This is a genomic window from Ornithinimicrobium sp. F0845, assembly GCF_023015765.1.
In the GTDB taxonomy this organism is placed as follows: Bacteria; Actinomycetota; Actinomycetes; order Actinomycetales; family Dermatophilaceae; genus Ornithinicoccus.
On sequence record NZ_JALKAL010000013.1, the window covers coordinates 1 to 113,845 of the forward strand.

Consider the following 113,845-nt stretch of genomic DNA (forward strand, 5'->3'; position numbering starts at 1 on the left):
CGGCTCGAGCACCTCCGCGGCTCCGCCCTCGGCTTCCGCAACCTCACCAACTACATCGCCAGAGCACTCCTGGAGACCGGCGGATTCAGACCCCAACTACACCCTGGATTGGGATGAGCCGCTTAAGTCGCACCTGGATACCTGCTTCAAATGACAAACCGTCCCTCACCCTGGCTAGAACTGAGGTGCGGCACTGCGATCGCGGACCTTTGGGGTCAGTTGAGTCGGGGCGCGATGCCTGTCCTGATGCGATCAGCGATATCCGCGACATCATCGAGCGATCCTGAAGCGACCTCGATGATGGACGTGTACGCCTCATCGTTGGTGAGAGTGAGCCGGTAACCGTTGAGTCCCAGGAACGCAATTGTGGCCGCGAGGGCAAGTCGCTTGTTGCCGTCGACCAGCGCATGGTTGCGCGCCAACGAGTGCAGCAGCGCCCCGGCCTTCTCCTCGAGATTCTCGTAGGCGTCCACCCCGAAGACGGTTGCCTGTGGTCGCGCCAGGGCCGACTCCAGCAATCCGTGGTCGCGCACGGGTGCCTCGTGGCCAAGCGTTCGCTCGGCGACATGTAGCAGTTCGGACAGGGTCAGGTAGATCACTGACCGAGCCGCTCCAAGGCCTCCGCGTAGCGAGGCAGCTCCTCGTCGAGGACCTGATCGAGCAGCTCGGCTCGACTGTGGTTCTCCACGTACTCGCGCACGGCTTGCCGGGCCACGTCCTGCATCGAACGAGACTCCAGCTGAGCCCGGCGACGTAACGACTCGGTCTCCTCATCCGTCAGTCTCAGGGTCATCGCCATGATCGAATGGTATCAGCCATGACACCACAACGGGCGCTGTGCACAGTGGACGGTAGGCGGCGGAATGACGCAGAAGCCCGGCCGACTTGCCGTTGGTCCGGCCAGGAGACTGCCGCGCGAGCGCCTTGTGTCACCGACGACGGCCAAAAGCAATTGGGACGTGCCCGGACAAGCGAGGAGGCTAAGGCGGTGACCGCACGCGCTCCGGTACCGGTGTTGACGGCCCCTCAACCCGTGTCCGTGCGCGCGACTGGATTGTGCGCAACCATGTTGCCATGAATGGTGCTGAAGCCGATGACGATGAGTCCTGCAACTGGCGCGAGCTACTCGCGCAAGCACAGGACCTCCCAGACGATGCCCCGCCAGCGGATAAGCGTGCACGCGGATTTCGCCTTGAGAAGGTTCTGCTCGGCATGCTGAATGAAGCGGACCTACAGGCTCGAGCGCGTTTTCGGCCCAAGGGAGAGGAACTGGATGGCTCATTTGTACATCACGGTCACACGCTGTTGCTCGAGGCGAAGTGGACCGCAGGCCCGCAACCCGCCTCCGCTCTCTACGCATTCAAAGGCAAGGTCGACGGCAAGTTAGTTGGCACGGTCGGGCTCTTCGTCAGCATGGGCGGCTTCTCAGATGACGCGGTCGACGCCCTGATGGCCGGCAAGGAGGTGAATCTCGTCCTTGCCGATGCGGATGACATCGGTGCTGTGGCAAGCGGCGATGTCAGCATCACCGAGCTGTTGGACCAGAAGCTGCGCCACGCAGCCGAGGTGGGCAACCCGTACCTCACCCGGGATGCCATCGGCCTGACGGGTCAGGCGCCCCCAACGAAGGCAGCTGACCGTAATCGGCGAACGGTGGTGGTAGAAGGCCAGTTCGACGTAAGGCTCCTTCAGGCCGTAGTTGAAGAACTCGGCCCCCCAAGAGTGGATCTGCGGTTTGTTCCCTCTGGGGGTTCGCGCAACCTGTTCACCGTCGCGGACGCGGTTGCGGCTACCCCGAGCGAACCCATCATCATCGTCGCGGATCACGACGTGGAGAGTGGGGCTCCAATTCCTGAATGGGCGCTTGATCGGGAGTCAGACGCGATCCGCCTCCACTTGATGACACCCACTTTGGAGCAAGCCTTGGGGATCCTCCCGGACGGATATGTAGCTGGCAGGCGGCGGGTGCTGGACGTCAGCCAACGGATGTTGGAGCAGCAGGTCGTCCGGGCACGGTTGAAGGAGAGGCGCCTCGAGAACCCTCAAGTCGAGGATCTCCTAAAGGACTTGGGCCTCTGAAGCCCGAATGGAGCTCCGCCTTCGGAGCGGCAGGCAGAGTCAGGGATTTCCTCACCCCGCCGGTTCGGTAGGTCTATAGGCGGCGGTATGACGTAGGCTGCGCGACTCCCGGCCATGGGTAAAGCTCCCTAGCCAGTGATCTCGTTGAGCGCCTTGGCAATGTTCTCGATGGAATCCAGTGTTTCGGTTGGCACGTTCACCGGGTCGGCCATGATGGTGTCGGCGAGGATGCGTGCGACCTTCCACTTCTCGAAGTCCCCGAGATTCTTGCGTTCGAAGAGGGCCTCGAACCGGTCGACAATGTTAGAGATGGCCTTCTCGTCGGCGTTGAAGCGCAAGTCCTTGCTGCCGTACGCGATCTTGACTGCCGCCGCGTAGTAGTCGTCGGGGAACAGGTCTTCAATCTCCCCGGTTGTGTTGCCGTCGTGCGTGTGGTCGCCGACGAAGAGCACCCGGTTGTCGAACCCGAGGACGCGCTCCAACTTCTTGCCCTCTTTGCGGCCGGGCTCGTCGCCGTCCAGCAGGGCAGCGACTTCGACCTCGTGCCCGACCAGCATGCTGGCGAGTGGCACGACCCTGCCTGCGCCGCCTCCGGGGGCCAGGATCACCCTAGGGTCGAGCGCCGTCCGTCCGTTCGCGATGAGCGCGGCGTCGAGGGCTTTGATGATCCAGAAGTCGGTGATGCCCTCCACGAGGACCTGATGCCGGGAGATGAAGAGCGACTGGGCGAGCTGGTAACCGAGCGCGGCCTGAAGCGGGAAGAGCGCGTCCTTATCCTTGGGCCAGACATCATCAGAGACCTTCGTGGAGCCGGTGATCTTGTCCTCGTAGACGGGACGGATTTCTTCGAGGTGCTCGCCGTCGACCATGAAGGGTGAGTGGGTCGAGTAGATGACCTGGTTCTCGTCGGTGATCTTACGCAGGAACTCGATGATCTTCGCCTGCGCGGTGCCGTGTAGCGAGTTCCCAGGCTCATCGAGCAGGAGGACGCTGTTCTTGTGGTTGTCCGCAGCCTCAACGAGGAAAATCAGGAAGAACGAGAAAAAGTACTGCATGCCCTGGCTTCGCTGATCGAGTTCGATCTCGCTCGGGTCGAGGTCGTCTGAGACCCACACACGGAAGTAGTCGCCGTCGAGGTCGTAGCGGAACTTGTGGCGGCGCTGGAGCCACCACGCGCCGAACTTCTCGGTCATGGCCTGTCCGGCGGAAGAAGCGCGGATGGCGCGCTCGTCGACGCGCCGGCGTGCTTCCTCCTGGTCGGTGATCTGCCTGGTGTTCAGTTCGTGGAGTTTTCGGGGGTCGAGGTCGACGTGGCGGAAGAGGGCACGGGTGGTGCGGACGCGCGGCGCGTGCGGGGTCTGCTGCATCTGGGTGATGAAGGTGGGGATGTGGATAGCGCTGTCGAGCACGTCGTAGCGGTCGAAGTAGATGAACTGCGGCATGTGGTCAACCACCCAGTCCCGAGCGGCACTCAGCTTCTTGCGCTGTTGGGCCTCCTCATGAAGGGGCCGCAGCACGCCGAGAAGCCCGCTGAGTGCGTCCCGGTGCCACTGCTCAGTCACTTGGGCGGTGACAGCCTTGTACATCTCTGCGAGGGCGTCGGCGGGAACGACGCCCGATGCCGGAATCTTTTCACCGAGGGTGGCGAGGGTCTGAGACAGGCTGGCCTTGATCGGTGCGAAGTCCTCGCCGTGCCCGTCGGGGGCAAAGGTCTCCGCGAAGTCACTGAGTGCCTTCTCGATCTTCGGCTTCGTCTCCGACCCTGGCAGGTAGTCGTTTCCGATGGCGGGTGAGAAGGCGACCCACCACTTGTTGTTGTAGCTGCGACCGACCACGGCCGACTTCACGTCCGCGAGGAGCGGAGAGATGGCAGTCAAGCCGGCGATGTCGTCCTTGTCGAACTCGAAGCGCGCGCTCGCTACGTTTTCGGTGTCCTTGTAGTCGTTCGAGAAGCGACGACGGGGGTACTCCCGAAGGCCGTCGTAGTCCTCCTCATCGGAGGGGTTCAGCTTCGACAGTCCACGCAGGATGGCGGACTTCCCGGCCTCGTTCTTGCCGACCAGGACGGTGAGGTCCCTGCAGTCGATCCACCCGGTGTCTTCAATACGCTTGTAGTTCTGGACACGGAATGCGGTCAACCGCATGGCTTACCCCTGACGACGTGATTGCTGGCTGCGCGACAGCCTATCGGGCAGGACCGACACCTGCGGTTTACTCTGCTCGGTCTCAACTACGGCGGTCATCGGGTCCCCCTCGCGCCCTACGGGTCCGTCAGTTACTGTGCGTCAGGTCGGCGGGCGCGCAGCGCGCCGTACCGCTGTCTGTCGAACCAGCGACAGCACCTTGTGTCTGGCCCGATGAGCCGGTGGGCGGCACAAGCTGACCGTCATTCTGGGCGGAATGCAGTGCTGGGTCGCACGGGACGCGACATGCCGAATACCGGCGCTCTTGTCAGGCTGGACCGGCCATGGAACAGCCTCGATGGCTGCCAACTGTGCGCTGCAGCATCGCAGCACGGAAACCAGCCTGGAAACGTGTGCGGGTGTCGAGTTGGCCGAACAGGGTCTGCATTCTGCGCTGGAAGGTGCGGACGCTGACCCCGAGACGGCCCTTGCGAAGTCGCCGTCAAGCCTGAGCTGCCAATCGGACGCTGGCGGGAGTCGCAAATTGATATCGCCCATGGCATCGGGGACAGTCGAGAGCCTGCAGCACCTCGGCGTCTGCGCTGACCGGCACTGGCGACACCGTGGACTCGCGGCTGTGACTTCAACCGGGGTGATGTCCTTCGAGTCCGCCCTGACCTGCCCAACGGCCGGCGTGCTGAGCTCGCCCACCGCTTCATCGCCAGCCTGGACGAGCTTGCAGACGACCCCACCGTCGTCGCCGGGCAGTGGAGCACCGAGCTCCGCCGTCGGCTCACGTGTATCGAGGCAGGGTCGACATCCGGCATCCCCAGGACGAACGCGAGAAGCGCAAGACTCTTCCATAAGGCGCACCGGCACCTACGCCACCCCCGTAGTGGGAAGACCCGCGCCGGGCAGAGGTGTCCGCGCCGGCGCACGGACACTCACACTTGGTACGTAGATGGTCCGTGACCGACTGCGGACCGCCACAACCACCCATCACGAACCGCGCCGCCCAACATCGTGACCTGCGGATTCACCACGAGCTCACCCCGGAGTCCCGCCAGGCGGCGCACTCCTAAAGCTGGTGTCGCAGGTTCGAATCCTGCCGGGGGCACTCGTCATCCTCGTGCGACCTCCCGCCCGAGGCGGGCTCTCTAGAGGGGCGCAGGTGAACCCGTGGGACTGCTCGATCCGTGTATGTCCCGAGCACGATCGTGCTGATCTGTCGCGCAGTGCCCATGGGGGTCATCGTCTTGATGGCAGCTGACTTCGCAGCGCGATGCGATCGGTGAGTCACACCGTGTCTCTCCCACCGCGGTTGCTGGGTCAGGGTGCCGCTCGACGCGTTCGGTCGGACTATGCGCCCGGTCGCAGGAGGCCGGTCTCGTAGGCCAGGATGATCGCCTGGCTGCGGCTGCGCAGCCCCAGCTTGAGCAGGATGCTCGCGACGTGTGACTTCACGGTCGCGGGGCTGATGAAGAGCCGCTGCGCGATCTCCAGGTTCGTGAACCCTCGGGCCACCTCGAGCATGACGTCGCGCTCGCGGTCAGACAGGGGATCAAGCGCTGCCGGGTCGACCTCCCCGGATCGTCGCTGCAGGAATTCATCGGCCATCCGGCGCACGACCGGGCCAGCCATCGGCATCTCACCACGGACGGCATTGTGCACGGCTGCGACCAGCGACTGGGGATCGTCGTCCTTGAGCAGGAAGCCCGTGGCCCCGGCCCGCAGGGCTCGCACGACGTTGTCGTCCATGTCGTACGTCGTGAGCACGACGACCGGCGGCGGCTCCTCGGCCGCGGTGATCCGCCGCGTCGCCTCGATGCCGTCCATCCCTGGCATGCGGATGTCCATCAGCACGATGTCGGGCCGCTCGCGCTTGACGACGTGCACGGCCTCGGCACCGTCCGACGCCTCGCCGCAGACCTCCAGCCCCGGGTCCTGGTTGAGGATGAGGACGAGTCCGCTCCGCACGAGTGCCTGGTCGTCGACGACGACGATCCGGATCACACTCCCACCCCTACGAGCGGCAGCTCGGCCCGGACCCGCCAGCCGGGGCGGTCCGGCCGCGGTCCGGCGGTGAACGTGCCGCCATACATCGAGACGCGCTCGCGCATCCCTACCAGGCCCTGGCCGGGTATCGCTGGCCCCGCGCCACCCCGCTCGACCGCGCCGCAGTCCTCTACCTCGATCGCCAGTGCGGTGGGTGACCAGTCGAGGGTGACCGCGGCGGCCGCCCGTGGGCCTGCGTGACGCCGGGCGTTGGTCAGTGCCTCCTGGACGATCCGGTATGCCGCCAACCCCAGTCCCGGTGAGGAGCTCCCCGGAGTGCCCCGCACGAGAAGCATCGCCGCCGCCTGATCGACGAGAGTCGGTATGTCGGCGAAGCCCGGCTGCGGGTGCGCCCCGCCGACGTCGCGGGTGGCGGTGTTGTCGTCGGTGTCGGTGATCGTGTCCGTATTGGTGGCGCTGTCGTCGGCGGTCGTGCTGTTGCCGGGTGCACGGACGGTCGTCAGAAGCCGCCGGGACTCCCCGAGCGCGCTGCGACCCACCTGCCGGATCGCGGCGACCCGCGCCCGTTGGTCGCTGCCCGGAGGGAGCGTTCCCTCCACCGCCCCGGCCTGGACCACGATGATGGACAGGGAGTGCGCGATGACGTCGTGGAGCTCGCGAGCGATGCGGTGCCGCTCCGCGGTGATCATCGCCTCCGCGTGGTGGTCCCGCTCACGCTCCAGCGCCTCGGTGAGTTGTTGGAGACGTGTCGCCTGGTCTCGGCTCCGACCCGTGATGATCCCGATGAGGAGCGCCGGGCCGATGATGATGACGGGCACCACGAGGACCTCACCGAGGCTTTCCGCGACCTGCGACTGCAGGATCCACGTGCTGGCGAGCAAGAGCGTCGCCGCGCCTGCGCGGCGCTCCCCGCGCAGGCCAAAACCCACCGAGAAGGTCACGACGAGTGCAGCGGGCAGCAGCCACAGCGAGTCGAGAGAGTCGGTGGCGACCGAGGCGACGGCGAGACCGACACTGGCTGTGACGGCCATCGCCATCGGCGCCACCGTCCGCAGGGCAACCGATCCGAGCATCAGGAGGGACCCGGCGAGGCCGAGCACCTCCCGCGGCCCATCCACCCCGGGGAGCGCGGAGACCAGCGCGGCCGTGACCAGCGCCGCGGCGAGCAACACGTCCACGACCTCGACCGGGATGCGGCTGACCTTCACGAGCCTCAACCTATCCGTCACGCGGCGCGGACGGCATCGGCCGTTCGGGTGATAGCTGGCGCCCACGCGGCGGGGTGAGAGATGGCCCAGAAACGGCCGCATGGCTGTTGGGGCGACAGCGCAGCGCGAGGACCGTCGGTCGTGTCGCTTTCCGGCCACACCATCGGAGGTCATCCGTGCAACCCAACCCAGCACTCCCCAGCTCATCCACGCCCGCCGCGACACCCACGCACACCGGCACCTTCCCACCCACCGGGGCGGCCACGACCCCCACCTCACCACTGGTGTGGGTGCGGGCCACAGCCCTGTGCCTCGTCCTGGCCCCGCTCCTGCAGGTCGCCGAGGTCGCCATCTCTCCCCTCGGCGGCGACACCTTCGGCCAGTTCGAGGCCATCGCGGCCCACGAGTCCGCTTTCGTGATCAGCGTGCTGCTGGGACTCGCAGCCACGGTTCTCTACGTCCCGGCCTTCGTCGGTCTGGCCCACGCCGTCGCGCAGCGGTCACCCGTCCTGGCTCTGGTCGCCGCGCTCCTGTCCATCTGTTCCATGGTGGGGTTCGGCGGCGTTCGGGCGGTGCAGGGGGTGCAGCTCGAGCTCACCCAGGGCGCCATCGATCGCGACGACGCGGTGGCCCTGCTCGACGGTGCGAACCCGATCATGGCGGCCGTCCTCGTACTCTTCATGGCCGGCACCCTGGTGGGTCTGATCACGCTGGTGATCGCGGTGTGGCGCTCCGGGCGGTTCCCCAAGGCACCCCTCGTCATGGTCCTCGCCTTCGTGCTGTTCGACATGGTCGGCGGACCACTGTCCGGCGGGGCGGGGTCCACCCTCGTCCCCGTCACCTCACACCTGTTCTTCCTCGCCGGTCTCGGGTGGCTCGGTCTCGTGCTGTGGCAGCAGACAAGGCTCGGTGATGAGACGGTCGAGAGGTCAGGATCGGCGAACCCGCCACAGGAGGGACTGGTCCCTGGGTCGCGTGCCTGAACGCGGGTGCGTGGCGACGTTGCCACGCACCCGCGTTGCGAGGTGCGATGCAGTCAGGCGAACTGAGGTGGCGCAGCTGTAGCAGCGCCGCCAGCACGAGTGCCGGCACCGGTCGCGACTGCTCCGCCCCCTGGTCGTCCACGAAAGTAATCACGCCCCCGGCGTAGGTGCCGGCCTGATCCGGCAAACGTTGGGACGGGACGGACGCCTACCTCGCCTCCGTGCAGGCCGGCAGACGACGGCAGCCGCTCAACTTTCAGGCGAGCAGCAGCGAAGACACCAAGTGGTCAACCGCTCAGGCGGTCAACCGGATGGTCGTCGTGCCCTCGATCGCCCCGTAGCGCTCCGGCGTGCAGGTCAGCAGAATGACCTGGGTGCCGTCACCGGGGGCACCCAGCACCGCGCCCACACGTTCGAGCCGCTCGGGGTCGGTGTAGCCCAGGGCGTCGTCGATGATCACCGGCACCCCGTCCCCCGCCTCCACGAGGCTGGCCACGGCGAGGCGGGACAGGATGCCGAGCTGCTCCTTGGCACCCCCGGAGAGCTGGTCGAACGGGACCCTGGTGCCCTCCAGCGAGCGCGCGGCGATGGTGAGGTCCTCGGCGACCTCGACGTCGAAGGTCTGTCCGTAGACGCCGCGTCCCAGCCGCTGGAGCGCCTCGCGGTAAGGACGCACGTAGGCCTGGTGAGCGGTCTCACGGTGCCTGGTCAACGTCTCGCGCAGGTGCCGGGCCGCCCGCGCCCGCCGGTGCACCCGGTCGAGCTCGCGCCGCAGTCGCTGGAACTCGGCGACCGCTAGGTCGTAGGCCTCCTGCCGGCCCTCGCCGCTGACGAGCTCGACCTGTCCCTGGACCTGCGCCTGCTCCTCGTGCACGCGGGCGACCTCGGCGACGTGCTCGCTGAGTGCACGCTCGGCCGCCTCGAACCGGGCTCGCACGCCCTCGACGTCCGCCTCCTCCAGCTCACGTCCGGTCACCGCGGCCCGCGCCTCCACCTTGGCGTAGGCCGCCCCGGCCTCGGTGACCGCAACCTGCAACGCCTCGTCCGACCGGCGCTCCCGGCTCTCGGCGAGCCGCTGCCGGTCCCGGGTCAGGCGCTCGGCCAGCGTCTCGTTGATCCCCTCGGACTTCTCGACCCGCAGTCTCAGCTGGGCGCAGTGCCGCTCGTGGTCGGCCAGCGCCACCTCCGCCGCCTCGAGGTCGTGCTCGCTCTCGCGCGCCGCGGCTGCTGCTGCGCGCGCCACCGCCCGCGCCGTGGCCTCGTCGACGGGCAGCGCGTAGTCCGCGGGACGGGAGCTCCCGCGGGAGTCCACGACCTCGCGCAGCCGAGCCACCTCGGCCACCAGGTCGGGCTCCGACCGACCGCCCAGCACGTCCGAGAGACGCTCCCGCACGTGTCGGAGCTGCTCAGCGGCGGCGGACCGCTCCCCGGCCGCTGCCCGCGCGGCCTCCACGTCCGGGACGCCGGATGCCTCGAGGAGCTGGGCCAGCCGGGTCTGCGCTGCCCCGAGGTCACTGGCGAGTTGTGCGGCGCTCTCCTCCGGTTGGACGCTCACACGCAGCTCACCCGGGAGCTCGAGCCGCAGGCCGCCCCTGACCGGGACCTCGTGGGCCGCCTCACCTGCCCCGGCGACCAGCACCGACTCGCCGTTGAGGACGACACTCTGCTGCGCCCCCAGCGCCTCGAGCGTCACCCGTGCACCCGTGGCCTCCTGCAAGGTCCGCAGACGGAGCACGTCGCGCTCGGCGATCTCGATGCCACGGACAGTGCTCTCATCCAGATCAGGAGCGGCCTGGAGGCGGGCGCGTGCGGTCTCCTCGTCCGCACGGAGCTCCTCACAGCGAACCTGCAGCCGGGTCAGGTCCGTGATGCGAGCAGCAGCAGCGAGGTGCTCGACGTCGGCGGCCGCGAGGTCGGCAACCTCACGGGCGCGATCGCGGTCGGCACGCGCACCGTCCCGGGAGGCGACCAGGCCAGGGGTGGCAGCCGTCGCCGTCTCCACCTCCGTGCGCACGTGCTGCACCGCGTCCTCGGCAGCACGGATGCGACCCGCGACCTCCTCTAGGTCCAGCACCGAGCGCTCACGGCGAGTCAGGTCGTCCCGAGCCTGCACAGAGTCCTTGCGCGCGCGGGCCAGCGCCGCGGTCGACTCCTCGTGCGCGCGGACGATCTGCGCGACCTCGGTGTCCTGGTCCCGCGTTCGGTCACGCTGGGCCACCAGGCTCGACTGCTGCTGGGTCAGCGAGGCCGCCCGCTCGCGGAGCTGCTCGTGCCGCGCGACGAGGCCCTCGGTCTCGACCAGTTGTCCGTGCGCGTGCACCGCGGCGTCGCGGGCGGTGGTCGCGGCAGTCACCGCCGCCCTCAGCTCGCCCCCGACCCGGCCCGTGGGCGTGTAGTAGCGCAGGAACTCCTTCTCCACCAGCTCGAGCAACGGTGCGCCCTCGGAGGCGTGCAGGTGCGCACCGCTGGCCCCGTCCAGGGCCTCGGTGAGCACTGCGCTGCCGGTGAGCGCCACCTGACCCAACTCGCCGGCCTGGGTGAAGCGCAAGGCCTCCCACAACGGGCGGTCCAGGCTCTCGGCGAGGATCGCATCGAGCCGTTGCTGCGCCGCATCACCGCTGAGCTGCTCGCGTCCCGGCGCCAGGATCTCCAGCTCGGTCGCCACGCCGCGCAACCACTGGGTCATGAATCGCAGGCGGTAGCGGCCCACCGAGAACTCAGCCTCGACCCGCGGCCCTACGTCCCGACCGACCGGCTGCAGGGACTTGACCGCCTTGGCCTGCGAGGACGCCTTGGCCCGCGGGTCGAGGAGCAGGTCGAACGCCTCGAGCAGCGTGGTCTTGCCGATCTCGTTGGGTCCCTCGATGATCACGACGCCGGAGTCGGGGAACTCGATGGTCCGGTCCGTCACGCCCTTGACATCGCGCAGGTGCAGTCGGTGCAGCCTCACCGCGCCACCTCCCGGGAGAAACGGTGAAGCAGTGCGAGCGCGTCGGTGGCGCTCTGGCCGTCCGGCTCGGCGTCACCGGTGAATGCCCAGCCCAAGGGGTCCTCATCGGCGAGATCGGCGTCCGCGCCACCGTCGATCAGCTCGGACCCGGACTCGTCGACGTCATCACGCGCGTGGACCGAGCCACCCGCGTCGTCGGACCCGGCGAGCGCCAGCTGCCGCATCTCGTCCGCCGCAGCGCTCAGGAAGCCTCCGAGTGCCAGTTGCTCCAGGTCGGCGTCGTCCGCGCTGACCCGGAGAGCGGTGTGCCGATCCCACGTCGACAGCGCGGCAAAGACGTCACCCTGAGCCTCCAGCAGGTCGGCGAGGTCGGCGTGGGCGGCGACGCCCAGGGCACCGTGCAACGCCAGCCGCACGACGGTCCGGTCCTTGTCGGGGATCGCCGCCAGCTCCCGCGCCAGGGCGCTCACGTCCGCCGCGCCCCCGAGCTCGCGGCGCAGCGTGCGGAACGCCCACGTGCCCACGTGGTGCGGCGTGACCACAGGCGGGGTGCCGGCCTCGACCTCGACGACCAGGACGTCGCCGGGCAGGTCCTCGCGGTGACTGGTGACCTCGGGTGCCCCGGAATACCACACGGCCCCGGACTCCCCCACGCTCGTGCGGGAGTGCCGGTCGCCGAGCGCGACGTAGTGGATCCGCCCGGCGGCGATCTCCTGCTCGAGCGGCGCCAGGGCGATCGCACCGGCGTTGGCCCGGTCGGGGTCCAGCACGTCGACCGCCCCGTGACCCACCACGATCCGGACCGGGTCGTCGGAGCCGGCTGACGGCATACTCCCTCCCGCGAGTGCGGCGGCGACCGCCGCGCCGACGAGGTCCCGCCCGGGGCGCTTGCCCGACCAGGGCGCCGGGATCAGCTCGACGCCCGCGCGCACCAGCACCGGCTCGGCGTCGGTCAGGACGTGCACGTGGTCGGGGCAGTCGCGGACGAACTGGGGGCTGCGATAGATCGTCACCGGGTCCAGCGGGTCGTGGTTGCCGGGCAGCAGATAGACGGGCACCGGCACGGTGGCCAGCGCCTCGAGCGCCCGCCCGACGGTCTGCCTGGACAGCTGGTTGGTCTCGAAAACGTCCCCGCACACCACGACGAACTCGCACTCCTGCTCGCCCGCCACGGCACCGATGCGCCGGATGGCGTCGATGCGGGCGGCGGTGAAGCGCGCTTGGGCCTCGCCGTCCAGGTAGTGCCGCGTCATGCCGATCTGCCAGTCGGCGGTGTGCAGGAACCTCACTCGTCCTCCTCCCGAGGTGATGTCCTCACCGTAGGAGAGAGCACCGACAGACCCCGGCTGGCACACCGGGGAGGGACGGATCCGGGCAGTATGACGAGCGCTGGAGCCTGTGGAAATTGCTGCGGCGAGTGCTGTGTCCAGTACGCTGGGCGGATGCATAAACAGGCAGACCCGGTGGAAGAACCCGCGGAGCCCAGTAGTACCGGGCCGGGCCAGGCCCGGCGCTCCACCCACACTGCCCGGCAGGTGACCGCCCAGTGCTGATCGCCAGCGGCCTGTTCGTCATCTTCGCCCTGACCGTCCTGACCGGCTACTTCGTGGCCCAGGAATTCGCCTACGTCGCTGTCGACCGCGGCCAGCTGCAGAAGCTCGCCGACGAGGGCGACGCCGCGGCGCAACGTGCGCTCAAGGTCACCTCGCGGCTGTCCTTCACCCTGTCCGGCGCCCAGTTCGGCATCACGCTGACCGCCCTGCTCGTGGGCTTCGCCGGTGAGCCGTTACTCGGCCGGGGGCTGGCCGGGCTGATGGGCTTTACCGACCTGTCCCCCGCGGCCACGACCTCGCTGTCCGTCGCGATCACGCTGGTGTTCGCCACCGCGGTGCAGATGGTGCTCGGCGAGCTCGGCCCCAAGAACCTGGCCATCGCGCGCCCGGTGCCCCTGGCCCGGGCGCTGTCCCGCTCCACCCTCGTCTATCTCGCCGTCGCCGGCCCGGTCATCGGGCTGTTCGACAAGGCCTCCAACCGACTGCTGCGCGCGGTCGGCATCGAGCCGGTCGAGGAGCTCCCGCAGGGCGCGACCCCCGAGGAGCTGCACCGGATCATCGACGAGGCGCACACCGGCGGCCTGCTCGACGAGGACCTGTCCCGGCTGCTGGGTCGCGGTCTCGCCTTCCGCAAGCACGTCGCCGAAGAGGTCATGACCCCCCGCATCGACGTGGAGACCGTGCAGGCCGACGAGCCGGCCGCCCGGGTCCTGGAGCTCCTGGAGACCGGGCACTCCCGCTTCCCGGTTATCGGCCGGGACATCGACGACATCGTGGGGGTGATCGGTCTGCACGAGCTGCTGGCCGTCCCGGCGCCGGACCGGCCCACCGCCACGGTGCGTGACCTGGCCAGCGAGGCGCTGATCATCCCCGAGAGCCTGCCCCTGCCGCGGGTGCTGGAGCAGATGCGTCAGGCCCACCGCCAGATCGCGGTCGTCGTCGACGAGTACGGCGGTTTCGCCGGTGTCATCACCTTCGAGGACGTCGCCGAGGAGGTCGTCGGCGAGATCTGGGACGAGGGCGACATCGAGGAGGAGCCGGTCGAGGAGCAGCCCGACGGCACCTGGGAGATCCCGGCCCGGCTCCGGCTCGACGAGGTGTGGCAGACCACGGGCGTCATGCTGCCCGAGCACGAGGACTACGACACCGTCTCCGGCCTGATCATGGACCGCCTGGGCCGCGTGGCCGAGGAGGGCGACACCCTGGAGGTGGCCTGGGACGGTAGGGACGAGCACGGCGCGCCAGAGGTCCGACGGGTGCGGCTCGATGTCCTCTCGGTCCAGCGCTATGTGCCGGACACGGTGCGTCTGCACGCACCCGTCACCACGCCTGGCTCCCTGGCCGACGACGAGGCCACGTCCGAGGAGGTGAGTGCGTGACCACCACGGCCGCACTCCTGCTCAGCGTGCTGCTGCTGGTGCTCAACGCCTTCTTCGTGGCCGCCGAGTTCGCCGTCGTCGCCGCCAAGCGGCACCGGCTCGAGGAGCACGCCGCACGGGGCAGTCGAGCAGCGAAGTCGGCCGTGGCGGCCAACAAGGAGCTCTCGCTCATGCTCGCGGGCGCCCAGCTCGGCATCACGCTGTGCACCCTGGGCCTCGGCGCCCTGGCCGAGCCTGCCGTCGCCACGCTGCTCGAGCCCGCGATCCACTGGGCCGGGCTGCCCGATGCCCTGACCCACGTGGTGGCCGTGATCATCGCGATGTCACTGGTCGTCTTCCTGCACATGGTGGTCGGCGAGATGGCCCCGAAGTCGTGGGCGATCTCCCACCCGGAGACGTCGGCGATGCTCCTGGCCCTCCCGTTCCGCGCCTTCACCTGGGCGAGCCGCCCGCTCATCTGGGTGCTCAACGCTCTGGCGAACCAGGGCCTGCGAGTCTTCGGGGTCCAGCCGGTCGACACGGTCAGTGCCTCGCACGGGCCGGCCGAGCTCCAGCTCCTGCTCGCCCAGTCCCACCAGCACGGCGTGCTGCCCGACGAGGACCACGCGATGCTCACGGGGGCGCTGAAGCTCGAGGAGGAGACGATCTCCCAGGTCATGTTCCCCGTCGCTGACGCGGTCTGCGTGCCCGACACGGGCACGGCCGCGGACGTGGAGGCGATCTGCCACGAGAGCGGCCGGTCGCGGCTGTTCGTGACCCGGGACGGGCAGATCATCGGCCTGGTCCACGTCCGGGACGCCGTCCGCGCGACCGCCGCGGGCGACGAGCGGCTCTCCGTGACCCACCTCCTCCAGGAGGCCATCACCCTGCCCAACTCCCAGCAGCTGATCGACGCGGTGCAGCGCATGCGGGCCGACCGCGCCCAGCTCGCGCTGGTGACCGACGCCAGCGGAGAGGTCGTCGGTCTGATCTCGCTGGAGGACCTGCTCGAGCAGATCCTGGGCGAGTTCGACGACGAGACGGACGAGCCGGATGAGCCGGAGCAGGAGCCGACGTCGGAACCGCAGCCGACGTCGGAGCCGCAGATGACGGTCGCGACGACCTCGCTGTCCTCCTGAAGGGCGGTCGGGACCCAGAGGTACAGCGCCCAGCGCTCCCCTCCTGCAGGCAGCACCCTCCCCTCCCGCAGGGCAGCAGCAGCCTCCCCTCCCGCAGCCCGTCCGCAGTGCAACTTCGAGCCCCTCGGTGATCTGAGAGCCGACTGCAGTCGGCCCGAGGAACACGAAGGCGCTCGAAGACGTGGGTGGGGGCCGTGAACTCGGTGGCCAGCAATCTTCGCCACGCCAGGTCAGGCCGCGCGCTTGGTGGCCGATATATTCGCCACCCCACGTGCCCGGTCGCACTGAGCACTGAGGACATGTCCCTGGTCCGCTCGTCCGGGCGTTACGCAGTTGTTCGGGCGGCTGGGCGTCCGGGGACAGCAGAAGGGCCCCGCCGGGTGGCGGGGCCCTTCTGGTGGTGTGAAGTGCTGCTGGTGCGGCCGTGGCCGCTGTCGCAGTTGAGGGTCAGAGGCGGCCGTGGCCGCTGACGCCGCTGAGGGTCAGATGCGACCGTAGCCGCTGACGCCGCTGAAGACGGGGCGCAGCTGCGTCGGGAGTCCCGGGCGGCCGGAGTCGTACATCATGCCGTTGCCGGCGTAGATGCCCACGTGGTAGGCCGGGTAGCCGAAGAACACCAGGTCGCCGGGCTGCGGGTTACTCACCGGGGTGGCCACGGACTGCTGGCCCGACGCGGTGCGGGGCAGGCTGATCCCGACCTGGGCAAACACGAACTGGGTGTAGCCGGAGCAGTCAAAGCCGGCCGGGGTGCTGCCGCCGTGGACGTACATGATGCCGGTGTAGGCGGCCGCGACGCCCAGGACGCCGCCGCTGTTCGACGGCGGGGCCGGCTCGGGCTCCGGCGCCGGGGCGGGCTCGGGCTCCGGCGCCGGGGCGGGAGCCGCCTCGCGCTCGTTGGAGCGGCTCGCGGAGCTCTCGGTGCGCTCGGCGGTGGCCTCCTGCGCAGGGGCGGCGGACGCAGTCTCCTCGACGACGGGCTCGGGCTCCTCGACGACCGGGGTCACACCGGTGAAGCCGAGGGCGCCGAAGTCGGTGTCGACCTCCTGGGGCGCGGCGACGGCCACGGCCGGCAGGTCCGTGGGCTCGGCCATGATCGGCATGTTCTGCGCGAGGAGGTCGACGGCGCTGAGCGCGGTGGCGTCGGTGACGACCGACGCGACCTCATCGACGACACCCTGGGGGTTGGCGCTGGCCGGCGACACTGCCGCGGCCAGGAGGCCACCGGAGGTCGCGACAACTGCGGTCGTCTTGGCTGAGCGGGTGATGGTGGTGCCGGCCTCGGAGAGGCGGCTGGGCGCACGGTGGCGCCCGGTGGGGCGGTTGGTCACGATGTACCTCTCCAAATGCCTGCGGGGTGAGCTGTCGGGCTCGGGCTGGAGTGCGCCCGGAGTGTCCGGCGAACCGGCCACTCTTAGCCCCTAGGGGCGTCAGCCCCGGGAGTGGGTCCCCCGCTCCTGCCAGCGGTGTCTTCAAGAGATCCGGCCGCAGTGACAGGACTCAGCGCCTGCGGTCGGAGCGCCGTCGGGGGAAGGCGCGATGAAAACCATACACACCGGATCTGACGAATGTCACGTTTTGGTAAAGGACTTGTGGACAACGCGCATCGTCTGCTCACGGGGCAGGTCGACCTACCTGCACAAACGCCGGAGGCGCTAAGGGGACTCCCAGGTTGCGTGTGAGTGACTTCACATCACGACGGCGCAACCTCGACGTGTCGCGACACGTCGCCGGGTTGATGATGCCCCGGTCGCTAGTCGAGCTGGACGAAGATGTGCGAGGCCACGTCCCGCGGCAGCGAGACGGCGGTGTCGCCCTCGCGGGTGCCGGTGACCACGATCCGGTCTCCCTGCAGCTGTGCGCGCACCGTCGATCCCGGGGCCACACCGGCCTCGCCCAGCAGCCCCAGCACGTCCGGCTCCACCTGCGCGGGCTCCCCGATGCGCACCACGACAACCTCGCGCTCTGGCCCCTCCCGCAAGGCGTCCACCAGATGCCGCCCGCCGGCGGGCGCCGTCGTCCCGTAGTCAGCGTCCAGCTCGGACAGTCCCGGGATGGGGTTGCCGTACGGCGACACCAGCGGCTCCTCGATGATCTTCAGGATCCGCTGCTCGACCTCATCGCTCATGACGTGCTCCCACCGGCACGCTTCCTCGTGGACGTGCGGGAGATCCAGTCCGATGACGTCCACGAGCAGCCGCTCCGCGAGACGGTGCTTACGCATCACCCGGATTGCGGTCCGGCGACCGTGCTCGGTGAACTCCAGCTGCCTGTCGTCCTGCAGGGTGACCAACCCGTCACGCTCCATCCGGGCCACCGTCTGGGAGACCGTGGGGCCCGAGTGGCCGAGACGCTCGGCGATCCGGGCCCGCAGTGCCACGACGCCGTCCTCCTCCAGTTCGAGGATGGACTTCAGATACATCTCGGTCGTGTCGATCAGGTCAGTCATTGCGGCCTCCGTCGCCAGCTCAAGGTCTGCCTCGATCCTACTGAGGCTCCATCCGATCCAACGTCTCGCTGCGCCGAGACCATTCCTTGAGGCGTCAACGGATAGCATGGCGACGAATCCCACGACCGCAGGAGAACCATGTCCAGGCCGGACCGATCCACCAACAACGCCACCAAGGGCGGCAAGACGAAGAAGGGCAAGGCCCAGCAGGGCGCCGCGTCCGACCGCCAGGCGCGCGTGGCTCAGATCCAGAAGCAGGCCAAGTCCGCAAGCCGCAAGAGCGCCTCGGGCATCTGGATCGGCCTCGGCCTGGTCCTGGTGCTGATCGGTGGGCTGGTGGGCTGGGCGGTCTATGACCAGGCGACCAACCGGCCCGGCATGGGCGCCGTCGTGACCTATGACGAGCTCGACGACCCGTCGGACGACTTGGGGCGCAATCACGTCCAGACCGCCGTCCAGTACCAGCAGAGCCCGCCGGTCGGCGGCGACCACAACTCGACGTGGCTCAACTGCGGCATCTACGAGGAGCCGGTGCCCAACCACCACGCGGTCCACTCCCTGGAGCACGGGGCCGTCTGGCTGTCCTACCAGCCCGGCATCGCCGAGGACGACCTGAACCAGCTGCGCGACCTGGCCTCCCAGGAGTTCATGATCCTCTCGCCCAACGAGGGCCAGGAGCACCCGATCATGGCCACGGCCTGGGGCCGCCAGCTCGGGGTGGAGAACGCGGACGACACCCGCATCGAGCAGTTCATCCGTGACTGGCGCCAGGGCCCGCAGACCCCCGAGCCCGGGGCGGCCTGCACCGGCGGGACCTCGGTCGACCTCGTCGGAGGCTGACGTGGGGACCGGCACTGACCACGAGTCCGTGCCCGCTGCACGGGCCGACGAAGGAGTGACCGACATCGGCAGTATGCCGGCGGCCGGGACTGCAGGCGGGGCCCGCTGGGGCGGGGTCGGCGTCGGTCTGGTCGCCGGGATCGCGGTCCTCGGGCTGGTCCTCGGTGCACTCCTGGGCTGGATCGCCTTCGGTGGCGGCTCCTCGCCCGGTGACGACAGCGTCGAGGCGGGCTTCGCCCGCGACATGGTCGAGCACCACGCGCAGGCGGTCGAGATGTCGCTGGAGGTGCTGCAGACCACGGATGACCCGGGCGTGCGCACCCTGGCCACCGACATCGCCTCCACCCAGGGCAACCAGCTTGGGCAGATGGAGGGCTGGATCCGTCAGTGGGGTCTGCCGATGGCTCGCCCCGGCGACCGGATGGACTGGATGGGCGAGGTCCACTCCCACCACGACATGCACATGGTCGAGGGGGCGCCGATGGCCGGCATGGCCAACCCCGAGCAGATGGAGTCCTTGCGCAACGCCGAGGGCGAGGAGGCCGACGTCCTCTACCTCCAGCTGATGACCACCCACCACATCGCGGGCGTCGACATGGCCCAGGCCGCGCTCGACGCCGGGGTCGACGGTGAGGTGCGCCGCCTGGCTGCGGCGATGGTCAACGGCCAGGAGGCCGAGATCGCGTTGATGAAGGACCTGCTGGCCGACGTCGGGGCCCAGACCCAGGAAGAGCTCGGCACGACCGTCGGGGGTGCCGACGCCGGTGCGACCGGTGACGAGGGCGGCCACGAGGGTCACGCGGACGACTCTGCAGAGACCGACGAGCACAACCACTGATCCGGAGAAGGCCCCCGGTCGGCCAGGTCAGGGCTGCAGCCGGGTCAGCTCCCAGGACGCGGCGTCCGCCAGGTCACCGGGGCCGACCCGGGTGAGTGCCAACCGGTCGTGCAGCCGGTTGACCCTCCCCGCCCAGAACTCCACCCGGTCGGGCCTGACCCGGAAGGCGCCCCAGTCTTCCGGCACCGGGACGTCGTCGGGACGGCCGTGGTCAGGGAAGCGCTCGGCATACTGCTCATAGGCAGCCTCCAGCGGCGCACGGCCGGCGACGGGGCGGGACTGCTCGGAGGCCCAGGCGCTGATCCGGGCACCCCACGGGCGCTGCCGGAAGTAAACCTCCACCTCCGCCCGGTCGACCAGCTCGGCCACCCCGCGGAACCGGATGGCGCGGAACATGCTGGGCCAGGTGAGGCTCGCGGCCACTCGCGGGTCGTCCCGCAGCTGCAGCCCCTTGGTCGAGCGCAGGTTGGTGACGAAGCCGGGCCCGCGCGGGTCCAGGAAGCGCATCAGGACGGTCCGCACGTCCGGCCCGGCGTCGTCGACCGTGGCGACCGACAGCGCGTCCGGCTCGGGCACGTCCCCCTGCTCCTCCTGACGCGCGTGGGCCTCCCCCACCCACCGGCTGATCTGCTCGAACGGGGTGGCGGCGAACTGCTCCTCGCCCAGCCCCACCCCGGCATACTCCACGCGTGCGGTCCACCGTCCGTCCCTGCTCGTCACCCCTCGAGTATGCCGCGCGCTTAGGGTGGGAGGGCAAGGACCAGTCGCAGGAGGTGCACGATGGCGGGTAGTGGTAAGGCGGCGGCCCGGCTGATCAAGTACGGTCCGCTCGCGGCGGCCGCGGCCCAGAAGTGGGGTCCGGTCCTCTGGGAGCAGATGAAGAACCAGCGGGAGCCGGCCGAGAAGTTCGTGCAGGCCAAGGTCGCCAAGGGCAACCAGCGCAAGAAGGCGATGGCGCACGCCGCCACCGTCATCGACGGCTCCGTCCTGCAGGTGTTCCACCAGAACACGGCGCACTGGGTGGTGTTCTCCGGCGACGACCCCATCGCGGTCCACCCACCGACGGGCGCCTCCTTCGACGAGCTCCTGGACCGCGCCGACCTCAGCAAGCGGACGGCCCCGCGGGAGACCGCGACCCTCAAGGTGCCCAAGCCGCGGCGCCGCCCGTCCTCCAGCAGCGCTGGTGGCACGAGCTCGACACCCCGGGAGCAGCCGGCACCTGGCCCGCACACCGCCGACTCCCCGGTCGCGCCCGCCAGAGGCCGCATCGTCAGCGGTGACACGGGTGAGACCGGTGAGCCGCCGGTTGACGGCTCGAATGCACACCAGGCCTGACTCCTCGCGAAGGACCACCCTGGGCGTCGCAGGGCGCTGGCTCAGGGCGTCGTCGCGGCCTCGCCCTCAGGGCGTCGTCGCGGCCTCGCCCTCAACGACCTGCCGTCGGTTATCAGGCACGTCGATCAGGGACGCGATGACGGCCCCGAGCGCCGCCAGCCCCAGCGGGTAGACGCAGACGTAGACCCGCCAGGCCAGGTCCGCCTGGGTGCCGGGGTCGTCGCCGGAGTGGTAGCCGAAGAGGTAGCCCAGCGACGACAGGGCGATCCCGACCACGGCGCCGCCCAGCCGCCCGAAGAAGCCGAAGGCCGCCAGGAAGATGCCCTCGCGGTGGGCCCCGTGGACCGCGGCGTCCTCGTCGAGCACCCGGGCGACGATCAGGTCGTTGCTCGCCAGCAGCCCGCCGTAGCCCACGCCGAGGAAGAGCCCCGCGAGCACCGCGGTCAGGAGGCTGTCCGCCAGGAACAGCGGCACAAAGGAGAGGGCCAGCACGACGAAGGCCAGCCGCCAGGTGAAGGGCGCGCCCTTGGCGCGGACGACCCGCGTCCAGACCGCCAGGAACCCGACCGTCGCGAGGATGACGACGCCCTGGAGATACGTGGCGTAGGCGACCGGCAGACCGAGGGAGTAGCGGACGTAGAGCTGCACCCCGGTCAGCACCAGCCCCATCGCGCTGAGGTAGCAGGCACTGGCCGCGCCGATCTGCCAGAAGCGCCTGTTGGTGAGGATGTCGCGGACGGTCCGCAGAAACCGTGGGTTGCGCGCCTGCGCGGCGCGCGGGTCCTCGTGCACCCCGAGGGCCATGTAGACGATGACCACGCACGCGAGGACGGCGTAGATCACGGCGGTGATCGTGAACCCACGCGTCGTCTCCTCGGTCCCGAAGAGCGAGGTGGTCAGCCACGGCGTCAGGGCCAGCGACACGACCAGGGCCAGCAGCTGGAAGCCCTGGCGCAGGGCGTTGGCCACAGCCCGCTCCCGCTCGCGCGGGAACAGCTCGGGCAGCAGCGCCCCGTAGTTGGCGTTGATCATCGAGTCGGTCGCCTCGCAGAGGATGGCGAAGGTGACGAACCACAGCACCAGCCCCGCGCCGTCCAGCGACTCGGGGACGGCGAACATCGCGATGGTGCCGACCGCCAGCACCGGAGCCCCGACGAGCAGCCACGGGCGCCGCCGGCCCCAGCGCGTGCGGGTCCGGTCCGACAGGTAGCCCAGGACCGGGTTGTCCACGGCGTCGATGACGGCGTAGGCGATCATCACCACGCCGTAGAGGCGCACGTCCAGCCCGAGCAGGTCGACGTAGAACAGCACCATCGAGCCCTTGATCAGGTTGATCGGGATGGAGGTGCCGAACATGCCGACGGCGTAGCGCGCGGGACGCGTCACCGGCTGACCGCCCGCCCGGGTGGCCGCCGGGGGCGGGGCGCTGTCCGGTCGGTTCACGGGGGTCAGCCTGCCAGAGTATGTCGTCGGGCCGGGTCAGCGGCGGTGCGCCAGGTGCTCAGCGGCCCCGGTGGAGGGTCAGCGGCGCCGCCGGGGGTCAGCGCCCGACGGCGTAGCCCTGCATGCCGCGCGGGTTGGCGCCGGCGCTGAGCAGCCCGGTCTCCGGGTCCCGTCCCACCGCGCACATCCGCCCCAGCGTCCACGGCCCCTGTTCGAGGACCTCGTGGCCGCGGGAGGCCAGCTCGGAGCGCACCGCCTGGGGATACCGGTCCTCGATGACGAGGACGCCCGGCTCGGTGATCCTGGGCTCGAACGACCCGGGGAAGCTGGTGGTGTGGAAGGCGGGTGCGTCGATGGCCTCCTGCAGGGTGGCGCCGCCCGCCAGGTGCCGGATGAGGAAGAGCGACTGCCACTGGTCCTGCTGGTCGCCGCCGGGCGAGCCGCAGGCCAGCACCGGCACACCGTCGCGCAGCACCAGCGTGGGCGTCAGCGTGGTGCGCGGCCGGCGACCCGGGCGCAGCGAGGACGGCAGGCCCTGCTCCAGCCACATCATCTGCAACCGGCTGCCCAGCGGGAAGCCGAGCTCGGGGATGACCGGCGAGCTCTGCAGCCAGCCGCCGCTGGGTGTGGCCGAGACCAGGTTGCCCCAGCGGTCGACGACGTCCAGGTGGCAGGTGTCGCCACGGGTCACGCCGTCGGAGCCCACCTCCGGCTCCCCCGCGGGTGCCTCGCGGACCACCGTCGGCTCGCCGACACCGGGCGCGGCGCCGGCGACCTCGGTCAGCCCGGCGAGCGCGGCCACCCGTGGTGTTCGGCCACCCGGTGAGCCGGGGCGGACCGTCCGGTCGGCGGAGGCACCGATGAGCCCGGCACGAGCGGCCAGGTAGGCAGGGTCGAGCAGATCGTCGAGCGGGACAGGCTCGTCGCCGGAGTCGCCGAGCCAGGCCTCGCGGTCGGCCATCGCCAGCTTCCAGGCCTCGGCGACCGCGTGGACGGCCTCGGCCGAGGCGAGGTCGGGTGCGTCGCCGAGCGTGTCCAGCATGCCGAGCACCTGGAGCAGGGCGGGCCCCTGGCCCCACGGGCCGGTCTTGGCGATCGTGTGGCCCTGCCAGTCCCGCAGCACCGCGGGCTCCCAGGACGCGGAGAAGTCGGCGAGGTCCTGGCCGGTCATCACGCCCGGCGCCACCGTGCCGTCGGAGTGCCGGGACGGGCGGGCCACGAAGCGGTCCACGGCCTCGGCGACGAAACCCTGCGACCACGCGGCGCGGACCGCGTCGACCTGGGCCTCCCGACCCCGCGCCCCCTCGCTCGCGGCGACCAGCCGGTCGAGGGTGTCGGCCCACGCCGGGTTGGTGAACAGCTCCCCCGGCCCGGGCGGTCGGCCGCCGCGCAGCCAGAGGTCGGCCGAGGTGGTCCAGTCGGACTCGAACCGGCCCCGCACCGCCTCGACCGTGGCACCCACCCGGGGGACCAGCGGGTGACCGTGCCGGGCGTAGTGCTGAGCGGGCGCGAGGACCTGGGCGGGCGACATACTGCCGTGGTCGCGCAGCAGCAGGAGCCATGCGTCGACGGCTCCGGGCACGGCCGCGGCCAGCAGACCGGCGCCCGGCACGCGGTCCAGGCCCAGCCCGCGGAAGTGCGCCTCGGTCGCGCCGGCCGGTGCGGGGCCCTGCCCGCAGAGCACCCGCGGCTCGGGGTCGTCGGCGGTGGTGATGATGGCCGGCAGGTCACCGCCGGGACCGTTGAGGTGGGGCTCGACCAGGTGGAGCACGAAGCCGCCGGCGACGGCCGCGTCGAAGGCGTTGCCGCCCTGCTCGAGGATGGCCATCGCGGTCTGGGAGGCGATCCAGTGCGTGCTGGAGACCATGCCGAAGGTGCCGGTGAGCGTCGGTCGCGTGGTGAAGCCCGTCATGCGCTCAGTTGATCACGGCCGCGACGATCGCCGCGACGAAGAAGAGGGCGAGGGCGACCAGGACGATGAGGCGCCGTGACCGGGGCGTCATCAGGCGACCTTCTCGGGCAGCGGCTCGGTCGGGCCGCGCTGGACGCTGAGCCAGTTGCCGGGCTCGCGTTGGAGCCGGACGCGGATGTCGTCGGTGCGCATGACGTAGATGGTCGCAACTGCGACGGCCAGACCGCACGTCACGGTGGCGATGAGCACGGTCCAGCGTGGGCCGAAGGTCTCCCCGATCCAGCCGATGACCGGCGAGCCGACCGGGGTGCCACCCATGAAGACGGCCATGTAGAGCGCCATGACGCGGCCCCTCACCTCGGGCGCGACGCTCAGCTGGATCATCGAGTTCGCCGTCACCATGACGGTCAGCGCCGACAGTCCGGTCGGGATGAGCATCAGGGTGAAGAACACGAAGTTCGGCGCCAGCCCGACGAACAGGGTGCACAGCGAGAACAGCCCCATCGCACCCAGCAGGTAGCGCAACCGCGGCTTCTCCCGGCGTGCCGCGAGGAGGGCGCCGCCGAGCGAGCCGATGGCCATGACCGAGCCGACGATGCCGTACTCCTCGACGCCCTTGCCGAACGCCTCGGTGGACATCAGGGCGTTGGTCAGCTGGAAGTTCATGCCGAAGGTGCCGTGCACGAAGACCAGCGCCATGATCAGGATGATGTCCGGCCGGTGCCGGACGTAGGCGATGCCCTCCCGGATCCGACCCTTGCCCTTGCTCCGGGGTGCCGGCGTGAGGTCGCGACCGTTCATCGCCAGAAGCGCCAGGAGCACCGCACCGAAGGACACGGCGTTGATCAGCAGCGTCGGGCCGGTGCCCACCCAGGCGATCAGCAGACCGGCCAGGGCCGGGCCCATCAGACGACCGCTGTGGAAGGAGGCGCTGTTCAGGCCGACCGCGTTGGCGACGTGGGTCGGCGGCACCATCTCGGAGACGAACGCCTGCCGGGCCGGGCCGTCGACGGCCGCGGCACACCCCTGGAGGAACGCCAGGAGGTAGATGTGCCAGAGCTCGACCACCCCGGTGACGACGAGCACACCCATCGCGAGCGCCGTCAGGGCCATCAGCGACTGGGTGACCATCATGACCCGGCGCTTGGCGAAGCGGTCGCTGACCGCGCCGGCCGCGGGCGCGAGCAGCAGCATCGGCAGGAACTGCAGTCCGGTCACGATGCCCAGCGCCTGGGCCGAGTTGTTGGTCAGCTCGGTCAGGACCAGCCAGTCCTGCGCGACCCGGCCCATCCAGGTGCCGGTGTTGGAGACGATGCCTCCGGCGGCGTAGATGCGATAGTTGCGGATGCCCAGCGAGCTGAACATCGCGCTCACTGGTCGAACACCCGGTTCAGCAACTCGCTCGCGCGCGCCAGCAGCTCGCGGTCCTCGACGCTGAGCCCGTCGAGGTGCTCGTTCATCCAGGCGTCCCGGCGCGCCCGGTGCTCGTCCAGCTCGCGCTCCCCCGCCGGGGTGAGCGACAGGCGCACCACGCGGCCGTCCTCGCTGTCCGTGGCCCGCTCCACCAGACCCAGCTCGACCAGCGCACCGACGGTGCGGCTCATGCTGGGGGCGCTGACCCGCTCGATGGCCGCCAGCTCCCCCGAGGAGTATGACGAGTGGGCCAGTCGGACGATCACGCTCAGCTGGTGCGGGGCGATGGTGCTGGTGGTCTCGAAGCGGACGCGCCGTGAGACGCGCATGCACGCGATCCGCAGGTCGTGCGCGAGCCGCGCGGTGCGCTCCGCCGAGTCGGTCTGGTCTGAGGCGGTCTGGTCCTGGGCGGGCAACAGGTGGTCCTTGAAGTCGCAGGTGAGGGCTTTGCTTAGCCTAACTCATTACCTCTGCTAACTATTCCTCGGGTGACGCGAGCCGACCCGGAGGGGACGTCCGGTGGGACGCCCTCCGGGCCGGAACGGGTTGTGGATGCTCAGGCGCCGAGCAGCTCGCGGATCGGCTCCAGGGTGAAGTAGATCAGGAAGAGGACGCCGATCAGCCACATCAGCGGGTGGACCGCCCCGGCCTTGCCGCGGACGATCTTGACGAGCACGTAGGCCAGGAAGCCGGCCCCGATCCCGACGGTGATCGAGTAGGTGAACGGCATGAGGACGATGGTCAGGAAGGCCGGGAACGCGATCTCCAGCTCGTCCCAGTCGATCTCCTTGACCTGCCGCATCATCAGGTAGCCGACGACGACCAGCGCCGGGGTGGCGGCCTCGTAGGGGACCATCGAGACCAGCGGGGCGAAGAAGGTCGCCAGGAGGAAGATCAGCCCGGTGACCACCGAGGCCAGACCGGTCCGGGCGCCCTCGCCGACGCCGGCCGCCGACTCGATGTAGGAGGTGTTGCTGCTGACGCTGGCGGCGCCACCGGCGGCCGCGGCGATCGAGTCGACGATCAGGATCCGGTTGGTATGCGGGGGGTTGCCCTCCTCGTCGAGCAGGTCGCCCTCGGCACCAACCGCGACCATCGTGCCCATCGTGTCGAAGAAGTCGGCGAGCATCAGGCTGAACACCAACAGGATCACCGTGACGATCCCGATGCGCTCGATCGAGCCGAGCAGGCTGAACTGACCCAGGAGGCCGAAGTCGGGGATGTTGGCGACGTGGTCGGGCAGCTGCGGGATGTTCAGGCTCCACCCGGTGGGGTTGACCAGCTCTCCCTCGGCGTTGGTCTGTCCCCCGATGTCGAGGACCGACTCGAGGATCACCGCGAGCAGGGTGGCGCCGACGATGCCGTAGAGGATGGCACCCTGGACCTTCTTGGCGTACATCACGACGATGGCGACCAGGCCCAGCACGAACACCAGCGTCGGCCAGCCGGCGAGCGAGCCGCCGATGCCCAGCTCGACGGGCGGCGCCCCGGCAGGCTTGCGCACGATGCCGGCATTGACCAGCCCGACGATCGTGATGAACAGGCCGATGCCGACTGAGATCGCCACCTTGAGCGGGGCCGGGACGGCGCGGAAGACCGCCTCGCGGAAGCCGGTCAGCACCAGGATGAGGATGATCAGGCCCTCCAGCACGATCAGCCCCATGGCGTCGGCCCAGGTCATCCCGGGCAGGCCCGCGACGCCGAAGGTCACCACGGCGTTCAGGCCCAGACCGGCCGCCAGGCCGAGCGGATAGTTGGCGACGACACCCATGAGGATCGTCATCACACCGGCGACGAGGGCGGTGGCGGCGGCGATCATCGCCACGTCGCCACCGGCCAGGTAGTTCCCGGTGCTGTCCGGGACGCTGGTGAGGATCAGCGGGTTGAGGACGACGATGTAGGCCATCGTGAAGAAGGTCGCGATCCCACCCCGGACCTCCCTGGCCACCGTGGAGCCCCGCCGTCCGATCTCAAAGTAGCGGCTCAGCGACGACTCGTTCCGGGGGTCGCGGCTCAGCGATGACTCGGTTGACTCTTCTTCGGTCGAGACAGACATGGCGCATACATTAGGCACATGGCACAGGACGCTGGCACCCAGGCCGCCGGTGCGGCTGACCCCCAGCCGCCGGTCGGTGCGCCGCTGCCGGTCCCCGGAGGCGCGGCCTCGAGCGGGCACCCTCTGGAGGGCACGGTCGAGGCTCCCGAGGTGACGCTGCGGACCATCCGGGTGGTGCGCTGGGGCATCGCGCTGTGGGTCCTGGCCCTGGTGGCCGTCCTTGCCCTGCCCTCGCTCCGCGAGGGAGAGCGGGACTGGTGGGTGTGGGTCCCGGTCGCCGGGATCGTGCTCGGCGGCATCGGCCACGTCTACCTGGCCCGCGGACGCGGCAACGCCGCGGACGCGTAGGAGCCTCAGCTCTCGACGATCTCCAGCACGTTGTCGTCCAGGACGGGCGGCTCCACGACCTCGGGCTCGGGACGCTCGATGTCGACCTCGCTGTGGGCGCCACAGCCGTGGTCCAGGCTGACGACCCCGCCGTCGCTGGGCGACCACTCGTTCGCGCAGACCCCGAAGACCGCGCGCAGGGCGCCGGCCATGGGCACGAAGTAGCCGCACGAGCGGCACTGTGCGGGAGCCTTGCGAGCGACCTCGGTGGAGGGCCCGTGGTCCCCGTCATACCACCGCTGCGCCGCGGCCTCACGCCCCTCCGCGGAGAGCACCCGAGGACGCCCGAGACCCAGCTCGACGAAGCCGACCTGGTCGACGTCCTCGTCGCCGGTGGCCTCGAAGCCCGCCTCGAGGAACGGGTCGTCGTCGATCCGGGGGGTGATGTCCCCCGGGCCGACGTCCCCGGGAGCCAGCCGCTCGGCATACGGCACCCAGGCCGGGGAGAGCAGGGCGTCCTCGCCGGCCACCAGGTGCGTCTCACTGAGCAGCGGGGTGCGGCCGCGCGGGGGGCGCGTCAGAGTGATCGCCCAGCGCCAGCCGGGGTAGGCCACCGCGGTGCAGTCGAAGTAGTGGGTGCCGACCCGGTCCTCATCCATGACGAAGCCGGCGTGCTCGCCGACCGTGCCCGGCTCGGCGATCGCCACGGCGGCCTCCCGCGCGGCCTCCTCGGCCGCGGCCAGGACAGCGTCGCGCCTGGGTGCCGCCATGCTCAGGCTCCCGCCTCGAACTGGTCGGCGACGGCTCGCAGGCTCTTGGCCAGGGCGCCGGACAGACGCTTGTCGGGGTAGCGGCCCCGACGCAGGCTGTTGGAGGAGTCGTCGAGGAGCTTGATCAGGTCCTCGACGACGACGGCCATCTCGTCGGCGGGCTTGCGGTCGCGCAGCGCCATCGACCGGCTGACCGACGGCGCGGGCTCGAGGAGACGCACGTGCAGCGCCTGGTCGCCCCGACGCCCCTGGGCGATGTCGAACTCGACCCGGGCGCCGCGCGCCAGCGTCTTGACGCCGGCCGGGAGGACGGAGGCGTGGACATAGACGTCCTGACCCTCGTCGCTGGAGAGGAAGCCGAAGCCCTTCTCCTCGTCATAGAACCTGACCTTGCCCGTGGGCACTGTGCACCTCTTAGCTCGGATTGCATGGGGAAGCAGATCCCAGGTTATCGTCTCGCCGCCCGATCTCCCGCCTCGAGGCGCGTGGGCTCAGCTCACCGCGCGACGGACCAGCTCGACGATCCGCGCCTCCACCTTGGCCTCATGCGGCCAGCATCTCCTCCAGCAGCTCCTGGTCGGCCCGCTCGCTGGCGCGGACCAGCGCCGCGTAGGCCCCACCGGCAGCCATCAGCTCGTCGTGGGTGCCGCGCTCCTGGACCCGGCCCGCCTCGAGCACCACGATCTGGTCGGCGTGCCGCACCGTCGACAGGCGATGGGCGATGGTGATGACCGTGCGCCCCTCGCCCAGCTCGTCGAGCGCGCGCTGGACGGCCAGCTCGGTGCGGGTGTCCAGCGCACTGGTGGCCTCGTCGAGGATCAGCACGCGCGGGTTGCGCAGCAGGGTCCGGGCCAGCGCCAGACGCTGCTGCTCGCCTCCGGAGAACCGGTGGCCGCGCGCCCCGACGACCGTGTCGTAGCCATGGGGCAGTGCCGTGATCACCTCGTGCACCTGGGCCGCGCGGGCCGCCTGCTCGATCTGCTCGTCAGTGGCGTCCGGGCGCGCGAACCGCAGGTTCGCCCGCACCGTGTCGTGCAGCAGGTAGGTCTCCTGCGACACCACCCCGACGACGGACGCGCGCTGCTCCGAGCTGAGCTCGCGCAGGTCGATCCCGTCCAGGGTCACGCGGCCGCTGGTCGGGTCGTAGAGCCGGCTGACCAGCGCGGCCAGCGTGCTCTTGCCCGAGCCCGTCGGGCCGACGATGGCCACGTGGGTGCCGGCCGGGACGGTCAGGTCCAGGTCGCTGACCGCGTCGCGATCCGCGTCAGTATGACGGAAGGTCACCTTCTCGAGAGCAACTCGCCCCACGGCACACTCCGGGTCGAAGTCGGCCGGCTGCGCCGGCTCGGGCACCTCGGCAGTGAGGTCGAGATACTCGAAGATCCGGCTGAACAGGGCCATCGAGGCGGTGACCTGGACGCCGATGTTCAGCAGCCCCATGACCGGGCGGAAGATGCCGGCCTGCAGGGCGATGAACGCGACCAGGGTGCCGATCGTGATGCCGTCGGAGGTGACCGGCAGCCCGGCGATCAGGTAGATCATCGCGGGGATCACCGCGAAGATGATGCTCATCGTGGCGGTCCGCCAGCGTCCGGCGATCTGGGCGGCGACCTCCAGCTCGAGCAGGTCGTCGGAGGCGCGGTGGAAGCGGTCGGCCAGCGCCGGGCCGGCTCCGAGGGTCTTGCTCAGGCGGGCGCCGCTGACCGACAGTGACTCCTCGACCTGGCCGTGCATGCCGGCGAGCGCCTTCTGCCGCTTGTCGGTGGCCTCGCGGCGGAGCCGGGCGACCGAGCGGCTGATGATCACCGCGGGCGGGATCACGATGAGGGAGAGCAGCGCGAGCTGCCAGCTGAGGGCCACCATCGCGATCAGCGTGCCGACCACGGTGGCGATGTTGCCGGCCAGGCTCGTGGCCGTGGAGGTGACCACGCCCTGGAGGCCGGAGATGTCGTGGGTCAGGCGCGACTGCACCTCTCCCCCGCGGGTGCGGGTGAAGAAGGAGAGCGACTGCTTCTGCAGGTTGGTGAACACGTCGGTGCGCAGGCTGTGCATGATCTTCTGCCCGACGGTGGTCGAGATCCAGGTCTGCACGACGCCGAGCATGGCGTTGACCGCGGCGACGCCGACCATGGCGGCGACCAGGACCAGCAGCAGCTGGACGTCCTGGTGCGGGATCGCGTCGTCGACGAGGGCCTTGGTGAGGAACGGGGTGGCCAGTCCGAGGGCGGAGCTGGTCACGATGATCGCCAGCACGGTCATCAGCGTGAACCGGTGCGGGCGGAAGAGTGCGAGGACACGGGAGGCGCTCACCGGGTGAGCGGCGAGCTGCGCCTTGTCCTTGGGGTCGGGGCGGGTGCCTTCTCGGCGACCTCCGCCCGAGCGGGGTGCGAAGTCGTGTGCGGCTTCCATGGGCACCCCTCCTTTCTGCTGGTGGCCGGTCATCGGTGCCGGCCGGGCGTCTGTGTCGATACTGAGGTTACCACAATTTGTATATACCTCGCAAATCTGTTAGGCTTCCTCCTGCGACGGTCCCCACGCAGCAACAGAGCGTTTTCACCACGGACCCGCAGAAGGGATGCGACACATGCATCACCACTCGAACCACACAGACCACGACAACGACCACGATCACGACCACGACCACGACAACCATGGCCAGCGGGGGCACGGCCCACGTGGCCGCGGTCGGCCTGGCCGCGGCCCACGCGGCCACGGCCGGCGGGGCGGTCGCCCCACGCCCGGCCCGATCGACCCCGAGGCCTCCGAGCTGGAGCTGATCCAGCACCTGGCCCGACGCCTGCGTCGCGGCTCCGCGGTGGAGACCGCCCCCTGGGGCCTGTCCCCGCACCAGGCCCGCGCCCTGGCAGTCATCGCCCGCGCGACCGGGCGGCGCCACCGCCACTCCTCGGACGCGGAGGCTGCGGAGGCACGCCCCGCCGTCTACACCGGCCTGCGCCTCGGAGCCCTCGCGGAGTGGCTCCAGATCGCGCCGCGGTCGGCGACCGAGGTCGTCGACGGGCTGGAGGAGCTGGGCCTGGTGGCCCGCACCCCGGACCCGGACGACCGCCGCGCCGTGCTGGTCGGCCTGACCGACCGCGGCCGCGAGGTCGTCAAGGAGCTCCGGGCCGCGCGCCGCGCGCCGTCCGAGCAGCTGCTCGATGCGCTGAGCACCGAGGAGCGCGCCCAGCTGCGCACCTCCCTGCTGACCCTCCTCGAGGCGGCCGACCGCTGACGCGGTCCCATGATGACGTGACCCCGTGAGCGGTGCCGCGCGCAGCCGCGCCGGGACCACACGGCATACGACAACGAGGCCCCGCACCACCTGGTGCGGGGCCTCGCTGTGTGGAGGGTCGGCGCGCGGGCTACCGGTCGCGTCGTGACCCTGGGACCGGCGACCCTCACGCCGCCGACCACATCCTTGGGGGCTCGCCGGGCCGCCGGCCGCCCTCAGCAGGGGTCGGTCGTCAGACTCCGGCCGTCTCCTTCTCGTCCACGACCTCATCCTTGGAGACCGCCCGGTCCCCGTCGGCGCTCAGACCACCGATCGGCCCGAACTCGTAGGCCAGCTCGGCGTGCTCGGAGAGGTCGACGCCGCGCTCCTCGTCCTCCGCCGACACGCGGAAGCCGATGGTCCTGGCGATGGCCAGGGCGATCACCAGGGTCAGCACGCCGGTGAAGGCCATCGTGAACACCGCCGCCACGACCTGGGCGACGAGCTGGTCGAAGCCCCCGCCGTAGAACAGGCCGCCGCCCTCACCCTCGACCGGCAGGGCCAGGAAGCCGATGCCGACGGTCCCGATGAGACCGGCGACCAGGTGGACCCCGACGACGTCGAGCGCGTCGTCATACCCGAAGCGGTACTTCAGGCCGATCGCCATGGCCGCCCCGGCCCCGGCGACCAACCCGAGAGCCAGCGACCCGACCGGGCTGAGGGCTGCGCAGGCCGGGGTGATCGCGACCAGGCCCGCGACGACACCGGAGGCGGCGCCGAGCGAGGTCGGGCGGCCGTCACGGATCCGCTCGACGAGCATCCAGCCGAGCATCGCCGCGGCGGGGGCTGCGAGCGTGTTGACCCAGATCAGGCCGGCCTCCTCGGCCGAGCCCGCCGCGCCACCGTTGAAGCCGAACCAGCCGAACCACAGCAACGCCGCCCCGATCATCACCAGCGGCACGTTGTGCGGCCGGTGGAAGCCCTTGCTCCACCCGGCGCGCCGTCCCAGGACGTAGACCAGGACGAGCGCCGCCACGCCGGCGTTGATGTGGACCACGGTGCCGCCGGCAAAGTCGATCGCCTCGCCGAACGTGCGCCCGATCGCGCCGTCGGCCGAGAGCAGGCCACCACCCCAGACCATGTAGGCGAGGGGGCAGTAGACCAGGGTGACCCAGATCGGCACGAAGACGGTCCACGCACTGAACCGGGTGCGGTCGGCGACCGCCCCCGAGATGAGGGCGACCGTGATGATCGCGAAGGTGGCGCCGAAGCCGATCCCGATCAGGTCACCGGTCCCGACATACTCGCTCAGGCCGAAGTCCGCGGCCGGGTTGCCGACGAGCCCGCCGAGGAAGCCGGGCGCCGAGGACATCCCGTAGCCCCACAGCACCCACACCACCCCGACGAGCCCGATCGAGACGAAGCTCATCATCATCATGTTCAGGGCCGCCTTGGCCCGCGCCATGCCGCCGTAGAAGAACGCCAGGCCGGGCGTCATCAGCAGCACGAGCGCCGCCGACGCCATCACCCAGACGTCTGTCGCTGTCAGTTCCATGTTGTGCCTCCAGCTAGCCGGGACGCGCCAGGGAGCCGCGTCATGGCGGGAGTCTGCGCCGGGGGTGTTTCACCGTCGGGGCAGCAATGTTTCGGGAGTATGTCGTGCGTTTCCGTCACGTGAAATCTCGCCACCGCGTGCTGCCCGGCGGCGCCATCTCGTGTGTGGGATCCGTTCCCCCGTGCGACTTTTGACCCCCAGATCGGGGTCAAAACCCACACACCGGCACAAAGTCCACACACAATCGCTCGCCCGGGCAGCGGACGGGACCACCGGGCAGCTGGACCGCGCCGTCCCGTGTGTGGGATCCGTTCCCCCGTGCGACTTTTGACCCCCAGATCGGGGTCAAAACCCACACACCGGCACAAAGTCCACACACAATTGCTCGCCCGGGCGGCGCCATCCCGCGCCGCGTCGGGTCAGGTGAGCAGCGCGTGGCAGCGGGTCAGACGCTGGAGCCACCAGTCGCGCCGCTCACCGGTCAGCTCGTGGCCGATGAGGCCCGGCTGCTCGGCGGCCGAGACCACCGCGCGGGCGTCGGCGACAGTGATGAGGCCCCCGACCGGCACCAACGGCCGGTCCGCCACGTCGGCCGCGAGCAGACCGACGGTGCCCAGGCCGCAGGCGTAGTCCAGCTCGGGCAGCGCCGCCGCGAGGGCGACCCCCGCCGCGATGCCGACGGAGGTGTCCAGCGCGCTGGAGACCACGGCCGGCAGACCGCACTCGTGGACGATCCGCAGCGCGGACTCCACCCCGCCCAGCGGCGCGACCTTCGCGACGACCAGATCCGCGGCGCCCTCCCGCGCCACCCGCAAGGGGTCCTCCGCCCGGCGCACCGACTCGTCCGCCGCGATCGGCACGTCGACACCGTCCCGTGCCAGGAGCACGCGCAGCTCGGCCAGCTCGTGGACCTCGGCACAGGGCTGCTCGGCATACTGCAGGTCGAACGCCGACAGCCGGGTCAGCGCCTCCCTGGCCTGCCCGACCGACCAGGCGGCGTTCGCATCGACCCGGATCTGCACGGCGGCACCCATCACTGCGCGCACCTCGGCGACCCGGGCGACGTCGTCGTCCACGGTCTGACCGCGCTCGGCGACCTTCACCTTGACCGTGCGACACCCGTCGAAGCCCGCGAGCACCGCTGCCACGCGCTCCGGACCCACCGCCGGCACCGTCGCGTTGACCTCCACCGCGTCCCGCACCGGCTCCGGCCAGTTCCCCCATGCCGATCCCACGCCTGCGGCGAGCCAGCGGGCGGCCTCGGCGTCGGCATACTCCGGGAAGGGCCCGAACTCGCCCCAGCCCGCGGGTCCCCGGAACAGGACCGTCTCGCGGACGTCGACCCCGCGGAACCGGACGCGCATCGGCAGGGCCACCGGCGTCGCGGAGCCGAGCAGCTCGGGCAGGTCGGGGGTCACCGCCTCAGGGTAGGACGGCTCGACGTCGAGTGAGGCAGCCAGGGCCGCGGCCCTGGTTCGGAGGCTCTGTCAGAGGGGTCTGCCAGGGTGGGTCGATGGCACTCAAGTGGTACACGACAGTGATCGATTGCACGGACCACCACGCCCAGGGCCGGTGGTGGGCGGAGGTGCTGGACTGGACGGTCGCCTTCGCGACGGACGAGGAGCTGGTGCTCGTGCCCCCGCACGCGATGGAGGAGGGCGGGCCCGTCGCAGACCTCGCGACGTGGATGCGCCGCGGGCAGGGCCTCGTCTTCGTGCCCGTCCCAGAGGGCAAGGAGGTCAAGAACCGCCTGCACCTCGACCTGGCGCCGCACTCCAGCCAGGACAGGGACGCCGAGATCCAGCGCGTCCTCGACCTGGGCGCGACCCGGGTCGACGTCGGGCAGGACCCCGGCAAGGCCACCTGGACCGTGCTGGCCGACCCGGAGGGCAATGAGTTCTGCGTGTTGTCCAGCCGCGACCAGTGAGGCGGTGAGCTCCACATGGTCGTGGCCAGGGCGCCGCCCGTCAGTCACCCTGGCCTACCCTGAGCGACGTGAGCGAGCAGAGCACCCAGGCAGCCAACCCGTTCGACCCGTCGCAGTGGGAGGTCGTGGAGGGCTTCGACCTCACCGACATCACCTACCACCGCGCACGCGAGGTCGGGGCGGTGCGGATCGCCTTCGACCGGCCCGAGGTGCGCAACGCCTTCCGACCGCACACCGTCGACGAGCTCTACCGCGCCCTCGACCACGCGCGCATGACCCCCGACGTCGGTGTGGTGCTGCTGACCGGCAACGGCCCGAGCCCGAAGGACGGTGGGCACGCCTTCTGCTCGGGCGGCGACCAGCGGATCCGTGGTCGCTCGGGCTATCAGTATGCCGATGGAGAGACCGCGGACACCGTCGACCATGCGCGGGTCAAGGCCGCCGGCGGACGGCTACACATTCTGGAGGTGCAGCGGCTCATCCGCACCATGCCCAAGGTCGTGGTCGCCGTGGTCAACGGGTGGGCGGCCGGGGGTGGGCACTCGCTACACGTCGTCTGCGACCTGACCATCGCCTCGCGCGAGCACGCGCGCTTCAAGCAGACCGACGCCGACGTGGGCAGTTTCGACGCCGGCTACGGCTCGGCCTACCTGGCGCGCATGGTGGGCCAGAAGTTCGCACGCGAGATCTTCTTCCTGGGCCGCACCTACGACGCGGAGCAGATGCAGGACATGGGCGCGGTCAACCTGGTGGTTGACCACGCGGACCTGGAGCGGGAGTCCCTGGTCGTCGCCCGCGAGATCATGGGCAAGTCGCCGACGGCCCAGCGGATGCTGAAGTTCGCCTTCAACCAGATCGATGACGGCCTCATGGGTCAGCAGGTGTTCGCCGGTGAGGCGACTCGCCTGGCCTACATGACCGACGAGGCGGTCGAGGGCCGGGACGCCTTCCTGGAGCGGCGCGACCCCCAGTGGGGCCCGTTCCCCTGGTACTACTGATCGGGCGCGTTTACGCAGGTCAGAGGCGACGCCCCAGCCGTCAGATGCGTAGATCTCTGTCAGCTTGCTCGGTGAGCAGACGGTGAGGTCGAAGGAGTCGGCGGCCTCGTCGCCAGTCTCGCCGATGAGCACTTGCACGCCAGGCGGCGCGCCCGCCTCCGCGAAGCCGAGGCTGTGGAAGAGCCGACTCCCCTCCAGGCGTTCGCGCGTACACTGAGGCCATGTCGCTGAGCGCATCGGAGTTCTACGAGGCGGGGATGAACCTGCCTCCTTCGGTGCGCAAGGACGTGGCGCTCCGGCTGCTCGAATCGCTTGAGGTCGCCGATAACGACTCGATCGAGGAGGCCTGGACGGCCGAGATCGGCTCTCGCATCGACGACATCATCAGTGGCAAGGTGCGGACCATCCCGGGTGAAGAAGTCTTCGCGCGGGCAGCCGAGCGACGAGCCGCCCGGCAGGCTGCTCGCCAGGCATGACCCATGCCTTCGAGTTCCACCCGGAAGCCCAGGCTGAGCTCGATGCGGACATCGACTGGTACGACGACCGGGAGTTCGATCTCGGTGGCCGCTTCGCCGATGCGGTGAGGGCTGCGGTGGACGCCGCTGTCGAAGACCCGGATGCGTGGGCCGTCTGGCCTGGTTGGGAGCGCGAGCCTCTTGTGTGTTCAAAGGCCGTGACTGGTTTCCCGTATCGGGTCGTCTACTTCGTGCAGGACGACAGCCTCACGATCGTGGCGGTCCCGCATTCAAAGCGGCGCCCCGGCTACTGGCGGGAGCGGGTCAGCCGGTGACCCCGTGTGTGGAAGAACTTGGCAGCCGACAGAACGAGACCTGCCTCTTCGACGCCTCCTACGAGAAGCCGGCCATGCCCCACCTAGCGGGAGACGTCAGCGGCCGTCGGCCGGCTCCTGGTCTCGGTGAACCACCCCGCGATCTTCCCCGTGGTTTACCCGAAGTCCGACTACTTCGCAATCACTCGCTACTCGAGGACTACGAGTTCGACGGCCAGACCGTCTGGCTCACCTCTTGTCACAGGCCCCTGCACGCCATGACCGATGCCTTCACCCGGGCCGGGTTCCGCATCTCGCGGATCAGCGAGCCACCGTTCGACCCGAACACGCCACGCGAGCTGCTGCCGCCCACTCTCGGCAACAGGTCCGCATTCCTGTGCTTCCTGTTCTTCGTTCCCGAACCGTCCTGACCTCGGAACCAACAGTCGCCTGTGGCGGCACCAGCCAGCTGCATCTCATCCGCTACGCAGGAGAAGTTGCCATTCTGTGACCAACCACACGGAACGAAACCGCAGGTCGCAAGGTCAGAGCGTTGGTCCGGATTTACCGAAGATCCCACGCCCGTGGGACAATCCGAGTTGAGACTTTCACGATTTAGGGGAGGAACCCGACAAATGCGACGTTCACTAGTAGCCGCTCTGGCTGTCCCGGTCCTGTTGTTGTCCGCCTGCGGCGGCGACGAGCCCACGGTGGAGGACGCCCCCACCACCGAGGAGGCCACGACTGAGGAGGAGACCGCCACGGAGGAGCCCACCACGGAGGAGGAGACCGCCACCGAGGAGCCCACCACGGAGGAGGAGACCGCCACCGAGGAGCCCACCACGGACGCGGCACCCACTACGGAGGAGCCCACCGAGGAGGAGACCTCCGGTGACGCTGGTGGCGAGTCCAGCGCCGACGGGCAGGCCGCCGCCGACCGCACCAAGGAGTGGCTGGTCGCCTTCGTCAACGGCGAGGAGGCCGTCTGCGACATGATGCTGGACCTCGACAGCGAGGGCACCATGAAGGACGACGAGACCGACTACCCGATCTGCGTCGCCACCTTCCCGAGCCTGGCGAGCGAGATGTTCGACACCGAGACCGCGGGCATCATCGAGTCGATGGAGATCAGCGGCGCAGATGTGGACGGTGACACCGCCGTCGTCAACAAGACCCACTTCTCCGAGCTCTTCGGCGCGGGCATGGGCGAGGAAGTCATCACGCTGAAGAAGATCGACGGCGAGTGGTTCGTCGACATGAACGCCAGCTTCTGATCGACTGACCCGCACGAGCGACACCCGGTGAGCCGGACCCCGCACAGGGGTCCGGCTCACTGCTGTTCGGGTGCGTACTCTGGCTCCGTGCCCCAGCGCCCCGTCATCCCTCCACCCCACCGGAGCACCGTCACCGAGCTCCTGCACGCGGCCGAGCGGGCCGTGGCAGGCGCTGGGGTCGAGCTGACCACGTCCGGCTCGACCGGTCAGCCCAAGCGGGTCGTGCTGGCGGCCTCGGCGCTCCGGGCCTCGGCCACCGCGACCGCCGAGCGGGTCGGGGGTCAGGGTCACTGGCTGCTCGCGCTGCCCTCCAACCACGTCGCCGGCTGGCAGGTAGTGGTTCGCTCGGCCGTGGCCGGCACCGTGCCCACACGGATTGAGGGCCCCTTCACCGTCGACGCCTTCAGGAGGGCAGCACAGCGCCTGCCCGAGGGACCTCGCCTGGTCTCCCTCGTGCCCACCCAGCTCCTGCGCCTCCTGGACGACGACGCCGGGACGTCCGCCCTGGCCGGCTTCACCGCGGTGCTCATCGGTGGCGCAGCCCTCCCGGCACCGCTGCGGCGGCGTGCGGAGGCGGCCGGGGTCCGGTTGCACCGCACCTACGGGATGACCGAGACCTCCGGTGGCTGCGTGTATGACGGCACGCCCCTGACCGGGGTCGAGGTCCGGCTCGACGAGGGTCGGGTGCTGCTCGGTGGGCCCGTCCTGGCCGACGGCTACGCCGACGACCCGGCGCTCACCGCGCAACGCTTCGACACCGACGCCCTCGGGAAGCGCTGGTTCGTCACCGACGATGCCGGCGAGCTCACCGAGGACGGCGTGCTGCAGCTGCTCGGGCGCATCGACGACCTCATCAACACCGGCGGCTTCAAGGTCGCTCCCCGCCCCGTCGAGGAGGCCCTGCACCAGCTCCCCGGCGTGCGCGAGGCGCTCGTGCTCGGCGTGCCCGACCCGGAGTGGGGCCAGCGGGTGGCCGCCGTGCTCGTCGGCGCGGACGACCGGTCCGTGAAGCACACCGTCCCACCGGACACCCGGGCCGTGCGCGACGCGCTCCGGGACCACCTGCCCGCCCACGCGTTACCGCGCCAGGTGCTCTGGCTGTCCGAGTTGCCGATGCTGGCCTCGGGCAAGCCCGACCGGGTGGCGCTGAGGGCCATGTGCGCAGGTAGTGATGGCACAATGGACCCCTACCGCGGACCGCGGAGTGAACTGAATCCGGAGGGAGACCCGTGCTCAGGGTAGTGATGGCCGTGGCCGTCCTGGCCTTCACCGTCTACTGCGTCGTCGACGTCGTCCAGACGGAGGAGGACCGGGTCCGGGGGCTACCCAAACTGGTCTGGCTCATGGTCACCCTCCTCGTCCCGGCCGCCGGTGGGATCAGCTGGCTGATCGCCGGCCGACCACGCGGCATACTCAGGCCCAGGCCGCAGCCTCGCGGCCCCCGCGGCCCGGACGACGACCCCGACTTCCTGCGGGGCATCTGACCCGTGGCGTCAAACGCCCAGTGGGTCGCCGGTGCGCGGCCCCGGACTCTCCCGGCCGCCGTGGCACCCGTCGCGGTCGGCACCGGCTCGGCGCACGCCCTCGGTCACGCCGACCTGGGCCTGGCGCTGCTGGCGCTGCTGGTCTCGGTCGGGCTCCAGATCGGCGTGAACTACGCCAACGACTACTCCGACGGGATCCGGGGCACCGACAGCGACACGGTGCGGGTCGGCCCGGTGCGGCTCGTGGGGCAGGGTCTCGCGGACCCGGCCAACGTGAAGCTGATGGCCTTCCTCTGGTTCGGCTTCGCCGCGCTCTGCGGCCTGGCACTCGTCGCCCTGTCCAACACCTGGGTCCTGCTCCTGATCGGGGGGCTGGCCATCGTGGCGGCCTGGCGCTACACCGGTGGCGACAACCCCTACGGCTACCGCGGGCTGGGCGAGGTGATGGTCTTCGTCTTCTTCGGGCTGGTCGCCGTCCTCGGCACCACCTGGACCCAGGCCCAGGCGCTCGACCTCGCCTCGTGGGCGGGCGCGGTCGGCGTCGGATCGATCGCCTGCGCGATCCTGGTTGTCAACAACCTGCGCGACATCCCCGGCGACACCACCGCCGGCAAGCGGACTCTCGCTGTCCGCCTCGGCGACGGCCGCACCCGCCAGCTGTATGCCGTGCTGCTCGTCCTCGCCCTGCTCGCCTCGGCCGTCGCCGCGGTGGTGCACCCGTGGTCCCTGCTGGCCCTCGCCTCGGCGCCGCTGGCGTTCCTGGCCGCCCGGCCCGTCCTGAGCGGCGCCCTGGGCCGGGAGCTGGTGCCGGTGATCAGTGGCACGGGCCTCTACCAGCTGGGCTTCGCCGCACTGCTCACGATCGGGCTCGTGCTCTCGGCCTGAACCATGCCCTGGGCGAGGCTGGGAGTGTCGGCCGCGTACCGAACTTCCCCAAGAATGGGTCAGCCGGTCTCCTCGTCCTCGGCCTCCTCGTCGGTGCGCTCGTCATCCAGCTTCTCGGCGCGACGGGCGCGGGCCTTCTGCATCGAGGTCTCGATGTTGCGGGCGGCCTCCTCCCGGGGCCCGGCCAGCACGAAGAAGGAGGCCACCATGGAGATCAGCGCGGCGACGACCGCGGCCCAGATCGGGTCCAGCACCAGCATCAGCACCAGGAACAGGACCAGGAACAGCGCCAGGCGGTAGACGGAGTACTTCAGCACGGGTCAGACCCCGGAGTAGGAGTGCCAGCCGACGAAGAAGATGTTGACGACGGCGTAGTTGATGATGATGCAGCCGAAGCCGGCCACGGCCAGCCAGGTCGCCTTGCGGGCGGTCCAGCCCGAGGTGGCCCGGGCGTGCAGGTAGGCGGCGTAGACCACCCAGATCACGAAGGTCCACACCTCCTTCGGGTCCCAGCCCCAATAGCGGCCCCAGGCCTGCTCGGCCCAGATGGCACCCGCGATCAGGGTGAAGGTCCACAGCGGGAACGCCACGATGTGCAGGCCGTAGGTGATCCGCTCCAGGGACGGCGCGCTCGGCAGCGCGGCCAGCCAGTGCGGCACCTCACCCTTGGTCTCGGCCCGGTCCTTGGCCAGGTAGAGCAGCGCCAGCGCGCATCCGATGGTGAACAGCGCGACCGACAGGGTCGCGACGGTGACGTGGATGACGAGCCAGATGGAGTTCAGCGACGGCATGAGCTGGGAGGCCTCGGTGTACCACGACAGCTTGGCCGCGGCCAGGATCAACGTCGCCGGCAGCGTGATGAACAGGCCCAGCCACAACCGGTCCTGGCGCAGCGACCAGGCCGAGTAGACGATGAGCGTGAACATGACCGCCACGATCGCGAACTCGTACATGTTGCCCAGCGGGGCGCGACCCACCGACAGCCCACGCAGGGCGACACCGGCGATCAGCCCGAAGGTCGCCAGCCAGGTCAGCTGCAGGCCGATGACACCCCAGCGCCGGTTGGGCGCGGACGGCTCGGGCGTCTCAGGGGCCAGGACGGCCACCGAGCCCGAGCCAGCCTCGTCCGCGGAGCCGGCGGACGTCATACTGCCGGCCTGAGCTGGTGCAGCCGCGGAGCGGTCCCGGGCGCGGGTGCCGGTGACGGCGAGGTGGCCCGCGAAGGCCAGCATCGCCAGGGTCAGCACCACCATCGTGGCCCAGACCGCGATGTCGGAGGCCTGTGCGAGGGTCTGGTCGGTCATGCGTCGTCCTTCGTCCGTGCGGCTGCGGTGATCTCCTCGGCGAGGGCGTCGAGATAGTCCTGCAACTGTGGGTCCGAGCCCTTGGCCAGGCCCGCGACAGTGAGTCCAGTATGCCGCTCGCCCGGGTCGGCGGTCCCCTCACCCTGGTCGGTGGTCGCCTCACCCTGGTCCGTGGTCGCCTGCCCCTGGTCGGTGACCCGGACGAACACCCGCCGGCGCTTGACCGTGAGCATCGCGATCAGCCCGCCGAGCAGCACGATCGAGCTGATCAGCACCGGGACCCGGCCGGGATCGTGGCGCACGACGAGCCCGCCCCAGCGGACCACGCCGTCAAAGCTCACCGTGCCGCGGCCGCCCGGCAGCTCGATGGTCTCGCCGGGGGCGAGCAGTATCCGGGACACGTCGCCGTCGGTCGTGGTGACCTGCTCCATCTGCGCGGTGTCCAGGGTGTAGACCGACTGCGGCCGCCCGCCCGGGAAGAGCGTCCCCTCGTAGACCCCGAGCGCCAGCCGCGGGTCCATCAGGTCGGGGAAGGTCGAGATGGGACCTGCCGCCTCGTCGAACCCGCCGAAGGTGGGCAGGAAGGCGCCGTAGAAGCCGAGCTGCGGGTCGGCCGCCGGCACCTTGATCGCACCGGTGGAGGTGTAGGTGTCATCCTGCGGCAGGAACGGTGCGGTGAAGGTGCCCAGCGACCGGCCGTCGCTGTCGGTGACGGTCACCACGGGGGCGTAGCCGTTGCCGAGCAGGAACACCGAGGTGCTGCCGAAGTGCAGCGGGTTGTTGACCCCGAGGACCTGCCGCTGCTCCGGGGCACCCGGCGCGTCGGTCGTGGTGAACTGTCCCTCGAACAGCCGGGGGGCGCCGAACTGTGCGCCACCCGCCTGGGTCTCGAACTCCACGTCCAGCCGGTCGAGCCGCAACGAGAACGGCTGGATCGAGTTCTCGTCCACCCAGGGCCCGGCCTCCAGGGTGTCGAAGCGCGCGGCCTGGCTGGTGAACGTCTCGCCCTCCGGGACGATGATCTCGCCGCGCCACCCCCACAGGTGACCCACAGCGACCGAGACGATGACGGCAAGCAAGGAGATGTGGAAGACCAGGTTGCCGGTCTCCCGGAGGTAGCCGCCCTCCGCCGCGATCTCGAGCTCGCGCCCCTCCTCGGCGGCACGGATCCGCAGCCTGCGACGGCCGAGCACCCGGCGGGCCGCCTCGAGAACCGCCTCCGGCGGGGCGTCGACCCGGGTCCGGGTGTGCGCCTCGAGCCGGTGCAGGTTGCGCGGCGCCCGCGGCGGCTGAGCCCGCAGCGTGCGCCAGTGCTGGCCGGCCCTCGGCACGATGCAGCCGACGAGCGAGATCATCAGCAGCAGGTAGATCGCGGCGAACCACGGCGAGGAGTAGACGTCGAAGAAGCCGAACCGGTCCAGCCACTCCCCGGTGGTCGGATTCTCCCGGAGGTACTCGGTGACGCGGACCGGGTCGACGCTGCGCTGGGGCCAGATGGAGCCGGGGACGGCTGCGACCGCGAGCAGCATCAGGAGCATGAGGGCGGTGCGCATGCTGGTCAGCTGGCGCCACATCCAGCGCAGCCAGCCGACCAGACCGAGTCTGGGCTGCCGGATCTGGGCCGACGTCTGCGGCGGGGCCTTCCTGGTGTCAGTCATGCGCCGCAACCATCACAGCACCGTCCGGAATCCGTCGACGAGCCGGGTCTGGATCCAGACGGTCACGCCGTCCCAGAGCCCGGTGACCATGAGCAGGCCCAGCACCACGAGCAGCGTCCCGCCGACGGCCGAGACCACACGGTGCCGGTCCCGGAGCCATCGGGACAGTCGGCTGACCCAACCGAACCCTGCGGCGACCAGCAGGAAGGGCAGCCCGAGGCCGAGGCAGTAGGCCACGGCCAGCACGGTCCCCCGGGTCACCGTGGCCGCGTCGGGCGACATCGAGGCCCCCAGGGTCTGGATGGCGGCCAGGGCAGGCCCGGTGCACGCGGTGAACCCGAGGCCGAACACGACACCGAGCAGCGGTGCCCCCGCGAGACCTGCGGCGGGGCGCCAGCGGGGTCCCAGGCTGGCGGCGGGGTTGACCAGCATGATCAGGCCCAGTGCGATCACCACGGCACCGCCGATCCGCAGCAGCAGGTCCTGGTGCTCCCGGAGGGTCAGCGCCAGCCCGGTGACGACCACGCTCATCGTGATGAACACGGCGCTGAACCCGGCGACGAACAGCGCGGTCCCGGCCAGCAGCCGCCCCCGGCCGCCGCGCTCGGTCGTCTCGGGGGACATGCCCCCGAGGTAGCCGAGGAACCCGGGCACGAGCGGGAGCACACACGGGGAGGCGAAACTCACCAGCCCCGCGAGCGCGGCGACCGCGAGAGCAGCGACCAGAGGACCGCTGAGGACGAGCTCGCTCACTGCTCCAGCACGTCCTCGACCAGGCCCTGCAGGGTGGCGTCGTCGACCTGGCCGGCGACCCGGGCGGCCAGCCGCCCCTGCGCGTCCAGCACCAGGGTGGTCGGCCGGGGGTTGGCCATCCCCTGCAGCTGCAGCAGGGTCTTGCCGCCGTCGTCGACCAGCGAGGGATAGGGCATCTCGTGACGCTGCTCGAAGGCGAGCGCCGCGGAGGCCGAGTCCCGGTCGTTGACCCCCACGAACTGGACGGGGTCACCGGTCTGCTGGAAGTGGGCGTGCGCCGACTTCAGGTCGGGCACCTCCTCCACACACGGTCCGCACCACGAGCCCCACACGTTGATGACCAGGACCTGTCCGAGCGCGTCCGCGGAGGACCATGGCTCCAGTCCCACCTCACCGGTCTCGGGGTCACTCCCGGCGAGGGCCCGGCCGGTCAGCTCGATGGTGACCGTGCGCTCCTCGGGATCGAGCTGCTCGACGGTCCCGTCACCGGAGACGTAGCCCTTCTGGCTGCCGTCCCGCGCCTGGTCGCTGACGGTGTTGCCACCATCGCTGCAGCCGGCGAGCACGAGCGCGAGCGCGAGCAGGCCGCCCAGCACCCCCGCACGACGGTGGCCTGCCCGCGCGCGGCCTCTCACGTCCCCGCCCCGGGGGCGAGACCGGGCAGCAGGTCCGCCGCCGGCTCGGCGTAGTCCAGCTGCACGGGGTCGTCACCGAGGTAGGTGATCGTGGTGACCGAGGCCAGCGTGCACTGCCTGGCCCTCGGGTTGTGCCAGAGCCGACGGCCCTCGATGGTGCGCCGCAGCGTCTCGATCGGCAGCTGGTGGCTGACCAGCACCGCTTCATGCCCGCGGGCGACCTCACGGGCCTGGCTGACGGCGGCGAGCATGCGGCTCGCGATGTCGCGGTAGGGCTCGCCCCAGGACGGTGTGGTCGGGTTGCGCAGCCGTCGCAGGTGCTGCCAGCGGAGCAGCTGCCGGGGGTCCGCACCGACCGTCGTGCCCTCGAAGGTGTTGCCCGCCTCGATCAGCCGCTCGTCCGAGCCGACCTCCAGACCCAGGACCGCTCCGATAGGGGCGGCCGTCTGCTGCGCGCGCTCCAGCGGGGAGGCGACCAGGTGCACGACGTCGCGCCCGGCCATCGACTCGGCCACGCGCTGCGCCATCGCCTCACCCAGGGGCGAGAGGTGGTAGCCCTCCAGCCGTCCGTAGAGCACGCGACCCGGGTTGTCGACCTCACCGTGGCGCACCACGTGCACGAGCGTGCGGCTAGCGGGGGTCATGCCGGCAATTGTCCCATGCGTTCCTGGACGGAACCTCACCCCTCCGCCGGGTCCCCCAGCATCTCGCCGACGGCCCCGGGCAGCGCATCGAGCACGACGCCCACGGCTTCCTCGTCCATGGCGGAGGACACGAACCAGGTCTCGAACGAGCTCGGTGGCAGGTGCACCCCGCGGCGCAGCATGCCGTGGAAGAAGCGCCCGAAGGCGGCGCTGTCCTGGCCCTGCGCGTCGGCGTAGTCGCGCACCTCGCCCTCGCGCAGGAAGACGCTGAACATCGACCCCGCCCACTGGATCCGGTGGGCCACCCCGGCGCGGGTGAACTCGACGGTGACGGCGTCGGCGATGGTGCGCGCGACCTCGTCCAGCCGCTGGTAGACCTCCGGCGTGCACAGCCGCAGCGTGGTCAGACCGGCCACGCTGGCGACCGGGTTCCCCGACAGGGTCCCGGCCTGGTAGACCGGGCCCTCCGGCGCCAGGAGCGCCATGACGTCGGCTCGGCCGCCGAAGGCGGCCGTCGGGAAGCCCCCGCCCATCACCTTGCCGAAGGTGAACAGGTCTGGCGACCCCTCGGCATACGGCCCCTCGAGCCCGAACCACCCGGCCCGGCTGCACCGGAATCCGGTCATCACCTCGTCAGAGATCAGCAGGGCCCCGTGCTGGCGGGTCACCCGGCGCAGCGTCTCGGTGTAGCCGGGGAGCGGCGGCACGACCCCCATGTTGCCCGGGCATGCCTCGGTGATGACCGCGGCGATCTCGGCGCCGCGCTCGGTGAAGGCAGCCTCCAGCGCGGGCACGTCGTTGTAGGGCAGCACGATCGTCTCGGCCGCGCTGCTGGCGGGCACCCCCGCGGAGTCGGGCAGCGCGAAGGTGGCCAGGCCCGAGCCGGCGGAGGCCAGCAGGGAGTCGACGTGGCCGTGGTAGCAGCCGGCGAACTTCACGATGACGCTGCGCCCGGTGAAGCCCCGGGCCAGGCGGATGGCGCTCATCGTGGCCTCGGTGCCGGAGTTGACCAGGCGCACCTGCTCGACGGGCTCCACGCGGGAGACGACCTCCTCGGCGAGGGCCACCTCGTGCTCGCTGGGCGTGCCGAAGCTGAAGCCCGCCCCCGCCGCCGACCGCACGGCCTCCAGCACCTCGGGGTGCGCGTGCCCCAGGATCATCGGGCCCCAGCTGCCGACCAGGTCGACGTAGCGGCGCCCGTCGGCGTCCGTCAGCCAGGGGCCGGCGGCCGAGCGCATGAACCGCGGTGTGCCGCCCACCGAGCGGAACGCGCGGACCGGTGAGTTGACCCCTGCGGGGATAACGGCGCGGGCGCGCTCGAGGAGGGCGGCGGACTCAGGAGCCTCGTCCGGGTAGGTGGTGCTCAACAGTCGTCCTCACTGACCTCGTTGGCCTCGACCACCCTGGCCATGGCCCGGCCGAGGGCGGCGAACTCCTCCGGCGTCAGCCGGTCGAGCAGGATGCGGCGGACGTCGGCGACGTGCACCTGGGCGAGGCGCTCGAGGACCTCCCGCCCGGCGGGGGTCAGGCTGAGCTCCACGCCTCGGCGGTCCTCCCGGACTGCTCGGCGTTGCACCCAGCCCAGACGCTCCAGCCGCGTGGCCGTGTGCGTGAGCCGGCTGCGTGACTGCACGACCAGCTGGGCCAGGGCCGACATGCGCAACCGTCCCCCGGGCGCCTCGGAGAGCATCGAGAGGATCTCGTACTCAGTGAGCCGGGTGCCGTGCCGGGTCAGCCCCTCGTCCAGTGCGGTCGCGACCAGCCGGGTGCCGCGTAGGTAGGCACGCCAGGCGGCCTGCTCGTCGGGGGACAGCCACCGGACCTCGTCCACCGCATTCGGGCTGGCTCCATGCATCGTCAACGCGCCTTCCTGCGGTGGCCGAACGGCCCCGGATGTGTTGGGCTGGGAAGTGGTCTGCAGATCCGATCGTACCGACTCGGAATATGGTTGAATGGTCAACTGTTCCCCTACAGCCCCTGACACACCCGCAACTCAACAGGAGTCACCATGACCGTCTTCAACAGCCTGGCCCCGGGCACCTACACCGTCGACCCGACGCACACCGAGATCGGCTTCACCGCACGCCACATGATGGTGGCCAAGGTGCGCGGCACCTTCGCCGAGTTCACGGCCGACGTTCTCGTCGGTGAGACGCTGGCCGACAGCAAGGTCTCGGCCGAGGTCCAGCTGAACTCCGTCGACACCCGCAACGAGGACCGCGACAACCACCTGCGCACCTCGGACTTCTTCGACGTCGAGCACCACCCGACGATGACCTTCACCTCCACCGAGATCACCGAGTCCTCGATGACCGGCGACCTCACCATCAAGGGCAACACCCGCCCGGTGACCTTCGACCTGGAGTTCAACGGCGTCTCCCCCGACCCGTGGGGCGGCACCCGCGCCGGCTTCGAGGCGACCGCCGAGGTCAACCGCAAGGACTGGGACCTGACCTGGAACGTCGCCGTCGAGGGCGGCGGCGTGCTCGTCTCCGAGAAGGTCAAGCTGCACCTGGACGTCGAGCTGGTCGTGCCGACCGGCGAGGACGCCCCTGCCTGACCGGACGCAGCGGGTGGCGCCGCCACCCCTGACCGACCGGACACGCGAGTGCCCCGACTGTCGACGCTCCAGCTCACTCGGGCGTCAACAGTCGGGGCACTCGCCGTCCCGGCAGACGTCCTCCGGTGTCGCGCGGCCACACGCTGCCCAACTTCGAGCGCCTCCGCGTTCCTCGGGCTGGCTGCAGTCGGCCCGAGGATGACGAAGGCGCTCGAAGACGAGCGGGTCCCGGGTGGCGCTGCGCCAGGGGTGGGGCGGGGGCGTCGAGGCGTCGAGAATGATTACCCACCCGGCCGCCCGACCGGGGGCCTGCTTAGCCCCTCAGCAGGCCCGCCGCGTGGACGGCGTAGTAGGTGAGCACGATCTGCGCCCCCGCCCGCCGGATCGAGGTGAGACTCTCCAGCACGGCCCGGTCGCGGTCCAGCCACCCCCGCTCGGCGGCGGCCTCGAGCTGGGCGTACTCCCCCGAGACCTGGTAGGCCGCGACCGGCACGTCCGCCAGGTCGGCCACCTGCCGCAGCACGTCCAGGTAGGGCAGGGCCGGCTTGACCATCACCAGGTCGGCGCCCTCGGCCAGGTCGAGGCGCAGCTCGCGCAGCGACTCGGTCGCGTTGGCCGGGTCCTGCTGGTAGGTCTTGCGGTCACCCTGCAGGCTTGACCCGACCGCCTCCCGGAACGGGCCGTAGTAGGCCGAGGCGTACTTGGCGGTGTAGGCGAGCACCGCGACCTCGGCGAAACCCGCCCCGTCCAGTGCCCCTCGGATCACCGCGACCTGCCCGTCCATCATCCCGGACGGCCCGACCACGTGCGCGCCGGCAGCCGCCTGCGCGAGTGCCATGTCGGCATACCGCTCCAGGGTGGCGTCGTTGTCCACCCGCCCCTGGCTGTCGAGCACGCCGCAGTGGCCGTGGTCGGTGAACTCGTCCAGGCACAGGTCGGCCATCAGCACCGTGGCGTCGCCGACCTCGCTGCGCAGGTCCTGCAGGGCTAGGTTGAGTATGCCGTCGGGCCGGGTTCCCCAGGTCCCCTCGGCGTCCTTGTGCTCGGGTGCGGGGACGCCGAAGAGCATCAGCCCGCCGATGCCGGCCTCGACGGCCTCGTGCGCGGCGCGCTTCAGCGAGTCCCGGGTGTGCTGCACGACGCCGGGCATCGAGCCGATCGGCGCCGGCTCATCGATATCCTCCCGGACGAAGACGGGCAGCACCAGGTCCGCCGCGGACAGCCGGGTCTGGGCCACCAGCCGCCGCATCGCCGGCGTGGTCCGCAGGCGTCGGGGCCGCTCGTGGGGACCGGTCACCGGCTCGCTAGAGCCCCTAGGCAGTGCGCCCTCAGCGCTCACGGCCGCGCCAGCGCTCACGCGCGGGCCCGGGCGGCGCTGCGCCTCCCTGAGGTGCGGCGTTGGCTCGGCCGGACCGGCTCGCCGGCGTGTCGCGCGGCCAGCGCGTACTCCGCGGCGTGGGCGGCGAGCGCCTCGACGAGGACGGTGGCCCGCGGTTCCGGCGCCACGACGTCCACGCGCAGACCGTGCTCCTCCGCCGTCTTGGCCGTGGCCGGTCCGATGCACGCCACGACGGTGTTCGGGTGCGGCTTGCCGGCGATGCCGACGAGGTTGCGCACCGTCGAGGAGCTGGTGAAGCAGACCGCGTCGAACAGGCCACCCTTGATCGCGTCGCGGACCGGCGCGGGAGGAGGCGAGGCGCGCACCGTCCGGTAGGCCGTGACGTCGTCGACCTCCCACCCCATGTCGATGAGGCCGGCCACCAGGGTGTCGGTGGCGATGTCGGCACGCGGGAGGAAGACCCGGTTGATCGGGTCGAGCACGTCGTCATACTCCGGCCAGTCGGCCAGCAGCCCCCGGGCTGACTGTTCCGTGGTGGGGATCAGGTCGGGCTCGATCCCCCACTGTCGCAGGGCCTCCGCGGTGACGCCGCCGACGGCCGCGACCTTCAGGCCGGCGAACGCCCGGGCGTCCAGGCCGAGCTCGGTGAACTTCTCACGCACCGCGCGGACCGCGTTGACGGAGGTGAAGCCGACCCACTCGTAGCGGCCGGTGACCAGGCCGCGGATGGCACGGTCCATCTGCTGCGGGGTGCGCGGGGGCTCGACGCTGATGGTCGGCACCACCTGGGACGTCCCACCGTGCGAGGCGATCCGGGCAGTCATCTCGGTCGCCTGGTCCTTGGTCCGGGGCACCAGGACGTTCCAGCCGAAGAGCGGCTTGGTCTCAAACCAGCTCAGCTCGTCACGCAGGTCGACGGCATGACCGACGACCACGACGCCGAACGGGGCGGTGTGCTGGGCCATGTTGGCGTCCACGTCGTCCAGGACCGTGACGACGGTCTGCTGGGCGACCGTGGTGCCGTGCTCGGTGAGACAGACCGGGGTCTGGGGGTCGCGCCCGGCGCGACGGAGCCCGCCGAGGGCCTTGCGCAACTGCTCGGGTGTCCCGAGGAGCACGACTGTGACGTCGTCGGCCACCGAGGTCGTCCAGTCCGTGCGGGAGTCGGCGGCGTCGATGACGTGCACCTCACCGGACTCGGTCGAGGTCAGCGGCACCCCCGCGTAGGTCGGGACGGACCAGGCCGCGGAGACCCCGGGGACGATCTCGAACAGCACGCCGGCGGCGCGGCAGGCCAGGGCCTCCTGGCTGAGGGTCGTGAAGGTGGCGGGATCACCGGCCATCACGCGGACCACCAGCGCCTCGGGGTCCTTCAGCGCGGTCGCCTCACGCACCAGGACCTTGGCGCGCGCGGCCGGGGACCGTCGCGACGTCGAGCCGATCGCACCGGCCTCGACCACACTGGCGTCCTCGCGGACGAGCCCGGCCAGCCAGCCCGTCCCGTCCGGCTCGTCGAGCACGACGACGTCGGCGGCGGCGAGGTAGTCACGAGCTCGCACGGTGAGCAGGCCAGGGTCGCCTGGGCCCGCGCCGATGAAGGCGACGCGCGCCCTCGACACGGTCGGGGCACTGGGAACTGCGGTGCTGGTGCTCACGAAATCACGCTCCAGGATGTTGTGCTGCGGGGGGCTGGTGGGGGTCGCGCAGGCCGGTTGGGGCCAACTGGCCGAGGAAGTGGTGTGCCATCGCACGGCCGAGCTCGGCGGCATCCGCACCGCGCAGGCTGTGCCGGATGGTCTCGCCGGACGCGCCCCCCACCACCGCGTCCAGCACGATCTGGTCCCCCTCCAGCCGGGCCAGTGCCCCCACCGGTGCGCTGCACCCCGCCTCGAGCTCGGAGAGCAGCGTCCGCTCCGCAGTGACGCAGGTGCGGGTCGGTGCGTGCTCCAGTGCGGACAGCAGCTCGACCGTGGCGGGGTCGTCCGCGCGACACTCCACCGCGAGGGCGCCCTGCCCGGGTGCGGGCAGCATCACCGTGGTGTCCAGCAGCTCGCTGGCCTCCCCGATGCGGCCGAGGCGGTTGAGCCCGGCGGCCGCGAGCACGATGGCGTCGAGCGCCCCCGAGGTGACCTTCGCGATGCGGCTGCCCACGTTGCCCCGCAGGTCGGTGACGCGAGCCCGGGGAGCGGCCACCTCGAGCTGGACCGCTCGTCGCGGAGACCCCGTGCCGATCAGGGCACCGTCGGGCAGATCGGCCAGCAGCAGTCCGTCGCGGGACACCAGCACGTCGCGAGGGTCCTCCCGCTCCGGGACGGCCACGACGACCAACCCCGGCTCCTCCGCCACGGGAAGATCCTTCAGCGAGTGCACCGCGCAGTCGATTCGCCCGTCGAGCAGCGCCTCACGCAACGCCGACACGAACACGCCCGTGCCGCCGATCTGGGTCAGCGGTGCGCTGGAGCGGTCACCCTCGGTCTGCACGAGGACCAGTTCGACCTCCTGCCCACGAGCCCGCAACCGGTCTGCGACCCAGCCCGACTGGGAGGTGGCCAGCTCACTGGCGCGCGTCCCGAGCCGGAGCGGACGGGCGTGCGAGCTCGCGGCACCGGTTGCGTTGGTGCTCATGGCAAGCCACCCACCGTCGGGGGCTGCTCGACGGCCGCGGTCTCCCGCGGGTCCAGGTCGAACAGCTCGCGCAGTAGCGCGAGGTAGGAGCCGTCCGTGTCATCGGCAGCCATCTCCCTGGCGCGCACCGCTGGGGTGTGAAGGAGCTTGTCGAGGATCCGGCGGACGCTGTGGTGCACCTCGGCCCGCTGCTCCTCGTCGAGCCCAGGCAGCTTGTGGTCCAACCGTGCCAGCTCGGCGTCGGCCACGGACACGGCCCGCGAGCGCATCTCGGCCAGGGTGGGCCCCACCTGTGCCGAACGCCTCGTGGCCAGATAGGTCGCGACCTCACCGGACACCAGGTCGCGCACGCCCTGCAGGACCGTCGCGGTCTCCGCCGCGTCGGGGGCGCCGTCACCCGCGGTGGTTGCGTCGCTCGCGGCTGTCCAGGGCCTGGGCGTGCCGGGCGTGGGCGTGCCGGGCGTGGGCGTGCCGGGCGTGGGCTTCGAACCTGCGGCCGCCAGCTCGGTCAGCTCCGTCAGTCCCCACACGGTGACGCCCGGAAGGCCCGCCACCTCGGGTGCGACATCGCGCGGCATCGCCAGGTCGATCAGGACCAGTGGACGCTCCGACCGGTCCGCACCGGTCAGCAACTCGCGCGTGATCACCTGGTCTGTGGCTCCGGTGCAGGACAGCACGAGATCGGCCTGCTGCACCTCAGCCGCCAGGTCGTCCCAGTCGCGGGCCAGCCCGCCGTGGGAGGTCGCCAGCCGCTCGGCGCGCTCCCGGGTGCGGTTGACGACGGTCAGTCGGCCGACGCCGGCGCGGCGCAGCGACGCCGCAGCCAGTCCCGACATGGCGCCGGCCCCCACCACCAGTGCCCGTGCCCCGACGAGCGCGCCGAGGATGTCATCGGCCCGCTCGATGCCGGCGCCCACGAGTGACCGCGCCACGCGGTCCAGCCCGGTCTCGGTGTGGGCCCGCTTGCCGACGCGCAGCGCCTGCTGGAACAGCGGGTTGAGCGCGGCTCCCAGATGGGCATCGCGCTGGCCGGCACGGAGTGCGGCACGGAGCTGGCCGAGGATCTCGCTCTCCCCCAGGGCCATCGACTCCAGGCCGCAGGCCAGGGAGAAGAGGTGGTGGACGGCGCGGTCCTCGTAGTGCACGTACAGGTGCGGGGTGAGCGCCTCCAGGTCCATCCCGGTCTCCGCGGCCAGCGCCGCACCCACCTGCGCGACCGCGCCGTGGAAGGTGAGCGCATCGGCATACACCTCGGTGCGGTTGCACGTGGCCAGCACCAGGGACTCCCTGACGTCCTCCAGACCCACGACGCCGGAGGCGAGTGTCCGCGAGCGGGTCTCGTCGAGCGAGACGCGCTCCAGCATCTCCAGCGGGGCGCTCCGGTGGGAGATACCCACGACCAGCAGACTCATCCGGCCACCTCACGGTCCTCGCTCGGGACCTGGCCCGACGTCGGGACGGCGAGCAGGCGGCGCTGTTCGTGGAAGGCGAGGATCTGCAGCTCGGTCGCGAGGTCGACCCCGCGGACGTCGACCTCGTCGGGGACCGTCAGGTGTCCGGGGGCGAAGTTGAGGATGGAGCGGACCCCCATCGCGACCAGCTGGTCGGCGACCGCCTGGGCGGCCGGCGCCGGCGTGGTGATCACGCCGATGGCCACGGTCGGCCCGGCCGTGGCCAGGTCCGCCAGCGTCGACACGGTCAGCCCCTCGACCCGCGTGCCCACCACCGCGGGGTCGTCATCGGCCAGCGCCACGATGCGGAAGCCCCGGCCCGAGAATCCGCCGTAGGAGGCGAGGGCACGCCCCAGGTTGCCCATGCCGACGATCACGACGGGCCACTCCTGGGTGAGCCCGAGCTCCTGGGCGATCTGCGCGGCGAGCAGGTCGACGTCATAGCCGACGCCCCGCACACCGTAGGAACCGAGGTGTGAGAGGTCCTTGCGCAACTGGGTGGAGCGCACCCCGGCCAGCGCGGCCAGCTCCTCCGAGGCGATGTTGGTGATGCCCTGGTCGTGCAGCGGGGTCAGTGCCCGCAGGTACAACGGCAGCCGACCCACTGTGGCTTCAGGCACACCACCTGTGCGACGGACGGACTCGTGGACCACCTCGGCACGGACTCCTCTCAGCCACGACATGACGCCCTATACCAGCAGCGCGTCGGGGGGATGCAGGGACCCCCCCACCCTATGACTTTGTGAAGGCTTGCACAAAGTCGACATCTGCCGCCGGATGGGCTATCTAACGTCGCCGACGACTGCGGCGGTTGATCGCGCTGGTCAGCGCCTCGTCGGTCACGCGCCAGTGGGCAACCTCACGCCCGTCGACGAGAACGACCGGCACCAGATCCGCATACTTATGCAGCAGTTCGGGAGAAGAGTCGACGTCCACCCGGTCCCAGACGGCCCCCGTGCGCTCGACCACCCGCGCGATGACAGCCGCGGCCTCCTCGCACAGGTGACACCCCTCCCGGTCGATCAGCGTGACCTGCGGGGTGGTCGTCCCGCTCCGCCCGCGCCACAGCCACCCCATCAGAAGAACACCGAGCGCCGGTCCTGCAGCAGGCCGTAGAGCGTGTGCTGGATCGTCTCGCGGACCCGGTCGGAGAGCTCGAAGACGACGGCGGGGTCCTCGGCGGCACCCTCACCGCGGTCGTCGGTGCGCACCGGGGCCCCGAACTCGATGAGCCACTTGCTGGGAAGGGGGACCATGCCCAGCGGCCCGAGCCAGGGGAAGGTGGGCGTCAGCGGGAAGTAGGGCAGGCCCAGGAGGCGGGCCAGGGGTGTGGCGTTGCCCAGCATCGGGGCGATCTCCTCGGCCCCGACGATGGAGCACGGGATGATCGGGACCTCTGCCCGCAGCGCGGCCGCGACGAACCCGCCGCGTCCGAACCGCTGCAGCCGGTAGCGGTCCTTGTAGAGCTTGCCGACCCCTTTGAAGCCCTCCGGCCAGACACCGACCAGGTGTCCGTCGTTGAGGAGCCGCTGCGCGTCCGCGCTGGTGGCCAGTGTGCTTCCGGTCTTGCGGGCGACCGGGCCCATCACCGGCGAGGAGAAGACGAGGTCGGCACCGAGCATCCGCAGGTTGCGGTGGCCGGGGGTCTCGTCGTGGACCGCCAGCTGGGTCATCAGCGAGTCCACCGCGATCGTGCCGGAGTGGTTGGCCACGATCAGCGCCCCGCCCTCGGCCGGGATGTTCTCGGCCCCACGCACCTCGACCCTGAACCAGTCGCGGTAGAGCGGGCGCAGCAGCGGCAGGGCGAGGTGCTCGGTGAAGTCCTCGTCGAAGCCGAACTCGTCGATCGTGTAGTCACCGGTGAGGCGGCGCCGAAGGAAGGCCAGCGTGCGGGCGACCGACTCGTCGAGCTCGTCACCGGCCAGGCCGGTGGCGGCCCCGGCCGCCCGCAGACCCTTGATCAGCAGCATCACGAGGTGCTCCAGGTCGCTCTCGCGCACCTGAGGAGACTGTCCGGCCTCGGTCACTGCCCCTCCTCGTCCGCGTGCTGCTCGGGGCGGTCCCCGGCGCGCCGGGCAGCCAGGAAGGAGTCGAAGGCCCCGCGGGTTGTGTAGGCGGGCGAGAAGCCCAGCTCCTTGCGCATCCGGCTCGTGTCCACGACCCGACCGTAGGACAGGAAGGCCATGTGGTCCGACGGCAGCGCCGCCCAGCCGAGCCGCCTGGACGCCCAGAGTGAGAAGCCGCCCGCCCCGGGAGGCACGACCACCCAGGGCCGGTGGCTCAGGGCGACCGCCTGTCCCAGCGACAGCACGCCGTCACCGGCGATGTTGACAGTGCCTGCCACCGGCCCGGTCGTGGCCTGCACCGCGGCCGCCACGGCGTCGTCCTCGTGGAGGAACTGCAGGCGTCCCTGCTGGCCGAACGGGACCGGCAGCACCGGCATCCGGAAGTAGTCGGTGAGCACCGTGCGGATGCTCGGGCCGATCACATTGGCCATCCGCAGCATGGTGATGTCGATGTCAGGTCGACGCCGCGCCAGTCCGCGCACGTAGCTCTCGGCCTCCATGGAGTCCCGCGGGAACCCAGAGCGGGGCAGCTGCTTGGCCGTCATCTCCTCGGTGAACACCGCCGGATCGTGGGGAGAGGAGCCGTAGACACCGGCGGTGGACTTGACGACGACCCTGCGCACCCCCGGCGACTTCTGACAGGCAGCCATGAGCTGCATCGTGCCGAGCACGTTGATGTCCTTCTGGACCACCCGTCCCCCGGCGTCCCGCGGCGTCGCGATGACGCCCATGTGCACGACGGTGTCGACGGCCGCCTGCGTGATCAGGCGGGCCAGCAGGGGACTTCGGACGTCGGCACGGACATACTCACCACGGCCCATCGGGTGCTTCGGCGGGACCAGGTCGACGCCGAGGACGCGCTCGATGGACGGGTCGTCGGCCAGGCGCCGGACGACCCGGCCGGCCAGGTCGCGGGCCACGCCCGTGACCAGCACGACGCGGGGCGGCGATGCCAGGTCCACAGGTTCCACCCTCCAAGAATGCCGCGACGGCGCCGACCTCCACCAGTGGGGGTCGGCGCCGTCGCGTCAGGTCACTTCTTGTTACGACGCTGGTGGCGCGTCTTGCGCAGCAGCTTGCGGTGCTTCTTCTTCGCCATACGCTTGCGGCGCTTCTTGATCACAGAGCCCATTGGCTACAACCGTGTCCTTCGTGTCTCGGATGTCTGGTCTGCTGACGGTGGCACACGCGGGGCGGCCGCCGGGCAGTCGGGTCAGCCTACCGCCCGGGACTGGATGCCCCCAAACGCGTGCCGGTCAGGCGGTCCCGTGGTAGGAGTCCTCGAGGTAGTCCGTCACGGCCTGCTCGGGCACCCGGAAGGATCGACCGACGCGCACCGAGGGCAGCTCGCCCGAGTGCACCAGGCGGTAGACGGTCATCTTCGAGACGCGCATGACCGCGGCAACCTCCGCCACCGTCATGAAAGTCATCTCGCCGAGTCGGCGCTCTTCAGCCATCGACGTCATCCCGTCTGTCTGCGCTCTTCAGGCGGCCAACGGGTCACCGGTGGCTGTCCATCTGTCATGGAGAACCATAGGTGCAGATGGGGCTTGTGCGAAAGGCGTGGTGAGAAAAAAGTCCAGTAGACACGCCGTTGTCACCAAACTGTGACCTTTTTCAGAGCGAGTTCCCAGGTTTCGACGGCCGAGGAGTCCGCATCACAACGCTCAGTCGAACCAGGGGTCCAGACCCCAGCCCGGGAAGATCGCGCGCCGGGTGGCCATCACGGCAGCATCCACCGGGTTCTCCAGCTCGTAGCCCGAGCCCCAGGTCCCGTAGTGGATCGGACGCCCGCCCAGGTCACCCATGCGCTGGGGTGCGACCTGCCCGTAGCGGCGGGCCACGTCCTCCCGCCAGGACTCGGGAGTGTCCAGGGTCAGGGACAGCGGGTGGTGCGCCGCGAGCGCGACCAGGTGGGTCCAGGCACGCGGGACGACCTGCACGAGCTCGTAGCCGCCACCGCCCAGGGCCACCCACCGGCCGCCGGTGAGCTCGTGGGTCAGCTCGTGCACCAGCTCGTATGCCGCGTGCATGCCGTCGACAGAGACCGCCAGGTGACTGAGGGGGTCGGCGAAGTGCGCATCGCAGCCCTGCTGGGAGACGATGATCTGCGGACGGAAGGCCCGCAGCACCTGGGGCACGACCGCGTGGATCGCACGGAGCCAGCCCTCGTCACCGGTGCCCGGTGGCAGCGCGACGTTGACCGCGCTGTCCGGTGCCCCCGGGCCGCCGCTGTCCCCCGGGAAGCCCGTCCCGGGGAAGAGCGCCTGACCGGTCTCGTGCACCGAGACGGTCATCACCCGGGGGTCGTCCCAGAACACCCGCTCCACACCGTCGCCGTGGTGCACGTCGATGTCGACGTAGGCGACGCGCTCCGCGCCGTGGTCGAGCAACCACTGGATGCCGACGGCCGCGTCGTTGTAGACGCAGAACCCGGCGACACTGTCCGGCATGCCGTGGTGCAGGCCGCCGGCGATGTTGACCGCGTGCTCGGCCTCCCCGGTCCACACCGACCGACAGGCGTCGATGGTCGCGCCGACGGCCAGCGCCGTGGCCGAGTGCATGCCGGCGAAGTTCGGGGTGTCCTCCAGGCCGAGCCCATGGCCGGTGACGGCGGCCGTGGGGTCGGCGGACACCTCCTGGACGGCCGCCACGAGGGCCTCGGTGTGCACCGACCGGATCTGGTCGTCCGTCGCCTCGACCGCGGGGACCACCTCGACGCGCGGCAGAGACAGGAGGCCGAGCGCGTCACAGAGGCGGTAGGTGAGTTCCAGGCGCGACGGGTGCATCGGATGTGCGTCACCGAAGTCGTAGGACATGAAACGCTGGTCCCAGACGACACGTGCCCCGATCATGGGGACACGCTAGACCACGAGCGGAAGGAGCCGAACATGGTCGCGTTGACCAAGCACCGGTTGTTTGACGAGGACGTCCTCGTCGTCGGGCTCGGGCGGTTCGGCGCTGCAGCCGCCCTGGAGATGGACCGGCTGGGCTACCGCGTCCACGCCATCGAGCGGGACGGCGGCCTTGCTGAGCGCTTCTCCAGGAAGCTCACGCGGGTGATCGCCGTGGACTCCGCGGACCCCAGCCAGCTGGCCCAGGCCAAACCGCAGGACTTCCGGATCGCGGTCGTCGGCATCGGCTCCTCGATCGAGGGGTCCCTGTTGACGTCGGGCAACCTGGTTGACGCCGGCGTGCCCTCGATCTGGGCCAAGGCTGTCTCGGCGGAGCACGCCCGCCTGCTCGAGCGGATCGGCGTCCACCACGTGATCTTCCCCGAGGCCGAGTCCGGCAGTCGCGTCGCGCACCTGGTCAACGACCGCATGCAGGGATACATCGAGTTCGAGGACGGCTACGCGATCGTCAAGATGTCGCCGCCGCAGGAGATGATCGGCTTCACGCTGGCGGAGACCGACATCCGCAAGCGCTACGGCGTGACCGTCGTCGGCGTGAAGGCCCCCGGCGAGGACTTCACGCACGCGGTCCCCGAGACCAGGGTCGGCCGGCACCACATGATGATCGTCTCCGGGCCGAGCAAGCTGATCGAGCAGCTCGCCGCGCGTCCGTAGCTGCGTGGTGTCCGTCACGTTGCTCGCCCGCCCACCTGGCCGACCCGCTGACGTCTTCCGGACGGTGACGGTGACACCCCACTCGGCACACCCTCGCTGGCGTCTTCGGCACGGTGACACCCCGTCGGTGGACCCCCGCTGACGTCTTCGAGCGCCCTCCGCATCTTCGAGACGGTTGCAGTCGTACCGAGGAGACACTAGGCGCTCGAAGACGGGAGATGCGGTGGGATCAGCCCAGTCGGTGTGGTGCGCGGGCGCAGTGAAACCAGCCGCGCGGCGCGTCGGCGGCTCTGGCACGCCGGCGCGGTGGCAGGGCTCAGAGTGAGGTGGGCACTCCCGAGGAGTTGCCCAGCGGCAGGACCATGGCCAGCTCTTCGGCGTCCTCGGCGTCGTCCACGCCGTGGATCTCCATCGGCCGGCGGTTGTCGGTGGGCCGGAACCCGAAGCTGCTGGCGAACGCGACCGCACGTCCGTTGTCCGTGCCGACCCAGTAGATCAGGTGCTTGAGGTCGTCCGCCCGGGCCTGGGCAGCGGCCGCCTCGAGGAGCTTGCGGGCCACGCCGCTGCCCCGCTTGGCGGGGTCGACCCAGAGGCCGAACAGCTCGCCTGCCCCGGGGGTCTCGATCTTGTGGCTGCCGACGCTGACCACGCCGACCACGGTCTCGTCCTGCTCGGCGAGCAGACGCCGGGACCGCTGCATCCGGCTGCGCCAACGGTCCTCGTCGTAGTCCTCCTCCTCCGCCGCTGAGGCCACGAAAGCCTCCGGGGATTCCTTCAGCGCACGCAACCGAACATCGCGATACTCCGGCCAGTCCTCTTCCTGCAACACCCGCACGCTGATCTCACTCATGGGCTTTACTCTGGCACAAGCCGCTGGCGAACCTCCACGGGGGCACCGATGAACACTCGGTGTCCGTCGGGTCAGTCTCCTGCCGACAGCTCGCCCGCGCGCCGCGCCGCGGCCTCGATCGCGGTGAGAAAGGCGGCCCTGACCTTGTGGTCCTCGAGGGCGCGCAGGGCCGCCACGCTGGTGCCGCCGGGGCTGGACACCTGCTCCCGCAGGATGCTCGGGTGCTCGCCGGTCTCCCGGATCATCGTGGCGGCGCCGTAGAGCGTCTGCACCACCATCTCGGTGGCCGTCCCGCGGGGCAGGCCGAGCAGCACCCCCGCCTCGATCATGGCCTCGGTGACATAGAAGATGTAGGCTGGGCCGCTGCCACTGATCGCGGTCGCCGCGTTCTGGTGCTTCTCCTCCAGGATCAGCACCCGGCCGAAGGTGGCCAGGAGCCGCTCCGCCTCCTCGAGGTGCTCGGGCGTGCAGTGGCGCCCGGCGCTGAGCACCGACATGCCCTGATCCACCTGGGCCGGGGTGTTGGGCATGACACGGACCACGCCCGTGTTGGCCGGCAGCCTGTTCTCGAGATACTCGGTGCTGATGCCGGCCGCGACCGAGATCACCAGGGTGTCCGGCTCCACGCTCTCGTGGATCTCCGCCAGCAGGGTCGGCATGTCCTGGGGCTTCACCGCCAGGACCACGATCCCCGCGCCCCGCGCCGCCTGCTCCACCGGGGCCGACGCCACGCCATACTCCTCGGCGAGCTCATGCGTCGAGGCCACCATCCGCTCGCTGAGCACGATGTCGGCGGCGGGGTGGCCCGAGCGCAGCAGGGCGGACAGCAGCGCGCCCCCCATCACCCCGGCACCCAGGATCGCGATACGGGCCACAGATCAGCCCTTCGTCGCCAGGGCGCGCAGGAAGAACCGCAGGTTGGACGGGCGCTCGGCCATGCGGCGCATCAGGTAGCCGTACCACTCATCGCCGTAGGGGACGTAGACCCGGACCTGCTCGCCCTGGGCCGCCAGCCGGCGCTGCTCGTCGGGTCGGATGCCGAGCAGCATCTGGTACTCGAAGCTGTCGGCCGCCCGCCCGTTGGACGCGGCCAGCACGCCCGCGATCTCGACGAGGCGCGGGTCGTGGCTGGCGACCATCGGGTAGCCGTCGCCGGCCATCAGGATCTTCAGGCAGCGCACGTAGGACTTGTCGACCTCAGACTTGTCCTGGTAGGCGACGGACTCCGGCTCCTTGTAGGTCCCCTTGCACAGTCGCACCCGGCTGCCCTCGTGCGCGAGGTCCCGGCAGTCCTGCTCGGTGCGGTAGAGGTAGGACTGCAGCACGGCCCCGACCCACGGCCAGTCCTGACGCAGCTCACGCAGTATGCCGAGGGTCGAGTCGGTCGTGGTGTGGTCCTCCATGTCGAGGGTCACCGTGGTGCCGACGTTGGCGGCGACCTGGCAGATGGCCCTCGCGTTCTCCAGGGCGATCTGCTCTCCGTCGGCGCCCAGTGCCTGGCCGAGGGCACTCAGCTTGAGGCTGACCTCCACACCCCCGCCCTCGGTGAGTCCAGCCTCGGAGAGGGCAGAGAGCAGGGTCACGTAGGCGTCCCTGGTGTAGGTCGCCTGAGCCGGGTCGACGGTGTCCTCCCCGAGGAAGTCGATGGTGGCCCAGCGCCCGGTGCCGTCGAGCTCGCGCGCCACCTCGACCGCCTGCTCGGTCGAGTCGCCCGCGACGAAGCGCCGCACGACCGAGCGACTGACCGGCGCCTTCTCCAGAACGTCGCGCAGCTGGTGGTTGCGGCTGAGCACGAGCAGCCCCTGCTTCATCCACACGCTCGGGGCGAGGTCCGCGGCGTCCATGTCTTCTCCTAGTCGTGAGGTGTGCGTCGGGGTGTTCGTCAGGGTGTTCGTCGGGGCAGGACCAGGCTAGACCTCCCTGCGCGCGTGCGCGGTTCGACCCAGGTCAGGAGACCGTCTGCCCCAGGTGGGTCCGGGCAAACGCCAGGGCCTCGGCGAGGTCGGCCTCGCGCTGCCACGGGTCGGCCTTGCGGGTGCCGACCTCGACGCTCACGGCGCCGGTGTAGCCGCGCTCGACCAGCTCGCGCAGCAGCTTGTCGACCGGTTGCGTGCCCCTGCCCGGGACCAGGTGCTCGTCCTTGAACGAGCCGGTGCCGTCCCCCAGGTGGATGTGGCTGACCCGGTCGCCCAGGCGGTGCAGCAGGTCGACGCAGTCGACCGCCCCGGTCGAGGCGTGCGACACATCCAGGGTGACGTGCTCGTAGGTCTGCTCCACCGGGTCCCAGTGCGGCCGGTAGGCCTGCATCTCCGAGCGGGCAGCCCGCCACGGGAACATGTTCTCCACCGCGAGGCGGACCTGCGTCTCCGCCTGCCGCTGCGCGATCCCGTCAACGAAGCCCTCGGCATACTCCCGCTGCCAGCGGAACGGCGGATGGATCACCACCACCCCGGCCCCCACCTCCTCGGCGAGCCGGACCGACCGGTCGACCTTGCCCCAGGGCTCCCACCCCCACAGTCGCTGTGCCAGCAGCAGCGTCGGTGCGTGCACGGCCCCGATCGGCAGGTCGTGCAGCTGCGAGAGCGCCTGGAGTGCCCCCGCCTCCTGAGTGAGCGGGTCGGTCCAGACCATGACCTCGACGCCGTCGTAGCCGAGCCGCTCGGCCAGGTCGAAGGCGTAGGCGCAGTTCTCCGGGTAGACCGAGGAGGTGGACAGCAGGACCGGGTTGGTGCTCACAGCGCGTCCATCCGCCGCAGGATGAATCCCTCGCGCAGCGCCCACGGGCAGATGTCGAGCGAGTCGACGTCGAACAGCTCCATCGCCGCCTCGACCACCATCGCGCCCGCGAGCATCTGGGGGGCACGCGACTCGGAGATCCCCGGCAGGGAGGCGCGCTCTGCCGGGGACATGGCCGCGAGCTTGGGGACCCAGGCGGTCAGGTCGGCCCGGGCCAGGCTGCGGGGGATGTGAGGTCCTTCGGACTGGGGCGCCGCCCCGCAGAGGCGTCCCAGGGACCGGATCGTCTTGCTGGTGCCGACCACCCGGTGTGGCGTGCCCACCTTGGCGACGTCGCGGTGGACCTCCGCGATGTCCGAGCGGATCCGCTTGCGCAGGGCCCGGAGATCCTCCTCCGGCGGGTTGTCCCCCAGCAGCTGCAGCTCCCGGGTGAGCCGCCCGGCGCCCAGCGGCAGACTGGCCACCGCGTCGGCCTCCTCGTCGATCCCCGCCGCCAGCTCCAGGGAGCCCCCGCCGATGTCGATGAGGAACAGCCGCCCGGAGGACCAGCCGAACCAGCGTCGCGCGGCCAGGAAGGTGAGCCGGGCCTCGTTGTCGCCCGAGAGCACCTGGAGCTGGACGCCGGAGGCGCGCTGCACCCGGGCGAGGACCTCGTCGGTGTTGTGGGCGTCCCGGATGGCGCTCGTGGCAAAGCCCAGCAACTCGGACACACCCCGGGTCTCGGCGACCTCCGTGCAGTCCCGGACGAAGGAGGCCAGGCGGGCCGCGCCCTCGTCGGAGATCAGGCCCTCCGGCGTGAGCTGCTCAGCCAGCCGGAGCTCGACCTTGTGTGAGTAGTCCGGCAGCGGGTGCGCACCCGGGTGAGCGTCGATCACCAGGAGGTGGACCGTGTTGGAACCCACGTCGATCACACCGAGCCGCATGACCTCAGGCTAGTCCCTCACCCCGTCCGCGCCATGCCCAGGACCGTAGAGTGGCCGGGTGAGCAGCCCATCCGAGGGCCCCGTGGACGCCCGCGGCGAGACGCACGTGGACGCCCACAGCGAGAGGCACGTGGACTCCCGTGGCGAGACGCCCCTGGACACGCCCCGGGTCTGGGCGGAGTTCACCGACCCGGCAGAACCGGCGCAGCGGGTGCGGGCCGACCTGACCTGGCTGACCTCCTCGTGGCACTGCATCTTCGGGGCCGGCTGCGCGGGCATCTACGCCGACCGGCCCGACGACGGGTGCTGCACCCTGGGAGCCCACTTCACCGACGCCGACGACCTGGCCCGCGTCTCCGCCGTGGCCGACGAGCTCGGACCGGACGAGTGGCAGTTCCACGACGAGGGTCGGGCGCAGATGGACGGCCGCCCGGGCTGGCAGGACCTCGACGAGGACGGGCAGACCGTCACAACCCGGCAGGTGGAGGGGGCCTGCGTCTTCCTCAACCGCCCGGGCCACCCCGCGGGCGCCGGCTGTGCGCTGCACCAGCACGCGGTCCTGAGCGGCACGGAGCCGCACCGGGCCAAGCCGGACGTCTGCTGGCAGCTGCCGATCCGCCGGTCCTACCGGACCGTGCACCGGCCCGACGACACGTCATACCTGGAGATCACGATCACCGAGTATGACCGGCGCGGCTGGGGCTCCGGCGGCCACGACCTCGACTGGTACTGCTCCGGGCGCCCGGAGGCCCACACCGCCCCCGACCCGGTCTACGTGGGGCTCGCGGCAGAGCTCACCGAGCTGCTGGGGACGCGCGCGTATGCCGAGCTGTCGGCATACTGCCAGGCGCACCTGGCCTCGGTGGCGGCCCTCCGACAGAGCCCGTCCGGCCGACCCTTGCTGCCGCTGTTCGTGCACCCCGCCACGACCATCGCCCAGCCCTGACGGGTCGCCCTGCCGGCGCGCCCGGGGCGGGAGAGCGCGGCGGGTGTCGGAGCCGGCGCCTAGAGTGCGGTTCCGTGGCGACGAAGACCAAGGCACCGACCTATCGATGCACCGAGTGTGGCTGGGCTGCGCTCAAGTGGGTCGGCCGCTGCGGGGAGTGTCAGGCCTGGGGGACCGTCGCCGAGGCGGGCCAGACGGCGGTCCGCACCGCGGCCATCACGCCAGGGCGCCCGGCGGTGCCGATCGGGCAGGTCGACGCGACCCTGGCCCGGGCGGGCAGCACCGGCGTGGGCGAGTTCGACCGGGTGCTGGGCGGCGGGCTGGTCCCCGGCGGCGTGGTGCTGATGGCGGGCGAGCCGGGCATCGGCAAGTCGACCCTGGCCCTCGACGTCGCGGCGCGGACCGCCCGCACGGGTCAACGGGTGCTCTACGTCTCCGGCGAGGAGTCGGCCGCCCAGGTGCGGCTGCGCGGGCAGCGGATCGGTGCCCTCGCCGAGTCCCTGTTCCTGGCCTCCGAGACAGACCTGTCCACGGTGCTCGGGCACCTGCAGCGGACCGAGCCCTCGCTGATCGTCGTCGACTCCGTGCAGACCATCGCCAGCGCGGAGATCGAGGGGGCACCGGGCAACGTCGGCCAGGTCCGCGAGGTGGCCTCGGCCCTGATCCAGGCCGCCAAGGCGGCCAACGTCGCAGCCATCCTCGTCGGCCACGTCACCAAGGACGGCGCCATCGCCGGCCCGCGGGTGCTGGAGCACCTGGTGGATGTCGTGGTGGCGTTCGAGGGCGAGCGGCACTCGCGGCTGCGGCTGGTCCGCGCCGTGAAGAACCGGTTCGGTCCCACCGACGAGGTGGGCTGTTTCGACCTCGGGGACTCCGGCATCATCGGCCTGCCCGACCCGAGCGGGCTCTTCCTGACCAGCCGGGACCGTCCCGTCCCCGGCACCTGCGTGACCGTGACGCTGGAGGGTCGCCGCCCCCTCGTGACGGAGGTGCAGGCGCTGGTCACCGACTCCTCCGGGGGGTCGCCGCGTCGGACGACCAGCGGGCTGGACTCCACCCGGTTGGCGATGGTGCTCGCCGTGCTGACCCGCCGGGCTGACCTGAAGGTGGGCTCCTACGACTGCTACGCCTCCACGGTCGGCGGTGTCCGGCTCGTGGAGCCCTCCGCCGACCTTGCCCTCGCGCTGGCCGTCGCCGGCGCCTACCGCAACGCGCCGCTGCCGCAGGGCCTGGTCGCCATCGGCGAGGTCGGGCTGGCCGGCGACATCCGGCCGGTCACGGGTCTGCCCCGGCGTCTCACCGAGGCGGCCCGCATCGGCTTCACCAAGGCCGTCGTGCCGGCCGGTTCCCTCACGGAGGGCCGTCCGCCGGTCGGCTTCCGGGTCCGCGAGGTGAGCTCGCTCCGGGAGGCTGTGGACGCGGCGCTCGCGTGGGACGCCTGACTCCACCTGCCTCGTGGCAGCATCCGCTCGGTCAGCTGCCGTCTCGAAAGACCCGGGGACAGCCCCGCCGTGCGCACGCAGTTCATCTCGGTACGGTAAATGTTGCGGCGAATGTTCATGTCAGCCCGGTGACCTCGATAGACTCCGCACGACGGTTCAGGGGAACGGACGGAGCACACCGGTGGAGCGCAGCCACGAGGAGTCCTTGCGTTCCACCCTGGCCGCCGTGGCGCCCGGCACCGAGCTGCGGGACGGGCTCGAGCGGATCCTGAGGGGCAACACCGGGGCTCTGGTAGTCCTCGGCTACGACAAGTCCGTGGAGGCGATCTGCTCCGGCGGGTTCGAGCTCGACGTCGAGTTCTCCAGCACCCGGTTGCGCGAGCTCGCCAAGATGGACGGCGCGATCGTCCTGGACCGCGACGGCACCCGCATCCTGCGCGCGGCGACGCAACTGGTGCCCGACCCCTCCATCGAGACCCGCGAGAGCGGCACCCGGCACCGCACGGCGGAGCGGGTCGCCAAGCAGACCGGGCACCCGGTCGTCTCGGTGAGCCAGTCCATGGCGATCGTCGCCGTCTACGTCAGGGGCCTGCGCCACGTCCTCGAGGCCTCGACCGCGATCCTGTCCCGCGCCAACCAGGCGCTGCAGACCCTGGAGCGCTACAAGTCCCGGCTGGACGAGGTGAGCAGCAACCTCTCCGCCCTGGAGATCGAGGACCTGGTGACCATCCGCGACGTCACAGCGGTGCTGCAGCGCCTGGAGATGGTGCGGCGGATCAGCGAGGAGATCGCGCAGTACGCCCTGGAGCTCGGCACCGACGGTCGCCTGATGAACCTCCAGCTGGATGAGCTCACCGGCGGCCTCGGCAACGACCGCGAGCTGGTGATCCGCGACTACGCCGAGCACGTCATCGACGGGTCGTCGGTGGCCGCGGTCCTGGACTGCCTCTCCTCGGTCAGCGGCACCGACCTGCTCGACCTGACCTCCGCAGCGCGCTGCCTGGGCTTCACCGTGGTCGGCGACGGCCTGGACGCGAGCATCAGCCCGCGTGGCTACCGCCTGCTCTCGCGCATCCCCCGCCTGCCCTCGGTGGTCATCGACCGCCTCGTGGAGCAGTTCGGCAGTCTGCAGGCGCTGCTCTCGGCCAGTCTCGAGGACCTGATGACGGTCGAGGGTGTCGGTGAGGGACGGGCCCGTGCGGTGCGCGAGGGCCTGTCCCGCCTGGCCGAGTCGAGCATCCTCGAACGCTACGTGTGAGCCGCGCCGTCACCGCTCGCGACCGCGCCGGCCGCGCCGCCACCGATCGCGACCTCGCCGGTCGTCACCTCCTGGACCCACTGCTGGACTGGTTTGCCGGGCACGCGCGGGACCTCCCGTGGCGCCGTCCCGACTGCTCACCGTGGGGAGTCCTCGTCTCCGAGGTGATGCTGCAGCAGACGCCCGTCTCCCGCGTGGAGCCGGTCTGGCGGGAGTGGCTGGCCCGCTGGCCGGAGCCGGCGGACCTGGCGGCGGAGGCTGCCGGTGAGGCCGTGCGCGCCTGGGGCCGGTTGGGCTATCCCCGCCGCGCCCTCCGCCTGCACGCCTGTGCCGTGGCCCTGACCGCCGAGCACCACGGACAGGTCCCCGCCGACGTGGGCGCACTCCGTGCGTTGCCGGGGATCGGGCAGTACACCGCCGCGGCCGTCGGTGCCTTCGCATTCGGTCTCCGGTCGGCCGTGGTCGACACCAACGTCCGTCGGGTCCAGGCCCGTGCCGTCACGGGGACCCCCCTCCCCGCCCCGTCGCTGACCGCGGCGGAGATGCGCCTGGCCGAACAGCTGCTGCCCGAGGACCCGGCGACGGCAGCGCGCTGGAGCATCGCGGTCATGGAGCTCGGCGCGCTGGTGTGCACCGCCCGCTCCCCCGCCTGTCCCCGGTGTCCACTGCGGGAGACCTGCGCCTGGGTGGCTGCCGGCTCCCCGGCCTACGACGGTCCAGCGCGGCGCGGTCAGGCGTGGGAGGGCACCGACCGGCAGTGCCGCGGGGTGATCGTGGCCGCGCTGCGGGAGTCGGCCGACCCGCTCACGGTGACCGACCTGGCCGCCCGCTGGCCCGACGCGGACCAGTTCACCCGCGCGCTGGCGGGGCTGCTCACGGACGGGCTGGCCGAACGGTCCGCGGACGACCGGATCCGGCTCCCTGGTCTCTGAGCGCGCGGAACCCCACCCCGCGCACCGCCTCGATGATCACCGGGGCGTGCTCACGACCGAGCTTGGCCCGCAGCCGCTTAACCACCGCGTGCACCTGGCTCGCATCACCCAGATGATCGGTGCCCCACACCTGCCGGACCAGCTCGTCGTAGCGCCACACCCGGCCCGGCTCGCGGATCAGCTGGCGCAGCAGCGCGAACTCCAGGGGGGTCAGCGACACCTCGACCTGCCCGAACTCGATGGCGTGCCGGTCCTCGTGCACGGTCAGCTGGCTGTCCGCCCCGCCGTCAGGTGCGGACCCTCGCTCGGGCGGGCCTTCCGGAGCCATCACCTGCTGGGCCATCGCCACCGACGGGACGACGAGGACGGCTGCCGAGGGATCGAGCTGGGCCAGGAGTGAGGCGCGGTGCTGCTCGTCGGGGGCAACCAGGACGACCAGGGCCGATGATCGTGCGGCGTGCCCCCGTTCGAGAACGGGATCCGTGACTGCTGCTGCCTGCCCCAATGCCGTGCTCCTCCCCGCGACCCTCGCGACCTGCACTCAACTTGCCCTGTACCCCTGGGTAAGGCAACACATTTGGCGAAGGCTTTAACCAACCGTAACGACCATGTGACACAGACCACGTCTTTTGTCGTAAAAGTGTCACGCGTCCTCGGCCCGGTGCGCAGACGAACATGCGAATCACCGACGCGATGATCAATCCATGCCTCTCGCGCTCGGGTCACGTTCGTGTCGACAGCCCGGCCACGGCACGGGGACGGCCCGCCCGGAGCAGTGCTCCGGACGGGCCGTCCCGTCAGACGATCCTTCTGGTGGTGATCAGCAGCCGATCTTCGGCAGCGTGAAGTTCACCGTGCGGACCGTGCCACGCGCGGGGTTGGCTGTGGCGAACTTCGGCCGCCAGCCGTCCTTGGCGGCGATGATCTGCACGCCACCGGGCCGCGTGTTCTGGGTGTTCACCCACGTGGCGTAGTCACCGTCAGCGTCGGTGGCCAGCACCCAACCCGGGTGGTCCGTCCGGGTCGGCGTGATGTCGACCGTGGCGCCCTCGATGGGCACCGTGACGGTGTCGCAGTCCACGCCGGAGACGTTGCCCATCAGCTTGCCCCACGGACGGGGCGGCGAGACGTTCATCGTCACCGGGATGGTGTCGAAGGACTGCGGGGTGTTGGCCTTCACCCGGATGCCGGCGGTGTAGACGCCCGGCTGGGCGACGTTGCCGTCGGTGGTCACGTCGACCGTGACGCTCTCCCCGGCAGGGACAGTGACCTCGGTCGCGCTCAGCGAGAGCCACGAGACGTCGGCGCCGGCTGCGCCGCAGTCGTCGAAGCCCGGCAGGAACTCGGCGTCGGCCGTGGCGTTGAAGTTGCCGGAGGAGCCACCGAACTTGCCGAACCCGCACGCCGCCGCACCACGGTAGACCGCGGTGTTGGAGTTGGGCAGGTCGATCCACTCACCGCTTGCCGTGTCGTAGGCGAAGGTGGCGTTGGTGATGGTGCCACCCTGCACACCACCGTTCACGATGAGCATCCCGTTGGCCGCCGCGTACTGGCTGGCCCAGGTGTCCACCGGGGCGTCCGCAATGGCCGTCCAGGTGTCCGTGTCCGGGGTGTAGACGTAGCTGTCCGCGGTGCCACTGGCACCACCGTTGCCACCGGTGCAGTAGATCTCACCGTCGATGCCGCCACACGAGGCGAAGGCCGCCGGCGCCGGGTAGTCGGCCAGCGTCTCCCAGGTGTCGCTCGCCGGGTCGTAGGCCGTGACGGCGCTCGACATCGGCGTGCAGTCGGAGGTCGAGCAGCCACCGATGGAGTAGAGCTTGCCATCGACGACCGCCTGACCGGCGGCAGACACCGCGGACGGGTTGTCCGCCACGGCCGTCCAGCTGTCGGCGCCCTCGTCGTAGACGAAGGTCTCACCGGTGGTGCCGGACGCGACCCAACCGCCGGAGACGACGATCTCGCCGTTGACGACACCAGCCGTCACCGCGTTGCGTGCACTGGGCAGCGGCGCCACCGCGGTCCACGCCATGGCCTCGGCGTCGTAGCGGAGCACGTCGGCGTAGGACGCCGATCCCGAACCACCCGTGATGAGGTACCACGTGCCGTCCAGGTTGACCGCGCGACCGTCCATGTTGACGCTGGGCAGCTGCGGCAGGTCGGTCCACGGCGCCTCAGCGACGCCACGGCCGGCCGGCTCGCTCTGCGCGGCGAAACCGTTGGCGTGCTGGGCGAACGAGACCTCGGCCTCGATCTCCTGCAGTGGGGCGCCCTCGGCCTCGTGCATCTCGCTCATCAGCTCCTTGGTGCCGTCGGCACGCAGGATCTCGAAGTCACCCGCGACCTCGGACAGCGTCACCTCGGCGCTGCCGGAGCCGCTGTTGGTGATGACGAGCTGGTCGGTCACCGAGTCACCCAGCTCCAGGTAGGTGGTGATCGCGTCGGGCGCGATCTCCAGGAACCCGGAGCCGAGGGTGAAGTCGGCGCGCACGGCGCCGTCCGACACCACGTCGACCGACTGCGTCTGGGTCTCGTAACCACGGGCGGCGGCCTCGAAGTCGTGCGCACCGGTCAGCGTGGAGAAGATCCAGTAGAAACCGTCGCCGAGGTTCTCGTCGTCCGGGGTAGCCACCGTCACTCCGGACTCCTCCGGAGCGTCGACGCTGGTCACCGTCGCGCCGACGATGCCCTCACCGGTCTCGGTGCTGGACACCGTGCCGACGACGTAGCCGCCGTCGATCGACGGGTCACAGGTGCGGTTGCCGATGAAGACGTCGTCAACCATCCACCACCAGTCCCAGTCGGCATCGCCCATGTGGAAGCGGACGCGCACGTCGGACTCGCCGGCGGCCTCAGGCATCGGCAGGACATCCTCGCGGGGACCGCGGACATCCTCCATCTGGTGCAGGATGTTGATCCAGGTCTCACCGCCGTCGATGCTGTAGTCGACGTCGGCGAACTCACCACTGAGGTAGTTGAAGTCCTGCTTGAAGCCGACGACCGGTGCCTCCAGCGCGCTCATGTCCACCGACGGGCTGACCAGGGAGGTGTCCTGGGTCCCGCCGGAGCCGTGGTAGTCGCTGTCCATGATGGCGAAGTTGCCTTCGCCGCCGGCCAGGTTGTCCCGGGCGTTCGGGTTGTCAAAGAGCCACACCTGACCGCTGTCGATGTGGTCAACCACGGACCAGCCCTCAGGCACCTCGGTGCCATCGAAGGTCTCGATCACGCCGTCGGAGTTGTGGGCGTACCCGGGGGCGATGCAGCTGTCCACGTTCACCAGGACCTCGACGTCCACGACGGCCGCCGGCGCGTTGCGCGCGCTCTTGCGCGACCCGGTGATCGAGGCACCCGTGTGGTCGACCGTGACGGTGGCCGTCTCGTAGCCGGGGTACTGCGCGGTGACCTCCAGGGTGTACTCAGCACCCGTCGGCAGCGACAGCGTGTACTCGCCCGTGGCCGGGTCGGTGTAGGTGCTCACGTCCGTCCCGACCACGCTCACCTTGGCGTAGACCGGCCAGCCGTGGCCGGACCCGTCCGTGACCGTGCCGGAGACCGGCGCGGACGCCTGGGCGTCCAGGGCGAAGTCGAGCGTGACCGTTCCCTCTGCGGTGACGGTCGCGGTCGCGGTCTCGGTGCCGTAGCCGAACTTGGAGACGGTGACCTCGTAGTCACCGGCCACGAGCAGCGCGGAGTACGCGCCCGCCTCGTCGGTCACCAGGTTCCGCTCCAGTTCACCCACGACGTCGACGGAGGCCCCGGCGATCGCGTCGCCCGTGCTGGCGTCGGTAACCGTCCCGGTGAGGGTGCCGGTCTCGCCCGTGGGCGCGGCGTCGATCAGTGCGAGCGCGTCGAGGCGGCCCTCGCCGAAGACGTTGTTGTCGTCGGCGGTGCCACCGCACGTCAGGTTCTCGGTGTCGATCGCGGTGCCGTCGAGCAGTGCCCGCGTGCCCTCGATGTCACCGACAAGACCCGGCGCAGCCGACCAGAGCAGCGCGACAGCGCCAGCGGCGTGCGGCGAGGCCATCGAGGTGCCGGAGTAGTTCGCGTAGCCGCTGCCGGGGACGGACGAACGGACGTTGGATCCAGGAGCCGAGATGTTGGGCTTGATCTCACCGTCCTGGCCGTAGCCCTTCCCGGAGGTGTTCGAGATCGTGTGGCTGGAGTTGTAGTTGCCGACCGAGTAGGTGATGATCCGGCTACCCGGGGAGCCCGAGGTGTTGCACGCCGGGCCACTGTTGCCGTTGGCCCACATGCTGAAGATCCCCGCGGCGTCCCAGGCCTCGATGACGTCTTCCATGAAGGGGTCGTTGCTCGGCAGCGTGGACCCCCAGGAGTTGTTGATGATGTTGGGTCGCTTGGAGGTGTCCGGCTCGCTGCCGTCCAGCTTGGTCGGTGCGAGCATCCACTCACCGGAGTCGATGAGGGCCTGGTCGGTGGGGCAGCAACCGTTGGCCGCGATCCAGGTCGCACCGGGAGCGACGCCGATCTGGTTCTCGCCACCGTCGTCACCCACCATGGTGCCCATCGTGTGCGTGCCGTGCCCGTTCAGGTCGGCCGGCTGGTCCGGCGAGGTGCCGGCCGCGTCATACCAGTTGTAGTCGTGCGTGAAGGTGCCGTCACCGTTGTTGCCGCGGTACTGGTTCACCACCGCCGGGTGGTCGTACTGCACACCGGTGTCGATGTTGGCGATCACGATGCCCTCGCCGTGGACGCCGTAGGTGCTCCACACGTCGTCCGCATTGATGTCCGCGATGCCCCACTCGACTGCCGAGGGAGACATCTCCGGCTCGCCCTTCTCCAGCTCGGGCGCCTCGTAGGTCCTGGTCGGATAGATGCCCTCGACGCCAGAGCTCGCGGCGAGGGTGGTGACCAGTTCCTGGTCACCACCCTGGATGCGGATGGCGTTGGTGGCCCAGAACGCCTTGAACTCGACGCCGTCGGCCTCGAGCTGGGCACGGATGTCCTTCTGGCTGGCCTCCGCGGTCTCGGTGAGCGCGGAGTACACCGCCTTGCCGCGCGCGTCCCAGTCGTCGATCGACGCGAACTGCGACATGTCGGGACGCGCGTCGAAGCGCACCCAGAAATCGGTGGCGCCCTTCTCCTCGATCTGGGCGGTCACCTCCTCATTGATATTGCTAGCTCCCAGATCTGCCAGTGGCATTGGGGGCTCGGCGCTCGCGCCGGTCATACCTAACCCCGACGCCACGAGCGATGCGCCGGCAATACCTGCCAGCCATCGGCGCGCACGGTGTCCGTGTACGGCCACGACTCCTCCTCCATACGGTGGGTGACACCGGGGATTTCCCCCGGATATCACCTGAACCTAGGAAGACCCTGGGAGCCGGACAACGACATCACATGGGCAACTCGTAGACAACGTAAACAACTGTCGGACAACGGGATTCACCTGGACAGCACAGACTTGCCGCCACAGCGTGGCGGCCCGTGACGGTGCGGTCCTAGTTGCCGGCCGCCTCCCCTGTCGCACTGGCCCGAGGGTGGCGGGCGAGGCGGAACCCGAGGCCGCGCACGGCCTCGACGGCGAGCGGCGCACCGAGCTCGGCCAGCTTGAGCCGTAGCCGGCCGATCGCCGCATGCATGTGTGCGCCGTTGCCCAGGTAGGCGGTGTGCCAACCGACCTGGGAGAGCTGCTCGAAGGTGGCCACCTCACCAACTCGCGGCAGGAGGTACTTCAGCAGCGCGAACTCCAGCCGGGTGAGAGTCACCTCGTGCTCGCCCAGGGCCAGCGACAACCGGTCCTCGCGCAACCGCAGGGTCCGGTCCGTCAGAGTCGTCCGGGGATCCGCACCGCCAGGGTGCCCGGATCCCCCGCCGGTGGCCCCGCGCAGCCGCCCGGCCCGCTGTCCTGGTGTCCGCTGGGGGCCGGTGCGCCGGTCGACGGAGGCGCCGGGCAGCTGCGTCAGCACCCGACGCGCCTGGGCGATCGTGCTCGCGAGCAGGATCGGCGACTCGACAGGGATGCCAGAAGTCAGGGCGAGACGCTCTTCCTGCGTGTCGGCGACGATGACCACGAGGGGCTCCCTCGACGAGGCCACGGCCGGCTCCGGGAGCGCGCCGGAGGATGCGTCGTGCGCTGGCCTGCTGGCTGCGTCCACCCGCTGATGCACCTCCCCGTCCCCGCTGGGCACGATCGGAACAGACCGTGTGCCACCTTTATCCAGCACCCGGCCTGCGTCGAGCAAGGGCATTGACACAGATTTGACCCAAAGTTTGCGATCCCCAGTGGCCCTCCTGGGACTGGCTCGGCCACGGGCCATGTCGACCGCCCGCACTTGTCGGCAGCACGTGGGGACGACGCGGTCCGCGGCACGTCCGGGGACGACAACGCGCCACCCACCTGGTGGTGGGTGGCGCGTCCGGCCGGTGCCGGTGAAGCGGAGGGGCTCAGTCGTTCCAGGGGCCTCAGGCCCCGGGCTTGGCCTCCTCGACAGGGAGGGTGTCCGGGGTGCGGGACTTCTCAGCGCCCGAGAAGGTGAACTCACCCGACTTGTCCTCGGCCGTGGCATCGACCAGCACGATCTGGCCCGGGACGAGCTCGCCATACAGGATCTTCTCGGACAGGGCGTCCTCGATCTCGCGCTGGATCGCGCGACGCAGCGGGCGCGCTCCCAGGACCGGGTCGTAGCCCTTGACCGCCAGCAGCTTCTTGGCGGCCGGAGTCAGCTCGATGCCCATGTCCTTGTCCCGCAGACGGTCGTCCAGCTTGGCGATCATCAGGTCGACGATCTGGACGATCTCCTCCTGCGAGAGCTGCGGGAAGACGATCGTGTCGTCCACACGGTTGAGGAACTCGGGACGGAAGTGCTGCTTGAGCTCGTCCGTGACCTTGTTCTTCATCCGCTCGTAGTCGCTGCTGCCGTCGTTGCCACCGGAGAAGCCGAGCGAGACACCCTTGGCGATGTCCCTGGTCCCCAGGTTGGTCGTCATGATGATGACCGTGTTCTTGAAGTCCACGACCCGACCCTGGGCGTCGGTCAGACGACCGTCCTCCAGGATCTGCAGCAGGCTGTTGAAGATGTCCGGGTGGGCCTTCTCGACCTCGTCGAAGAGCACGACCGAGAACGGCTTGCGCCGGACCTTCTCGGTGAGCTGGCCACCCTCCTCGTAGCCGACATAGCCGGGGGGCGAGCCGAACATCCGGGAGACGGTGTGCTTCTCGGAGTACTCCGACATGTCGAGGGTGATGAGGGCGTCCTCGTCACCGAACAGGAACTCGGCCAGGGTCTTGGCCAGCTCGGTCTTGCCGACGCCGGTGGGGCCGGCGAAGATGAACGAGCCACCGGGGCGCCGCGGGTCCTTCAGCCCGGCGCGGGTGCGCCGGATGGCCTGCGACAGCGCCGAGATCGCGTCGTTCATGCCGACGATGCGCTTGTGCAACTCGTTCTCCATGTTGAGCAGCCGGCTGGACTCCTCCTCGGTCAGCTTGATGACCGGGATGCCCGTGGCTGCGGCGAGGACCTCAGCGACCAGCTCGTCGTCGACCTCGGCCACGACGTCCATGTCACCGGACTTCCACTCCTTCTCCCGCTCGGCACGGGCCTGGGTGAGCTTGTGCTCCTCGTCCCGCAGCCGCGCGGCCTTCTCGAAGTCCTGCGCGTCGATCGCCGACTCCTTCTCCCGCTTGGTGTAGGAGATCTTCTCGTCGAACTCACGCAGGTCCGGCGGTGCGGTCATGCGGCGGATCCGCAGGCGGGCACCGGCCTCGTCGATCAGGTCGATCGCCTTGTCCGGCAGGTAGCGGTCGTTGACATAGCGGTCCGCCATCGTCGCCGCCGCGACCAGCGCGCTGTCGGTGATCGAGACCCGGTGGTGCGCCTCGTAGCGGTCACGCAGCCCCTTGAGGATCTCGATGGCGTGCGCCAGCGTCGGCTCGTTGACCTGGATCGGCTGGAAGCGACGCTCGAGCGCGGCGTCCTTCTCGATGTGCTTGCGGTACTCGTCAAGCGTCGTGGCACCGATGGTCTGTAGCTCGCCACGGGCCAGCATCGGCTTGAGGATGCTGGCAGCGTCGATCGCGCCCTCGGCTGCACCCGCACCCACGAGGGTGTGGATCTCGTCGATGAACAGGATGATGTCGCCGCGGGTGCGGATCTCCTTGAGCACCTTCTTGAGGCGCTCCTCGAAGTCACCGCGGTAGCGCGACCCGGCGACCAGCGAGCCGAGGTCGAGGGTGTAGAGCTGCTTGTCCTTGAGCGTCTCCGGCACCTCCCCGCGCACGATGTCACTGGCCAGCCCCTCCACCACGGCGGTCTTGCCGACACCCGGCTCACCGATGAGGACCGGGTTGTTCTTGGTGCGGCGGGACAGCACCTGCATGACCCGCTCGATCTCCTTCTCACGACCGATGACCGGGTCGAGCTTGCCCTCGCGGGCGGCCTGGGTGAGGTTGCGCCCGAACTGGTCGAGCACGAGCGAGCCGGCGGGCGTGCCCTCCTGCGCACCGGGGCCGACGCCAGCGGTGGCTGCCTCCTTGCCCTGGTAGCCGGAGAGGAGCTGGATCACCTGCTGGCGGACCCGGTTGAGGTCGGCGCCGAGCTTGATCAGCACCTGGGCCGCCACACCCTCGCCCTCGCGGATGAGACCGAGCAGGATGTGCTCGGTGCCGATGTAGTTGTGGCCGAGCTGCAGGCCCTCACGCAGGCTCAGCTCGAGGACCTTCTTGGCACGGGGCGTGAAGGGGATGTGGCCGGTGGGCGACTGCTGGCCCTGGCCGATGATCTCCTGGACCTGCTCACGGACGGCGTCCAGCGAGATGTCCAGGGTCTCCAGCGCCTTGGCGGCGACCCCTTCCCCCTCGTGGATCAGGCCGAGCAGGATGTGCTCAGTGCCGATGTAGTTGTGGTTGAGCATCCGCGCTTCTTCCTGCGCGAGCACCACCACTCGGCGGGCGCGGTCGGTAAACCGTTCGAACATCGTCACTCCTGACAATCGATCCGGGTAGTCGAACGCTGGACGCACGCCCCACTACCCTGATGCTACTTGCGTCTGCTGTGCCAACGCCGTCGTGCGGTGCACTGTTCCACACCCAGCGCGAGAGGTCGGCCGTGTTCGCCCACGGCGTAGCATTCACGGCCGCCGTTCAGGAAGGTGGGTCATAATCACCGCCGCACCACCCGCAACGGCCACCGGCCGACTAGGAGTTCCCCCATGCAGCGTCGCCCTCTCGCAGTCCTGTCCCTCGCCGTGCTGACCGCCGCCGCGCTCGCCGGGTGCACCTCCGGCGACTCGGATGAGCAGACCACGACGGCCGGGCCGACCACCGAGGGGGCTGCCCCCGAGCACGAGGGCTGGTTCTGCCGTCTCATCGAGGACGACGCCGTGAACGCCGCGACCGGCGGGCGGGCGGACGTGGCCCGCGAGGTCGAGGCGCTCTCCACCGAGGACGAGTTCCAGTGCGACGTCCTGGTCCCGACAGAGGACGGCGGGAGCGAGGTCGCGATGAGCCTGTCGATGCACCGGAACATCCCCGGCCTGGCCGACGAGCTGCTGGGCGAGGTGATGGGGATCGAGGGTGCGGTGGCGGGCCCCGAGCACCTGGGCGTCTCCTACATCGCCGACACCCTGGCCGTGTCCGTGGTGCCGTGCAACCCCCGGGGCGTCGAGCAGGATGACGCGGAGATCCCCTACGTGTTCGTCATGCGCGCACAGCTGGACACCGAGGGCAACGCGACGGACATGCTGGACGACTCCCTCACCCGCCTGGTGCGCGAGACGGACCAGAACTACGGCTGCAGCCCCAGCAAGATCCACCCGAAGGACCCCGGCGCCACCGCCCCGGCTGACGACGCGGGGGTCACGACCGCCCCCTGACGATCACCGCGGGACGATGACCGCGGGACGATGACCGCGGGCGGCGCCGCCCGCGTCAGCCGGCCTTCTTGGCCGTGGCCTTCTTCGTGGTGGACTTCTTCGCCGTCGACTTCTCTCCCGACGACGCCTTCTTGGCGGTGGACTTCTTCGCCGTCGACTTCTTCGAGGGGGACTTCTTCGCCGAGGACTTCCTGCCGGTCCCGCCCTCCTTGGCGGAGTCCGTGGACGAGTCCTCGCCACCCCCGGACTCGCCGCGGGCGGACTTGGCCCGGTCCACGCTGCGCTGCAGCGCGGCCAGGAGGTCGACGACCTCGCCCGACTCCTCCTCCTCGGCCTCCGGGGCCTCGGTGACCTCGCCACCCTCGATCTTGGACTTCACCAGCGCCTCGACCGCGATCTGGTAGTCGTCCTCGTGCTCCTCCAGCTCGAAGTCGCCGGCCATCGAGTCGACGAGCATCCGGGCCATCGCCACCTCGGAGTCCTTGGGCTCGGTGACCTCGTCGAGGTTGTTGAGCTGCCCGGCGTCCCGGACCTCGTCCGGCCACAGCAAGGTCTGCAGCACGATCGCCTCGTCGATCACCCGCAGCACCGCCATGGTCATCCGCGTCCGCACCGACACCGTCACCACGGCGACCCGCTCGCTCTCGCGCAGCGCCTCCCGGAGCAGGCCGTAGGCCTTGGCGCCCATCGCGTCCGGCTCGATGTAGTAGGCCTTGTCATAGAGGATCGGGTCGATCTGCTCGATGGGCACGAACCGCTCGACCGAGATCTCCTTGCTCGACCGGTTCGGCAGGGACGCAAAGTCCTCGTCGGTGAGGATGACCGACTTGCCGTCCTCGGTCTCGTAGGCCTTGGCGATCTCCTTGTACGGCACCTCCTCGCCATCGGCCTGCGCCACCCGCTTGTAGCGGATGCGGCTCCCGTCGGACCGCCTCACCTGATGAAAACTGAGGTCGTGGTTCTCGGTCGCGGAGTAGAGCCGGACGGGCACATTGACCAGCCCGAACGACACGGCACCCTTCCAGATTGCTCTCACTGTTACAGGATGGACCCATGAGACCCATGCTCGCCACCCAGGGACCCGCGTCCAGGGGCAGTTCCGGCGTGCCGCGGGGTGCCGAGTGGGCCCATGAGATCAAGTGGGACGGGATCCGGCTGATCGCCCGCGTCCGGGCCGGCGAGCTGCGCCTGACCACCCGCAGCGAGCGCGACGTGACCGTGGCCTTCCCCGAGCTCGCGGGGCTGACGGACCTGGGCCACGACCTGGTGCTGGACGGCGAGGCGGTGACCTTCGTCGACGGCGTGCCCTCGTTCAGCCAGCTCGTGGAGCGTGTGCACACCACCTCCGCGGCGAAGGCGCGGCTGCTCGCCTCGAGCCGCCCCACGACATACCTCGCCTTCGACCTGCTGGGGCTGGACGGGCTGGACCTGACCTCGCTCCCCTGGTCGGCCCGGAGGGCGGCGCTGGAGGAGATCCTCCCCGACCGGGCCCGCTGGCAGGTGTCCCCGCAGTATGCCGACGGGCAGGACCTCTTCCGCGCGACGGCGGAGCAGGGGCTGGAGGGGGTGGTCAGCAAGCGCGTCACCAGCACCTACCAGCAGGGGGTGCGGAGCCCCGACTGGCTGAAGTTCCCGCACCGGGCCACGGAGAGCGTCGTGATCGGCGGTTGGCGCCCGGAGACGGGCCGCGCCCGGCTCGGCTCCGTCCTCGTCGGGGCGCCGGTGGCGAACGGCCTGACCTTCCGGGGCCGGGTCGGGAGCGGACTGGCCGGCCGGGCGGGGGCACGGCTCGCCGAGCTGATCGCCGAGCTCCCCGTCGGCCCGTGCCCGTTCGTGGAGGAGGTGCCGCGCCTGGACCGGGAGGGCGCGACCTGGGTCGAGCCGAGCCTCGTGGTGGACGTCGCCTCGCTCGGCACCACACCCGGTGGCCGACTGCGGCAACCCGCCTACAAGGGCTGGCGCAGTGACCTGACGCCCGAGGACCTGACCGCTGGCGGGACGACACCTGTCGGGGAGGCCCCCGCGTCGGCCGACGGGACGGAGGCGTGATGGCGAGCGGCGAGGTCCAGCACGTCCAGGTGGCCGGTCGCACGGTCCGCGTCAGCAGCCTCGACAAGGTGATCTATCCGTCGACGGGCACCACCAAGGGCGAGGTCCTGTCCTACTACGTGCAGATCGCCGACCGGATCCTCCCCCGGCTGGCGGGCCGCCCGGTCACGCGGATCCGCTGGCCTCATGGGGTCGCCGGAGAAAGCTTCTTCGAGAAGAACCTGCCCAGCGGTGCACCCGACTGGCTGCCGCGGGTGACCATCAGCGGCCACGGCTCCCGCTCGGGCGGCGCGAGCGTGACCTACCCGCTCGTGGATGACCTGGCGGCGCTGGTCTATCTGGTCAACCTCGGCTCCCTTGAGCTGCACGTGCCCCAGTGGCGGGTGGACGACGAGGGCGTCCCGCACCCGCCGGACCGGCTCGTGATCGACCTGGACCCGGGTCCGGGCGCCGGGCTGGCCGAGTGTGCGCGCGTGGCGTTGCTGGTGGGTGAGCGGCTCTCCGCCGTCGGGTTGACCCCTGAGCCGGTCACCAGCGGCAGCAAGGGGATGCAGCTGTATGCCGAGCTCGACGGCGACCGCTCGTCCGACGAGGTCAGCATGGTCACCAAGGCACTCGCCCAGCAGCTCACCGAGCAGCACCCGGACCTGGTGCTGTGGCAGATGACCAAGGCCAAGAGACACGGCAAGGTCTTCCTCGACTGGTCCCAGAACAACGCCGCCAAGACGACGATCTGCCCCTACTCGCTCCGCGGCCGAGAGCGTCCCCACGTCGCCGCACCCCGCACCTGGGACGAGGTGGAGGACGCCGCCGCTGGTCGCGGCGAGCTCACCCAGCGCCCCTTCCACGAGCTGCTCTGACGTCGCTCGCAGCTCCCAAGCCGGCGGCGGTTCGTCCACCGACTGTGTGCGCAGCCCACGCGCTCAGCCACGCTCATCTTCGAGCGCCCAAGTCATCTTCGGGCTGGTTGCAACCGGCGTGAGGATACGTCGGGGCTCGAAGACGGAAGTGACAGGGGCAACACGGGCGGTGCCGGGGGCAGGCAGGCGGTCACGGGTACGGCGACGGGCGGTGGCTGCGACAAGCGCGCAGGCGACAGAAACAGCGCAGGGCCGGCGCGGACGTCGTGTCCGCGCCGGCCCTGTCAGCCGTGGCAGTGCTCAGTGAGCCGCTGCGTAGGCCTCCTGGAGGTCCTTGGAGACCCGCCCGCGGTCACTCACCTTGTAGCCGTTGTCGCGGCCCCACTCGCGGATCCGGGCCAGCTCGTCGCGGGAGGCCGCAGCCGAACCGCCGCGCCCGGAACGACGCGTCTGCCGACGCCCCCCGGAACGTCGGGCAACGCCGATCCACTGCGCGAACTCCTCACGCAGCTTGGCGGCATTGGCATCGGACAGGTCGACCTCGTAGGTCACACCGTCAAGAGCGAACTCAACTGTTTCGGTCGCTTCCCCGCCACTGAGGTCATCCACCAGAATCACCTGTACACGCTGTGCCATGTGTTCTCCTTTGTCATTGGGCCAAGGCCGCCCGCGGCGGCACGCAATAACGTACAGCCTATTGCGCCACATAACAAAGCGAAACTCGATTTTCACAATCCTTCTGAATGACGGATATCGCGAGTTCCTGAAAGCAGTCTGAGTCCGCCCCCTTCACTCGGGCGACGTGGAGTCCTGCGTCCCGCCCATCGCCTCGCGCTCAGCCTGCCAGCGCCGCTCCGCGGCCCGCTCTCGTCGATCCGCCTCAACAATGCGCTTCATGAGGAAGAAGAAGAGCAGCAACAACCCCACAGAGGGGATCAGCGCGGCCATGATCGGCCAGATGGTGTCCCACAGGGCCACGTCACACCTCCGGCTTCACGAAGGGAAAGAGGATGGTCTCGCGGATCCCGACACCCATCAGGAGCATCAGGACGCGATCGATCCCGAGGCCCAGGCCCCCCATCGGTGGGGCCGCGTGCTCCAGCGCACGCAGGAAGTCCTCGTCGAGCTGCATGGCCTCCGGGTCCCCCTGTGCCGCAAGCAAAGACTGGGCGGTGAGCCGCTCGCGCTGGATGACCGGGTCGATGAGCTCGGTGAAGGCGGTGCCGCGTTCCGTGCCGGCGATGATCAGGTCCCACGCCTCGATCAGCCCCGGGCTGTCGCGGTGCGGTCGGGCCAGCGGCTGGGCCACCGCCGGGAAGTCACAGACAAAGGTGGGCTGCACGATCGTCGGCTCCACAAGCTCACCAAAGAGCTCAAGGGCAATCTTGGGCCCGTCCCAGCCCTCGTCGATCGACACCTCGCGTTCCGCGGCGATCCGCACCAACTCATTAGTTTCGGTTTCAACATTAATGTCGGTGCCCAATGTCGAGGAAAGGGCGTCATAGAAGGCCAGCCACTGCCACTCGCCGTCGAGATTCACCACGCCCTGTGGCGTCTCGATCTGCCGTGAACCAAGGGCATCGGCGGCTGCCACGATCATCCGCCTGGTGAGGTCGGCCATGGACCACTGGTCGCCATAAGCCTGATATGCCTCGAGCATCGTGAACTCGGGACTGTGCGTGGAGTCGATGCCCTCGTTGCGGAAGACCCGGCCAATCTCATAGACCCGATCAATACCGCCGACGACAGCCCTCTTCAGGTGCAGTTCCAGGGCAATGCGCAACGTCATGGGCAGGTCAAAGGCATTCAGCCGCGTGTGGAAGGGACGCGCCGTCGCTCCACCGTGCACCGACTGGAGCACCGGGGTCTCGATCTCGATATAGCCATCACCCTCGAGGACCTGACGGATCGCCCGGGTCGCGGCGGCCCGCGAGACCACCATCGCCCGGGCCTCGTCCCGGACGATGAGGTCGACGTAGCGGCGGCGCACCCGCTCCTCCTCGGAGAGGTCCTTGTGCAGCACCGGCAGCGGCCGCAGCGCCTTGCTGGCCATCTGCCAGGACGTCGCCATCACCGACAGCTCCCCGCGGCGGCTGGAGATGACCCGGCCGTGGACGAAGACGTGGTCGCCGAGATCGACCAGCGACTTCCAGGACGTCAGCGACTCCTCCCCGACCTCGGCCAGGCTGATCATCACCTGCAGGCGGGTGCCGTCACCGGCCTGCAGACTGGCGAAACAGAGCTTGCCGGTGTTGCGCACGAAGACCACCCGGCCGGAGACGCCCACCTCGTCGGCGGTCTCCTCGCCGGTCTCCAGGTGCCCCCACTGCTCGCGGACCTGACCGATGGTGTGGGTCACCGGGACGCCCGGCGGGTAGGGGTCCTTGCCCTCCGCCAGCAACTGTGCCCGCTTGGCGGTGCGCACCCTGACCTGCTCGGGGACGTCAGCGGCCAGGTCGGCCTCGGGCACGGGGGCAGGGGTCTGGGTCACCGCTCCAGCGTACCCAGCGCGCCCGCCGGGACAGAGTCAGCAGCGTCCGACCCTCAGCCGCTCCCGCACGAGCGCACCACGGCTCCACCGCCCGAGGTGACGCACCTCACCATGGCAAAGCTCACCAGAGCGACACATCAGCATGGCAACGCTCACCAGAGCGAGAGGCCGCCCACCCGCTCCTCCAGGGCCAGCAGGGTCCGCTTGCGCTCGATGCCGCCGCCGTAGCCGGTGAGCTGCCCCGTCGAGCCGACGACCCGGTGGCACGGGACGACGATCGAGATCGGGTTGCGCCCGTTGGCCAGGCCGACCGCACGGGACGCGCCCGGGCTCCCCAAGCGGGCAGCCAGCTCGCCGTAGCTGCTCGTGGTGCCGTAGGGGATGGTCAGCAGCAGCGCCCACACCTGACGCTGGAAGTCGGTGCCCCGGGGTGCCAGCGGCAGGTCGAACTCGGTGCGCCCGCCCGTGAAGTATGCCGACAGCTGGGTGGCCGCGGACCGCAGCACCTCGGGTGCGTCACCCAGGACCACCCGGTCGCCCCAGCCCGTCCGGTCGGTGTGCCGGTGGACAGCCATGTAGACCCCGGTGAGGGCCGAGCCGTCACTCACCAGCGTGAGCTCCTCGATCGGGCTGTCGACCACGATGTGGTGGGTGTTGGGGCCGACCGGGGTCCGCCAGTGCACGTCGGGAGCCTGTGTCTCCATGGCACCGGGAGGCTGTGTCTCCATGACCCCATCGTGCACCAGGGCTCTGACAGTGACGGCAGACTGGCTCCCGTGACCTGGCGGCGATGGGACGTGATGTGGCAGGAGGCGCTCTATGGCCCCCGCGGCTTCTACCGCCGTGCGGCGCCCGCCGACCACTTCGCCACCTCGGCGCAGGGCCTCGGAACCGCGGGTGACCTGTTGGCAGAGGCGCTCGCCCGGCTCGCCGAGCGCCACGGGATCCGGCGCGTGGTCGAGGTCGCGGCCGGTCGGGGTGAGCTGCTCTCCGGCGTGGCACGGCACGCTCCAGACCTCGAGCTGCTCGGGGTCGAGGTGGTGGATCGGCCGGACGGGCTCCCTGCCCACCTCGACTGGCTCGTCTCCCCCGGCGGCGGGCGGCTCCCCGACGAGCTCACCGGCCTGACCGACACCCTGCTCGTGGCCCACGAGTGGCTGGACGTCGTACCCTGCCCCGTCGTCGCCCGGTCCGCCGCGGACCACCCGTGGCACCACGTGGAGGTGGACCGCACGGGCGCGGAGCGGACCGGCCCACCGGCGATCGGCGCCGACCTCGACTGGCTGGCGACGCACGTCCCCGACCACGTGGGGAGGGCCGAGGTCGGCCTCCCCCGGGACACGGCATACTCGGATCTGGTCTCCCGGGTCGACCGGGGGCTGGTCCTGGCCGTCGACTACGGCCACACCAGGGACACCAGGCCGCCGGGCGGCACGCTGACCGGCTACCGCGACGGCACCCAGGTGCCCCCGGTGCCGGACGGCTCGTGCGACCTGACCGCCCACGTCGCCATGGACTCCCTGGGCGCCGACCAGCTCCGCACCCAACGGGAGGCCCTGCACGAGCTCCTCGGCCCGGCCACGATCCCGCCGCACGATCTCGCGCGGACCCGGCCCACGGCATACCTGCACGGCCTGGCGCGGGCCAACGCCCTGGCGACGCTGACCGCGGCCACCGGCCTGGGCGGCTTCTGGTGGGCCACGTCGCGCCGCGGGAGGGAGCACCTCGGCTAGCGTGGGTGGGGTGTCGCACCACAAGACCACCCGGGACCTGGACATCGAGCTGGGAACGGCCGGGCTGACCACCACCGAGATGGTGCTCAACATCGGGCCGCAGCACCCCGCGACGCACGGCGTGCTGCGACTGCGGATCACCGCCGACGGCGAGCGCATCGTGGCGGCCGAGCCGATCGTCGGCTACATGCACCGCGGCGCGGAGAAGCTCTTCGAGGTGCGCGACTACCGCCAGATCATGGTGCTGGCCAACCGGCACGACTGGCTCTCGGCGTTCAGCAACGAGATCGGGGTCGCGCTGACCGTGGAGCACATGCTCGGCATGGAGGTCCCCGAGCGTGCCACCTGGACCCGCACCCTGCTGGCCGAGCTCAACCGGGTGCTCAACCACCTGATGTTCCTCGGGTCCTACCCGTTGGAGCTGGGGGCGATCACGCCGATCTTCTACGCCTTCCGCGAGCGGGAGGAGCTGCAGGCCGTCATGGAGGAGATCTCCGGCGGCCGGATGCACTACATGATCGCGCGCATCGGCGGTCTGCGGGAGGACATCCCCGACGGCTGGCTGGACCGCGTCGACGAGGCCGTGGAGGCGGTGCGCGGCCGGATGCCGGACCTGGAGGGGATGCTGGTCGACAACCCGATCCTGCGCGGGCGCACCGTGGGCGTGGGGGTGCTCAGTCTGGAGCAGGTCCGGCAGTATGGCGTGTCCGGGCCGATCGCGCGGGCGTCCGGTCTGGAGGTGGACCTGCGACGCGACGAGCCGTATCTCGCCTACGGCGAGCTGTTCGGGCCGGACGGTCCCGGTCGCGTGGTGACGCGGACGGCCGGCGACTGCTACGCCCGCCTGGAGGTCCTGCTGGAGCAGGTGCACGTCAGCCTCGACCTCGCCCGCCGATGCACGGAGGTGCTGCGCGGCCTGCCCGAGGGACCCATCGACGTCAAGCTGCCCAAGGTGCTGCGGGTGCCGGAGGGCGAGCACTACCTCGCCACGGAGAATCCCCTGGGGCTCAACGGCTACTACCTGGTGAGCCGAGGTGACAAGGTGCCCTGGCGGTTGAAGCTGCGGTCGGCGTCCTTCAACAACGTGCAGGTGCTCTCCGAGCTGCTGCCCGGTGCGGTGATCGGCGACATGGTCGCGATCCTGGGCTCGACGTTCTTCGTCGTCGGCGACATCGACAAGTAGAGACGGTCAGGACACGTAGGAGACGCCGCGGGGCGGCTCGTCGTCCTCGTCGTCGTGCTCCCCCGGGGGCAACCGGCACCAGTGTTGGGCCACGAGACCTGCGACGGCCAGCAGCAGTGCCACCCCGGCGCAGACGGCAGCCCGGATCATCATGCTGCGCACCGACGCGACGTCGGCGTTGGGCAGCTGGAGCAGGGCGATCGCGACATACCAACCGACGAGGGCACCCCCGCCGAGGGCGGAGGCCTGGGCCGCGACCAGCGTCCCCCGCGCGCGCTGCGGCGAGATCCGCTGCGGCACCCGGCCGTCGACACGGTCGGGACCCTTGCGGTACCTGGCGTAGCGGCGCACCTGCCACCCCGCCACCAGCACCAGCAGGATCAGCAGCACGAGCGGGCCGACCGCGATCCACGGCACCTCGGGCAGGTCGTTGCCCAGGGCACGCCAGCCGCGGAGCAGCAGCACGCAGACGAGCGTCGAGGCCACCGTCACGGCCGCGACCGCGCTCACGCGCACCCCGGTGAGGTCACCCACGGCCTCGCACCCCCTGGTCCGACACCGCAGGGAGCAGGTCGGCCACCGGCACGACGCCATCGCCGACGCGCAGCGTCGCGGTCTCCTCGAGCGCGTGCCAGGGCGCGAGCACGAAGCCGCGCTCGTGCGCCCGGGGGTGGGGCAGGGTCAGGTCGGGGTCGTCACTGACGACCTCCGAGGAGTCCCCCGGTGTCCCCACCTGGATCAGGTCCAGGTCGAGGGTTCGGGCCCCCCACCGGACCTCCCGGGTGCGCCCGAACTCCGCCTCAATGCCGTGCAGCGCCCCCAGCAGCCGCCACGGGGCGAGCGAGGTCCGCGCCAGGGCCACCGCATTGCTGTAGACCGGCTGCTCCGGACCGCCCACCGGGTCGGTCTCGACGGTGGGCGACACGCGCACGTCACGCAGTCCCGGGACCGCACGCAGCCGCTCGACGGCCCGCTCCAGGGTGTCGGCGGGATCGGCGCCAAGATTCGCACCGAGCGCGATGACGACCGGGACGTCGCGCTCACGACGCAGCGCCACGGTGACGTCGGCGAACGGCACCCCGACGGGCGCGTGCGGCTTGTGCAGGGTGACCTCGACGGCCTCCACCAGGGGCCGGGTCAGCACCGCGTCGGCGATCTGCGTGGCGACGGTCTCGATCAGGTCCTGTGACGGACCCTCCAGGAGTGCCACGGCGTCGGCGGCGACCTCGGCGTAGTTGACGGTGTGCCTCAGGTCGTCGCTGGCGCCGGCGCGGGACAGGTCGACCTCGAGGACCAGGTCGACCGAGAACTCCTGTCCCTCCTGCTTCTCGCTGGCCAGGACCCCGTGATGGCCGTATGCCGTCACGCCGGTCAGCGTGATCCGGTCCGGTCGGTGCAGGTCACCCATGCGACCCCGCCTCCCGGACGTGCTCCCAGACCGCGAGCGCGTCACGGGTGCTGGGCACGTCGTGAACGCGGACCGCCCACGCGCCCGCCTGGGCGGCGAGCAGGCTGGTCGCCGCGGTCGCGCTGTCGCGGTCCGTGGGCGGGGTCGGCTCCGCGTCCGGGCCGGCCTGGGGGTCGAGCCTGCCGAGGAACCGCTTGCGGCTGGTGCCGACCAGGACCGGGTAGCCCAGCCCGACCACCTGGTCGAGCCCGGCCAGCAGCTGCCAGTTGTGCCCGGCGTCCTTGCTGAACCCGAAGCCGGGGTCCAGGACGATCGACCCATGCCCGACCCCCGCCTCGAGCAGCCCGGTGACGCGCTGCCGGAGCTCGGCGATGACGTCGGTGACCACGTCGGCATACTGCGCCTCCAGGTCCATCTGCGCGGAGTGGGCACGCCAGTGCATCGCCACGAAGGGCACCCCCACGGAGGCGACGAGCGGAGCCATCTGCGGGTCCGCCAGCCCCCCGGACACGTCGTTGACGAGCTGGGCCCCTGCCTCCAGCGCCTGCGCCGCGACCCGCGAGCGCATCGTGTCGATCGAGACCCTGGCCCCCTGGTCCGCGAGGGCCCGCACGACACCGATGACGCGGGTCAGCTCCTCCTCCTCGGACGGCCGGGCGGCGCCGGGCCGGGTGGACTCCCCGCCGATGTCGAGCAGGTCGGCGCCCTGCTCCAGGAGCAGCTCGCCGTGCGCGATGGCCGCCTGCGGCTCGAACCAGCGGCCCCCGTCGCTGAAGGAGTCGGGGGTCACGTTGACCACCCCCATGATCAGGGGGCGGCGAGCGGGAGCCGCGGACGGCTCTGCGCCGGGCAGGGCGGGCGACACCGCGCGGGTCACCGCCCCCGGTCGGCGAGGATCAGGCTCATCGCCTCGGCCCGCGTCGCGGGGTTGGTGAGCTGTCCCCGCACGGCCGAGGTGATGGTCGTGGCGCCGGGCTTGCGGACCCCGCGCATCGACATACACAGGTGCTCGGCCTCGATGACCACGATCACGCCCCGGGGAGCCAGGTGCGCCTCGAGCGCCTCGGCGATCTGGGTGGTGAGACGCTCCTGCACCTGGGGCCGCCGGGCGTAGACCTCGACCAGCCGGCCGAGCTTGGACAGGCCGGTGACCCGGCCGTCGGCCCCGGGGATGTAGCCCACGTGGGCGACCCCGTGGAAGGGCACCAGGTGGTGCTCACAGGTGCTGTAGAGGGCGATGTCGCGCACCAGGACCATCTCGTCGTGGGCCACGTCGAAGGTGGCCGACAGGGCGGTCTCCGGATCCTGCCGGAGGCCCGCGAAGATCTCCTCGTAGGAGCGGGCGACCCGCGCCGGGGTCTCGCGCAGGCCCTCCCGGTCCGGGTCCTCACCGACCGCGATCAGGATCTCCCGGACCGCGGCCTCGATCCGGGCGTGGTCCACCTCAGCGCTCGCCACCGTCGACGTACCCGCCGTCGGGGATCTCGATCACCTCGGACGGCGGGTGCTCCCGGCCGTCGGTCTCGGGGTTGTGCCCGTTGGCCATCGCCCGTCGCTCGGCGTCGGTCATCACCGGGCCGGAGGTGTGGATGCCGCGGTGGTCGCTGCTGAGCCAGACCGGTCGCTCCGGACGCTTGTGGACGTCGGCGAAGAGGTCGGCCAGCGCCGCGGCGTTGAGCGTCTCCTTCTCCAGGAGCTCCAGGACCAGCCGGTCCAGGATGTGCCGGTTGTCGTTGAGGGCGTGCCACGCCTCGTCGTGCGCCGCCTCGATCAGCCGGCGCACCTCCTGGTCGACGACCCCGGCGAGGTCCTCGGAGTAGTCGCGCTCGTGACCCATGTCGCGGCCCAGGAAGACCTCACCGCCGCCGGAGCCCAGCTTGACGGCACCGATCCGCTCGCTCATGCCGAACTGGGTGACCATCTTGCGGGCCAGCCCGGTGGCCTTCTCGATGTCGTTGGAGGCCCCGGTGGTCGGGTCGTGGAAGACCATCTCCTCGGCGACCCGGCCGCCGAGCGCGTAGGCCAGCTGGTCCAGCAGCTCGTTGCGGGTCGTGGAGTACTTGTCGTCCGCCGGCAGCACCATGGTGTAGCCCAGGGCCCGGCCGCGCGGCAGGATCGTCACCTTGCTCACGGGATCGGTGTTGCGCATCGCCGCGGCCACCAGGGCGTGCCCGCCCTCGTGGTAGGCGGTGATCTTCTTCTCCTTGGCGCTCATCATCCGGCTGCGCTTCTGCGGTCCGGCCATGACGCGGTCGATGGCCTCGTCGAGGTGGTGGTCCTCGATGACCTTCTCGTTGCGGCGGGCGGTGAGCAGGGCGGCCTCGTTGAGCACGTTGGCCAGGTCGGCGCCGGAGAAGCCGGGGGTCCGGCGGGCCACGGCCATCAGGTCCACGGACTGGGCCAGCGGCTTGCTCTTGCTGTGCACCTGCAGGATGTGCAGTCGGCCGAGCATGTCGGGGGCCTCGACCGCGATCTGCCGGTCGAAGCGGCCCGGGCGCAGCAGCGCCGGGTCGAGGATGTCGGGGCGGTTGGTCGCCGCGATGAGGATGACGTTGGCGTGGGCGTCGAAGCCGTCCATCTCCACGAGCAGCTGGTTCAGCGTCTGCTCGCGCTCGTCGTGGCCGCCGCCCAGGCCGGCGCCGCGGTGCCGGCCGACGGCGTCGATCTCGTCGACGAAGATGATCGCCGGGGCGTTCTCCTTGGCCTGCTGGAACAGGTCGCGGACCCGGGAGGCGCCGACACCGACAAACATCTCGACGAAGTCGGATCCGGAGATCGTGTAGAACGGCACCCCGGCCTCACCGGCGACGGCGCGCGCCAGCAGGGTCTTGCCGGTGCCGGGCGGGCCGTAGAGCAGGACGCCCTTGGGGATCTTGGCGCCCACCTCGAGGAACTTGCGCGGCTCGGCGAGGAACTCCTTGATCTCGTGCAGCTCCTCGACGGCCTCGTCGGCGCCGGCCACGTCGGCGAAGGTGACCTTGGGCATGTCCTTGGAGGCGAGCTTGGCCTTGGACTTGCCGAACTGCATGACACCGCGCCCGCCGCCCTGCATGCGCGTCATCAGGAACAGGAACAGACCCAGGATCAGCAGCAGCGGGATGATCGTCATCAGCAGGGAGGCGAACCAGTTGCCCTGCTCGGGGTCGTCGGTGAAGGACTCGCTCGGCGGGTGCTCCTCGAACTCCTGGACCATCATGTCGCCCCGCGAGGGGACGTAGAAGGCCTGCACCCGGGTGGCGTCCTCGACCTCGTCGTTGCTGAAGGTCTCACCCTCCTTCAGCACCATGTCGACCCGGTCCGGCGTCAGGGTGGCCTCGGCCACCTTGTCACTCCGGATGAGCTCCATCGCCTCGGCGGTGTCGATGCGCTCGTAGGCGCTGGGCATCATCAGGGTGTACCACAGGAGGCCCAGACCGAGGATCATCAGGATCCACATCCAGGGTCCACGCGTGCGCTGTTTGGTCATCAACTGTCGGGGCGGGCGTGCCCCGGTCCTCCTGCTCGAATCATGGCCGTGTTCTGGTGCCGATAACGCGCCAGATCATCCCAGTGTTCCAGACGACGGGCCGTGCCTAGGAGTACACGTGTGGCGCGAGGGTGCCGACGACGCGCAGGTTGCGGTACTTCTCGGCGAAGTCGAGCCCGTAGCCGACGACGAACTCGTTGGGGATATCGAACCCGACGTAGCGCACGTCGATCTCCACCTTGGCGGCGTCGGGCTTGCGCAGCAGGGTGCAGATCTCGACGCTCGCGGGGCTGCGGGAGTCCAGGTTGGACCGGATCCAGCTCAGCGTGAGGCCGGAGTCGATGATGTCCTCGACGATCAGCACGTGGCGACCGGTGATGTCGGTGTCCAGGTCCTTGAGGATCCGCACCACACCGGAGGACTTGGTGCCCGACCCGTAGGACGAGACAGCCATCCAGTCCATCTCGGCGGTGCCGGGCAGCGCGCGCATCAGGTCGGCCATCACCACGACGGCGCCCTTCAGCACCCCGACCAGCAACACGTCCTTGTCCTCGTAGTCCGCCCAGATCTCGGCGGCCAGCTTGGCGAGCCGGTCCTGGATTTGCTCCTGGGACAACAGGACCTTCTCCAGGTCGGCAGCCATGTGCTCGGCGTCCACGTCGTCTCCTGTGCTCGGGGGTGGGCCGTGCCCAGCCTAAGGGCGTCCCTGCCGGTGTGCCTACAGCGGTGACCGACGCCGCCCTACAGGCGTGACCGACGCCGTCCTACAGGTGTGACCGACGCCGTCTCACAGCAGCGACACCAGGCCGCCCCGCCGGTGCAGCCGCAACCCGCCCGGCAGGTCGACCGGTCCCTGCCCCCGCCACCGGCTGACCAGGGCGTCCGCCGCCCGCAGGTGCTCCGCGGTGAGCGCCCCCGAGGGTGACCCGGAACGCAGGGCCAGCTCACGCCATACTCTCCGCCGGACCGCGACCGGCAGGTCGGCGAGGTGACTCGCCGACCAGGGTGGGTCACCAAGCTGCTCGTATGCCGTGCGCGCGGCGGCGTCGAGAGCGTCGGCGTCGTCGCGGAGCAGGTCCGCGGAGCGGGCCAGGGCGGCCGCGATGCCGGGACCGAGCTCGCGCTCCAGCACCGGCAGGACACGTCGGGCCCGCACGCGGGTGAACGCCTCGTCGGCGTTGTGGGGATCGGCCCACGGGGTCAGGCCCAGCGCGCGGCAGGTGCCCTCGGTGACGGCCCTCGGCACCGACAGGAAGGGTCGGACGATCTGCACGGAGGAGCCAGGCCGCGCGGTGCGGGCCACCGGCATCCCGGCCAGGGAGCGCGCCCCGGACCCGCGGGCCAGACCGAGCAGCACCTGCTCGGCCTGGTCGTCGCGGGTGTGGCCGAGCAGGACGACGGCCGCCCCGTGGCGCTCGGCGGCGTCCGTCAGGGCGGCGTGGCGCGCGTCCCGGGCCGCCGACTCCGGCCCCTCCCCGGTGCCGGCGACCGTGACGGGCACGATCTCCACGGGGGCGAGGCCAAGGCCCTGGCACTGTGCGGCGGCGTCCTGCGCAACCTGGGACGACCCCGCCTGCAGCCCGTGGTCCACGACCACGGCGCCGACCGTCCCGCCGGCCCGCGGCACGACGAAGCCGGCCGCGGCGGCGAGCGCCAGGGAGTCGGCACCGCCCGAGCAGCCCACGAGGACCGGGCGTCCCGTCAGCCCGAACGACTCCAGCGCACGCCGGACCGCGACGCGGGTCGCGGCGACGTCGGGCGCCGGGCCGGCCACGGACGGCTCAGCCGTGGACCCGGCGCAGCCAGGCGTCCGGGTCGGCGATCTCGATGGCGCGCGGGAGGGTCTCCGGCGACTCCCACACGCGGTTGAAGCCCTCGCGACCCACCTGGTCGGTGATGCTGCGCACGAAGACCGCCCCGTCGCGATACTGCTTCATCTTGGCGTCCAGCCCCAGCAGGCGCCGCAGCACGCGGTCGACCGACCCCGAGCCCTTGCGTCGCTGCTGGAACCGGCGGCGGATGGTGGCGACGGTTGGAATGACCGAGGGACCCACGTCGTCCATGATCACGTCGGCGTGGCCCTCCAGCAGTGACATGACGGCGGTGACCTCCGCCAGTCGCTCACGCTGCTCCGGCGTGGCCAGCACCTGGGTGATGTCGGTCTCGCCACGGACCACGCCCGGCAGCGCCGCGACGATCTCCTGGACCCGCTGGCCCAGCTGGTCGGACTCGGGGACCAGCTGGGTCCCGAGCTCCCGGGCCGCGTCCAGGATGTGCTGCCGCAGCCACGGGACCGCGGTGAACTGGACCCGGTGGGTCTCCTCGTGCAGGCAGACCCAGAGCCGGAAGTCGCTCGGGTCGACACCGAGGTCCCGCTCCACGGTGAGGATGTTGGGAGCCACCAGGAGGAGCCGGGGGGTGCTCTCGGGTGCCAGATCGAACTGGCCGAGCACCTTGGTGCTCATCCAGGCCAGCATCCCGGCGACCTCGGCACCGGTCACCCGGCCACCCACGAGCTGCGCGGTCGCGGAGGGCTGGTGCCCGGCCTTGGCCCGCTTCGCGACGACCTCGTCGAGCACGGGGGCCAGCATCGCCTTCATGGAGACGGCGTTGGCCGCGATCCACCCCGACCGGTCGACGATCAGCGGTGGCGGGGCACCCTCCGGGGCATGGAGCCCGCTGGTGTCCGCGACCGGCTGCACGGCCCGGGCCGCGGAGTCGCGCAGCTCGGCGACGAGTGCGTCAGCCTCCCCACGCGAGACGGCGGGTCCGGCCGGTGCCATCCGGCGACCGACCGCCGCGGCGAAGTCCCAGTCGACGTAGTCGGCCCCCCGGCGCGAGGTGTCCGCCGAGGCGCCGCCACCACTCGCCCTGGCGCCGTCACCCCTCGCCCCGGCGCCGTCACCCCTCGCCCCGGCGCCGTCACCGCTCGCCCCGGTGCCCGTCGAGGAGGTGGGGGTGGGCTCGCTCCGCTGCTCGTCCGTCATACTGCCAACCTAACGGCCCTCGCACCCAGGAGCAGTCCGTCGGCGCACGACCTCCCTCCTGTCGGCCCACCGGCGTAGCCTGCACAGGGTGAGCGGTGAGCCGCCCTTCCTCTCCCGGCCAGTGCACCCGGCGCTCCGCCCCTATGTCGGGTGGCTGGTCTCCTACGACCTGGACATGGGCCAGCCGGGCACGCACCGGGGCCTGCCCTCCACCGCCCTCACGCTGGTGCTCCCGGTGGGCGGCCAGCTCGAGGTCGGCTGGGCCGGTGTGCCGGCCTCGCGCGGCCGTTGGCAGGCCGGGGCGGGCGGGCTGCACTCGACGCCCGCCGAGATCCACCACGACGGCTGGCAGGCGGGCGTCCAGCTCTCGCTGACCACGGCCGGGGCGCGGGCCCTGCTCGGCGAGTCTGCGGCTGACCTGGCCCACGAGCTGGTCGACCTCGCCGACCTGCGTGGGAGCTCTTCCGTGCCGGGGCCCTGCCACCTGCCCGAGCGACTCCACGACGCCGCCACCTGGGCGCAGCGCCTGCTCATCGTGGAGTCGGCCCTGATCGCGGCCCTGGCCCGGCACGGCGCTGCCGGTCCGCGGTCCGAGGTCGGCCGGGCGCTCGCGTCGCTGACCCGCGGCGCGTCGGTGCGCAGCGTGGCCGATGACGTGGGGTGGAGCCGGCGCCACCTCGGCACTCAGGTCCGCGCGGAGGCCGGGCTGACCCCCAAGGAGTTCCAACGGGTGGCCCGCTTCGAGCGCTCCCACCGTCGCCTCCTGCACACGGCCCGGGCGGGCGCCGTCCACCTGGGAGCCCTCGCTGCCGACACCGGGTATGCCGACCAGGCCCACCTGACCAGGGAGTGGGGCCTCCTTGCGGGCTGCACGCCGCGCGCGTGGCTGCGGGCCGAGTTCGTATACCTTCAAGACCGGCCCGCGCTGCAGGATGATCCTGGTGAGGACGGCCACCACCGGTCCACGGACACCGGCCGTCCCTGACAACGAGGAGGTCCACCGTGGATGTCGGACTGTGGCAATCACTCACGTTCCGGGATGCCGACGCGGCGATGGGGTGGCTGAGCGCGATCGGCTTCCAGGAACGCGCCGTCTATCGCGACGAGAAGGACCCCTCGACGATCGTGCACGCGGAGCTCGTCTGGCCGAAGGGCGGCGGTCTCATGCTCGGTAGCTTCGCGGAGCAGCCCGACTGGCCGAAGCAGCCCGGCACGGGTGCCACCTACCTGGTGTGCGACGACTGCGACGAGGTCTTCCGCCGGGCCGTCGCAGCCGGGGCGACCGTGCTGCGCGAGCCAGCTGACCAGGACTACGGCGGACGGTCCGCCTCCGTGCAGGACGTCGAGGGCAATCTCTGGTCGATGGGCACCTACGCCGGGGAGTGACCGCTGCGTCGGTGACCAGCCGGCTGGCACTCAGCAGCCGCAGGCCGCCAGCTCCGCGACGACCGTGTCGAAGACCGACCTCGCCTCCAGCGCGGAGGTGCCGTCCCGACCGACCGCGTCGGCGATGAGGGCGTAGGCCAGGAGCCGTCCGTCCCGGGTCACGACGACGCCCGCGAGGGAGGTGACTCCCGGCAGCGAGCCGGTCTTGGCCCGGGCCACCCCGACCCCCGGCTCCTGGTGGTCGAGCGCGAAGCGGTCCCACAGCGTCCCGGAGTAGCCCGCGATCGGCATGCCGCCCAACGCGTCCTGCAGCTCGGGGTGACTGTTGTCGGCGCCCATCACCAGGAGGTCCCCGAGGACGCGCACCGGGATCGTCGTGCCGTCCGAGAGGCCCGAGACGTCGGCGAGTGCCACACCGGTCATGTCGATGCCGTAGTCGGCGACCTGTTGCACGACCCAGTCGCGAACAGAGACCGGGTCGCCGGCTGCCCCGTCGGCGATGGCCGCCTGGCGGGCGAGCTGCTCGACCATCGCGTTGTCGCTGCTCCGGATCGCCTCGTAGAGCACGTCACGCGCGGGCGCCGACTCCACCTCGGCCAACACCTCCGCGCCCTCCGGAGCAGCGAGCCGGGGAACCTCCGTGCGCGGGCCACCGCCGACACTGATCCCCCGCTCCTGCAGTGCGGCGCGGAACCGGATCGCGGTGGCCTGGGCCGGATCCCGCGGAGCGGGGTTGTATGGCGTGGCACGGTGCTCGGCCAGGCCCAGCATGGTGATCGGGCCGGTGAAGCCCTGGTCCAGCCAGAAGTCGGTCCATCCCTCCGGTCGGATCGGCCCCTGCGCGTAGCTGGTGTCGAGTCTCAGACGGACCGGTGACTCCTCGGTGCCGAGCCCCTGGTCGGTCAGGGCCTCCGCGGTCTGGTCGGCCAGGTCACCGAGCCCGGCGTGACCCTCCACGGCTGCCGGGTCGCCGACCCCCTCGGCGAGCATCATGTCGCCGCCGGCCACGAGGACGATCTGGTCCGCCTCCGGTCCGGTCATGACCCGCGTGGGGAACCGCTCGTCCATCGGGAGTGCCGTGACGATGGCGGCAGCCGCCAGCAACTTGGTCGTGGAGGCAGGTGTCAGCGCGCTGTCGACGTTCCGGTCGAGGAGGTGCTCGCCCGAGGCAACGTCCCGCACCGTGACCGCGACGTGCGCGTCGTCCCCCAGCCACTCGTCGCGCAGCTCGTCCTCCAGCTCGCCGGCGACGGCGGCCGGGGCGGCGGGCAAACCGCTGCTGACCGGCAGCAGGACCGGAGGCGGGTCCGGGGCCACCCGTGGTCGCACCTCGGCCTGGGCCTGGACGACGCCCGGCGAGGTCCCGGCATCCGCCGTGGTGGCCTGAACGACGCCCGGAGAGGTCCCGGCATCCGCCGTGGCGGCCGGCACGACCAGCCCCACCGACAGCAAGGCTGCCGCCACCCGGCGACGTCCGAACATGGGCCTGCTTTCTGCAAATCAGCGTTTGTGCGCGAAACTCTTGCCAGAAGAGTAAACGTCCCACCTCCGAATCGTTCTGACCACGAAGGGTTGACCTCATGCATTTCGACGTGACCATCGAGATCCCACAGGGGAGCCGCAACAAGTACGAGGTGGATCACGCGACGGGGCGGATTCGGCTGGACCGGATGCTGTTCACCGCCACTCGCTACCCGGCTGACTACGGCTACATCGAGGACACCCTGGGCGAGGACGGGGACCCGCTGGACGCCCTGGTGCTGCTGGACGAGCCCACCTGGCCCGGCTGCCTCGTCGCGGCACGTCCGATCGGCATGTTCCACATGCGAGACGAGGCCGGCGGTGACGACAAGATCATCTGCGTCCCGGCCGACGACCCCCGCAAGTCCAACATCCGCGAGCTCGAGCACATCGGCGACCACACCCGTCTGGAGATCCAGCACTTCTTCGAGGTCTACAAGGACCTCGAGCCCGGCAAGTCGGTGGAGGGCGCCCACTGGGCCGGGCGCGTCGAGGCCGAGCAGACCTACCACGAGGCGGTCCAGCGCGCCAAGGACGCCGGGCTGACCACCGCGCGCTGGTCCGGCCCGGGCAACCAGGGCCACTGACCTGACGGCTGACGCTGCCCCCGCGCTACCGCGCCACCGCGCCACCGGCGCCACTCACGCCACCCGTGCCTCGTGGGGAAGCCGGGGGTCGTCAGGGCGCACCAACCCTCCCCACGAGCGCCTGCGCACGGCGGAGCCGCACGTCATCTGGGATGGCGTCAGGGTCGGCCCGCCTGCGGCAGGATGCCGGAGACGTAGTACATGCTCGTGATCTTTGTGCCGCTCCAGGTGGACCAGTCGCGCAGGGAGTGGATCGCCTGCCCGTCACCGAGGTAGATCCCGACGTGGTAGATCCCAGCAGGCGTGCCGTCGTTGCTGTAGAACAGCAGGTCTCCGCGCTGGACCTCGCTGAGCGGGACCCTGCTGGTCTGCTGGTACTGAATCCGGCTCGAGTGCGTCAGGTAGACGCCGGCCTGGGCCCACGACATCTTGGTCAGCCCTGAGCAGTCGTAGCCCTCCGGGCCCTCTCCGCCCCAGATGTAGGGCTTGCCGATCTGCTCGTGCGCATACGCGATCGCGGTCTCGGCGCCGGGTGCCGGGGCGGGAGGAGCCGGCGGGGGCGGCGGAGGCACAGGCGCTGGCGGGGGCGTCGGAGTGGGGGTCGGAGTCGGCGTGGGCGTTGGAGTCGGCGTCGGCGTGGGAGTCGGCGTGGGAGTCGGCGTCGGCGTGGGAGTCGGGGTCGGCGCGGGAGTCGGGGTCGGCGTCGGGGTGGGCTTCGGCGTGGGCGTAGGAGTTGGGCTCGGGGTGGGTTCCGGCGCCGGCGGCGTGGGCGTGGGCGAAGGAGTCGGCTCCGGCGCAGGGGCCGGCGCAGGGGCAGGGACCTGGGTCGGGGCAGGGTCCTCCGGGATGCTCGGGTTCGCGTCGCCCGTGGGCACCGGCGCCGCAGCCTCTTCCTCGGCACGCCGCTCGGCCGCAGCCTGCTCCGCGGCAGCCTGCTCGGCCGCCAACTGCTCGATCCGGCGCTGCTCGGCCTCGGCGGCCAGCCGGTCGGCCTCCTCCTGCAGGTGCGTCTGGCGCGCCCGCTCCGTGTTCACCGAGACCTGGCGCAGACGGGAGAGCTCGACGAGCGTGGCTTCCCGCTCGGTGGCCAGGGCGGTGCTCTGCGCCTCGGCGTCCGCAAAGGCCTCGGCCGCCTCGTCCTCAGCCTCCTGGGCCCGGATCGCTGCCGCCTCAGCCTGCGCGGCGGCCAGGGCAGCTTCCCGCTCCAGTGCCTGTGCCGTGCCGGAGGCCACCGACGCATCCGTCATGTCCCGGGCACGGATGCGTCCGACGACCTCCAGGGAGCCCGCGCGCTCCAGCAGGTCCTGCGGACCCGCGGCGAGCAGCACCTCGATCGTCGACAACCCCCCAGACTTGTACGCCTCCGCGGCGTGACGACCGAGCACGCGATTGGCGGTGTCCGCCTCGGCACGTGCCGCTGCCGCTTCCTCTGCCAGGCGGTCGGCCTCTGCCTGCGCCGTCTCGGCCTCGTAGGTCGCCAGCGCAGAGGCCTCGGCGGCGACGGCGGCGGCCTGCTGGGCGGCGCGCAGCTGTTCGGTGTAGCCCAGCATGAGGGCGTCGAGCTCCGCGACCCGGCTCTCGGTGTCCACGACGAGCTGCTTGGCCCGCTGCACGTCCTCCTGCGAGGGGACGCGGTCCTCGGTCGCCGTGGCGGGCAGGGCCGAGGCGACCAGGACGGCAGCAGTGATCAGGGCGCCAAAGCGGGGGCGGTGTCCGGGGCGGGCCACAACATCTCACTTCCGTGTCAGGTGGCCACACGGGGCAACAAAGGAGGTGCGACCGGACCTGACGCTAAGCCCAAACTGCCCCATTGGAAACTCCAGTCACGCTTATTTCCGCTGGTCACAGCGGCAACACGGGCCTCATGAACAACACCCGATGAAACGTTCGAAATCACACTGATGTTTTTCAGCAGGTCACCATCACGCGGCCCAAAGACCCACGCAATTAGATCACCAGATAACGATGTGATAACGAAAGTCGGGGTGGCGGTATCGTGTGACCCTGAGGGTCCGTCCTACGGCTGCCGTGGGCCTGAGGGGCCCAACCATCCATCACATCCCAGGGGGAGACATGACTGCACCACCCGCCGGAACGTTCGACGCCCCAGACGGTGGCGTGTCCTACACCTACGAGCCCCCGACGCAGGGCAGCAAGAACCGCCCGGCCCTGCTCGTGGCCCTGGCTGTCGTCGCAGCCCTGGTCATCGGCGGCGGCGCCTGGGCCGTGACCCGGTCGCTGGGTGGCGGCGGCGACCAGCCCGCCAGCGCCCTGCCCGCTGACACGGCGGCCTACGTCCGACTCGACATCGACCCGGCCGTCGGCCAGAAGATCGCGGCCGTGCGGTTCTTCCAGGGGCTGGACGACGACGTCCTGGAGACCCTGCGCGACGACGACATCCGCGCGAAGGCCTTCGAGTGGATGGCCTCGGAGGATGAGGCGTTCGCGGCCGTCAACTACGAGGAGGACATCGAGCCGTGGCTCGGCGACCGCCTCGCCCTGGGCATCGTGCCCAACGGCAGCGACACGCCATACTTCGGGATCGCCCTGCAGGTCAAGGACGAGGACGCGGCCAACGAGGGGCTGACCAAGCTCCAGGAGGCGACCAACGCGACCGAGTCGGACCCGGCCGAGGGTCTGGACTGGTACTTCCACGGTGACTACGCGGTCCTGACTACCACCGGGACCGTCGGCACCATGCAGGACCTCACCGAGGCCGGCACCCTGGCCGACAAGGACACCTTCCGGGAGGACATGGGTGCGCTCGGCGACGAGGGTGTGCTGTCGGCGTGGGTCGACATCGAGCCGTTGGCCACGCTGGCCGACAGCCCCCTGGCCGAGCAGTCGCTCGACAACGCTGCCGCACTGGACCCGTCGGGCGCCCTGGGCAGTATGGCGGGCACGAGCCAGTTGGCCGAGCGGGCCGCCACCGGCCGCTTCGCGGCAGCGGTGCGCTTCTCCGAGGACTCCATCGAGGTCGGCGGGGTGACCCGCGGCATGGACGGTATCGGCGTCGAGGGCGGCGACAGCGGTCGCCTGGTGCTCGACCTGCCGGAGGACACCGTCGCGGCGTTCAGCCTGGAGCACGGCGACCAGTACGTCGCCCATGCCTATGAGCTGCTGAAGTCGGAGTTCCCGGACGACTTCGCCGAGGTGGAGGCGCAGGCCTCCGAGGCCGGCTTCACCATCCCGGGCGACATCCAGACTCTCGTGGGCTCCAGCCTCGTGCTCTCCGTCGGCCCCGGCATCCTCGGGCTCCAGGACGACCTCGAGGACTTCAACGCCTGGGAGATCGCCTACCGCACCGAGACCGACACGGACGCAGCCGAGGACCTGCTGACGCGCCTGTTCGAGATGACTGGCGAGCCGGAGATCCAGCAGTTCCTGACGCAGCGCTCCGACGACGGCGTGCTGACGCTGGGCGTCAGCCAGCCCTACGTCAACACGGTCGCCGAGGCCGGCAGCCTGGGCGACTTCGAGGCCTTCAAGTCGGCGGTCCCGAACGCCGCGGACGCGGACTCTGTGTTCTACGTCAACGTCAACACCTTCGAGCACCTCTACCTGGAGGAGATCGACGACTCCGAGGCACGCGAGGCCCTGGAGCTGCTGGGCGCCGTGGGCTACAGCGCCTCGAGCGACGCCGAGGGCAACGGCGACTTCACCTTCCGTCTGGTGGCCGACGACTGAGCATCACCAGCGGCTGAGCCACACCCAACCCTTCCTGACCCGCCGCAGGTCAGCACAGACCCCGTCACCGGTTTCACCGGTGGCGGGGTCTTCTGCCGATGTCGAGCAGCTCCGGCCACCGAAAGCAAACGGTCCCTGCCAGCGTTTCTGCTGGTCAGGGACCGTTCTTTGAGCCGCCTATCGGAATCGAACCGATGACCTATTCATTACGAGTGAATCGCTCTAGCCGACTGAGCTAAGGCGGCCTGCGCCCACCGAAAAGGGCGCCAAGGGAGGATAACCGATGGCGCGACGCCAGAGCGAATCGCCTCGGTGCTCCTGGCGAGGTGAACGAGCGCCACGACGCGATGCTCCGAGGTTTGTCAAGCGGTGGGGCCGGCGACGCCGGCAAAACCCGCGCCCTCCCGATGTCTTCGGGCGCCTCCCGGTTCTTCGGGCCGACTGCACAACCAGCCCGAGGATCACCAAGGCGCTCGAAGACGCCTGGGTGGGGCCGACAGCCGGTCACAGAGACCCGACCCCCAGGACACAACCACTCTCAAGGCTCGGCCGGGGGACGGCCTCGTCAGCAGGAGAGCCCGTCCTCCGGCACGGTCCCCTCGGTGAGGTAGGCGTCGACCGCGTCGTCGATGCAGTCGTTGGACCGGCCGTAGGCCGTGTGCCCGTCACCGTCGTAGGTCAGCAGGACCCCGGAGGACAGCGTGTCCGCCAGCGACACCGCCCACTCGTAGGGGGTCGCGGGGTCGCGCGTCGTCCCGATGACCACGATGGGTGCAGCACCCTCGCCGTCGTAGTCCTGCAGCACGGTCTGGGCCTCGACCGGCCAGTAGGCGCAGGCGCCCTCGCCCGCGAGGTAGCGCCCGAAGGTCGGGGCGACCTCTTCGAACTCCTCCAGCACCGCATCGGGGTCCAGGTCCGGCTCGGCCGCCCGGTCCAGACAGTTCACGGCCGTGATGGCCTGCATGCTGTTGCCGTCGTAGGTGCCGTCAGAGCTGCGGCCGGCGTAGATGTTGGCCAGGAGCATCAGCATGCTGGCGTCACCGTCCTGCGCGGACCGCAGCGCCGTCGTCAGGATCGGCCAGGCGGCCTCGTCATACATCGCGACGATGATGCCCAGCACCCCCCAGCCCTCCGTCAGCTCGCCCGCCGCGTCGTCCTCGAGCGGGATCGGGTTGGCGTCGAGCTCGTTGAGGAAGTCGGTGATGCCCGCCATGCCGGAGTCGACGTCCGAGCCGAGGGGGCAGTCACCGCCGTCGACGCAACTCTGGACGTACTCCCGCGTGGCCTGCTCGAAGCCGGCGGCCTGGCCGAGCCCCATGTCCAGACTGCTCATCGTGGGATCCACCGCGCCGTCGAGCACGAACCGGCCCACGTTGGCTGGGAAGAGCTCGGCGTAGGTGGCGCCGATGAACGTGCCGTAGGAGGCACCGAGGTAGTCGAGCTGGTCCTCCCCCAGCGCAGCCCTCAGGACGTCCATGTCGCGGGCCACCTCGACGGTGGAGACGAAGCCGAGCAGCTCGCCGGCGTTGTCCTCGCAGTGCGCGGCGAAGTCCATCAGCATCTCGGAGCTGGCCGCTTCCTCCGCGGCGTCATCCGGCGTGGGGTCGGAGCCGAGATAGACGTCCATCTGCGCGTCGTCGTAGCACTCGATCGGAGCCGAGCGAGCCACGCCGCGGGGATCGAAGCCGACGACGTCGTAGAACTCCCGGACATTGTCGGAGAGGACCAGGCCGGCCTGCTGGGCGTAGTCGACGCCCGATCCGCCGGGCCCACCGGGGTTGACCACCAGAGAGCCCTGCTTGCTGTCCCCGGCCGGCACACGCAGCAGCGCCAGCTCGATGGTCCCGCCGTCGGGCTCCTCGTAGTTGACCGGGACCGTCAGCGTGGCGCACTCACCGCCGTCACAGCCCTCCCAGGCCAGGTCCTGCTCGTAGAAGGTCTCCAGGCCGGCAGGCACCTCAGCGCCCGCGGTGCCCGGGTCGTCGCCGGTGCCGTTGGTGTCGTCGGCACCTGAGGTGCTGTCGCCGTCGTCGCTGCCGGTCCCCGCGTCGGGACTCTGGGTCCCGCCGTCCCCGGTGCGCGTGCCGTCGACCGGCTCGGTGGACGGGGCGCCGGTGCACCCCGCGACGAGCAGCGCCAGCACGGCCCCGCCCACCGCCAGCGGGCTGACTCGCCGCCGCATTCCGCCACGGGTCCCTACGCGCACTCTCCGGTCCTCTCCTCGATGATGTGTCCCACCCTGCTGATGGCTCATCCGCCCCGCCCCGCCGCCCGGGGCAGGATCAGTGCGACCATCATCGCCTCCAGCACCAGCAATGGCGAACCGTTGGCGACGAGCCGTGCGCGGGCCAGCCCGATCGTGTCCAGGGCCTGGAGCAGCTGGACCGGTGTCATCACCTGGGCCAGCTCGCGCACCCCGCCCACCTCGGTGGCGTTGACGGCCTCCACCCCCGCACCCGTGCCGAGCACCAGCGCGTCACGATAGACCGAGGTCAGGTCCGTGAGTGCCGCGTCGATCGTGTCGTGCTGCTGGCGCCGGGCGAGGCGCTTCTGCCGTTCGTCGAACTCCTTCAGGTGGGATCGTATGGCGGGAGGCTGGGTGCGCGCTGAAGGGTCGGCCCCGAGCTGGCGCAGGAGAGCGGCCCGGGCCTCGTCGGCCTCCTGGCCGGAGGCCCCGGCCGACCCCTCGACCGCGGAGATGTGCAGCTCCTCGGCGGCGGCGAGCGCGGCGCCCAGCCCGGTCAGGCTGAGCGGGATCGAGGTCACCCGGTGACGCCGGGAGCGGGCCGTCTCGTCCAGGGCCAGGCGGCGGGCGATCCCGACGTGGGACTGGGCGGCGCGCGCGGCATAGTGCGCCATCGCCGCGTCGATCCCGTCGCGCCGCTGCAGCAACCCAGCCACATCGTCGACCGGCGGCGTGCGCAGCCGCATGTGTCGGCAGCGGGAGCGGATCGTGACCAGGAGGTCCTCCAGCGACGGCGCGCAGAGCATCCACACGGTGCGCGGCGGCGGCTCCTCCAGCGACTTCAGGAGCGCGTCGGCGGCCTGGTCGTTGAGCCGGTCGGCATCCTCGATGATGATCACCCGCCACCGGCCAACGGTGGGTCGGGACCCGGCCGCGAGGGCGAGCTCGCGGGCGCGGCCGACCCGGATGAAGGTCTCGGAGGTGGCCTCCACGATGAGGTCGGCGTGGCTCCCCGCGAGCACGGTGCGGCACGCCTGGCACTGGCCGCACCCCGGGGCGCCGGCCCCTTCGCACTGCAGGGCCGCAGCGAAGGCCCGGGCCGCCTTGGAGCGCCCCGACCCCGGTGGGCCGGTGAACAGCCAGGCGTGCGTCATGGCGGCCGGGTCGGAGGCCGTGTGCTGCAGCTGCTCGATGAGGGGCGCCTGCCCCACCAGCTCGTCGAAGACGCTCACCGGGCCTCCCCCGCCACACGCTGCCCGGCCTCGGGTCCTTCGCCCCCCGCCGGGACCAACGCTCCCAGGTCGGGGCGGCGTGAGGCGAGCTCACGGCATACTGCCCGGTGGAGCACCGCGGGGTCGCCCGCGGCATCCAGCACCAGATATCGCTCCGGCTCGCGCTCCGCCAGGAGCACGAAACCCTGCCGGACGGCCTCGTGGAAGGCGTCGTCCTCCCGCTCCAGCCGGTCGTGGACTCCCTCGCGGCGGGCGCGCCCCTGTGCGGCGGACACGTCGAGCAGCACCGTCAGGTCAGGCAGCAGGCCCTCCGTCGCCCAGAGGGAGATGTTGCGGATGTCCTCGTGGCTCAGCGCCCGCGCCTGACCCTGATAGGCGACGGAGGAGTCCAGGTAGCGGTCGGTGAGCACGACGGCTCCGCGCTCGAGCGCCGGCCTGACGACGGTCGCCACGTGGTGGGCCCGGTCGGCCGCGAAGAGCAGCGCCTCGGCCCGCGGCGCGACATGGTCGCCGTGCAGCAGGACCTGACGGATCGCGGCCCCCAGCTCGGTGCCGCCGGGCTCGCGCGTCAGCACCACCTCGTGGCCGGCGGCCTCGAGGGTGTCTCGCAGGAGCCGGGCCTGGGTCGACTTGCCCGCGCCGTCCCCACCCTCGAACGCGACGAACAGACCGGCGTGCCCCGGCGTCGGCGGGGTTGGGGTGGTCGGCACAGGCAGAGCCTAGGCGACCAGGCTGACAGGAGCCTCGCGCTACCCACAGGCTGCGAGCTCAGTCCTCCAGACCGCTGAGCGTGGCCTCGCCCTTGAGCGTGTCGAAGATCAGGGCGGTCTCGGCGTGCAGCACCCCGGGCCGGTTGGTGAGGTGGTCGAGCACGAAGTCGCGCAGGGCGTCGGCCGAGTCACAGGCCACGTGCACGAAGTAGTCGGTCGCCCCGCTGACGTGGAACGCCTGCAGCACCCCCGGGAGCTTGGGCACCTCCTGGCGGAACTCCTCGAAGTGGCTGCGCCGGTGGCCACCGAACCGGACCGCGATCAGCGCCTGCACCGGGCGCCCCACCATCGCCGGGTCGATGTCGGCGTGGATGCCGCGGACGACGCCTCGCTCGCGCAGTGATCGCACCCGCACGAGGCAGGTCGACTCCGCGACCCCGACCTCACGGGCCAGCGTCGCGTTGGGGGTGCGGCCGTCCTTCTCCAGCAGCGCGACCAGCTGCTGGTCGACCCGGTCGAGCTGGGCCGCGGTCTCGGGATGAACCTTCTTCGCCATACCCCAAGCCTAGTCGCAGATGAGACAGAAACGACAGTATGTCGTCACTCGCGTCGCAGGATATGAGGCACCTTGGCATGGGCGCCGCAGATCGCCCAGAATGGTGGGCGTGTGCGGGCCAGGCCCGCGCCAGATGCCGGCACCACCGGTGGCCGACGGAGCCCACCGTGACCAGAGGAGTGACTTGCCCATGTCGTTCGACACCGACGCCGTCCACGCCGCGAGGGAGGACCTCACCGCCCTGGGGGTGCATGTGCCGCCCATCGACCTGTCCACCACCTATCCGGTGGGCGACGTGGAGGCCGGCGGCACGTCATACGAGAACCTGGCGACCGGAGGGACGCCCGAGGCGGGCGACAGCCTGGTCTACCAGCGTCTGTGGAACCCGACGGTCGCCCGGCTGGAGGACGCCCTCGCCCGGCTGGAGGGGACCCGGCAGGCGGTCGCGTTCGGCTCCGGTATGGCTGCGCTGTCCGCGACCCTGCTGGCCGCGGTCTCGGCCGGGACGCCGCACGTCGTCGCCGTCCGGCCGCTCTACGGCGGGTCGGATCACGTGCTGGCCACCGGGCTCCTGGGGACGCGGGTCACCTGGGCGGACCCGGACGGCATCGCCGCCGCCATCGAGCCCGACACCGGATTGGTGGTCGTCGAGACCCCCGCCAACCCAACACTCGACCTGGTGGACCTGGCCGCGGTGGCGCGGCAGGCCGGATCGGTCCCGGTCCTGGTCGACAACACCTTCGCCACGCCAGTGCTCCAGCGCCCGGTCGAGCACGGTGCCACCCTCGTGCTCCACTCGGCAACCAAGTTCCTGGGCGGGCACGGCGACATCATGGCCGGCCTGGTCGCGACCAACGCGGAGTGGGCGGCCCGGATCCGTGGTGTGCGGGCGCTGACCGGTGGGCTCCTGCACCCGATGGCGGCCTACCAGGTGCACCGCGGGCTGCAGACGCTGCCGACCCGCGTGCGCGCCCAGCAGGACAACGCCCAGGTCGTGGCGCACTGGCTCGACAAGCAGGACGGGGTCGTGCGGGTGCTCCACCCGAGTCTCCCTGGGTGTGACCCGCTCGGGCTGGTCGGCACCCAGATGGCCGGTTGTGGTGCCGTGCTCGCCTTCGAGGTCGGCTCGTATGCCGAGGCCGCCACCGTCGCCCAGACCTGCCGCCTGATCACCCACGCGGTGTCCCTGGGCGGGGTCGACAGCCTGATCCAGCACCCCGCCTCGCTGACCCACCGGCCGGTCACGCCGGAGGCCCGGCCGGCGGCAGGAGTGCTGCGGTTGTCCGTCGGCCTGGAGGACGTCGGTGACGTCATCGGCGACCTGCGACGGGCACTGACGGTCGCCCGCGAGCGCCACAGTCCGACCGTTGTGCCGGACCGCGCGGAGAGTGCGGACCGCGAGCACGTCTACCAGATCTGAGCCGCCGCGTCCGTAGGAGGCATGTCTTGCTGCAGGACACGCCCTCTGCAGGGCTGGTCAGCTGGAGGGCGGTCAGCTGGAGGGTGGGTCAGCTCGAGGTCTTCTTGGCCGCGCTCTTGCGGGCCGTCGTCTTCTTGGCCGCGGTCTTGCGGGTCGTGGTCTTCTTGGCGGCCCGCTTGCGTGTGGTCGGCCCCTTGGCCCGCTTGTCGGCGAGCAGCTCGAAACCGCGCTCGGCGGTGATCGTGGCGGGATCGTCGTCCTTGCGCAGCGTCGCGTTGGTCTCACCGTCGGTGACGTAGGGACCGAAGCGACCCTCCTTGACGACCACCGGCTTGCCGCTCACCGGGTCCGCGCCCAGCTCCTTCAGCGGCGGCGCCGCGGCCGCCCGACCACGCTGCTTGGGCTGGGCATAGATCGCCAGCGCCTCCTCCAGCGTGATGTCGAACAGCTGGGACTCGGTCGCCAGGGAGCGTGAGTCCGTGCCCTTCTTCAGGTAGGGCCCGTACCGGCCGTTCTGCGCGGTGATCTCCTCGCCGCTCTCCGGGTCGGCACCGACGACCCGCGGCAGGCTCAACAGGCGCAGCGCCGTCTCCAGGTCGATCGAGGCCAGGTCCATGTCCTTGAAGAGGCTGGCCGTGCGCGGCTTGACCTTGGCCTTCTTGGCGGTCTTCTTCGCCGGTGTGGTCGGGGTGGGCGAGCCGTCCCCCGGCGTGGCGGCGGACGCCGCCCCGGGCTCCGGGTCCTCCGGGAGCACCTCGGTGACGTAGGGCCCGTAGCGCCCGGCCTTGGCGACGATGTCGCGTCCGGTCGCGGGGTCCTGCCCCAGCACCCGGCCGTCGTCGGCGGCTGCCTCCAGCAGCTCGCGGCCCTTCTCGGGGGTCATCTCGTCGGGTGCCACGTCGTCGGAGATCGTGGCGCGGCGGGGCGTCCCCTCGGTGCTCGTCGTGTCCTCGACGTAGGGGCCGTAGCGACCGACCCGCACGACGATGCCGTCACCGATCTCGATCGTGGAGACCCCGCGGGCGTCGATCTCCCCGAGGTCGTCGACCAGGTCGCGCAGACCCTCGATGCTGGTGGCCTCGTCGCCGAAGTAGAACCGCTTCAGCCAGGCGACCCGGTGCTCGTCGCCGGCCTCGATCCGGTCCAGCCCCTCCTCCATCGACGCGGTGAAGTCGTAGTCCACGAGCCGCTCGAAGTGCTCCTCGAGCAGGCGCGTCACGGCGAAGGCCAGCCACGTGGGGATGAGGGCCGATCCCCGGGTGCGGACGTAGCCGCGGTCCTGGATGGTGCCGACGGTGGAGGCGTAGGTCGAGGGTCGACCGATGCCCTTCTCCTCCAGCGCCTTCACCAGGGTTGCCTCGGTGTAGCGGGCCGGCGGCGAGGTCTGGTGGCCCTGCGCCTCCGTGTCGAGGACCTCGAGCGCCACGCCCTCGGACAGGCGGGGCAGTCGCCGCTCCTGCTCCTCGGTGGGACGAGCGTGCCGGTCCTCGTCGCGACCCTCCTCATAGGCCGCCAGGAAGCCGCGGAAGGTGATGACCGTCCCCGAGGCGCTGAACTCGGCCTCGGAGGCCCCGTGCCCTTCGGGCAGCGACGCAGCCAGCTTGACGCTCGCGGTCGAGCCCTTGGCGTCGGCCATCTGGGAGGCGACGGTGCGCTTCCAGATCAGCTCGTAGAGGGCGAACTCCTGCCCGCGCAGCTCACCGGCCACCTGGGCCGGGGTGCGGAAGGAGTCGCCGGCCGGGCGGATCGCCTCGTGCGCCTCCTGGGCGTTCTTGCTCTTCTTGCCGTAGAAGCGGGGAGCGTCGGGGACGAACTCGGCGCCGTAGAGGTCGCGGGCCTGGGCCCGGGCCGCGCTGATCGCCGACTGCGACAGGGTCGTGGAGTCTGTGCGCATGTAGGTGATGTAGCCGTTCTCGTAGAGCCGCTGCGCGGTCCGCATCGTCGACTGTGCGTTCAGGCGCAGCTTGCGGCTGGCCTCCTGCTGCAGCGTGGACGTGGTGAACGGAGCGGACGGGCGCCGGGTGTAGGGCTTCTCGGAGACCTCACGGACGACGACCCGCGCCTCCCGGGTCGCCTCGGCGATGCCCGTGGCCAGGGCTGCGTCCAGGTGGGCGAGCCCCTGGCTCTTCAACACCCCGCGGTCGTCGAAGTCCCGGCCGGTGGCGACCCGCTTGCCGTCCACGCCGGTCAGGCGAGCCAGGAAACCTTGTCCGCCACCCTCGGGGGCGAACTCGCCCTCGACGTCCCAGTAGGAGGCGGAGCGGAACGCCATCCGCTCCCGCTCGCGCTCGACGACCATCCGCGTCGCGACGGACTGCACCCGCCCGGCCGACAGTCCCTGCCGCACCTTGCGCCAGAGCACGGGCGACACCTCGTAGCCGTAGAGCCGGTCGAGGACGCGGCGGGTCTCCTGGGCGTCCACCCGGTCCATGTTGAGGTCGCGGGTCTCGTTGACGGCTCGCTGGATCGCCTCGCGGGTGATCTCGTGGAAGACCATGCGCTTGACCGGGACCTTGGGCTTGAGCACCTCGAGCAGGTGCCACGCGATGGCCTCGCCCTCGCGGTCCTCATCGGTGGCGAGGTACAGCTCGTCGGCCTCCTTGAGGTGCCGCTTGAGCTCGGCGACCTTCTTCTTCTTGTCCGCGTCGACCACGTAGTAGGGGTCGAAGTCGTCCTCGACGTTGATCGCGAACTTGCCGAACGGCCCCTTCTTCATCTCGGCGGGGAGCTCGGAGGGGTTGGGCAGGTCGCGGATGTGCCCGATGCTCGCGTCGACGGTGTAGTCCGGCCCGAGGTACTCCCCGATGCTCTTGACCTTGCCCGGCGACTCGACGATCACAAGCTTGCGCCCACCAGCCACGACACACCTTCTCACTGCACCCGTGTGCCGCGGATTCGTCGCGACTCGGACACGGGGACTCGGCCGTCACGGTAGCCCATCGCGCCGCAGGAGCCGCTCCCCAGGGGCTAGCGGGCGTCCGGTGCGTCCAGCACCTGCCGGATCGTGTGCTCGGCGATGGCGGTGAACTCGGCACTGTCGGCCGACAGCCGCAGTGAGTTGACGGCATACATCACCGCCCACCCGCGGGCTCGCTGCCAGAGCGCCTCGTCCCGGCCGGCGAGCTGCGCATACCGCACCACGAAGGAGGCGCGTCCCTCCCAGTCGAAGGTCTGCCAGGCCGTCGCCAGGTCGGAGGCGGGGTCTCCCCCGGTCAGGTCACCGAAGTCGATGACCGCGGCCAGGTTCCCCCTGTGCACCACCATGTTGAGCGGGTGCGGGTCACCGTGCACCCAGCAGGGCGGTCCGCCGTGGACCGGCGCCGCCAGCGCGGCCTCCCACACGCGGAGCAGCTCGGGGGTGCGCGGATGCCCGACCGCAGCCAGTCGTTCCCGGAAGACCGCGTCGCGGGCCGCCAGCGGCACCCCGCGGAGCGGGTTGCGGGGAGCATTCTCAGGGGCGGGTTGGTGCAACTGCGCGGCGAACTGTGCCAGGGGCCCTGCCCATCGGCCGCGGGCGGCGACCGGGCTGTAGGCCGCGGGTCGCCCCTCGATCCAGCGGGTGATCGACCAGGACCACGGAAAGTATGCCGTGGGCCGGCCGTGCCGGACCGGCACCGGCACCGGGAGGTCCACGAGCCGGTCGATCGCCGGCAGCCAGCGGTGCTCGTGGGCGACGAGGTCGGCGGCGAGCTGACGTCGTGGGACGCGCACCAGGAAGTGCTGCCCCAGCCGGAACATGGCGTTGTCCCAGCCTTCTGCGAGCGGGCTGAGTGGCCGGTCGGCGAGGTCTGGGTGCTGGTCTCGCAGCAGCCGCCGCACCAGGTCCAGGGAGAGGTCCACCTCGGCGGCGGGTCCGGAGATCGGGGGCACGCGCCCACGCTAACCGGCCAGCCCACGTGCCGCCCGGAGCGAGGGCGCTCGACGCGACAGCCGCGTCATCTCGCGGGCGCGGGTCGGGTGGAGCGGGTCGGGTGGCGCGGGTCGGATGGCGCGGGTCCGGTGGCCGAAGTCCTGTGGCACGGATCACAGCCTGGCGCGGAAGAAAGATGCCGCTCCATACGCTTGTCCTTTTAGTTGAACAATCAATCATCTCGGAGGTCCCCTCATGGACGTCATCGTCCTCATCGCCCGCATCCTGTTCGTCGCCATCTTCCTCGCCTCAGGCATCGGCCACCTGAAGGCCACCGAGGCCATGGCCGGCTACGCCCAGTACAAGAAAGTGCCCGCCCCCAAGCTCAGCGTCATCGTGTCCGGCGTGCTGATGGTCGTCGGTGCCCTGTCCGTGCTCCTTGGCGCCTGGGGCGACCTGGGCTCGCTCCTGCTGCTCGTTGCCATCCTGCCGATCCCCTTCCTGATGCACCGCTACTGGGCCGAGGATGGCGAGGCCCGGGCCAACGAGCAGGTCCAGTTCAACAAGACCGTCTCCCTGGTCGGCGGGGCGCTCGCTCTGTTCGCCCTGTTTGTGATGGTGCCCGAGCTCGGTTTGACCGTGACCGACCCGCTGTTCACGGTCTGAACTCCCTCGCGCTGACCTGATCGCGCGACGCGAACCCTGATCGCCCTCGCGCACGCTCCAGCCGCGGCCCCGACCATTCTTGGTCGGGGTCGCTGCCGTGTCCGGCGGGCGACCCCCGGCCCCGCCGGGCACCGGCATCCACAGGTATGTCGTGGGGTTGCCGGGCTGTGTCGGTGGTCGCTGGCAGGGTCGTGTCCACAGAGGATGGCGTGTCACCCAGCGACTGTCGCACATCAGTGCTAATATCGGGTGAGAAGGCCAGGACCGGGCGACGCGGAGGGATCGCGACGCAGCAGGGCACGACGACACAGGGCACGACGAGGCAGGGGAGGTGAGTTGGGTGGCTCGGTTCACGGAGGGGTTCGAGGCCGCTGGTGGGGGCGTGTCGGTGCTGGAGGCCCGCCTGGCTTCGGTGCTGGCCGACCCGCCCGCCCGGGAGGTGAGGCTGGAGGAGATCGCCCCGGTGCCGGACTGCTCCGTGGTGGTGGAGTTCGTCTCCCTGGCTGAGGACGCGGTGACGCTCGCGCTGGCCGGGTTGGGGGTGGCCCCGGCCGAGTGCGCGGTGCTGACCGACCTGGCCCAGGCCTGCGCGTCGGTGACCCGCCGCGGTGCCACCGCACCCGGGCAGGAGTTCTTCACCCTCACCGGCACCACCAACCAGACCGCCGCCGACACGGCCGCCGCTGACCCGGCCGCGGCACCGGCTCTGCGTCGGTGGACCCGGCGACGGCTGAGGTGTCGGTGGGTGAGGAGGCACCGGCGGTGAAGGGTCGGGCATCGTCGTTGGTGGATGCGTTGGGGGTGTTGTCGCGGGCGGCGGGCCGGTTGGACAAGGTGATGGTGTCCGGGGCGCGGGAGCTGACCGCGGCGCAGGGCAAGTTGTTGTTGGCCGACAAGGGCGCGGCCTCCCTGGATGAGCTGACCCCGGCCCAGACCGAGGCGTGGCGGAACAAGGCCAAGCGGCGGACCCGCACCGATCTGGAGTTCGAGATGGGCTGGGGTGCCGGGGAGATCCGAGACCTGGTCGCCCTGGCTGCGATGCCCGCCTCGACCACCGGCCCGGTGGGTTCGGCCATGGCGTCGGGGGAGGTCTCGTGGCGGCTGGTGCGGGGGTTTGTCGGGGCGGCCGGGCACCTGCCCACGCACCTGGGTGCCGGGGTCGCGGGCGCCCTGTTCGGCACCGATGAGTCGGTCGCCGCGACCGAGCGGTTGAGCGCCGACCGGGAGTTCACCGGTCGCCCGTGGGCGCACCGGGAGTTCTACCGGGCCCTGGACCGGGAGGTCGCCAAGGCCGAGGCCCACCTGGATGAGGACGAGCGGCGCGCCAAGTCCCGGGCCAAGTCGCTGCAGGGCACCGACACCTGGGGCCGGATGGATGAGGACGGCACCGGGACCTTCGGGATGCGGTGCACCGCGACCCAGGTCGCGGCAATCCTGGACCGGGTGGAGGGCGC

Annotated in this window: 106 protein-coding genes, 1 tRNA gene and 1 riboswitch; of the genes, 37 read left to right on the forward strand and 70 right to left on the reverse strand. The window is 70.8% G+C overall.

What is annotated here, in order from left to right:
• Positions 1 to 215: 215 nt before the first annotated feature.
• Both MWU75_RS15925 and MWU75_RS15930 read right to left on the reverse strand, forming a co-directional pair.
• Positions 216 to 599 (reverse strand): type II toxin-antitoxin system death-on-curing family toxin, encoded by a 384-nt coding sequence (locus MWU75_RS15925; protein WP_247092686.1) that lies wholly within the window; start codon positions 597 to 599, stop codon positions 216 to 218.
• Positions 596 to 799, reverse strand: a complete 204-nt coding sequence (locus tag MWU75_RS15930; RefSeq protein ID WP_247092688.1) for a DUF6290 family protein — start codon at positions 797 to 799, stop codon at positions 596 to 598. The genes MWU75_RS15925 and MWU75_RS15930 overlap by 4 nt, the downstream gene beginning before the upstream one ends.
• 275 nt (positions 800 to 1,074) lie before the next feature.
• Here MWU75_RS15930 and MWU75_RS15935 point away from each other — a divergent pair, with 275 nt between their 5' ends.
• Positions 1,075 to 2,079: a hypothetical protein gene (locus MWU75_RS15935; RefSeq protein ID WP_247092690.1), complete on the forward strand. Its 1,005-nt coding sequence runs from the start codon at positions 1,075 to 1,077 to the stop codon at positions 2,077 to 2,079.
• 128 nt (positions 2,080 to 2,207) lie between these two features.
• Here the strand turns inward: MWU75_RS15935 and MWU75_RS15940 are convergent, their stop codons facing one another.
• The 3 genes from MWU75_RS15940 to MWU75_RS20390 all read right to left on the reverse strand — a co-directional run bounded on the left by MWU75_RS15940 (position 2,208) and on the right by MWU75_RS20390 (position 7,426).
• The gene (locus MWU75_RS15940) at positions 2,208 to 4,223 is read right to left on the reverse strand and encodes an AAA family ATPase (protein WP_247092692.1); all 2,016 of its coding nucleotides are present in this window, start codon (positions 4,221 to 4,223) and stop codon (positions 2,208 to 2,210) included.
• A gap of 1,338 nt (positions 4,224 to 5,561) precedes the next feature.
• Complete coding sequence (locus MWU75_RS15945) at positions 5,562 to 6,215, reverse strand: response regulator transcription factor (RefSeq protein ID WP_247092694.1); 654 nt, start codon at positions 6,213 to 6,215, stop codon at positions 5,562 to 5,564.
• Positions 6,212 to 7,426 carry a histidine kinase gene (locus MWU75_RS20390; protein WP_247092696.1) on the reverse strand — a complete coding sequence of 405 codons (1,215 nt, stop codon included), beginning with the start codon at positions 7,424 to 7,426 and terminating at the stop codon, positions 6,212 to 6,214. The genes MWU75_RS15945 and MWU75_RS20390 overlap by 4 nt, the downstream gene beginning before the upstream one ends.
• Positions 7,427 to 7,602: 176 nt before the next feature.
• On the opposite strand from MWU75_RS20390, the gene MWU75_RS15955 reads away from it, so the two are divergent.
• Positions 7,603 to 8,409, forward strand: coding sequence for a hypothetical protein (locus MWU75_RS15955; protein ID WP_247092698.1), 807 nt, complete (start codon positions 7,603 to 7,605; stop codon positions 8,407 to 8,409).
• Positions 8,410 to 8,704: 295 nt separating this feature from the next.
• On the opposite strand, the gene MWU75_RS15960 is transcribed toward MWU75_RS15955, so the two are convergent.
• Positions 8,705 to 11,359 (reverse strand): AAA family ATPase, encoded by a 2,655-nt coding sequence (locus MWU75_RS15960; RefSeq protein ID WP_247092700.1) that lies wholly within the window; start codon positions 11,357 to 11,359, stop codon positions 8,705 to 8,707.
• Entirely contained in the window at positions 11,356 to 12,648 is a 1,293-nt protein-coding gene (locus MWU75_RS15965; RefSeq protein WP_247092702.1) for a metallophosphoesterase, read from the reverse strand. Before MWU75_RS15965 ends, MWU75_RS15960 begins: the two co-directional genes overlap by 4 nt.
• 257 nt (positions 12,649 to 12,905) lie before the next feature.
• On the opposite strand from MWU75_RS15965, the gene MWU75_RS15970 reads away from it, so the two are divergent.
• Entirely contained in the window at positions 12,906 to 14,291 is a 1,386-nt protein-coding gene (locus MWU75_RS15970) for a hemolysin family protein (protein WP_247092704.1), read from the forward strand.
• Positions 14,288 to 15,409: a hemolysin family protein gene (locus MWU75_RS15975; protein ID WP_247092706.1), complete on the forward strand. Its 1,122-nt coding sequence runs from the start codon at positions 14,288 to 14,290 to the stop codon at positions 15,407 to 15,409. Before MWU75_RS15970 ends, MWU75_RS15975 begins: the two co-directional genes overlap by 4 nt.
• 482 nt (positions 15,410 to 15,891) lie before the next feature.
• Here MWU75_RS15975 and MWU75_RS15980 read toward each other — a convergent pair whose 3' ends face one another.
• Together MWU75_RS15980 and MWU75_RS15985 are read right to left on the reverse strand one after the other, a co-directional pair.
• Positions 15,892 to 16,737 carry a C40 family peptidase gene (locus MWU75_RS15980; RefSeq protein WP_247092709.1) on the reverse strand — a complete coding sequence of 282 codons (846 nt, stop codon included), beginning with the start codon at positions 16,735 to 16,737 and terminating at the stop codon, positions 15,892 to 15,894.
• A gap of 2 nt (positions 16,738 to 16,739) precedes the next feature.
• A riboswitch (cyclic di-AMP (ydaO/yuaA leader) is annotated at positions 16,740 to 16,902 on the reverse strand.
• A gap of 257 nt (positions 16,903 to 17,159) precedes the next feature.
• Positions 17,160 to 17,855, reverse strand: a complete 696-nt coding sequence (locus MWU75_RS15985) for a metal-dependent transcriptional regulator (protein WP_247092711.1) — start codon at positions 17,853 to 17,855, stop codon at positions 17,160 to 17,162.
• A 138-nt stretch (positions 17,856 to 17,993) separates the two neighbouring features.
• On the opposite strand from MWU75_RS15985, the gene MWU75_RS15990 reads away from it, so the two are divergent.
• Complete coding sequence (locus MWU75_RS15990) at positions 17,994 to 18,695, forward strand: DUF3105 domain-containing protein (RefSeq protein WP_247092713.1); 702 nt, start codon at positions 17,994 to 17,996, stop codon at positions 18,693 to 18,695.
• Between the two features lies 1 nt (position 18,696).
• Positions 18,697 to 19,533 (forward strand): DUF305 domain-containing protein, encoded by an 837-nt coding sequence (locus MWU75_RS15995; protein ID WP_247092715.1) that lies wholly within the window; start codon positions 18,697 to 18,699, stop codon positions 19,531 to 19,533.
• A gap of 27 nt (positions 19,534 to 19,560) precedes the next feature.
• On the opposite strand, the gene pdxH is transcribed toward MWU75_RS15995, so the two are convergent.
• Entirely contained in the window at positions 19,561 to 20,253 is a 693-nt protein-coding gene (gene pdxH / locus MWU75_RS16000; protein ID WP_247092717.1) for a pyridoxamine 5'-phosphate oxidase, read from the reverse strand.
• A gap of 60 nt (positions 20,254 to 20,313) precedes the next feature.
• Between pdxH and MWU75_RS16005 the strand changes: the two genes are divergently transcribed.
• Entirely contained in the window at positions 20,314 to 20,868 is a 555-nt protein-coding gene (locus MWU75_RS16005) for a hypothetical protein (protein WP_247092719.1), read from the forward strand.
• Between the two features lie 66 nt (positions 20,869 to 20,934).
• Here the strand turns inward: MWU75_RS16005 and MWU75_RS16010 are convergent, their stop codons facing one another.
• The 5 genes from MWU75_RS16010 to MWU75_RS16030 form a co-directional block, all read right to left on the reverse strand.
• Positions 20,935 to 22,311 (reverse strand): MFS transporter, encoded by a 1,377-nt coding sequence (locus MWU75_RS16010; RefSeq protein ID WP_247092721.1) that lies wholly within the window; start codon positions 22,309 to 22,311, stop codon positions 20,935 to 20,937.
• 97 nt (positions 22,312 to 22,408) lie between these two features.
• Positions 22,409 to 24,223, reverse strand: a complete 1,815-nt coding sequence (locus MWU75_RS16015; protein WP_247092723.1) for a gamma-glutamyltransferase — start codon at positions 24,221 to 24,223, stop codon at positions 22,409 to 22,411.
• 90 nt (positions 24,224 to 24,313) lie between these two features.
• A complete protein-coding gene (locus MWU75_RS16020; RefSeq protein WP_281497378.1) occupies positions 24,314 to 25,588 on the reverse strand; it encodes an MFS transporter in 1,275 nt (424 codons plus the stop codon).
• Positions 25,589 to 25,593: 5 nt separating this feature from the next.
• On the reverse strand, positions 25,594 to 26,052 hold the full coding sequence (locus MWU75_RS16025; protein ID WP_247092726.1) for a MarR family transcriptional regulator: 459 nt from the start codon (positions 26,050 to 26,052) through the stop codon (positions 25,594 to 25,596).
• A gap of 140 nt (positions 26,053 to 26,192) precedes the next feature.
• Positions 26,193 to 27,692, reverse strand: a complete 1,500-nt coding sequence (locus MWU75_RS16030) for an NCS2 family permease (protein ID WP_247092728.1) — start codon at positions 27,690 to 27,692, stop codon at positions 26,193 to 26,195.
• Positions 27,693 to 27,710: 18 nt separating this feature from the next.
• Between MWU75_RS16030 and MWU75_RS16035 the strand changes: the two genes are divergently transcribed.
• Positions 27,711 to 28,040, forward strand: a complete 330-nt coding sequence (locus tag MWU75_RS16035; RefSeq protein ID WP_247092730.1) for a DUF2530 domain-containing protein — start codon at positions 27,711 to 27,713, stop codon at positions 28,038 to 28,040.
• 5 nt (positions 28,041 to 28,045) lie between these two features.
• Here MWU75_RS16035 and MWU75_RS16040 read toward each other — a convergent pair whose 3' ends face one another.
• The 3 genes from MWU75_RS16040 to MWU75_RS16050 form a co-directional block, all read right to left on the reverse strand.
• Positions 28,046 to 28,789: a DUF3027 domain-containing protein gene (locus MWU75_RS16040; RefSeq protein ID WP_247092732.1), complete on the reverse strand. Its 744-nt coding sequence runs from the start codon at positions 28,787 to 28,789 to the stop codon at positions 28,046 to 28,048.
• A 2-nt stretch (positions 28,790 to 28,791) separates the two neighbouring features.
• Positions 28,792 to 29,193, reverse strand: coding sequence for a cold shock domain-containing protein (locus MWU75_RS16045; RefSeq protein ID WP_247092734.1), 402 nt, complete (start codon positions 29,191 to 29,193; stop codon positions 28,792 to 28,794).
• A gap of 139 nt (positions 29,194 to 29,332) precedes the next feature.
• The gene (locus tag MWU75_RS16050; RefSeq protein WP_247092736.1) at positions 29,333 to 31,198 is read right to left on the reverse strand and encodes an ABC transporter ATP-binding protein; all 1,866 of its coding nucleotides are present in this window, start codon (positions 31,196 to 31,198) and stop codon (positions 29,333 to 29,335) included.
• A gap of 175 nt (positions 31,199 to 31,373) precedes the next feature.
• Between MWU75_RS16050 and MWU75_RS16055 the strand changes: the two genes are divergently transcribed.
• A complete protein-coding gene (locus MWU75_RS16055) occupies positions 31,374 to 32,021 on the forward strand; it encodes a MarR family transcriptional regulator (protein ID WP_247092739.1) in 648 nt (215 codons plus the stop codon).
• Positions 32,022 to 32,253: 232 nt separating this feature from the next.
• Here the strand turns inward: MWU75_RS16055 and MWU75_RS16060 are convergent, their stop codons facing one another.
• Together MWU75_RS16060 and MWU75_RS16065 are read right to left on the reverse strand one after the other, a co-directional pair.
• The gene (locus tag MWU75_RS16060; RefSeq protein WP_247092759.1) at positions 32,254 to 33,555 is read right to left on the reverse strand and encodes an ammonium transporter; all 1,302 of its coding nucleotides are present in this window, start codon (positions 33,553 to 33,555) and stop codon (positions 32,254 to 32,256) included.
• Between the two features lie 419 nt (positions 33,556 to 33,974).
• Positions 33,975 to 34,973 carry an o-succinylbenzoate synthase gene (locus MWU75_RS16065; RefSeq protein ID WP_348647794.1) on the reverse strand — a complete coding sequence of 333 codons (999 nt, stop codon included), beginning with the start codon at positions 34,971 to 34,973 and terminating at the stop codon, positions 33,975 to 33,977.
• Positions 34,974 to 35,068: 95 nt separating this feature from the next.
• Here MWU75_RS16065 and MWU75_RS16070 point away from each other — a divergent pair, with 95 nt between their 5' ends.
• The 9 genes from MWU75_RS16070 (at position 35,069) to MWU75_RS16110 (ending at position 40,892) form a co-directional block, all read left to right on the forward strand.
• Positions 35,069 to 35,482, forward strand: coding sequence for a VOC family protein (locus MWU75_RS16070; RefSeq protein ID WP_247092761.1), 414 nt, complete (start codon positions 35,069 to 35,071; stop codon positions 35,480 to 35,482).
• Positions 35,483 to 35,550: 68 nt separating this feature from the next.
• The gene (locus MWU75_RS16075) at positions 35,551 to 36,480 is read left to right on the forward strand and encodes a 1,4-dihydroxy-2-naphthoyl-CoA synthase (RefSeq protein WP_247092763.1); all 930 of its coding nucleotides are present in this window, start codon (positions 35,551 to 35,553) and stop codon (positions 36,478 to 36,480) included.
• A 221-nt stretch (positions 36,481 to 36,701) separates the two neighbouring features.
• Positions 36,702 to 36,956 carry an addiction module protein gene (locus MWU75_RS16080; RefSeq protein ID WP_247092765.1) on the forward strand — a complete coding sequence of 85 codons (255 nt, stop codon included), beginning with the start codon at positions 36,702 to 36,704 and terminating at the stop codon, positions 36,954 to 36,956.
• Entirely contained in the window at positions 36,953 to 37,270 is a 318-nt protein-coding gene (locus tag MWU75_RS16085; protein ID WP_247092767.1) for a type II toxin-antitoxin system RelE/ParE family toxin, read from the forward strand. The genes MWU75_RS16080 and MWU75_RS16085 overlap by 4 nt, the downstream gene beginning before the upstream one ends.
• 257 nt (positions 37,271 to 37,527) lie before the next feature.
• Positions 37,528 to 37,680 (forward strand): hypothetical protein, encoded by a 153-nt coding sequence (locus MWU75_RS16090; protein ID WP_247092768.1) that lies wholly within the window; start codon positions 37,528 to 37,530, stop codon positions 37,678 to 37,680.
• Between the two features lie 204 nt (positions 37,681 to 37,884).
• Positions 37,885 to 38,523 carry a hypothetical protein gene (locus tag MWU75_RS16095; RefSeq protein WP_247092770.1) on the forward strand — a complete coding sequence of 213 codons (639 nt, stop codon included), beginning with the start codon at positions 37,885 to 37,887 and terminating at the stop codon, positions 38,521 to 38,523.
• A gap of 87 nt (positions 38,524 to 38,610) precedes the next feature.
• Complete coding sequence (gene menE, locus MWU75_RS16100) at positions 38,611 to 39,765, forward strand: o-succinylbenzoate--CoA ligase (RefSeq protein ID WP_247092772.1); 1,155 nt, start codon at positions 38,611 to 38,613, stop codon at positions 39,763 to 39,765.
• Positions 39,753 to 40,007 (forward strand): PLD nuclease N-terminal domain-containing protein, encoded by a 255-nt coding sequence (locus MWU75_RS16105; protein WP_247092774.1) that lies wholly within the window; start codon positions 39,753 to 39,755, stop codon positions 40,005 to 40,007. Before menE ends, MWU75_RS16105 begins: the two co-directional genes overlap by 13 nt.
• A 3-nt stretch (positions 40,008 to 40,010) precedes the next feature.
• Entirely contained in the window at positions 40,011 to 40,892 is an 882-nt protein-coding gene (locus MWU75_RS16110) for a 1,4-dihydroxy-2-naphthoate polyprenyltransferase (RefSeq protein ID WP_247092776.1), read from the forward strand.
• A 59-nt stretch (positions 40,893 to 40,951) separates the two neighbouring features.
• On the opposite strand, the gene MWU75_RS16115 is transcribed toward MWU75_RS16110, so the two are convergent.
• Genes MWU75_RS16115 through MWU75_RS16150 form a run of 8 tightly spaced genes read right to left on the reverse strand, consistent with a single transcriptional unit; the run spans position 40,952 to position 47,741 of the window.
• Positions 40,952 to 41,209, reverse strand: a complete 258-nt coding sequence (locus tag MWU75_RS16115) for a DUF4229 domain-containing protein (RefSeq protein WP_247092778.1) — start codon at positions 41,207 to 41,209, stop codon at positions 40,952 to 40,954.
• Positions 41,210 to 41,212: 3 nt separating this feature from the next.
• Entirely contained in the window at positions 41,213 to 42,196 is a 984-nt protein-coding gene (gene ccsB / locus MWU75_RS16120) for a c-type cytochrome biogenesis protein CcsB (RefSeq protein WP_247092780.1), read from the reverse strand.
• Positions 42,193 to 43,854, reverse strand: a complete 1,662-nt coding sequence (locus tag MWU75_RS16125; protein ID WP_247092782.1) for a cytochrome c biogenesis protein ResB — start codon at positions 43,852 to 43,854, stop codon at positions 42,193 to 42,195. Before MWU75_RS16125 ends, ccsB begins: the two co-directional genes overlap by 4 nt.
• 12 nt (positions 43,855 to 43,866) lie before the next feature.
• The gene (locus tag MWU75_RS16130; protein ID WP_247092784.1) at positions 43,867 to 44,607 is read right to left on the reverse strand and encodes a cytochrome c biogenesis CcdA family protein; all 741 of its coding nucleotides are present in this window, start codon (positions 44,605 to 44,607) and stop codon (positions 43,867 to 43,869) included.
• Positions 44,604 to 45,203 (reverse strand): TlpA disulfide reductase family protein, encoded by a 600-nt coding sequence (locus MWU75_RS16135; protein ID WP_247092785.1) that lies wholly within the window; start codon positions 45,201 to 45,203, stop codon positions 44,604 to 44,606. Before MWU75_RS16135 ends, MWU75_RS16130 begins: the two co-directional genes overlap by 4 nt.
• Before the next feature lie 35 nt (positions 45,204 to 45,238).
• Positions 45,239 to 45,886, reverse strand: coding sequence for a histidine phosphatase family protein (locus MWU75_RS16140; protein ID WP_247092787.1), 648 nt, complete (start codon positions 45,884 to 45,886; stop codon positions 45,239 to 45,241).
• Between the two features lie 35 nt (positions 45,887 to 45,921).
• Entirely contained in the window at positions 45,922 to 47,256 is a 1,335-nt protein-coding gene (gene hemL, locus MWU75_RS16145) for a glutamate-1-semialdehyde 2,1-aminomutase (RefSeq protein ID WP_247092921.1), read from the reverse strand.
• The gene (locus MWU75_RS16150) at positions 47,250 to 47,741 is read right to left on the reverse strand and encodes a MarR family transcriptional regulator (RefSeq protein ID WP_247092924.1); all 492 of its coding nucleotides are present in this window, start codon (positions 47,739 to 47,741) and stop codon (positions 47,250 to 47,252) included. The genes hemL and MWU75_RS16150 overlap by 7 nt, the downstream gene beginning before the upstream one ends.
• Before the next feature lie 153 nt (positions 47,742 to 47,894).
• On the opposite strand from MWU75_RS16150, the gene MWU75_RS16155 reads away from it, so the two are divergent.
• Positions 47,895 to 48,446 (forward strand): YceI family protein, encoded by a 552-nt coding sequence (locus MWU75_RS16155; protein WP_247092789.1) that lies wholly within the window; start codon positions 47,895 to 47,897, stop codon positions 48,444 to 48,446.
• Between the two features lie 313 nt (positions 48,447 to 48,759).
• Here the strand turns inward: MWU75_RS16155 and hemB are convergent, their stop codons facing one another.
• The 11 genes from hemB to MWU75_RS16210 all read right to left on the reverse strand — a co-directional run bounded on the left by hemB (position 48,760) and on the right by MWU75_RS16210 (position 58,782).
• Positions 48,760 to 49,743 carry a porphobilinogen synthase gene (gene hemB / locus MWU75_RS16160; RefSeq protein WP_348647796.1) on the reverse strand — a complete coding sequence of 328 codons (984 nt, stop codon included), beginning with the start codon at positions 49,741 to 49,743 and terminating at the stop codon, positions 48,760 to 48,762.
• 56 nt (positions 49,744 to 49,799) lie between these two features.
• On the reverse strand, positions 49,800 to 51,440 hold the full coding sequence (locus tag MWU75_RS16165; protein ID WP_247092791.1) for a bifunctional uroporphyrinogen-III C-methyltransferase/uroporphyrinogen-III synthase: 1,641 nt from the start codon (positions 51,438 to 51,440) through the stop codon (positions 49,800 to 49,802).
• Positions 51,441 to 51,444: 4 nt separating this feature from the next.
• Positions 51,445 to 52,410: a hydroxymethylbilane synthase gene (hemC, locus tag MWU75_RS16170; protein ID WP_247092793.1), complete on the reverse strand. Its 966-nt coding sequence runs from the start codon at positions 52,408 to 52,410 to the stop codon at positions 51,445 to 51,447.
• Positions 52,407 to 53,822, reverse strand: coding sequence for a glutamyl-tRNA reductase (gene hemA / locus MWU75_RS16175; RefSeq protein WP_247092795.1), 1,416 nt, complete (start codon positions 53,820 to 53,822; stop codon positions 52,407 to 52,409). The genes hemC and hemA overlap by 4 nt, the downstream gene beginning before the upstream one ends.
• The gene (locus MWU75_RS16180; protein ID WP_247092797.1) at positions 53,819 to 54,544 is read right to left on the reverse strand and encodes a redox-sensing transcriptional repressor Rex; all 726 of its coding nucleotides are present in this window, start codon (positions 54,542 to 54,544) and stop codon (positions 53,819 to 53,821) included. Before MWU75_RS16180 ends, hemA begins: the two co-directional genes overlap by 4 nt.
• A gap of 103 nt (positions 54,545 to 54,647) precedes the next feature.
• Positions 54,648 to 54,938 (reverse strand): glutaredoxin family protein, encoded by a 291-nt coding sequence (locus tag MWU75_RS16185; RefSeq protein ID WP_247092799.1) that lies wholly within the window; start codon positions 54,936 to 54,938, stop codon positions 54,648 to 54,650.
• Complete coding sequence (locus tag MWU75_RS16190) at positions 54,938 to 55,888, reverse strand: lysophospholipid acyltransferase family protein (RefSeq protein WP_247092801.1); 951 nt, start codon at positions 55,886 to 55,888, stop codon at positions 54,938 to 54,940. The genes MWU75_RS16185 and MWU75_RS16190 overlap by 1 nt, the downstream gene beginning before the upstream one ends.
• Positions 55,885 to 56,889 (reverse strand): NAD-dependent epimerase/dehydratase family protein, encoded by a 1,005-nt coding sequence (locus tag MWU75_RS16195; protein ID WP_247092803.1) that lies wholly within the window; start codon positions 56,887 to 56,889, stop codon positions 55,885 to 55,887. Before MWU75_RS16195 ends, MWU75_RS16190 begins: the two co-directional genes overlap by 4 nt.
• Before the next feature lie 71 nt (positions 56,890 to 56,960).
• Entirely contained in the window at positions 56,961 to 57,059 is a 99-nt protein-coding gene (locus MWU75_RS16200; protein ID WP_003792170.1) for an AURKAIP1/COX24 domain-containing protein, read from the reverse strand.
• Between the two features lie 124 nt (positions 57,060 to 57,183).
• Positions 57,184 to 57,384: a helix-turn-helix domain-containing protein gene (locus MWU75_RS16205; protein WP_247092805.1), complete on the reverse strand. Its 201-nt coding sequence runs from the start codon at positions 57,382 to 57,384 to the stop codon at positions 57,184 to 57,186.
• A 210-nt stretch (positions 57,385 to 57,594) separates the two neighbouring features.
• Complete coding sequence (locus MWU75_RS16210) at positions 57,595 to 58,782, reverse strand: acetoin utilization protein AcuC (protein WP_247092806.1); 1,188 nt, start codon at positions 58,780 to 58,782, stop codon at positions 57,595 to 57,597.
• Positions 58,783 to 58,818: 36 nt separating this feature from the next.
• Between MWU75_RS16210 and MWU75_RS16215 the strand changes: the two genes are divergently transcribed.
• On the forward strand, positions 58,819 to 59,496 hold the full coding sequence (locus MWU75_RS16215) for a TrkA family potassium uptake protein (RefSeq protein ID WP_247092808.1): 678 nt from the start codon (positions 58,819 to 58,821) through the stop codon (positions 59,494 to 59,496).
• A 316-nt stretch (positions 59,497 to 59,812) separates the two neighbouring features.
• Here the strand turns inward: MWU75_RS16215 and MWU75_RS16220 are convergent, their stop codons facing one another.
• The 5 genes from MWU75_RS16220 to MWU75_RS16240 all read right to left on the reverse strand — a co-directional run bounded on the left by MWU75_RS16220 (position 59,813) and on the right by MWU75_RS16240 (position 64,005).
• Positions 59,813 to 60,346, reverse strand: coding sequence for a GNAT family N-acetyltransferase (locus tag MWU75_RS16220; RefSeq protein WP_247092810.1), 534 nt, complete (start codon positions 60,344 to 60,346; stop codon positions 59,813 to 59,815).
• Positions 60,347 to 60,417: 71 nt separating this feature from the next.
• The gene (gene proC / locus MWU75_RS16225) at positions 60,418 to 61,221 is read right to left on the reverse strand and encodes a pyrroline-5-carboxylate reductase (protein ID WP_247092813.1); all 804 of its coding nucleotides are present in this window, start codon (positions 61,219 to 61,221) and stop codon (positions 60,418 to 60,420) included.
• Positions 61,222 to 61,224: 3 nt separating this feature from the next.
• Entirely contained in the window at positions 61,225 to 62,190 is a 966-nt protein-coding gene (locus MWU75_RS16230) for a proline dehydrogenase family protein (protein WP_247092815.1), read from the reverse strand.
• Positions 62,191 to 62,293: 103 nt separating this feature from the next.
• The gene (locus tag MWU75_RS16235) at positions 62,294 to 63,082 is read right to left on the reverse strand and encodes a sugar phosphate isomerase/epimerase (protein WP_247092817.1); all 789 of its coding nucleotides are present in this window, start codon (positions 63,080 to 63,082) and stop codon (positions 62,294 to 62,296) included.
• Positions 63,079 to 64,005 carry a Ppx/GppA phosphatase family protein gene (locus MWU75_RS16240; RefSeq protein WP_247092819.1) on the reverse strand — a complete coding sequence of 309 codons (927 nt, stop codon included), beginning with the start codon at positions 64,003 to 64,005 and terminating at the stop codon, positions 63,079 to 63,081. Before MWU75_RS16240 ends, MWU75_RS16235 begins: the two co-directional genes overlap by 4 nt.
• Before the next feature lie 130 nt (positions 64,006 to 64,135).
• Here MWU75_RS16240 and MWU75_RS16245 point away from each other — a divergent pair, with 130 nt between their 5' ends.
• The 4 genes from MWU75_RS16245 to MWU75_RS16260 all read left to right on the forward strand — a co-directional run bounded on the left by MWU75_RS16245 (position 64,136) and on the right by MWU75_RS16260 (position 68,583).
• Positions 64,136 to 64,951 carry a hypothetical protein gene (locus MWU75_RS16245; RefSeq protein WP_247092928.1) on the forward strand — a complete coding sequence of 272 codons (816 nt, stop codon included), beginning with the start codon at positions 64,136 to 64,138 and terminating at the stop codon, positions 64,949 to 64,951.
• Between the two features lie 74 nt (positions 64,952 to 65,025).
• Positions 65,026 to 66,393 carry a DNA repair protein RadA gene (radA, locus tag MWU75_RS16250; protein ID WP_247092821.1) on the forward strand — a complete coding sequence of 456 codons (1,368 nt, stop codon included), beginning with the start codon at positions 65,026 to 65,028 and terminating at the stop codon, positions 66,391 to 66,393.
• A 181-nt stretch (positions 66,394 to 66,574) separates the two neighbouring features.
• On the forward strand, positions 66,575 to 67,651 hold the full coding sequence (disA, locus tag MWU75_RS16255) for a DNA integrity scanning diadenylate cyclase DisA (RefSeq protein WP_247092823.1): 1,077 nt from the start codon (positions 66,575 to 66,577) through the stop codon (positions 67,649 to 67,651).
• A 71-nt stretch (positions 67,652 to 67,722) separates the two neighbouring features.
• Entirely contained in the window at positions 67,723 to 68,583 is an 861-nt protein-coding gene (locus tag MWU75_RS16260; protein WP_247092930.1) for an A/G-specific adenine glycosylase, read from the forward strand.
• Here the strand turns inward: MWU75_RS16260 and MWU75_RS16265 are convergent.
• The 4 genes from MWU75_RS16265 to MWU75_RS16280 form a co-directional block, all read right to left on the reverse strand.
• Complete coding sequence (locus MWU75_RS16265; RefSeq protein ID WP_247092825.1) at positions 68,525 to 69,088, reverse strand: winged helix-turn-helix domain-containing protein; 564 nt, start codon at positions 69,086 to 69,088, stop codon at positions 68,525 to 68,527. The genes MWU75_RS16260 and MWU75_RS16265 overlap by 59 nt on opposite strands.
• A gap of 315 nt (positions 69,089 to 69,403) precedes the next feature.
• Positions 69,404 to 73,702, reverse strand: a complete 4,299-nt coding sequence (locus MWU75_RS16270) for a S8 family serine peptidase (protein WP_247092827.1) — start codon at positions 73,700 to 73,702, stop codon at positions 69,404 to 69,406.
• Between the two features lie 340 nt (positions 73,703 to 74,042).
• The gene (locus MWU75_RS16275; protein ID WP_247092829.1) at positions 74,043 to 74,639 is read right to left on the reverse strand and encodes a winged helix-turn-helix domain-containing protein; all 597 of its coding nucleotides are present in this window, start codon (positions 74,637 to 74,639) and stop codon (positions 74,043 to 74,045) included.
• 367 nt (positions 74,640 to 75,006) lie between these two features.
• Positions 75,007 to 77,517: an ATP-dependent Clp protease ATP-binding subunit gene (locus tag MWU75_RS16280; protein WP_247092831.1), complete on the reverse strand. Its 2,511-nt coding sequence runs from the start codon at positions 77,515 to 77,517 to the stop codon at positions 75,007 to 75,009.
• A gap of 234 nt (positions 77,518 to 77,751) precedes the next feature.
• Between MWU75_RS16280 and MWU75_RS16285 the strand changes: the two genes are divergently transcribed.
• Positions 77,752 to 78,414: a hypothetical protein gene (locus MWU75_RS16285; protein ID WP_247092833.1), complete on the forward strand. Its 663-nt coding sequence runs from the start codon at positions 77,752 to 77,754 to the stop codon at positions 78,412 to 78,414.
• A gap of 55 nt (positions 78,415 to 78,469) precedes the next feature.
• Here the strand turns inward: MWU75_RS16285 and MWU75_RS16290 are convergent, their stop codons facing one another.
• Complete coding sequence (locus MWU75_RS16290) at positions 78,470 to 79,450, reverse strand: Ku protein (RefSeq protein WP_247092835.1); 981 nt, start codon at positions 79,448 to 79,450, stop codon at positions 78,470 to 78,472.
• 17 nt (positions 79,451 to 79,467) lie between these two features.
• Here MWU75_RS16290 and ligD (MWU75_RS16295) point away from each other — a divergent pair, with 17 nt between their 5' ends.
• Together ligD (MWU75_RS16295) and ligD (MWU75_RS16300) are read left to right on the forward strand one after the other, a co-directional pair.
• Positions 79,468 to 80,463, forward strand: a complete 996-nt coding sequence (gene ligD / locus MWU75_RS16295; RefSeq protein ID WP_247092837.1) for a non-homologous end-joining DNA ligase — start codon at positions 79,468 to 79,470, stop codon at positions 80,461 to 80,463.
• Positions 80,463 to 81,323 (forward strand): non-homologous end-joining DNA ligase, encoded by an 861-nt coding sequence (gene ligD, locus MWU75_RS16300; protein ID WP_247092840.1) that lies wholly within the window; start codon positions 80,463 to 80,465, stop codon positions 81,321 to 81,323. Before ligD (MWU75_RS16295) ends, ligD (MWU75_RS16300) begins: the two co-directional genes overlap by 1 nt.
• Before the next feature lie 300 nt (positions 81,324 to 81,623).
• On the opposite strand, the gene MWU75_RS16305 is transcribed toward ligD (MWU75_RS16300), so the two are convergent.
• The 4 genes from MWU75_RS16305 to MWU75_RS16320 all read right to left on the reverse strand — a co-directional run bounded on the left by MWU75_RS16305 (position 81,624) and on the right by MWU75_RS16320 (position 84,542).
• Entirely contained in the window at positions 81,624 to 81,959 is a 336-nt protein-coding gene (locus MWU75_RS16305; RefSeq protein WP_247092842.1) for an Lsr2 family protein, read from the reverse strand.
• A gap of 153 nt (positions 81,960 to 82,112) precedes the next feature.
• Positions 82,113 to 82,301, reverse strand: coding sequence for a lysyl-tRNA synthetase (locus MWU75_RS16310; protein WP_247092844.1), 189 nt, complete (start codon positions 82,299 to 82,301; stop codon positions 82,113 to 82,115).
• Between the two features lies 1 nt (position 82,302).
• Entirely contained in the window at positions 82,303 to 83,814 is a 1,512-nt protein-coding gene (gene lysS, locus MWU75_RS16315) for a lysine--tRNA ligase (RefSeq protein ID WP_247092846.1), read from the reverse strand.
• A 152-nt stretch (positions 83,815 to 83,966) separates the two neighbouring features.
• Positions 83,967 to 84,542 (reverse strand): methylated-DNA--[protein]-cysteine S-methyltransferase, encoded by a 576-nt coding sequence (locus MWU75_RS16320; RefSeq protein WP_281497381.1) that lies wholly within the window; start codon positions 84,540 to 84,542, stop codon positions 83,967 to 83,969.
• A gap of 48 nt (positions 84,543 to 84,590) precedes the next feature.
• On the opposite strand from MWU75_RS16320, the gene MWU75_RS16325 reads away from it, so the two are divergent.
• Complete coding sequence (locus MWU75_RS16325) at positions 84,591 to 85,547, forward strand: SAM-dependent methyltransferase (protein ID WP_247092848.1); 957 nt, start codon at positions 84,591 to 84,593, stop codon at positions 85,545 to 85,547.
• A 79-nt stretch (positions 85,548 to 85,626) separates the two neighbouring features.
• Positions 85,627 to 86,730: an NADH-quinone oxidoreductase subunit D gene (locus MWU75_RS16330; RefSeq protein WP_247092935.1), complete on the forward strand. Its 1,104-nt coding sequence runs from the start codon at positions 85,627 to 85,629 to the stop codon at positions 86,728 to 86,730.
• Between the two features lie 6 nt (positions 86,731 to 86,736).
• On the opposite strand, the gene MWU75_RS16335 is transcribed toward MWU75_RS16330, so the two are convergent.
• From MWU75_RS16335 to MWU75_RS16370, 8 genes are all read right to left on the reverse strand, one after another.
• Positions 86,737 to 87,264 carry a DUF3180 domain-containing protein gene (locus MWU75_RS16335; RefSeq protein WP_247092851.1) on the reverse strand — a complete coding sequence of 176 codons (528 nt, stop codon included), beginning with the start codon at positions 87,262 to 87,264 and terminating at the stop codon, positions 86,737 to 86,739.
• Positions 87,257 to 88,138, reverse strand: coding sequence for a 2-amino-4-hydroxy-6-hydroxymethyldihydropteridine diphosphokinase (gene folK, locus MWU75_RS16340; RefSeq protein WP_247092853.1), 882 nt, complete (start codon positions 88,136 to 88,138; stop codon positions 87,257 to 87,259). The genes MWU75_RS16335 and folK overlap by 8 nt, the downstream gene beginning before the upstream one ends.
• Complete coding sequence (folP, locus tag MWU75_RS16345) at positions 88,131 to 88,943, reverse strand: dihydropteroate synthase (RefSeq protein WP_247092937.1); 813 nt, start codon at positions 88,941 to 88,943, stop codon at positions 88,131 to 88,133. Before folP ends, folK begins: the two co-directional genes overlap by 8 nt.
• Before the next feature lie 68 nt (positions 88,944 to 89,011).
• Entirely contained in the window at positions 89,012 to 89,596 is a 585-nt protein-coding gene (folE, locus tag MWU75_RS16350; RefSeq protein ID WP_247092855.1) for a GTP cyclohydrolase I FolE, read from the reverse strand.
• Positions 89,583 to 91,574: an ATP-dependent zinc metalloprotease FtsH gene (gene ftsH / locus MWU75_RS16355; protein WP_247092857.1), complete on the reverse strand. Its 1,992-nt coding sequence runs from the start codon at positions 91,572 to 91,574 to the stop codon at positions 89,583 to 89,585. Before ftsH ends, folE begins: the two co-directional genes overlap by 14 nt.
• A 136-nt stretch (positions 91,575 to 91,710) precedes the next feature.
• Positions 91,711 to 92,262: a hypoxanthine phosphoribosyltransferase gene (gene hpt, locus MWU75_RS16360; protein WP_247092866.1), complete on the reverse strand. Its 552-nt coding sequence runs from the start codon at positions 92,260 to 92,262 to the stop codon at positions 91,711 to 91,713.
• 129 nt (positions 92,263 to 92,391) lie between these two features.
• Entirely contained in the window at positions 92,392 to 93,378 is a 987-nt protein-coding gene (gene tilS / locus MWU75_RS16365) for a tRNA lysidine(34) synthetase TilS (protein WP_247092875.1), read from the reverse strand.
• Positions 93,379 to 93,385: 7 nt separating this feature from the next.
• Positions 93,386 to 94,591 carry a zinc-dependent metalloprotease gene (locus MWU75_RS16370; RefSeq protein ID WP_247092877.1) on the reverse strand — a complete coding sequence of 402 codons (1,206 nt, stop codon included), beginning with the start codon at positions 94,589 to 94,591 and terminating at the stop codon, positions 93,386 to 93,388.
• 88 nt (positions 94,592 to 94,679) lie between these two features.
• Here MWU75_RS16370 and MWU75_RS16375 point away from each other — a divergent pair, with 88 nt between their 5' ends.
• Both MWU75_RS16375 and MWU75_RS16380 read left to right on the forward strand, forming a co-directional pair.
• Positions 94,680 to 95,576, forward strand: a complete 897-nt coding sequence (locus tag MWU75_RS16375; protein ID WP_247092879.1) for a helix-turn-helix domain-containing protein — start codon at positions 94,680 to 94,682, stop codon at positions 95,574 to 95,576.
• Between the two features lie 17 nt (positions 95,577 to 95,593).
• Positions 95,594 to 95,977: a VOC family protein gene (locus MWU75_RS16380; protein ID WP_247092881.1), complete on the forward strand. Its 384-nt coding sequence runs from the start codon at positions 95,594 to 95,596 to the stop codon at positions 95,975 to 95,977.
• 30 nt (positions 95,978 to 96,007) lie between these two features.
• Here the strand turns inward: MWU75_RS16380 and MWU75_RS16385 are convergent, their stop codons facing one another.
• The gene (locus MWU75_RS16385) at positions 96,008 to 97,459 is read right to left on the reverse strand and encodes a D-alanyl-D-alanine carboxypeptidase (RefSeq protein WP_247092883.1); all 1,452 of its coding nucleotides are present in this window, start codon (positions 97,457 to 97,459) and stop codon (positions 96,008 to 96,010) included.
• 98 nt (positions 97,460 to 97,557) lie between these two features.
• On the opposite strand from MWU75_RS16385, the gene MWU75_RS16390 reads away from it, so the two are divergent.
• Positions 97,558 to 98,085 (forward strand): inorganic diphosphatase, encoded by a 528-nt coding sequence (locus tag MWU75_RS16390; protein ID WP_247092885.1) that lies wholly within the window; start codon positions 97,558 to 97,560, stop codon positions 98,083 to 98,085.
• A 158-nt stretch (positions 98,086 to 98,243) separates the two neighbouring features.
• On the opposite strand, the gene MWU75_RS16395 is transcribed toward MWU75_RS16390, so the two are convergent.
• Positions 98,244 to 99,812, reverse strand: coding sequence for a C40 family peptidase (locus MWU75_RS16395; RefSeq protein WP_247092887.1), 1,569 nt, complete (start codon positions 99,810 to 99,812; stop codon positions 98,244 to 98,246).
• A 346-nt stretch (positions 99,813 to 100,158) separates the two neighbouring features.
• Here MWU75_RS16395 and MWU75_RS16400 point away from each other — a divergent pair, with 346 nt between their 5' ends.
• Positions 100,159 to 101,772, forward strand: coding sequence for a DUF3352 domain-containing protein (locus tag MWU75_RS16400; RefSeq protein WP_247092889.1), 1,614 nt, complete (start codon positions 100,159 to 100,161; stop codon positions 101,770 to 101,772).
• Positions 101,773 to 101,943: 171 nt separating this feature from the next.
• Here MWU75_RS16400 and MWU75_RS16405 read toward each other — a convergent pair.
• From MWU75_RS16405 to MWU75_RS16425, 5 genes are all read right to left on the reverse strand, one after another.
• A tRNA-Thr gene (locus MWU75_RS16405) sits at positions 101,944 to 102,017 on the reverse strand.
• A gap of 320 nt (positions 102,018 to 102,337) precedes the next feature.
• The gene (locus tag MWU75_RS16410) at positions 102,338 to 103,954 is read right to left on the reverse strand and encodes an alpha/beta hydrolase (RefSeq protein WP_247092891.1); all 1,617 of its coding nucleotides are present in this window, start codon (positions 103,952 to 103,954) and stop codon (positions 102,338 to 102,340) included.
• 68 nt (positions 103,955 to 104,022) lie between these two features.
• On the reverse strand, positions 104,023 to 105,189 hold the full coding sequence (locus MWU75_RS16415) for a DNA polymerase III subunit delta' (protein ID WP_247092892.1): 1,167 nt from the start codon (positions 105,187 to 105,189) through the stop codon (positions 104,023 to 104,025).
• Positions 105,186 to 105,899 carry a dTMP kinase gene (gene tmk / locus MWU75_RS16420; protein WP_247092894.1) on the reverse strand — a complete coding sequence of 238 codons (714 nt, stop codon included), beginning with the start codon at positions 105,897 to 105,899 and terminating at the stop codon, positions 105,186 to 105,188. Before tmk ends, MWU75_RS16415 begins: the two co-directional genes overlap by 4 nt.
• Positions 105,900 to 105,957: 58 nt before the next feature.
• Positions 105,958 to 106,455: an Lrp/AsnC family transcriptional regulator gene (locus MWU75_RS16425; RefSeq protein ID WP_247092897.1), complete on the reverse strand. Its 498-nt coding sequence runs from the start codon at positions 106,453 to 106,455 to the stop codon at positions 105,958 to 105,960.
• 190 nt (positions 106,456 to 106,645) lie between these two features.
• On the opposite strand from MWU75_RS16425, the gene MWU75_RS16430 reads away from it, so the two are divergent.
• Positions 106,646 to 107,875 carry a PLP-dependent aspartate aminotransferase family protein gene (locus tag MWU75_RS16430; protein WP_247092899.1) on the forward strand — a complete coding sequence of 410 codons (1,230 nt, stop codon included), beginning with the start codon at positions 106,646 to 106,648 and terminating at the stop codon, positions 107,873 to 107,875.
• Between the two features lie 88 nt (positions 107,876 to 107,963).
• Here MWU75_RS16430 and topA read toward each other — a convergent pair whose 3' ends face one another.
• Together topA and MWU75_RS16440 are read right to left on the reverse strand one after the other, a co-directional pair.
• On the reverse strand, positions 107,964 to 110,735 hold the full coding sequence (gene topA, locus MWU75_RS16435) for a type I DNA topoisomerase (RefSeq protein ID WP_247092901.1): 2,772 nt from the start codon (positions 110,733 to 110,735) through the stop codon (positions 107,964 to 107,966).
• Between the two features lie 107 nt (positions 110,736 to 110,842).
• Complete coding sequence (locus MWU75_RS16440) at positions 110,843 to 111,745, reverse strand: aminoglycoside phosphotransferase family protein (RefSeq protein ID WP_247092903.1); 903 nt, start codon at positions 111,743 to 111,745, stop codon at positions 110,843 to 110,845.
• A 235-nt stretch (positions 111,746 to 111,980) separates the two neighbouring features.
• On the opposite strand from MWU75_RS16440, the gene MWU75_RS16445 reads away from it, so the two are divergent.
• The 3 genes from MWU75_RS16445 to MWU75_RS16455 form a co-directional block, all read left to right on the forward strand.
• The gene (locus tag MWU75_RS16445; protein ID WP_247092905.1) at positions 111,981 to 112,391 is read left to right on the forward strand and encodes a DoxX family protein; all 411 of its coding nucleotides are present in this window, start codon (positions 111,981 to 111,983) and stop codon (positions 112,389 to 112,391) included.
• 340 nt (positions 112,392 to 112,731) lie between these two features.
• The gene (locus MWU75_RS16450; protein WP_247092914.1) at positions 112,732 to 113,157 is read left to right on the forward strand and encodes a hypothetical protein; all 426 of its coding nucleotides are present in this window, start codon (positions 112,732 to 112,734) and stop codon (positions 113,155 to 113,157) included.
• Positions 113,154 to 113,845, forward strand: a 692-nt coding sequence (locus MWU75_RS16455; RefSeq protein ID WP_247092916.1) for a hypothetical protein, incomplete at its 3' end; no start/stop codon positions are given. The genes MWU75_RS16450 and MWU75_RS16455, both read left to right, overlap by 4 nt.

What these genes read in the sequence shown, in the direction of transcription:
- MWU75_RS15930 (WP_247092688.1), bottom strand. Translation starts at nt 799, where the DNA reads ATGGCGATGACCCTGAGACTGACGGATGAGGAGACCGAGTCGTTACGT.
- MWU75_RS15935 (WP_247092690.1), top strand. Translation starts at nt 1,075, where the DNA reads ATGAATGGTGCTGAAGCCGATGACGATGAGTCCTGCAACTGGCGCGAG.
- MWU75_RS15940 (WP_247092692.1), bottom strand. Translation starts at nt 4,223, where the DNA reads ATGCGGTTGACCGCATTCCGTGTCCAGAACTACAAGCGTATTGAAGAC.
- MWU75_RS15985 (WP_247092711.1), bottom strand. Translation starts at nt 17,855, where the DNA reads ATGACTGACCTGATCGACACGACCGAGATGTATCTGAAGTCCATCCTC.
- MWU75_RS15990 (WP_247092713.1), top strand. Translation starts at nt 17,994, where the DNA reads ATGTCCAGGCCGGACCGATCCACCAACAACGCCACCAAGGGCGGCAAG.
- MWU75_RS16005 (WP_247092719.1), top strand. Translation starts at nt 20,314, where the DNA reads ATGGCGGGTAGTGGTAAGGCGGCGGCCCGGCTGATCAAGTACGGTCCG.
- MWU75_RS16015 (WP_247092723.1), bottom strand. Translation starts at nt 24,223, where the DNA reads ATGACGGGCTTCACCACGCGACCGACGCTCACCGGCACCTTCGGCATG.
- MWU75_RS16020 (WP_281497378.1), bottom strand. Translation starts at nt 25,588, where the DNA reads ATGTTCAGCTCGCTGGGCATCCGCAACTATCGCATCTACGCCGCCGGA.
- MWU75_RS16030 (WP_247092728.1), bottom strand. Translation starts at nt 27,692, where the DNA reads ATGTCTGTCTCGACCGAAGAAGAGTCAACCGAGTCATCGCTGAGCCGC.
- MWU75_RS16035 (WP_247092730.1), top strand. Translation starts at nt 27,711, where the DNA reads ATGGCACAGGACGCTGGCACCCAGGCCGCCGGTGCGGCTGACCCCCAG.
- MWU75_RS16040 (WP_247092732.1), bottom strand. Translation starts at nt 28,789, where the DNA reads ATGGCGGCACCCAGGCGCGACGCTGTCCTGGCCGCGGCCGAGGAGGCC.
- MWU75_RS16050 (WP_247092736.1), bottom strand. Translation starts at nt 31,198, where the DNA reads ATGGAAGCCGCACACGACTTCGCACCCCGCTCGGGCGGAGGTCGCCGA.
- MWU75_RS16055 (WP_247092739.1), top strand. Translation starts at nt 31,374, where the DNA reads ATGCATCACCACTCGAACCACACAGACCACGACAACGACCACGATCAC.
- MWU75_RS16060 (WP_247092759.1), bottom strand. Translation starts at nt 33,555, where the DNA reads ATGGAACTGACAGCGACAGACGTCTGGGTGATGGCGTCGGCGGCGCTC.
- MWU75_RS16070 (WP_247092761.1), top strand. Translation starts at nt 35,069, where the DNA reads ATGGCACTCAAGTGGTACACGACAGTGATCGATTGCACGGACCACCAC.
- MWU75_RS16080 (WP_247092765.1), top strand. Translation starts at nt 36,702, where the DNA reads ATGTCGCTGAGCGCATCGGAGTTCTACGAGGCGGGGATGAACCTGCCT.
- MWU75_RS16085 (WP_247092767.1), top strand. Translation starts at nt 36,953, where the DNA reads ATGACCCATGCCTTCGAGTTCCACCCGGAAGCCCAGGCTGAGCTCGAT.
- MWU75_RS16090 (WP_247092768.1), top strand. Translation starts at nt 37,528, where the DNA reads ATGACCGATGCCTTCACCCGGGCCGGGTTCCGCATCTCGCGGATCAGC.
- MWU75_RS16095 (WP_247092770.1), top strand. Translation starts at nt 37,885, where the DNA reads ATGCGACGTTCACTAGTAGCCGCTCTGGCTGTCCCGGTCCTGTTGTTG.
- ccsB (WP_247092780.1), bottom strand. Translation starts at nt 42,196, where the DNA reads ATGACCGACCAGACCCTCGCACAGGCCTCCGACATCGCGGTCTGGGCC.
- MWU75_RS16125 (WP_247092782.1), bottom strand. Translation starts at nt 43,854, where the DNA reads ATGACTGACACCAGGAAGGCCCCGCCGCAGACGTCGGCCCAGATCCGG.
- MWU75_RS16140 (WP_247092787.1), bottom strand. Translation starts at nt 45,886, where the DNA reads ATGACCCCCGCTAGCCGCACGCTCGTGCACGTGGTGCGCCACGGTGAG.
- MWU75_RS16150 (WP_247092924.1), bottom strand. Translation starts at nt 47,741, where the DNA reads ATGCATGGAGCCAGCCCGAATGCGGTGGACGAGGTCCGGTGGCTGTCC.
- MWU75_RS16155 (WP_247092789.1), top strand. Translation starts at nt 47,895, where the DNA reads ATGACCGTCTTCAACAGCCTGGCCCCGGGCACCTACACCGTCGACCCG.
- hemC (WP_247092793.1), bottom strand. Translation starts at nt 52,410, where the DNA reads ATGAGCACCAACGCAACCGGTGCCGCGAGCTCGCACGCCCGTCCGCTC.
- hemA (WP_247092795.1), bottom strand. Translation starts at nt 53,822, where the DNA reads ATGAGTCTGCTGGTCGTGGGTATCTCCCACCGGAGCGCCCCGCTGGAG.
- MWU75_RS16180 (WP_247092797.1), bottom strand. Translation starts at nt 54,544, where the DNA reads ATGTCGTGGCTGAGAGGAGTCCGTGCCGAGGTGGTCCACGAGTCCGTC.
- MWU75_RS16185 (WP_247092799.1), bottom strand. Translation starts at nt 54,938, where the DNA reads ATGGGGTGGCTGTGGCGCGGGCGGAGCGGGACGACCACCCCGCAGGTC.
- MWU75_RS16200 (WP_003792170.1), bottom strand. Translation starts at nt 57,059, where the DNA reads ATGGGCTCTGTGATCAAGAAGCGCCGCAAGCGTATGGCGAAGAAGAAG.
- MWU75_RS16205 (WP_247092805.1), bottom strand. Translation starts at nt 57,384, where the DNA reads ATGGCTGAAGAGCGCCGACTCGGCGAGATGACTTTCATGACGGTGGCG.
- MWU75_RS16210 (WP_247092806.1), bottom strand. Translation starts at nt 58,782, where the DNA reads ATGATCGGGGCACGTGTCGTCTGGGACCAGCGTTTCATGTCCTACGAC.
- MWU75_RS16215 (WP_247092808.1), top strand. Translation starts at nt 58,819, where the DNA reads ATGGTCGCGTTGACCAAGCACCGGTTGTTTGACGAGGACGTCCTCGTC.
- MWU75_RS16220 (WP_247092810.1), bottom strand. Translation starts at nt 60,346, where the DNA reads ATGAGTGAGATCAGCGTGCGGGTGTTGCAGGAAGAGGACTGGCCGGAG.
- MWU75_RS16230 (WP_247092815.1), bottom strand. Translation starts at nt 62,190, where the DNA reads ATGGACGCCGCGGACCTCGCCCCGAGCGTGTGGATGAAGCAGGGGCTG.
- MWU75_RS16240 (WP_247092819.1), bottom strand. Translation starts at nt 64,005, where the DNA reads ATGCGGCTCGGTGTGATCGACGTGGGTTCCAACACGGTCCACCTCCTG.
- MWU75_RS16280 (WP_247092831.1), bottom strand. Translation starts at nt 77,517, where the DNA reads ATGTTCGAACGGTTTACCGACCGCGCCCGCCGAGTGGTGGTGCTCGCG.
- MWU75_RS16285 (WP_247092833.1), top strand. Translation starts at nt 77,752, where the DNA reads ATGCAGCGTCGCCCTCTCGCAGTCCTGTCCCTCGCCGTGCTGACCGCC.
- ligD (WP_247092837.1), top strand. Translation starts at nt 79,468, where the DNA reads ATGAGACCCATGCTCGCCACCCAGGGACCCGCGTCCAGGGGCAGTTCC.
- ligD (WP_247092840.1), top strand. Translation starts at nt 80,463, where the DNA reads ATGGCGAGCGGCGAGGTCCAGCACGTCCAGGTGGCCGGTCGCACGGTC.
- MWU75_RS16305 (WP_247092842.1), bottom strand. Translation starts at nt 81,959, where the DNA reads ATGGCACAGCGTGTACAGGTGATTCTGGTGGATGACCTCAGTGGCGGG.
- MWU75_RS16320 (WP_281497381.1), bottom strand. Translation starts at nt 84,542, where the DNA reads ATGGAGACACAGCCTCCCGGTGCCATGGAGACACAGGCTCCCGACGTG.
- MWU75_RS16330 (WP_247092935.1), top strand. Translation starts at nt 85,627, where the DNA reads ATGGTGCTCAACATCGGGCCGCAGCACCCCGCGACGCACGGCGTGCTG.
- folK (WP_247092853.1), bottom strand. Translation starts at nt 88,138, where the DNA reads ATGGGTGACCTGCACCGACCGGACCGGATCACGCTGACCGGCGTGACG.
- folP (WP_247092937.1), bottom strand. Translation starts at nt 88,943, where the DNA reads ATGGGGGTGGTCAACGTGACCCCCGACTCCTTCAGCGACGGGGGCCGC.
- ftsH (WP_247092857.1), bottom strand. Translation starts at nt 91,574, where the DNA reads ATGTGGATCCTGATGATCCTCGGTCTGGGCCTCCTGTGGTACACCCTG.
- MWU75_RS16370 (WP_247092877.1), bottom strand. Translation starts at nt 94,591, where the DNA reads ATGACGGACGAGCAGCGGAGCGAGCCCACCCCCACCTCCTCGACGGGC.
- MWU75_RS16385 (WP_247092883.1), bottom strand. Translation starts at nt 97,459, where the DNA reads ATGTTCGGACGTCGCCGGGTGGCGGCAGCCTTGCTGTCGGTGGGGCTG.
- MWU75_RS16390 (WP_247092885.1), top strand. Translation starts at nt 97,558, where the DNA reads ATGCATTTCGACGTGACCATCGAGATCCCACAGGGGAGCCGCAACAAG.
- MWU75_RS16400 (WP_247092889.1), top strand. Translation starts at nt 100,159, where the DNA reads ATGACTGCACCACCCGCCGGAACGTTCGACGCCCCAGACGGTGGCGTG.
- MWU75_RS16410 (WP_247092891.1), bottom strand. Translation starts at nt 103,954, where the DNA reads ATGCGGCGGCGAGTCAGCCCGCTGGCGGTGGGCGGGGCCGTGCTGGCG.
- MWU75_RS16425 (WP_247092897.1), bottom strand. Translation starts at nt 106,455, where the DNA reads ATGGCGAAGAAGGTTCATCCCGAGACCGCGGCCCAGCTCGACCGGGTC.
- MWU75_RS16430 (WP_247092899.1), top strand. Translation starts at nt 106,646, where the DNA reads ATGTCGTTCGACACCGACGCCGTCCACGCCGCGAGGGAGGACCTCACC.
- MWU75_RS16445 (WP_247092905.1), top strand. Translation starts at nt 111,981, where the DNA reads ATGGACGTCATCGTCCTCATCGCCCGCATCCTGTTCGTCGCCATCTTC.